The sequence below is a fragment of the Candidimonas sp. SYP-B2681 genome, from assembly GCF_003971065.1.
In the GTDB taxonomy this organism is placed as follows: Bacteria; Pseudomonadota; Gammaproteobacteria; order Burkholderiales; family Burkholderiaceae_B; genus Pollutimonas.
The window spans coordinates 169,640-282,842 of sequence record NZ_RYDV01000006.1 but is presented as its reverse complement, the minus strand read 5'-3'; the positions used below and the strand labels follow the sequence as shown (position 1 = coordinate 282,842).

The following is a 113,203-nucleotide window of genomic DNA, read 5'->3' as shown; positions in this document are numbered from 1 at the left end:
CGTCGACGGGCGAGGGCGGAGTATTGCGGGTGGGCTTCGTGGGTTCTGCCACACATGCCATTCTGCCCTCTATCTTGTCGCAGTTTCGGCAGCGCTATCAGGCAGTGCAGCTGGTACTACGGGAAGCGACTTCCATTCAGATCATGCAGAAGTTGGAAGACGAGAGTTTGGACGTTGGCGTGGTGCGCGTCCCTGTTTCCTCGATTTCGCGCATTCGTTTATTGGCCTTGCAAACCGAAGATTTCGTTCTCGCTATGCCGAAATCACACCCTTTGACTACGCGCTCGGTGCTAAAGCTCAAGGATTTGTCCGAAGAGGATTTCATTTTATATGCGGCGTCTGATGCTGCGGGCTTGCGCATGGCTGCGATTCACGCCTGCCAGTTGTCCGGATTCACACCACGCGTATCTCAAGAAGCGGTGCAGGTCCAGACCGTACTCGGTCTTGTCGAGGCGGGGTTGGGTGTGGCACTGGTGCCATCGGTCAGCCGCCGCTTTACAAGTAAGCAGCTGGTTTATAAATCGCTCTCTGATTTTCCTGCGAGCGCATCCATCGGTATTTCGTTGGCCTGGAATTCCCTGACTGAAACTGCCGCCATCCGCAATTTTTGCGACGTGGCAGCAAGCGTCTATCAACAAACGTAGGATGGTGTGGCGTGCCCGATGCAAGGCGTGCCTTGAGTGCGCGAAACACTCCGCCCCAGGTTCAGGGCCTCTGCACTTCTGACCCGGCAGCAAACGTTTCCACTAGAAAATCAACAAACAATCTGACTGAGCGCGATAATCCACGGCTTGATGCGTAGACGGCGCTCAGCTCTGCCTCGCCCGGCCGAGGGTTGACGGTGTAATCGCTGAGCACTCGCACCATGCGGCCGTCGGCAAGTAGATCGCGCACCATCCATTCATGGAAAACATTTAGCCCGAGCCCGGCCAGTCCTGCAGACCGCAGGACCAGACCATTGTCAGAACTTATACTTCCGCTCACCTGTACCTCCTCTACGACTCCCTCCCGGGTGAAACTCCATTGTCCGCGATAGGACGGCGCCGTGAATAATAGACAGCTGTGATGGCGTAAGTCGGCGGGGGCTGTGGGAACCCCGTGCTTCTCAAGGTATGCGGGCGAAGCGCACACGATACGGCGGCTGGGGCTCAGTCGCCGGGCAACGATATCGACGTCCGGGATATGGCCTAACCACATCGCGACGTTGATCTTGTTCGCGATCAGGTCGCGGCGTTCATCAGTCAGGAGGACCTCTAAGTGAAGTTCGGGATACTGCGCAAGGAACTTCGGTAGAGCCGGTACAACGATGGTCGTGCCGACGGCAACGCGTAGCGATACCCGCAAAAGTCCCTTGACGTCGTCCTGTAGCGACGTTACCTCTGCTGTTGCATTATCAAGATCACGGGCGATCATCACCACACGTTCGTAGAAGCGGCGGCCGGCATCCGTCAGCGAAAGGTTACGGGTATTGCGATTAAGCAGCCGAACGCCGAGCTGTTCTTCCAGCCCTTTCACTTGTCGCGCTACTGAACTCACGGACGACACATCACGAGCCGCGGCAGAGAAGCTGCCTGCTTCCACCACCTTGATAAAGGTCCTGATGTGCTTGAATTCATCCATCGTCTGTCTTCCCCGTGTGTACTCTTTAGCAGAGCTCTCTATCTTGGATTTCTATCCAGTTTTGCGCCTGTCGCAATAATGCTTGCCATTGTAGAGCCTGTTTCTGGGAAGACCTTACCGCTAGAATTTTCAACATTGGGTGAACGCTGTAGAAGGCGGAAGTCCCACCGTGAAACTCAAGCGAGACGAAGGGACAGATATGCAAGAATTAATGATGGACAGGCATGAGGTGCGAACCGACGTGCTAAGCGACGCCGAGTATGTGGAAAACTGGCTGACGAACTTTGAAGACGCGCTGGATGCACGCGATCGCACGATGTTGGAGGAGCTATTCGTTGACGATTCGCATTGGCGCGATCTGGTGGCATTTACCTGGGATGTGACGCCGTCTGACTCACGCGATGCGATCGTGTCTACGCTGCTGGATCATCAGCAGGGTGTGCAGGCTCGCCACTTCAAGATCGCTAAAGGCCACCAAGCGCCGCGCCGCGTGATCCGTACCGGCAAGGAGGTCATTGAAGCCATCTTTCAGTTCGAAACGGCTGCCGGCCGCTGTCTGGGAGTCTTGCGTCTGCTCTGCGAAGATCCCGAGCGGGCGTGGGTGATGAGCACCTCGCTGCGCGAATTAAAAGGGTACGAAGAAAAGGTGGCAGGCACCCGCCCCGATGGCGCCAGCACGCGCATCTTCGGCGGAGAGGCCTGGGCCAAGCAGCGCTCGAAGGAGCGACGCTACGACGATCGCGAGCCTAGCGTGTTGATCGTAGGTGGAGGACAGAATGGCCTGATGCTGGCGGCGCGCCTGCGCGTGCTAGGGGTGGACGCGTTGGTCGTCGAACGATTGCCCAAGGTCGGAGATGTATGGCGTCGGCGCTACAGCGCCTTGGCACTGCATAACGAAATCGAACTCAATCACATGCCGTACATGCCGTTCCCGACCACTTGGCCCAAGTACCTGCCTAAGGATATGTTAGGTGACTGGCTCGAAACCTATGCCACTGCCATGGAGTGCAATGTCTGGACAGGCACGGAGTTCCTGGAGGGCCGCTATGATGAAGAGCACGACCGATGGACGGCGCGGGTTCGACGCGACGATGGATCCGAACGCATTCTGCATCCACGTCATCTGGTGTTTGCCAATGGCGTCGTGGGCGAGCCCAACATGCCGGATATCCCGACGTTAAGCAACTTCAAAGGTGAGGTCATGCATGCGCAGGGCTTTGATAGCGGCGCCCCATGGCGTGGGAGGAATGTATTGGTTCTGGGTGTTGGCAATAGCGCTCACGATATCGCGCAGGATCTTCACGGCCACGGCGCGAACGTGAAGATGATTCAGCGCAGCTCAATCACCGTGTTCAGCGTCAAAGCGGCCAGCATCAATCACGCTATTTACTACAAAGACGGATTGTCGGTGGAGGACTGCGACCTGATTGCAACCAGCGGCACCTTCCAGGTTCAACTTCGCGGCTACCAGCTTGCAACACAACGCATGCTGGAAATCGACAAAGATCTGCTCGCAGCCCTTAAAGCGCGTGGCATGAAGCTAGACATTGGTCCGGAAGGGGGCGGCCACCAAATGAAAATCCGTAGGAACCACGGTGGGTACTACCTTAACGTGGGATGCTCGGATCTTATCGCCAATGGTGATATCGACATACTGCACTATGGCGAAGTAGAACGTTTTGTCGCCGAGGGAGCATTAATGAAAGACGGAAGCCTGGAACAAGCCGATCTGATAGTCGCTGCGACCGGATACCAAGCACCGGCAGAGGTAGTGCGCCAGTTATTGGGGCAACAGATAGCAGAAAAGGTCGGCCCGATTTGGGGGCTTGATTCAGGCGGTGAAATGAGCAATATGTATAAACCCACGCCACAGAAAGGCCTGTGGTTTTCTGGGGGCGGATTCGCTCAAGGACGGGTTTGGTCCCACTATGTCGCCCTGCAGATCAAAGCCAGGGAAGTCGGAATTGTTCAATAGCAGGGTAAATGCGGGGATCCTGGGGGCCACACCGGATAAGACCCGCTCGTAAATCCGTCGATGAGCACACGGTGGGTTCGCGACGCAAGGCCGAAGTCGGCGCCACAATAACTGAATTAAGTGAAAATAATTATGTCACGTCTTGAGATGCCGCCAGAGGCGGATATGACTCCCGAACAGGCTGCGGTCTGCGCCGAAGTCGTCGCGGGTCCTCGTGGAAAAGTGCCGGCCCCAATGATCGCATGGGTGCGCAATCCGGAGCTCTCACGTCGAGGGCAAAAACTGGGCGAATTATTGCGTTTCGATACGACCCTGGAAGCCCATCTTACCGAGCTTGCGATCTTGGTGTGTGCTCGCCACTGGACCTCGCACCATGAATGGAAGGCTCACAAGGCATTGGGTTTGAAGGCGGGACTTGACCCGGATATGATCGCCGCGATTGCTGCACGTCGGGTTCCGAAGTTGCCTGATAGCCGCTACCGGGCCGTGTACGATGTTTCGTCTTTACTATTGGCAACGGGCAAAGTGCCCGATGACGCTTACCAATACGGTATCGAGCATTTAGGCGAACGGGGCATGGTCGAGCTGGTCAGTGTCCTGGGTTACTACTGCTGGGTGTCCTTGACCCTCAACGCGTTCGAGCTTGGGCTGCCCGGCAGTTTGGCACCTGAACTGCTGGATCAGACATCGAATGATCAGGCTTTAGCGTCCTGAGGCAGGAATGAGCAATAGACGGGAGATGCGTTGCTTTCATTCGCCCGTCTGTACGTTCAGGTTACCAAGCGGCCAGCCATGTGATCGCCGCAGGCCGCCAAGTGCATCATCAGTCTAGGCGCGGGCCAGATCCACGATCCGCTTCCAGCGTGCAGCTTCTTGCTGGATCTCTGGCACTAGCGTCTTGTAGTCCTTGAATTCTGGCTCAATGGCTTGTTTGAGACAAAACTGCTCGAACTGCGAGGTTTGCGTAACCAGACGAATATTGTCAGATAGCAGTTTCAATACCGTTTCCGGTGTACCCGCTGGCGCCATAAAGTCCAGTTGGGAAGAGACCTCAAAGTTCGCCACACCAGACTCTGCAACGGTCGGGACATCTGGCAGCGATTTCCAGCGACTGGAATTCGTTACGGCCAAGGCTCGCAGCCTGCCGCCCTGAACCAACGGCAACATCCCGGCAGAACTCTGGCACGTGAAAGCGATGCGTCCCCCCACGACATCGGTCAGCGCCATACTTGTTTCCTTATACGGAATATGTTTGGCCTTGGTTCCGCTCATATCGTTCAGGACGACAGTACACAAGTGGGCGGTACTGCCGACACCCTGCGATGAATAGGTAATTTCGTTGGGATTGTTCTGCATTGCCTTAAGCAGATCATCCAGAGTTTGGTAGGGCGACTCGGGCGCCACGACGATCGCGGAGGGCACACGCATGACTCTTGCGACCGGGACGAAATCGGTCAGCGGGTCAAAGGGTGGCTTTGGCGCTTCGGAGAACAGCGGTAGCAGGTATAAGGGGATGCCGGTAAGAATTAGCGTGTATCCGTCGGGAGCCGATCTCGCCGCTTGCGAATAGCCTAGCAGCCCACCCGCGCCAGGACGGTTTTCAGGAACGAATGGCCGGCCAAGCTGACTGGCAAGCGGGTCGGCAAAAAATCGCGTAGCGGCGTCGATACCAGTACCAGCCCCAGCAGGAACGATAATCTTTACGGGTCGGGCAGGGTAGCCCTGTGCGAAAGCGCTACGGCCCATGACCGCGATAGGAGCGGCGAAAGCCGCTTTGAGCATCAGTCTTCTGGTATTGATCATATAGTCTCCTGTCCTGCAGTATGTGGAAATGACGTCCTTATGTTGCTAGGATAATCAGAGGTGATTCGAACCGCTAAGATCAAACGCTGGCAGGCGATAAAACCTCATGGCGGTACGCCAAAAAATGTCATTCTTTTCCGCCTGACTGGCTTGTTCTGTCAATCGTTTCAGTGCATTCAACCCAACGCCGTAGTCATAACTTCCTTTATCGACCGGGAAATTGCTTCCATACATGCAGCGGTCGGATCCGAAGGCTTCGATGCAGGTTTCGATCCAGGGCCGCCATGCGGTTGCCAACTGCTGTGATGTCGGAGCCTGGGATTGTTCCTCGAAGCCAAACCCGCCCAGTCGCATTCCCAGCCCGCTGAGCTTGATCATGACATTCGGACAGCGTGCCAGTTGCATCAGACCGTCTTTCCATTGACGAAAGACCTCGTCATCACGCCCGGCGTACCCCGCGATCCGGACAATGCCCCCGCAGTGATTCAGCACAATGGGTGTCGATGGAAAGGCGCGCGCAAGCGCCGCCAACTGTGGAAGTTGATGAAAGAAGAGCCAGCCTTCGAAGCTCAAATTCAAGGGGGCCAGATGTGCGAAGCCTGCCCGAAACTCGGGCGATTCCATCATGAATTGGGAGGTCGGGTAGGCTGAATTCGTCAAGGATGCGTCGGCATCCCAGGCCAGGGTTTGCCGAATTCCTCGGAACCGGCCGCCCTCGGCTACTGGGCCTCCGGCGATGGCGATGTGCTTCTCTAACACCGGTCGGATCGCATCGCCCAGCGTCAAATCCGCCTGGCCCACGATGCCGGCGCATACCCGCGCGTTGCCGTACAGGCCACTGGCGCTCATCGCGGCAACGCCGTTGGCGAACTCCGTCTCGCCCAGCGGTTGCAAGTGCACTGCCACGTCGGAGCGCAGCATGGCGCGCGCCTGCACGAACACGGTGGCCCGAACATGGTGGCCACCGTTTATGTCTTTCAGATACTCTTCAAGCAAATAGCGGACGCCGGGCCGATCATATAGGTGATGATGCGAATCGATAACCGGAATCGCCGCATCTAGCGGAGCTTCCTTCTGGCTGTCCAGCCATTCGGGGCGAATAGGAATGTGCAAAGGAGAACTCGTCATGGAATAGTGCAGCAGTCCAAAGCCTTCAGCGGGGCGAAGCTTCGATGGCTCCGGGGCGGGCTGCCGTTACGCCGCCGTCTACCACTAGCTGCGTCGCCGTGATGTAACCCGCTTCATCGCTTGCCAGGAACAGAACCGCATGCGCAATGTCCCAGGCGTCTCCCATGCGGCCCATCGGTACAAGTGCGCCGCGTTTTGCGGCCAGCTCGTCGCGCGTTATTCCGAGCTGTTTAGTGAGGCGTTCCGTCACCAAAGGCGTGTCCATCATGCCGACGACGACGGTATTGACTCGGATTCCCTTTTGAACGTATGCAACCGCCGTGGCACGGCTGAATGCTTCCAGGCCAGCTTTGGATGCGGCATAGGCCACATGTACGCGGCCTTGAACCTGAAAACTCATGCTCGCAATACTGGAGACGTTAACGATGGCGCCACCTTTGCCTTCGGTCTCGAATTGCTGTTCCATGACAGGTAGAACGTGTTTGCATCCCAGGAACGCGGACTTCAAATTCCGGTTCATCTGGCCATCCCAGTCTTCGACTGACATGGATACTGGACTACCCGGTGCACTGCCGCCTACGTTATTGACGAGGATATCGATACGTCCGTATCGGCGCACGCACTCTTGGACGGCTTGTTCGACCTGATCACTGTCGGTCATGTCGGCCTGCGTGCCAGCCCAGTGCGAGTGGCCTTCTTCCTCCATGATTTTGGCTGTTCCGGCCAAAGCTTCGTCACTGTAATCCGTGCCGAAGACTTTTGCCCCTTGGCGTGCCAAGAGTGTGGCCGTGGCTCTACCATTTCCCCAACCTTCGCCGACCGACCCGGCGCCCGCGACAAATGCTACCTTACCCCGTAGATCCAGCATGGTCATGAAGCCCTATGTATAAGAATTAGCTTGCCAGATCGGCAAGCATTTCCTTGAGCTTACGTGCAGTGCAGTGGTCGAGCAATAATGTCGGGCAGTAAGCACCTTGCCGGAATTTGCAAAAGTCTGTTAACCCTAAACGATCGATTCGATCACGAGCTATTCGAGCGACGATAGGCGAACATGCGCTCGTCGTAGATAAAATCGTAAACGTATCGCAGTTTGATCTGAGTTCGTGCGGGATGATCCGGATTTATCACGATATTTCGTTCCAGAGGCAGCACAGCGGAAGGAATGATAAGCCCGAGCTGCCTTCCGGACTTTAGCCATGAAGTACCAAAATCCATGCTTGCGCGATCGGGTGGCAGACTATTCCATCCTGCTGGTAACCCTTGCGGATCAGGCTCCAAATACAACGATGGGTCGTCCGGCAATTCGAAGCAAGCGATCTTCAGTTGAAACCTTGGCTTTGACGTCGCATGCACGAAGGTTTCGAGGCAACAAATTGCCGGCGACAGTCCCATGTATACGGCTGAAACGTCTACGTCGTTCCAGCGACCGCCTTCAAGTGCCGCACCCTGGCCTGACAAGTCAGAAGCGCGTTTGGTCTTTGCTACTCTCCAGGCCAACATCAGACCACGCCGCCCCATTCCAGTGCGTTGAGGACGCGCCGAACCTGCCTTGCGCCAAGTTCAGTTTCGCAGAGCATTACGGGGGCATCCCCACCCAACGCAACATTGGAGGAGGACATCCAGCGAGCGGCGGCCTCTTGGTCCTCGAATACGCCTTCGGCCATCAACGCAACACTGGCGATGCGATCCAAGCGCTCAGAAGCGACAAGGTCCAGTGGTTGTGCAGACTTGCGTCGGCGTTCTAACGTCGAGGACGACAGATTCATCAACACTAGCATGTTGGGGGACGAGACTTCAAAAGCGTTTTTTATCGCATCAGCCCAAATGGTTTGAAGACCGGCCTTGATGGAGGATACGCGTTGACTCTCAGTCATTTCGCTGCGTTCATGCGCCAAATCCCAGAACGTGGCCGACCCACGTTCACGATTGGTTTTCCCGCGGCTGCTACCCCCCACCGTATATGTACTCATTTTGAAATCCATCATATGAATGTTTATATACTATCAAATGATGGAGTCGCGAGTCAACGTTTCAGAGGCTTTTTTCAACAAGCGCAATGCAGGGCGCTATTGATTACTCAGCGCTTTTTCCAACGCCAATCCCACGTTCAAAATGTGACTGTCTTGATCCGCCACTCCGGCAATCATTAATCCCACAGGCGCTGTGCCGGCCGGATGGCAAGGAATGGAAAGGGCGCAACCATCCAGGAAGTTGATGAATGTTGAATTGCGCAGGATCAGGCCATTGGCGCCATAGTAGGCATCGTCGGAAGCCTGTAGATCGCTGATGGCGGGCGCGATGACCGGCACGGTGGGCATCAAAAGGGCATCAAAGGGTTCCAGGCGTCTTTCGATAGCGTCAATCCATTCACGGCGGCTTTGAAGCAATTCTATATAGTCCGCCGCGCTGATGCTTTTGCCACGCATGATGCGCGATGAGACGCGCGGATCATAGGCCTCGGCGTGGTCGGCGAGCCATTTTTGGTGCCAGGCCCACGCTTCCGAGCAGGTGAAGCCACCCGCCCGGTTGATGTAGGCCAGTTGTTCAAATTCCGGCACCGCGATTTCTTCAATCTGTGCACCCAGGCGCTTCAGCGTTTCCAGTGTCCGGTGAAAAACGGTGCTGACGTGTTCGTCGGCGCCGTCCAACACCAGGGTAGTCGGTACAGCAAGGCGCAAGTGACGCAATGCTGGGGCGACGGGCGGGGAATACGCCTGACCACTCAGGATGGCATCGAGGATGGCGCAACAGGTGACGGATGCCGCCAAGGGCCCAATGGAGTCCAGGCTGGTCGACAGCGGCAAGGCACCTTGGGCGGGAATCCGATGGGCGGTTGGCTTGAAGCCGGTCAGGCCGCAAAAGGCCGAAGGGATCCGGACCGAGCCGCCAGTGTCGGTGCCGATGGCGGCAACGCACATTCGGTCGGCCACCGATACCCCCGCACCCGACGATGAGCCGCCTGGGATTCGTCTTGTGCCGCGGTCCCAAGGGTTGCTGGGCGTGCCGTAATGCGGATTCAGGCCTAGACCCGAAAATGCGAATTCAGTCATGTTGGTGCGCCCGACGATGACCGCACCGGCCTCGACCAGGCGCTGCACGATGGCCGCACTGCGGGTTGCTGGCGCAGCCTGTTTCAACACGACAGACCCGGCCAGCGTGGTTTCGCCGGCGACATCAAAGAGGTCTTTAATGGAAACCGGCAAACCGTCGATGGGCGAGCGCGCGAGGCCTGCGGCCCGCAGCGTGTCGGATGCCTGAGCTGCGGCCATGGCCTGTGTGCGATAGGTTTTGGTAAAAGCTCGGCTGCCCTCGCCCTCGGGCGCAGCGATGCGTGCCAGGGCGGCTTCGGTAAGCGCCACCGATGTGGTTTCACCTTGATCCAGTTGGTGTTGTAACGCGAGTAGTGTGGGCAGCATAGGATTCAGCCAGCTTGAAAGAGGGTGTCGAGGCAGGTTGCCTGGCGCAAAGAATCTGTCCTGTAAGGGCAGCCATTGCCGGGGATTGTAAGCCGATTATTATGCGATTTCGGGCAAGATCTTAATGGCGTATTTATGCCGGATGCTGCGCTGGCGATGGGGATCAAAAAGTTCCATGTCGAATGACGTCGATGGGCGGATGCCGCCAATGGCGTTTACCGTGCCGCAGGTCATGCCTGCGTGTTCCGGCATGGTGCTTTGTGCGAAGTGGCCTTGAATCAAATCGGACGGGTGGCGCAGGGTAGCCAGCGTACCCTCCTGGTACAAGACCTTGTTGCCGTTTTCTTCAATCCAAGACCGCAGTACCAGCTCATCCCAATGGTCTGCGACGTCGGCATAGCGCCAGGCATCGACAGCGACGGGCTTGGCGCACAGCTGCTTGGACAGCGCAACGCTGTGCGTTTCCAGCTTGCGGTCGGTGTGGTCCGAGGCAAGACTGACCAGCATTTCGCCTCCGTGCGAGAAAACGAAGACTTCCGCCTCGCCGGATGAGCCGTTTCCGACCACTTCGATTTCTGATTCTTGCGATAACTGGTTCGAGGCAATACGGTAGTACAAAGGCACCGCGCTGGGGCGCGGTACGCCCAATTCGGCCAGCTCTTCGATATGGTGCTCAATGGCGGCCTGGTCGCGCCCGGCCCAGCCCGCAACAATGCAGGTCGTGATGTTGACACTGACGTCTTCGCTGCCCGAATCCGACGCGACATTAAAGGAAAGTTTCATTGCGATTATCCAAGAAGTTATGGCGTGGCGCCGTTTCTGTGTGTCGGCGCAAAACCGTTATTCGAACACGGAGGGCAGCCACAGGGCGATGCCAGGGAATGCGGCCAGCAGGGCGATCAGCACCATCATCATGATGACAAAGGGGAAGCTCCCAATCATGACGTCGTTCATGCTGCCGGCTTTTCGTAAGCTTTGTACGACAAACAGGTTCAGGCCGACGGGTGGGGTGATCAGTGCGGCTTCAACCAGGACGATGATGACAATACCCAGCCAGATAGGGTCATAGCCCAGCGCAATCATGATCGGCGCGACGATTGGGATGGTGGTGATCATCATGGACAAGGTTTCCATGAAGCAGCCCAGGACCAGGTAGAACAGAACCAGTACAAGCAGCATCCAACCCGGGGACACGCCCAGACCAGTGATGGTGTTGGTGATCGCGGTCGTCAGCCCGGTGGCAGACATGATGAAGTTCAAAAATGCCGCACCAATCACGATCAGCATGATCATGGCGGTGGCTTTCATCGTGCCTTCGAGGGCGTCGCGCAGCATGGGGAAGGTCAGCCTTTTTACAGACGCGGCCAGTATCAGGGCCCCCACCACGCCTAATGCAGCGGCCTCTGTAGGCGTTGCAAGGCCGGCGTAAATGGAACCCACCACCAGCAGAAAGATCCCCATAGGCGGTATCAAGTGAACCAGGCTGGCGATCCGCTCGCCCCAGGTGGCTCTTATTTTTTCACCGCCCCATTTGGGCTTGATCGTGCAGGCAATGCCAATGCACACCATGAACAGCGCTGCCAGGCCAAGGCCAGGAATGATGCCGGCCAGATACAGTTTGGGTACAGAGGTATTGGTCAGGACGCCATAAATCACCAGATTGATCGACGGCGGAATCAAAATGCCGAGGGTCCCACCAGCGGCCAGGCTGCCCAGGAAAAGCGATTCGTTGTAGCCCTTTTTGTGAATCTGAGGAATGGCGACGGTGCCGACCGTGGCCGCGGTGGCCACGCTCGAGCCAGATGTGGCGGCAAACAAGGCGCTGGCCCCAATGTTGGCATGCATAAGCCCGCCAGGCAGCCACGATAGCCATAGGCTCATTGCGCCGTACATTTTCTCTGCCAGCCCGGAGCGCAACAAGATTTCGCCCAACATGATGAATAGGGGAATGGCGACCAGCAGAAATTCGTTGCTTGTGCTCCAGGATACTTCGCCGATTGCCCGAGTCAGGGGCAGCATGGAATATAAAGGGTCCAGAATAAGGCCAAGCAAGCCCAGAGCGGCGCCCACGGGGATACTCAAGCCCAGGAAGACAAGTAAAAGCACCATGGTAGTAGTAATCATTGTGCTTCTCCTCGAACCATGCGTTCGCCAGTTACTGCTTCTTCTTCAGCCTCTTCACGCGTGCTGCGGATACCGCAGATCCTGTGCACGGTATCCAGGTCGCCGGTTACCAAGGCCAGGGATGACCGCAGCAGCATCAGGGCCAATACCACGCATAGCCAGACCAGGCCCGCGACCCACAGATACTGAGGAATCCACAAAGGTGTAGCCAGAATGGTATTGGCGGTTGAGTTGTTAGCCCATGATTGGCCCGCAACGTCGCCCGCATAGCGGGTCAGAAACACAATGAATACGCCCAGGCATACCAGCGCTATCCAGTCCACCATGGCGCTGATGCGCACCGGCAGCAATTGATACAAGGCGTCGATACGGATGTTCGCGCGCTGCAGGGTGGCAAAGGAAAGCGCCCATGAAATACTGATGGCGAAGGCGTAGCCGGAAAGTTCGTCCGAGCCCCCAAGACTGAAACTCAAGAACTTGCGCGCGATGACGTCCGCGGAAATATAAATGGCACTCGCTAGAGTCAGGCCGCCAGCGACCCACATCGCAAAGCGCGAAAGACTTGTGGCTACTTTTAGCAACTGGTTGACGAAAGCATAACGATCTGATGATTTCATGTTGGTCACCGCTTAATTGGCCGGCGGCCGTCTGGAGCACCAGAGAGCCGCCCGGGAAAAACTCCCTGTTAACTACTTGGAGGCTGTGATGCCGAGTTGTTTGCCTATCGTTGCATTGAAATCCTTGACGCATTCGGCTGAGCATCGCGCAGCCCATTTTGGGACAATGGTGTCGGTCAGAATCTTCTTGAGCATTTCGCGGTCGGCAGCCGTGGGTTCGACCAGCTTCATCTTCCCTTTGATGGGCAAGGTGCAGGCGGCTGCGCCTGTGTTGCAGTCATAGCCTTGCTGGGTTTCCTTTGCCGCGGCGTCCCAAATCTGGTCGGTCATGACGTCAATGTTCTTCTGCAGGAAAGCCTGTACCTTCGGGTCCAGTTTGTTCCAACCTGCCAGGTTGGCCGCATGGATTTGCTGGTTCCAGTTGATAGGCAGGGCGTACAGGTGGGTGCTGACTTCGTACCACTTGGCCGAATAGCCAGACATGGAGCCGGTAATGGCGCAATCCACAACGCCATTTTGCAAAGCAGGAACCACGTCGCCAAAGGGAATGGTTACGCTGTTGCCGCCCAGGGCCTGCACAAATTCACCCGTGGTGCGGCTGCTGGTGCGCACCTTTTTGCCTTTAATATCAGACAGGCTTGATACTGGCGCGTTGCAAAACAGCACTTGCGCCGGATAGGTGGAAAGTCCCAGCACTTTGATCCCGTTTTTCTCGTAGAACTTTTGGTAGACAGGTTCAAAGGCATCAGTGACTTGGCGGGCTATTTCCGGGGTGGGGGCCAGACCGGCCAAATCGATGGCTTCGTTAATCGGGTTGTCGCTGGCAAAGTAGGCCAGGGTGGCCGTGCCCACTGGTATCACGCCCTGGCTGATCAGTCGGAGGATTTCCGGCCCCTTCAGACCCATTTCATTAAAGCCTTTGATCGTCGCCGTGACTTGCCCATTGGAGAGTGCGGGGATTGTTTTGGTCCAGAAGGGTTGCTCAAAATTCTGGTAAGCGGTCAGATTGCTTAAACCGCCCACCACTTGAAGCTGGGTTTTGGGCAGGTCGGCCACTTTTTCCTGGGCAAAGGTGTTCACCCCGAGCAGCAAGCTGCTGGCGGCCAAGGTCGAGAGTGCTAAACGCTTCATAGAAGATTCTCCTAGGTGGTTTCCGGCGATATGTTTGATTTGCTTGGCGCGCCGGGGTCGCGTACCGCTATGGGTTCATCCGATAAAAAAGACAGGTTTGCTGGACGTTAAAAAGAGGCTAACTGCGAGTTATGCAAGTCTGTAATCAGCATATGACCAGGGGCATGGGTGATGCTGAATTCTGGTTTCACCGTCTGGATAATCGACTGCGGGGTTACGCCGCAGGCCCAGAACACCGGGATTTCACCATCGCCGATAGCGACCGCATCTCCGTAGTCGGGCTGGTCGATGTCGTGGATGCCTATGCGGGCCGGGTCGCCTAAATGGACGGGCGCGCCATGCACTGAAGGAAAGCGTGAGGTGATCTGGATAGCCCTGATCGCGTCGCGGGCCTGCATCGGACGCATCGATACCACTAGCGGGCCTTGCAGCGAGGGGGTCGGGCTGGTAGGAATGTTCGTGCGGTACATGGGCACATTGGTGCCCTGGCTGATGTGCCGCACGTCTATGCCGTCGGCCAGCAAGGCCTCTTCGAATGAAAACGAGCAGCCGATCGCGAAGGTAACCAAGTCATCGCGCCAGACATCCCGCAGGTTGCGGGGTTCAGCGCTTAGTTCGCCATGACGCCAGACCCGATACTTCGGCACGTCGCTACGTATATCGAGGTCTTGACCCAGAGCCGGTACGATATAGTCGCCTGGCTCGGTGACGGCCAACAAGGGGCAGGGCTTAGGATTACGCTGGCAAAACAACAAAAATTCGGCGGCAAGCGTTTGCGGGAGGATCATCAGATTGGCTTGTACAAACCCCGGCGCCAGCCCGGCTGTGGGGCCATTATGCGTCTCGTCCCGGATCGCCTGGCGGCAAAGGACTGCGCTGGTATTGCGTGTGCGAGTGGTGTCTTTTGTATGATACATAGAAGCGCCTTAAGTCGTTATCGACGTTAATTCCGACTCCCCACGACTGCACGCTATCTGGCCAGCCGATCCAACTGCTGCTTCAATGCGGCGTTGTAAGAACCTATACATCCAGAACGCAGACCACTGCACGGCAATTCCCGAGACAGCTTGGCGACAGTGCGCACCGTGTAATTATCGGGCGATTCCATCCAGCATGCAAAGAAGCTGATATTGGGGTAAACGACAGGCCGCTGCGCGCCATCTGGGTGCAGCGGCCTGTAGGTCGTTGGGCTGCGCTTATTCAGCGCACTGCCTTGGACCTATACGACGGAATTCGGCTTAAGCCGCTTACTTACATCAGCAAATATGGGCCCGCTTCCCTGTGCCAGCATATTGGCCGGCGCCGTTCAGCCCGATCCGCCGCGTGATCTTAACGTTCTGTCGCCGGTCGGCGGAGCGGAAACGTAGCGTTGTCGGCCAAAGGGCTGCGTGTTGATCCTCTAGTTAGCCAAGAACGCAGACGTTATTCCACTGCTGAAAGTGCGGCACCCATACGGCTTAGCCCATAGCCCTGACTCGACGCAACGTAACACCCGGACATAAGCTTCGCTCCAGCTTTGGGTCATACTTTGACACGTTAAACAAGCTTGCTTGCTTTGGGTAACTATCCAGCAACATATCACAGCTGCCGGTGTTCATTTGTAGACATCCAGAGACATATAAATTCTCAAGGAGAGGGGTAATGGTCACATTGGTTAAGCACGATCTGGAGTTCATCCTTAAGCAAATCAAAATCGCTGAAGCGCACGCCAATGGCGGCGATCTGGCGAAGCTCGTTGCCGAAGCGGGGACCGCCGCTGGCGCGCAAGGAACGGGCCCACTGCAAGCCCATTTACTGCCCTACGGGCTACGCACGGTAGACGGCAGTTACAATAATTTGATCGAGGGTCGCGAAACTTGGGGCGCTTCTAACCAGCCCTTCCTTCCGCTTACGACGCCGGTCTTTCGCAACGAAGGGGATGACACCTTCAACCCAATAACCAACAATAACGACTACGGCACGCCCGGAGACGTCGTCGACGCCGACCCGCGCCTGATATCAAACCTGATCGTTGATCAAACGAGCAATAATCCAGCTGCGGTCGCCGTCGCTCAACAATGGCGCGACGCTGGCTATGAGGTCGCTGAAACGCCAGTGTTGAACAATGGCGTTCCGGTGCTGCATGCCAATGGCGATCCGGTGGTCACTTATCAGTTCATCAACGTGGCGTCCGACCTTGGCTCCTCGGCGCCGTTTAACGGCCTGTTCACATTGTTCGGTCAGTTCTTTGACCACGGACTCGATCTGATTCCCAAAACCGGCGGCACCTTATATATGCCGCTGCGCTCGGACGACCCGTTGTACGTGCCGGGCAGCCAGACCAACTTTATGGTACTAAGCAGGGCGACCCCCGATACGACGAACTTGACCACGCCGTGGGTAGATCAAAACCAGACCTACACGTCGAATCCGTCACATCAAGTGTTTCTTCGCGAATACGTGATGCACGAGGGAAAGCCGGTGGCGACGGGCCACTTGCTCGAGGGCGTGCGCGGCTTGGCGACATGGGCTGATATCAAGACGCAGGCGCGCGAGATGCTGGGCATCGAGCTTACCGATGCCGACGTGGGGATGGTTCCGCTGGTTCGTGTCGATCCTTACGGAAATTTCATTCCCGATCCGGTCACTGGTTTCGCACAACTCGTGGTGGGGTTGGGGCAGGACAATATCCCCAACACTGCCGACGACGTCGTGATTTCCGGCACCCCCGGTAATCCCGCTAGCACCGCAATGGCCGTGCGTACCGCGAATGCCTTTCTGGACGACATAGCGCACGCAGCGGCGCCTGTGAGCCTTAATGGGGTGCTCCAGGCCGACGATGATACGGCGCCCGGCTACAGTGGTGGCTTCAACAATAGGGGCCAGCAAACATCGTACGATAACGAACTGCTGGACGCCCACTACATCACTGGCGACGGACGCGGGAATGAAAACATCGGACTGAGCACGATTCACCACGTTTTCCATGCCGAACACAACCGTCTGGTCGAGCATACGAAAGACGTCATTCTGCAATCCAACGACCTGAAATTCCTGAATGAGTGGTTGCTGGTCAAGGTCACTGCGGTGCCGACCGCACAGGCCGATGTGGACGCTTTAGTCTGGAACGGCGAGCATTTGTTCCAGGCGAGCCGGTTCACCACTGAAATGGAGTACCAGCATCTGGTGTTCGAGGAATTTGCGCGCAAGATGCAGCCGGATATCGATGCGTTTGTATTCGAGCCGTCGGCCGATATCAATCCAGCGATTTTTGCGGAATTTGCGCATGCGGTGTATCGCTTCGGCCATTCCATGCTGAACGAAAATATTGATCGCATCACCGCCGGCGGCGAGTTCAAAAACATTAAGCTGTTCGACGCTTTTCTTAATCCGCTTGAATTGGCCCAGTTTGATGAAAACAACAACCTCATCAGCCACAGCACGGCCATGGGCGCAATTGTTCGCGGCATGTCGCGGCAAGCTGGCAACGAAATCGATGAATTTGTCACCAATGCTTTGCGCAACCAGTTGCTTGGCATACCTCTGGACCTTCCTGCCATCAATATTGCACGCGGCCGCGACACGGGGCTACCCTCGCTTAACGAGGCGCGCGCCCAGTTTTATCAAATCGCGGGGCAAGACACCCAGTTGAAGCCTTATACCAGCTGGGCCGATTTCGCTTTGAATTTGAAGAACCCTGCGTCGATCGTAAATTTCATTGCGGCCTATGGCGAGCACTCCAGCATAATCAACGCGTTGACGATTAACGAAAAGCGCGAAGCGGCACTTGACCTGGTGCTCGGTGGCGACGACGCCCCCTTTGACCGTTTGGACTTTCTGTACTCCACTGGCGCCTGGAGCAATGTGGAAACCGGTCTGAATCTGGTTGATCTTTGGGTGGGCGGTCTGGCCGAGAAGCACATGGATTTCGGGGGCATGCTTGGATCCACCTTCAGTTTCGTGTTCGAAATGCAGCTGGAAAATCTGCAGGACGCGGATCGTTTCTACTATTTGTCGCGCGTCCAGGGCTTGAACCTGCTTAACGAACTCGAGAACAATTCGTTTGGCAAAATGATGATGCGCGCTACGGACCTTGGCGACATCGACGCCACAGCACTGCCGGGCGATATTTTCTCCACACCCGCTCATACACTCGAGATGGATCAGTCGCGTCAAATAGGCGACGATCCTGAGTTTGACGACCCCTTCTTGAATGCGATCAGCCCCATGGTGGTGCGTCGCGATCTGGATGGCGACGGCGATATGGACGTGCTTATTTACCACGGCAGTGATCACGTCGTCCTTGGCGGCACCGAGGAAGACGACATCCTGATAGCCGGTGCCGGCGACGATACCGTCTGGGGGCGCGGTGGCAACGACACAATCGAAGCCGGCTATGGCGTGGATCATATCTTCGGCGGTGACGGCGACGACATCATCACCAACAGTGGCACCGACATCGGCGAGTCCGATTTCTTGCGCGGCGACGCAGGCAATGATGCCATACACGGCGGCAGCGGCATGGCCCTGATATTCGGCAATGAAGGGCAAGACTTCCTTGTGGCCGGTCCCGATGGCAAAACGGTACGGGGCGGCCGCGACAATGACTTCATCCTCGGCGGCGACGGCGGCGACTTCTTGATGGGTAACGAAGGCGATGACTGGATCGAAGGTGGCGGCCGATTCGACACCCTGGCCGGCGACAATTCCGAGCTGTTCTTCAATTCGTCAATCATTGGTCACGACGTGCTGAATGGCAATGGCAATGACACCGACTACGATGGCGAGTCAGGTGATGACATCATGTTCCAAAATGAAGGCATCCAGCGCAGCAATGGCATGGCCGGGTTCGACTGGGCGATTCACAAGGGCGATAGCAAGGCCGCGAATTCAGACCTGGGCATACCGTTATTTGCGACCCAAGAAGCCTTCATCTTGCGGGATCGTTTCGACCTGGTGGAAGGCCTTTCAGGCTGGAAACACAACGACACGCTGACGGGCCGCATGTTTGCCACAAATGCTCGTGCCGAACTGGATAATACCGCCGCCATTCCAGCGGCAGACAGTATCCTGGAGTCCTATTCAAACGCGCTTCTTGAAAAGAACATTTCGCTGATTTCGGGTCTGGCCGAACTCGTCGCGCATAAGGCACGCAGCACCGTGACGGTTGCAGGCATCACCGAAACGATCGCGATGGACACGGCGGACGCTTCCGATATTTTGCTGGGTGGGGGCGGAAGCGACGTTATCAAAGGTCTGGCTGGCGACGACATTATTGACGGCGACAGTTGGCTTAACGTGCGCATCGGCATCAAAGACGCCTCTGGCCGCGAAATCGGTTCGGCCGACAGCATGAACGGAAAGGTATACGATGCGACGGGCGCCACAATTTTTGGCGGCCGCACCCTGGACGCCTTGGTGTTCGATCGCAGCATCAATCCCGGCAATCTATATATAGTGCGCGAGATTCTCGATGGGAATGTCGCAGGAGATGTCGACACTGCCGTCTATACCGATGTGGTGCAAAACTACACCTTCACTCGCAATAGCGATGGCAGCGCTACTGTCGCCCACACGGGCTTTGTCAAACCTCAGAATCCTGACGAAGGCAATGAGCCCGATGCTGTCGTTACCGGCCCCACTTTCGACGGAACCGACCGGCTGTTCAATATCGAGAAGTTGCGCTTTTCCGATGGCGCAGGCGGCACCGTGGACTACGACTTGGAAGCCCTGCTCAATACTCCGGCAACAGGGGCGCCCGTCATCAGCGACCTGACCCCATTAGAGGGGCAGACGTTAACCGCTGACACCTCGAGTATTGCGGATCCGGACGGCTTGGGCGCATTTAGTTATCAGTGGCAGCTGTCCCGCGACAACGGCACGACCTGGACCAATATCGCTGGCGCCACAGGCAGGACATTTATACCAAGGGATACCGTGGGGGGGACTGCGGGCCAGGTTGGCGGCACCCTGCGCGTATCGGTTACATTCACCGACGGCAAAGGCGATGTCGAGACGCTGATTTCGTCCCCCACGGGCATAGTCGGCGATTTGTTTAACGGAGGTTCGGGTAGCGAAACCTATAGCGGCACCGACGGCGATGACGTCCTAAATGGAAACTCCGGCAACGATACCTTGAACGGTCGCGGGGGCAACGATTTACTCGACGGCGGGCTTGGCAACGATACACTCGACGGCGGGGCCGGCAATGACACATTGATCGGGGGCAGCGGCACCGATACCGCTGTTTATAGCGGCCGCGCCCAGAACTTCACGCTAGACCGCTCAGGTACCACCATCAGGGTTACCGACAATACCGGCGCCGAAGGAAGCGACTTGCTGAGCACAATCGAAACCATTCGGTTTGCCGGAACGAATTACAGCGTCGTCGACGGCACCGATGCAAACAACACAAACCTGAACGGCGGCAGTATGGGCGCGAGTGGATCGCAAATCGTCTTTGGTATGGGTGGAAATGATACGATAAATGGGGGTACCGGCGACGACATTATTTACGGTGGCACCGGCAATGACACGATCACGCAAACCGGCAGCTCGGGCGGTCGCGATTTCGTCGACGGCGGAACCGGTGTTGACACTTACCGGCTCAATGGCTCCACCGGCACGGAGACGTTCACGATATACAGTCGCGCCGCGGCAGTGACAACATTTGCTGGCCTGCTCCTTAATGCCAACACCGAGGTCGTGGTCGCACGAAATGGCACCGTGATCGCCGAACTGGACAACATCGAAGAGATCTTTGTCAATAGTTTGCACGTCACCACTCCTGGAGGCATGGGGGGTGGAACGAGCAACGGCGACGTAATTCAGGTGGTGGGAGATTTCACCGGTACAAGCCTGAGTTTCAATACCTTCGCCATTAATGGCGGCGCGGCCGAAAACACGATCGTCGGCGCTCTGCGAGGGGAGGATGCCATCATCCTGCCCGAAGGGACGGGTCAACAGGTCAGCGCATTTGGCAGCGCCGATGAAGTGACGACAGTCAGTATTGGCAACAAAGCGGTGATGATCAATGGTGGCGCGGGCAAGGACAAACTGAATGGCAGCTCAGGCGATGACATTCTGAACGGTCGCGGTGGCGACGATGTTCTTGACGGAGGATCGGGCGATGACTTGTTGTTCGGCGGTTCGGGCGACGACGTATTGCTAGGCGGATCCGGCAATGATGTACTTGATGGAGGATCAGGCAACGACTTGCTGGATGGAGGGACGGGGGCCGACATCCTGATCGGCGGCTCGGGCGACGATATCTTCGTTTTCGGCGACAAAGACGTGATCACCGATTTTGCTTTAGGCGAAGATAAAATCGACCTGCGCGATCTTGGAGTCACTGTCGCTAATTTCAGTTCCTTGGTGCGCATGACTACAGCTGGCGACGACATGTTTTTGACCATCAACGGCAAAAACATGCTGCTCGCCAATATGGACTCCGACTCTATGGAAATCGATTCCTTCATACTGGTTGGCGAGGGAGCAACGGAAGTAGCACCTGCGGGAGCAAATCCTTCTTATATGAATGAGTATTTTCTAGCTTAAGGCATTAAACCGGGGCCGGAGCGATCCGGCCCCACTGCTGCGGATTGTCGCGCGGCAGTCCAGCACTGCAAGACGACTGTGCATCGTGGTACTTCTTCCCCTCCCCACCCCCCCCAATCTGACCTCTCAATCGAGCTGGCGATGTCATACGGACGCAACATTGGCCACCTACTATGAAATCGTTTTCATAGCAGGCTAATTGAGCGGGCGAACTACGTGAAGGACAAACAGCAATCCGGCCGGACCTCCATATTGGATATTGCGGAACGCGCAGGAGTGTCCCCGGCCACGGTGTCGCGGGTATTCAATTCGCCGCATATTGTCAGCGACGCAACCCGCAACCTGGTGATGGGCGTTGCGAAACAATCGCAATATCGACCCAACGCGAGCGCTCGAACACTACGCACCCGCCGCAGCCGGGCCATTGGCGTCGTATTGCCTACCCTCACTAACCCCGTGTTTGCCGAATGTTTGCAAGGTATTGCCTGGGCCGCCGCCATGGCGAATTACGCCATCATGCTGCAGACCACCGGCTATCAATTAGACCAGGAAGAAGGCGCCGTCGCCAACCTGCAAGCCAGTGGCGTGGACGGCATGGTGCTGGTGGTATCCGACGCGGCCAAGTCCAAGGCCATCCAGCAGATTCAGGCGGCAGGCACGCCTTACGTGCTCGTCTACAACCGACATTCTAAACATCCCTGCATATCGGTTGCGGGCGACGATGCGATGCTGGAGCTGACACACGCCTTGGTCCGCCTGGGTCACCGGCGGATCACCATGGTGTGCGGGCGCCTGGCAGCGTCGGACCGTGCCCAGCAGCGCTACGACGGTTTTGTCTCCGCCATGGAGCAGGCAAACCTGACGCCTTCAGCGCTGATCGAAGTGCCCTTTATTGAAACGGCAATCGACGAAATTTCCGCCGTCCTGCAAGCTGGGAATCGCCCCACGGCACTTGTCTGCTCTAACGACCTGATTGCGATTCGCGCGATTCGTGCCGCCAAATTGTGCGGCTTGAGGGTGCCGGACGACATTAGTATTTCAGGTTTTGACGGCATACAGCTAGGTGCCGATATGACGCCCGCACTAAGCACTGTGGCGCAGCCCAATGCAGAGATGGGACAGCGCAGTGTGGCCTTGCTGGTGCAGGGACTGGAGCAAGAAAACCCGCCCGCTGCGGCAAGCAGCATAACCCTGCCCTACACCCTTCATTGGGGCGAATCCTGTGGACCTGCCCCTATCGACGTGTGTCCATCTTCCTGAGCGCATGCTTCCTATCGGGCGCGCGTTCTTGTTTTCCCTTGTTCGTTTCTAGTTTCTCGGAGATTTCAATGTCTTTCATAAAACGATTTGCCCAAGCCGGCTTTCTGGTGCTTGGCCTGACCGCAGGTAGCGCCATGGCGCAAACGGCCATCTGCTATAACTGTCCTACCGAATGGGCAGACTGGGGCACGCAGTTACGCGCGATTAAGGACAAGACGGGAGTTGCAATACCTCCCGACAATAAGAACTCCGGCCAATCACTGGCTCAGTTGGTGGCAGAAAAGGCCAATCCTGTCGCCGATATGGTGTATATGGGGATCTCGTTTGCCGCTCAGGCCGACAAGGAGGGCGTAGTCGCCTCCTACAAGCCAGCGGGATGGGAAGATATTCCCGCCGATCTTAAAGATCCTGACGGGAAATGGTTTTCCATCCATTCCGGCACGATGGGATTCATGGTGAATGTGGACGCGCTTGACGGCAAACCCATTCCAAAATCATGGGCGGATCTGGTCAAGCCAGAATACAAAGGCCTGGTCGGTTTCCTTGATCCGTCGTCGGCATTCGTAGGCTATGTGGGTGCCGTTGCGGCCAATGAAGCGTTGGGCGGTTCGTTAGACAACTTCGATCCGGTCATCAACTACTTCAAGACCATGCAGGCCAATGAGCCTATCGTGCCCAAGCAAACTTCCTATGCACGCTTGCTGTCGGGTGAAATTGCGATTCTTCTTGATTACGACTTCAACGCCTACCGTGCAAAATACAAGGACAAGGCGAACGTTGAATTCGTCATTCCTGCCGAAGGCACCGTTGCGGTTCCCTACGTCATGAGCCTCGTGGCCAACGCACCCCATGCCGATGACGCGAAAAAGGCGCTGAATTTCGTGCTTTCCGATGAAGGTCAGGCAATCTGGGCTCGCGCCTTCCTGCGCCCCGTCCGTGCCGATGCCATGCCGAAAGATGTCGAGGCGCTATTCTTGCCCGCGACCGAATATGCACGCGTCAAGGCAATTGATTACGCCCGCATGGCCCAGGTTCAGCGCGGCTTCTCGGATCGCTACTTGAAAGAAGTGCGGTAAATGACGGTACCCCGCGCCATGAAATCCACGATGTTTACCTTGGACGGACGGCGGGGGGTAATGTTGGCGTGTATGGCACCGGCAGCCGCTTTTTTCTTTGCCTTTTGGTTACTGCCCACTGCACGCCTGATTACCGTTCCCGCAGAGAAAGGCTGGTCGGCCTATTTTGAAATACTGACGGATTCCCGTTATCTTGAAAGCATACTCAATACCGTATTGCTTTCTTTGGTGGTGACCATTGCCACCCTGGTGATCGGAGCGGCTACCGGCATTTACCTGGCGCGCCGATCCTTTCGCGGGCGCCAGACCTTGTTGGCGCTTCTGACACTGCCCCTGGCGTTTCCTGGCGTCATTGTTGGATTCTTCGTAATTTTGCTTGGGGGCCGTCAAGGGTTGGTGGCCGATTTTACACATTCGTTGGGACTGAGCCGCGTGACCTTCGCATATGGCTTAACGGGCTTGTTTCTGGCCTATTTGTATTTCTCCCTGCCACGTGCAGTCGCTTCCTACACAGCCGCTGCCGAGGCCATCGACGTGCAACTTGAAGAGGCGGCACGCATGCTGGGCGCGTCGCGCTGGCACATCACTCGCGATGTGTGGATTCCGCAGCTCGCACCGACCACGGTAGCCTGCGGGGCCATTGTATTCGCGACGGCCATGGGCGCCTTCGGAACGGCATTCACGCTTGCTAGCAAGGTGGAGGTATTACCGATCACTATTTATAACGAATTTACCAACTACGCCAACTTCGCAACCGCGGCAGCCTTGTCGATTGCCTTGGGCTTGATCACCGGGGCTGTGTTGTTTGCCGCGCGCCTACTCTGCGGCCTATCGCCGGCGCGTTAAGGGAAACCCATGAAGCTCTCTCGAACTGACCGCGCACCGATCTTATTTGCGATCACTGTCTTCGTCACCTTCTTCATGATCGGCCCGATGTTGATTTCGATCCTGGCGGGGCTGGTGCAAAACTACAGCGGGGGGATAGGCAGCGGCTTTACTTTGCGATGGCTCCAGGAAGTGTGGTCCATCTATGGCAGTACGGTGAATGCGTCCATTGGCCTGGCGTTGGCTTGTGTCTTCTGCACCGTGATCCTGGGCGTGCCGTGTGCTTATGCTTTGGCCCGTAGTCAATCCCGTGCCGCGCGCGCCTTTGAAGAACTTCTTACGCTGCCGGTGGCCGTGCCAGGACTGGCAACCGCGCTGGCCCTGATATTGACGTACGGCGGAACGACGACGTTTCGGCAAAGTTTTGCCTTCATCCTGGTGGGACACGTGGTGTTCACGTTGCCGTTCATGGTCAGGACCGTTACGTCGGCCTTTCAGCGCAATGAGCTGCTCGCGATCGAAGAAGCGGCGCGCACGCTAGGGGCAAGTTTTCCGCAACGTTTTCTCGGGGTCCTGGTGCCTGCGGTGCTGCCATCAATCGTGGCAGGCACGCTGATGGTGTTTACGCTGTCGATAGGGGAATTCAACCTGACCTGGATGTTGCACACCCCATTAACAAGAACTTTGCCGGTTGGATTGGCCGATAGCTACGCGTCGATGCGGATCGAGATTGGGTCGGCTTACACGCTGGTGTTCTTCATGGTTATTTTGCCTATTCTGTGGCTGCTGCAGGCAGTGTCGAATTTTGTGCAGAAACGATATGCGAGCTAAAGAACGTTTATGAAACTTGAAAAAATCAGGGTAGAAGTCGTTAATTGTGCCAAAACTTTTCCCGATGGCACACGAGGACTATTACCCACCAACCTGACAATAGAACCGGGCGAAGTGATTGCGCTTCTTGGGCCCTCAGGCTGTGGGAAAACGACGTTGCTGCGCCTGCTGGCAGGACTGGAATCGGCCGATGAGGGAAGTCGCATCGTTTTTGGCGACCAGGATGTCACTCGCCGTCCCGTCGAAAAACGGGGTGTGGGCATGGTGTTTCAGAACTACGCCTTGTTCCCGCAAATGAGCGTTGAGGCCAATATTGGCTACGGGCTCACGATCCGTGGGGTGCCGGCCCATGAACGGCAGAAGGCCGTGGGCGAGCTCATTGACCTGGTCCGCTTAAACGGACTGGAAAAGAAAAGGCCGGCAGAACTCTCCGGCGGACAGCGGCAGCGTGTGGCCCTTGCCCGAGCTGTGGCGGTGCGTCCGCGCATATTGCTTCTGGATGAGCCTTTGGCCGCCCTCGATGCGAAGTTGAAAGAATCACTGCGCGTCGAGCTTGCCGAGCTACTGCGCCGCTTGGGTACGACAGCGGTCCATGTTACGCACGACCAGCAAGAGGCGCTGGCGATCGCGGATCGACTTGCTGTCATGCACGCCGGCACCATCGTCCAGATAGGCGACGGCGAATCCATTTATCGCAAGCCCACCCATCCCTTCGTGGCGCAGTTCCTTGGCCGTGTCAACACCCTGAAACGAGATGCCGATGCGCTTGCAAACGGTGTTCTGCGTCTGGGTGGCAATAGCGTGCCATGCCCCGAAGCCTTGCGCGCACATCATTCGGTGATGCTGCGTCCAGAGGACGTGCAGCTGGGACCGATGCAGGAAGGGTGCGCCCTGGCGCGCGTGGAACAACGCGTGTTTCTTGGTGACCGCGTCCAATTCCGGGTTTCGACGGAAGGTCAGGAACCGTTGCTCGTCGAGATGCACGGCCATAGCCCTTACCAGGTCGGCAACACTGTTGGAATTTCGATAGATCCCGACCGACTCTTACCTACTGTGGAGATATCATCATGACGACGTCCATCGTGCAGCTTACTGATCTGCATATACGCGAACCGGGACGTTTGGCCTATGGACGCCTGGATACGGCGCCCTACCTAAGCACAGCTGTCGACTCCGTGAATGCATTGCGTCAACGCCCAAGCGCAGTGGTCATTACTGGCGATTTGACCGATTTTGGTCGCGCCGCCGAGTACCGCTATCTGCGGCAGTTGCTGGCACCACTGACCATGCCGGTGTACCTGCTTCCAGGCAACCATGACGATCGTGACCAACTGCGCAAAATCTTTCCTGAACACAGCTATCTTGGCGTAGGTAGCTACATTCAATATACGGCAGATATCGATGAGATACGGCTTGTTGTGCTCGACACGAGCACTACCGGACGCAGCGAAGGCGGGCTTTGCAGTGAACGGTTGGACTGGCTGGAAGACGTGTTGGCAGACAGTACCGATAAGCCAGTGGTTATCGCGATGCATCATCCGCCCTTTCGCACGCTGATTGGCCACATGGACGACATCGGCTTGCTTACCGGTGCAGCTGAGCTTGAAGCGATCGTAGCGCGATACCCCAATGTCGAACGCCTGATTTGCGGCCATCTGCATCGGCCGATCGAGGTGCGTTTTGGAAGGACCATCGCCTCGACGGCGCCGTCGCCCGCGCATCAGGTGTCATTGGACCTTGATGACGCCGCGGCGTCGACCTGGACTCTTGAACCCCCGGCGTTTCGTGTCCACGCTTGGGACGACGCTTCTGGACGGCTTGTGACGCACAGCATGCCTACGGGAAATTTCGAAGGACCTTATCCCTTTCACGAGGACGGTGTGCTGATTGACTGAATGCCAGCTCTTGTCTGACTGGTAGAAGCGACGTAAGACAAGAGCTGACCGTAGCCAGTTCAGTTTTCCGGTTTACTCTGGCTGCAGCTTGATTTCCTTGGCCAGGACGCGATACTTGTTTGTCTCAGCCGCCAATAGCTTTTCGGCTTCGACCAGCGTGTTAAGCGGCGCCACTTCCGAGCCGACCGCGGACAACGCTTTGCGTACGGCAGGATCTTTCATCGTGTCGCCAATCGCCTTATGAAGGCGATCCTGAATGTCGGCGGGCGTGCCTTTCTTGACCATAAGGCCCGCCCAAATCTGTTGATTGAAGTCTTGCAGGTTCTTGCCTTCGCCGAACGCGGGAATGGCAGAGTCGAGTTCCCGTCGTTCGCGGCCTACCCAGCCCAATAGTTTTATCCGCTTCTGATCGGCCAGTCCTCGATAGCTGGTGCCATAGGGCAACATCGCAAAATCGACAACGGAACCGCCCAAATCCTGGAGCAGTGGTGCAATGCCCTTGTACGGCACATGCATTACCTTGATATCCGTCTTTTGCGCCATGCTCTCGGTGATGAGGTGGTAAGCCGAACCAATGCCGACACTGCCGTAGTTTAAAGGCCGCCCAGCGCTTTTGGCATAGGCCAGCAGCTCGTCGAGTGAATTGGCTGGGAGGTCTTTGCTGGCAATAAGCACCAATGGATTCAGTGTAAGTTGAGTGAGCATGGTGAAATCTTCGGCACGAACCTTGATAGCCTTATTGGCCAAAGGCGCCAGAATGATTTCATTGGGCGACCCAAGGAACACCATATAGCCGTCGGCGGGCGCATTCAATACCTTCTGCGCGCCTATCGTGCCGCTGGCGCCGCCCAGGTTTTCAACCAGGACGGTTTGCCCCAGCGATTGGCCCAAGGGCCCACTAATCGCTCGCGCGATCGCGTCAGACACGCCTCCGGCGGGATAGGGGACCATCAAGGTGACCGGTTTGTTCGGATAAGCCGATGCCGCGGAAGCCGTAAAGCCTGTGCCGAACATAAGCGATGCAACAAGAAGCTTGCATATCGATTTCATCGTTAATCCTTCAAGGTTAAAAAACGGATTGCTGCCTCTTGTACACATTCGGTTTCCATCATAGAAACCTTAATGCGGTATGAGAAGATGGTATATTTTCCGGGGTGACAACCAAAAGGATTCACCTAGATGAAGGACCATCAGCTAAAGGCGCTTGTTCAAGTATCAGAAAGCGGCTCCATACGGGCCGCCGCCCGCCTCATGAATCTGAGCCAGAGCGCGCTGACCAAGGCGTTGCGCGAATTGGAAGAGGATGTGGGCGCCGAGTTGCTGTTGCGCAGCTACAAGGGAATTGAGTTCACTCCGGCAGGCCGTGTTCTATTGACTCAGGCGCGTTACGCCCTGTCGGCGCTGTCAAGAGCGCGAAACGAAATTCATTTATTGCAGGGTGGAGTGGGCGCTTGCGTTGCCGTGGCGATAACCCCCATGGTGGCGGTGGTGGCGCTGCCGCAGGTGCTCGAGACTTACCAGGCGAGCTACCCTGACGCCGAGCTAAGGCTAACCGAAGGATTTCTTACGCACATTATTCCGGCGCTGGTTGAAGGGCAAATAGATTTTGCCATCGCGATTGCCGACCCCAACGACTTACCGCACGAAATCAGTTTTCAGCAAATTGCGGAGGTGAATGGCGCTGTCGCCGGACGTGTGGGCCATCCTCTCATTTCGGCGCGCAGCTGGGAAGATCTGGCGCAAGCGCGGTGGGTGATGAATATTTCCGCAGGCAGCCATGCCCAGAACCTGGTTGAGTGGCTGGTGCAGGCCGGCCACGGCGCTCCCGCTCACGTGGTCAACTGCAATTCGCCGATGATGATGACCGAAATGATGCGGCGAACCGACCTGCTTGGTTTCGCGCCGGAGCCGCTCCTTCAAGACGCCAAGTTCAGCCTGGGCATGAAGCAGATAGCCGGCCTGCCCATGCCGCCACCCATGGCCTTGGGCTTACTTCATTTGCGTGGCGTGCCCTTGAGCACGGCTGCGAAACCGTTGGCCAGTTTGTTTGTCCGGCACTTGAGTCCCGCCGGTTAAATCTTCGGGAATTGGCATTTCGTTTTCTGAATGGGCCGCTGGCGGTAGCCGGTTGATATATTGACAGGCGAAATCCTGCTGTGCATCATGATACCGACCGTCTAAGCGGTTAAGCGAGCAGCCTCATTTTGTAGCCAAAATATCGGGGGGTGGGTCGGTATGTCTGCAGTGCCAGATATTCTTCAGCGCTTTGAACGGGCGGCCGACGGGGTGGCGGCCTTGAACCGATACCCTTTTGCTGACCGTCGGAAGGCCTGGGCAGAGCGTCTCGGCGTGAATCTGCCAGAGCTTGAACTTCTAGACGGCTTCATCGATGGCGGCAGTTGCCAGTATGTGGCGTCGGCCAACGCGGTCGAATCCGATGGCATCGGGCCGCCAGACGACGCCGTGGGTATGGCGTCAATTGCGAGGGCGGCACATCGTAAAGAAAGCAACATACTTGACCCGGCGCTGCAAGCCCTGCAGGCGGCAACGCAACACGCCCATCTGAACGCATTCATTCAACTGGCCAGTGATGTGCAGCTTGCCGAGCAGGCCCGGGCGGCGGGGTCTGCATCCAAGGCAGGCATGGCGCAGGCCCTGCTTGGGGTACCGATAGGCGTTAAAGACCTGATGGCGGTCAAGGGCTTTGCCCTTACCGGAGGCACCAAGGGCGGCTCGGCTCAACGCAGTTCTAAAAATGCGCTGGCGGTTTCGCGGCTGCGTGATGCCGGCGCATTGATTATCGGTACTACGAATCTGCACGAGCTTGCCTATGGCATTACCAGCGAGAATCCTCATTACGGATTTGTTGGCAACCCACGGGGGTTGGGGTTTATTGCCGGCGGCTCCAGCGGCGGGTCCGCCGCAGTGGTTGCGGCCGGCATTGTGGGCGCTGCCGTGGGCACCGATACGGCCGGATCCATTCGTATCCCAGCCGCTTGCTGCGGTGTGGTGGGTTTCAAGCCCAGCTACGACGTGATTCCCCGCCAGGGCGCCATGGACCTCGGCGCCACCTTGGATCATCTTGGCCCGATTGCGCGGTCGGTGGACGACGCGGCGCTGCTGTTTTCGGTCATGGCCGGGCTGCCAGCTCAGGTGCCTCAACGCTTATCGAGCCTGAAGGGCATGCGCATAGGCGTGCCATCGAATTATTTTTTTGAGCCGCTTGCGCCAGATGTGTTGCGCGCGATGAATGACGCGATGGATCGCATGCGCGCCGATGGCGCTGAACTCGTTCCGATCACGTTGCCAGGTATGGAAAACAGCGCGGCCTTGCAGTTCGTCACGCTATGCAGCGAGGCGACGGCCGTTCACTGGCAACGCCTGGTGCATAGGCCGGAAACGCTGGGGGCTGATGTACGGGTCCGGCTCGAGATCGGACAGTTCTTCCCTGCTATTTGGTATACCCGTGCCCAAGGTATTCGCACTGCGCTGGCCGCCATGTTTCAGTCCACCATGGCTGGAATCGACGTGCTGATTACACCGACGCTGCGAACGACGGCGCCAGCATCCGGCACTAAGTCTCTTATTGTTGGGCAGCAAGAAATGCCCTTGCACGCGGCCATGACGAGCCTGACCTTGCCATTCAATTTGACCGGAATGCCGGCCTTGAGCATGCCCTGCGGTTTGGGCGTTAACGGTTTGCCGGTAGGCCTTCAGCTTGCTGGCGCACGTAGCGACGATTGGAAGGTATTGGCGGTGGCGGCACGCGTCGAGCGCCTGGTGCGCAGCGACGAAAGTTTTATATGAAAGGCGCATTGACATTGAATGGCATACAAGTAACCTTAACCAGTCCGGCCGGCCTGATGTGCGATATAACGCATGCTGCCTGTCTGATCGAACCGAGGCCCGCAATTCCTTAGGCGTTGTGGATTTCGACATCACAGGAGGAGTTCCCATGAGACAACTTCGTTTTGCCATGATCGCGGCTGCCGCAGCGATGTTCAGCATCATCACGCCGACGCAGGCGGCTGACGGTCCCATCGTCATCGGCGTCAGTATTGCGCAGTCGCCGCCCGGGTCCGTCGTTCAAGGTACCCAGGTCAAAGAAGGTGTCGAGATCATCAAGAAAATCATCAATGACAAGGGCGGCGTGCTTGGCCGGCAGTTGAATATTGTCTATGAAGATAATCAGGGAATTCCAGAGAAAGGGCGCGCAGCCACTGAAAAGCTGATCTCGCGCGATAAAGTGGTGGCTGTCACCGGCGGGCACCAAAGTTCGGTATGCCTGGCGGAAATCGAGGTCGCCCATCGCTATAAAGTGCCTTACGTCAATACCAATTGCTGGTCAGACGACATCCGCGCCAAAGGTTATCCGGAAGTTTTCAACCCGGGCAACTACAACACGCGTGTGTCGGCGGCCATGGCCGAGACCATTGCTGCCATGAAGTTGAAAGACGTGGTGGTTTTCGCTGAAAATACCGACTACGGCTTGGGCCAAGCCAAAGTGTTGGGCGAATTTCTAAAAAAACTTGCGCCTGATACCGCCTACAAGTCCATCGCGCTGGATCGCGCAGGTAAAGATTTCACGCCAGCCGTGTTGCCTTTGCGCGCCAATCCGCCACAGATGGTGGTCAACATCATGTTGCCGCCAGCCGCTTATATTCTGATGAATCAGCTGTACGAGCAGGGCGTCGCACCGACGGCCAAAACCTGGTTCTACGATGGGGCGGGTATTGCGGACTATCCGGATTTTTGGCAGAACGTAAAGGAAGCCGGAAAATATATGCTGGCTTTCGGCCTGTACCATCCGCAAATGCCTATGCCGGAAATAGGCCAGCAAGTTGCCAAAATCTACGAACAGCAGGCCAAGCGTGAGCCTAATCGCCTGATTTTCCAGGCGGCCGATTCCGTGCTGCAAATCGCCCGGGCAATCGAAAACGCCAAGTCCACTGACAGTGCTGCCATCATCAAGGCGCTGAAAGACATGGAGTATGAAGGCGTGCGCGGAAAATTCCGTTTCTCGCAAGATCCGGGCTACAGCTATCAACAGTGGGTCGACATTCCCTACGTCACCTACCAGCTCACCGAAATCAATCAGCCGCTTAGCAAGACCACGCTGATCCAAACGTCGGGGCAGGGCCTGCAAACCGACAAACTCGTCAAGCCTGCCAAGTAACAACGGTCATCTTTATGTTGATGTTCCCGCCGGGGCGGCAACAACGCCCCGGCATTGCGGAGGTGCACCGTGCTGGCGCTTGATCTGTTTGTCAATGGACTCATCATCGGTTTGTACTACGCCCTGATGGCCGTGGGGTTGGCGATGATATTCGGCATCCTGAAGGTGGTGAATTTCGCCCATGGCGAGTTCTACATGATAGGGGCGTACACCTACACCCTGGTCGCTCTGGGTCTGGGCGTATCCCCATGGCTCGCATTGCCGATTGCGGCCCTGGCCGGCGCCGCCATAGGCTGGGCTACCGAACGCTGGCTGATGCGCCCGCTATATACCGGATATGGGTCATGGGGACTCATGAAAGATGAATATGCCGTAGTCGTAACGTTTGGCTTGTCGCTGCTGCTTATCAATCTTTTCGACAAGGTAATCGGGCCTTACCCGATGCGCGGCCCCGCTTTATCCGACGTGACCCGCATCAGCATAGGCCCTTTCATGATGAGCGGCCAAAAGCTTATTACGGCTGGCTTGGCCATCGTTCTGCTCACGGCGCTTGCCTTGTTCATCAAGCGATCGCTGTGGGGGCGGCAGATACAGGCGGTCGCGCAGAATCGCTTGGGCGCTTCCATCGCCGGCATTGATACGGCGCGCGCCAGCTGCATCGTCTTTGTAGCGTCCGGCGTCCTGGCGGCGATTGCGGGCGCTTTGCTGGCGCCTGTCATCAATCCCGCGCCGGATGTGGGAGTTTTTCCGGCGATCAAGTCTTACGTGATTGTCGTAATTGGCGGCATGGGGTCCATTCCGGGGAGCATCCTGGCGGCCTTGCTGCTTGGGGTACTGGAAAGCTTTGGCGCGGTATACCTGTCTTATGATTACCGCGATACCTACGGCTTGGTGCTGTTGATTTTGATCCTGCTGTTTCGTCCTCAGGGATTATTCGGCGAACGTGCCCGCGAGGTCTAGCCATGTCGACTGCTCAACATCCCAACTTGCACTCCAGCAAACTGCGCAACGAGCTGCTGCTTAGTTTGATCGTGCTGGGCGTGCTGGCCATTATGCCGTTGATGGTGCATTCTCCATATTGGCTAGGTGTGCTGATCGTCAGCATGTACTTCGCCATCCTTTCTTCGGGCTGGAATCTATTGGCGGGGTATGCGGGCCAGTTCTCACTGGCGCCAGCCGCTTTTGCCATGCTGGGCGGTTACAGCACAGGATTGCTTTCTTACCATCTCAAGGCCCCGATATGGATAGGCCTGCCTATGTCCATCATAATTCCGGGCATCATTGGTCTGGTGCTCGGGCGCATTGTCTTGCGCTTGTCCGGCGCCTATTTGGCGCTGACGACCTTATCGTTTGCCGAAATCATACGGCTGGTTATTTACAACTCCATCGGCTTCACCCGCGGCGATCAGGGGCTGAACGTTCCAACCCTATTCGACAGCCGGTTAGGCTACTACTATGTATTCCTGGCCGCGCTGATCGCTGTGGTGGGGGTGGTGTATTGCGTGTTGCGTATGCCGATGGGGCGATTCCTGCAGGCGATTCGCGACGATGAAATTGGCGCAGCCAGCCGCGGCGTCGATGTGGTGCGTTATAAAACCGTCGCCTTTTTTATTAGCTGCGCCATCTGCGGATTTGCCGGCGGCTTGTATGGAACGTTTGCCAGCCTGGTCAGCCCCGAACTTGGCTTGATCGCACAGACCGGGCTGGTCATTGCCATGGTCGTTATCGGCGGCATGGGTACGTTGGTGGGGCCGTTGATTGGGGCCATGCTGGTATATACCGCGTCGGAATTTCTGCGCGATGTGGGTGGCATACAAATGATCGTGTTCGCCGCTCTGGTGATCATATTTGCGCGCTTCTTCCGCGAAGGTCTGTGGGGCTTGCTTCGACGCTCGTTGTTGCGCCGTTCGGTCGCCGCAAGTAAGGGGGTCTGATGGCATTGATGCAAATTCAAAATATTGAAAAGCGCTTTGGTGGACTGCGTGCCGTCGATGGGGCCAGTATGGAGGTGCGACAAGGCGAACTGCTGGGCTTGATCGGCCCCAACGGTTCGGGTAAGACCACGCTACTTAACGTGCTATCAGGGCACCTGGCCGCAGATAGCGGGTCGGTGCTGCTGGACGGCAAGAGTATCTTGGGGCTGGGCCCCACCCAATTAACCCGCTTGGGCGTATTGCGAATGTTCCAGATGACACGCGTCTTCAATCGCATGAGCGCATTCGACAACCTTGTTGTCTGTGGCCTGGCATTAGGTCTGAACGAGCCCCAGTCGTATGCCCGGGCGACTCAACTGCTGGAGGAACTGAAGCTGACTCCCGTCATGTACCTTGATGCCGGCCAGTTGTCCGGCGGCCAGCGCAAGCTTCTGGAGTTCGGAGCCTGCTTTATGGTCCCTCCTCGTATCGCATTGCTTGACGAGCCTTTTGCAGCCGTTCATCCCATCATGAAGGAGACGATGTCCGGTTTCATACGCCGGCGCAACGAGGCGGGACAAACCTTTATTTTGGTCAGCCATGATATGCCCGTGATCGTCGACCTGTGCCCACGCTGTGTTTGCATGAACGCCGGCAAGGTGCTGGCCGAAGGTACGACGCACGACGTTCTGCGGTCGGCCGCGGTCATCGAAGCGTATCTGGGTGAAGAGGCCGCCGAGGAGCAGGACCATGTCTGATGTCTTGCTTGAACTAGATGGCGTCACTTCCGGCTATATGGGCGACATCGACGTTTTGCGTAATGTGTCGCTTACCATACGGCAGGGTTATATCAGCGGGCTGATCGGCCTGAATGGCGCAGGTAAATCAACGCTGTTCAAGACCATCTACGGGTTTCTAAAGCCCAAGTCCGGCACCATACGGTTGCAGGGCACCGATATCTCAGGTAAAGAGCCGCACGCGCTGATCGATGACGGCCTTTGGTATATCCCCCAGGAATCCAGCCTGTTCCCGTACCTGAGCGTAGAAGAGAACTTGCGCCTTCCACTGGAGGGCCGGCGCGGCAAATTTGGGGCGGTCATAGAACAGCGCTTCGACGAGACACTGGCTCGCTTCCCCATTTTGAGAGAAAAGCTCAAAGCGCAGGCTGGCGACTTGTCGGGCGGCCAGCAAAAGTCGCTGGAGTTTGCCAAGGCCTATATGGTGCAGCCGCGGGTCTGCCTGATCGATGAGCCCAGCATCGGTTTGGCGCCCAAGGTGGCGGTTGAGGTGTTCCAGTGGATAAAGGCCTTTGCGGAATCGGGCATGGGTATATTGCTGGTCGACCACAACGTGCGGCGCGTGGTCGCGATGTCCGATCATATTTACGTGATGAGTTTGGGTGAAATTACCGCATCCGGCTCGCCGGAGGACTTCCAGGGCGACCTGCATGCGCAGGTGCGGGAGTGGCTGGGCATCAATTTCTGAGCCTTTCTAAATAAGCCCCGCTGGCGAAGCCAGGCTTATCACATTGTTCGATACGTTTTCTAATGCATAAAGCCGTGAGGTAAACTCACTGCGCTGCGACCCATGGGGTTGCCGGCGGCGCGACCGGCCAAGCCGTCTGGATAAACCGCCAAGGCACGGAATCGGCAGACATCTTCATCGACACATCAGAAAGCAACAGGAGTGACACATATGCACAGATTGATTCGGGCTGGCTTGGCGGCCGCCTTGGCTTTGAGCGTTTCGGTACCCGCCTTGGCAGCCGAGAAATGGCCGTCCAAACCCTTGACGCTGGTGGTGCCTTTTGGGCCCGGCTCCAGCCCCGACATGATGTCCAGGGTGATTGCGGAACAAGCGGCAAAGGACTTGGGCCAGGCTATCGTCGTACAGAACCGTCCTGGCGCGAGCGGTAACCTGGGTACCTCGGTTATCGCCAAAGCGGCACCGGATGGCTACACTTTTGGTGTTTCCATTACCGGCCCGATGGTGAACAACACGGTGCTGTACGACAATCTTCCTTATGATCCCAAGAAAGATCTGTCGCCCTTGACGCTGGGCGTGCACCAACCGAATATTCTGGTCGTGCCGGGTAACTCGCCAATCAAATCGGTCAGCGATTTGACGAAGGCCATGCAGGCACCGAACGCGATCAATAACTTCCCATCGACTGGCGCCGGTACGGTTTCACATCTATCGGTCGAGCTCCTGCTTGAGCGGGTGGGCGGAAAGGCGGTTCATGTGCCTTACGCTTCGTCCCCGGCAGCGGTCACTTCGCTATTGTCAGGCGACACCAATTTTGCAGCCTTGCCGCCGATTGCGGTAATGTCCATGATCAAGGATGGCCGTTTGCGTCCACTGGCCGTGGTCTCCAGCCAGCGCGCAAGCTTCTTGCCTGAGGTTCCGACGCTTGCCGAGCAAGGGCTTGCCGGAATCGAAGGGTCGGGCTGGATCGGTTTTGTAGCGCCATCGGGTGTGCCAGACGACATCAAACGCCAGTTAAGCGTTGCGCTGATTACTGCCATCAAGCATCCGGAAGTCCAGGCTCGCCTGAAAACGCAGTTCATGGAACCGGTGGGCAATCAGCCTGCGGAATTCGCCCAGTATATGGACGAAGAGCTCCAGCGCTGGAAACCCTTAATTAAACGCTTGAACCTTAGCGTGAACTGATCGCTTTTTGCGCAGGGTATACGCCGTTTCATGAAAGAAGCCCGCTTAAAGCGGGCTTCTTCTATTGGTGCAACGGCCGTGTCAGCGTCCTAGCTGATGGCCCGCATGAAGGTTTCCATTTTGGTGGCGGTCTCTTTGATCTCGCTTTCAGGATCAGAGCCAGCCACGGTTCCGGCCCCCGCATACAGACGCAGCTTGCTGCCTCCGTCGTGAAGGGCGCAGCGCAAGGTCAGTGCCCATTCACCGTCGCCGTTAGCCAATTGCCAGCCCACCAGGCCCGCAAAGTAACCGCGGTCGAATGGTTCAATATCGCGGATATGGCCAAAGGCGGTTGCCGTAGGATGACCACAAATCGCGGGTGTGGGGTGCAGGGCGAGCGACAAGTCCAGCGCCGTCATGGTGGTGTCGCTCAGGCGCCCGGTAATGTAGGTGGACAGGTGCCACAGCGTGTCGGTGCCGATGACCGAAGGGCCGTCGGGCACATCGAGTTCGTCGCAGTGCATGCGCAGGATGCGAACGATGTCGCTGACAACATAGCCATGCTCGCGTAAGTCTTTCTCGGATCGGGCCAGGCCGTCCTTTAACGCTTGGTCGGTTTCGGCATCACTATTCCTGCCAATTGAACCGGCTAGAGGGTTGACGTAGATGCGGTCGCCTTCCCGGCGCACCAGAAGCTCGGGGCTAGCGCCAACCATGACGCCAGTTGGCGCGGCATCGGCACCGTCGGCCCAGACCGGGACAGCGAAGGTGTAGCCATGGGCGTTGCGGCTGAGCAAGTCCGGCAGCAGACGTGTGTAGTCGACGGGACGGTCCAGCTGCACGTCCATGGCCCGCGAAAGCACGACTTTCTTTAGCTCGCCCTGGTCAAATAAGCCTAGCGCCTTGCGCACCATGTCGCCATATTGTTCCGGAGCCGGTACCGGCTCGCGCGACACGACTTGGGGGCGAGTCTGTTGAGGAGGCAAGTCGCTGGCGGCGACAGAAGCTTTGGGCGGAATGCCGGCACTTGTATGCTTTACAGGAATCGCCAAGCTGGCAGCGTTGGCAACATCGAATGGAACCAATCCGAACATGACTGGAGCCTGCACACCTTGCTGGCTAGCCTGTTCAAACAGCGCCTTAACGACGTCGCGGCTGACTGCTTGGTAGGCGGATACCACGCCGTCTTTAGCACAGGCGCGATATTGCTTGTCGGGCGAGGCAAAGAAAAAATCGCCCACTGCGAAGTTGTCCACAAGCCATTGGTCACCAGTCGATCCGGGCTGGACCGATACGTTTTGCGTCGCAGCAATAGCTGGCGTTTCTATCGTCATTTCGTTACACCTAATATTTTTAAAACCCGCCAGAAGGTATCAGAAAAGCGGGAGCAGTTCAATTCGCGCCGCTGGGCGGACGAGTCGGGCAATCCGATTCGTAAACTTACGAGTCAGCGAGTCTCTCGCGTGTGCCACACTCGTAGTATGTAGATCGTTTGGGCCTGGATTTCGTAGCGTATCTCATACTGTCCAACGAGAATCCGGCGCACTTCGCGGGGTTCAAATTGAAAGAGCTGCTCACCAATACGTGGATTGGTCAGCAAAATGGTTGGGGCTTTCGTTAGCGCTTGCATGGCACGCGTCGCCGCGCCTTTATTCACCAGTGCCAGAAATTCGTAGAGTCGCACCAAATCGGAGAGTGCCTTATTGGTCCACTTTAGCTCCATCAGCGTGGCGCCGGAAGCACTTCTTCGGTGCCAAGGCTATCGGCCCACGCCTGGACGGCCTGGTGGTCGATGATCTGGCCCGCATCAACGTCCGACAGCGCTTCATGTGTCAGGCGGTCGCGTTCTTCCTCCTGAGCGATCCATGAAGTCAATGCTTGTTTCATGATCCAGCCTCGTGATCGCTCGAGGCGTGCGGCCAAATGGTCCAGTTTTTCTGCCAGCGGTATAGGAATATGTGCCGTCAATACACGGGTGTCAGGTTTAGGCATTTTGAAATCCTCCGTGGCTGCAGTAACGACTGATTTAGCGCGCAAGAAGGAAGGGTGAGCAATGGGCGCCCGTCTTTTGTCATGCGTCGATTCATATTAGATCATAATGATTAAACATGAATCGACTACATGTGACGATACACCTAATGCGCCCCAAGGCTACATTTTCACGCCGGCATCTTTAATTGTTTTTTCCCACAGGCCAAGCTCTTTTTCCATATGCTGGCCAAATTCTTCCGGGGTGGACGCGACCACGTCATAGCCGAAACCGTTGAGTTGCTGGGTGGTCGCGGGTACGCGTGCAGCGTTGGCGAAGGCCTTGTTCAGCTTATCGATCACGGGTCTGGGTGTACCGGCCGGGGCCAGGATGCCGTACCAGCCATTGACGACAAAGTCAGGGAAGCCCGACTCTTTCACGGTCGGAACGTCGGGTAGTAAGGGCGAGCGATTGGCGCCGGTAACGGCCAATGGTTTTAGTTTGTTGGCTTTTACTTGGGGCAGCGAGGTGGAGATGCTGTCGAACATCAGCGATACGTCGCCTGCAAGCAGTGCCACGACAGCCGGGCCGCTTCCTTTATAGGGAATGTGCAGCATTTTGATGCCCGCTGTCGCCTTGAACATCTCAGCGGCCAGGTGGCTGGTGTTGCCGTTGCCCGCCGACGCGAAAGTCAGCTTGTCGGGGTTCTTTTTTGCATAGGCGACCAGCTCCTGAATAGTGTTGGCTGGTGTGGCAAATGGCGCCGCGACCAGCAGGGGCAAGGTAGCAACCAGCGACACGGGGGCGAAATCCTTGCGCGTGTCGTAGGGCAGATCGGGATACAGATTGGGATTGATGGCATGCGCCGCCAACACCATCAGTATGGTGTGCCCGTCGGGCTTGGACCGGGCCAGTTGTGACGTTGCGATCGTGCCGCCTGCGCCGGCCTTGTATTCCAGCACAACCGGCTGGCCCAGCTCTTTCTGTAATTGCGCCGTCAGGGGGCGGGCCAGCATGTCGGCGCTGCCACCAGGAGGATAAGGGATCAGCAGCTTGATGGGTTGACTGGGGAAGTCTTGCGCGTGCAGTGCGCCACCCACCAGCAAGGCCGTAACGGCCGCAAATCGACGAATGAATCTGGTTGTGTTCATGGTCTTGTCTCTCCTGGGATGCAAAGCGGGTCTGGTGCCCGCCTGTACGGTTGACGATTTACACGAGTTCGGGTTCCCCGTTGCTGTTCAGCGAAATGGTCTTCATTTCGGGCGATGCATACAGCGGCGCGCCGGTTTTCTTTTGGAGTTCGTCCAGGCTCAGACCTTGGGCGATGGCACGAACAATGAACTTGCCGTCTTTTACATCGACAATGGCAATATCGGTATATACAGAGTTGACCACCCCTACGCCAGTCAATGGGTAAGAGCAACTGGCCAATAATTTGGGTTCGCCGAGCTTGGTGGTGTAATCCATCATGATCAGTACGCGTTTGGCGCCCACGGCAAGATCCATGGCCCCGCCGATGGCGGGGATGGCGTCTTCGGCGTCGGTGATCCAGTTGGCCAGGTCGCCGTTGGGGGCTACCTGGAAGCCACCCAAGATGGAGAAATCCAGATGGCCGCCGCGCATCATGGCAAACGATATGGTGTGCTCGGTGATCGATGCGCCTGGCAGCAATGTGACCGGAATGCGGCTGGCATTGATCAGGTCCAGATCTATTTCCTCGTCGATGGCGGCCTTGCCCATGCCGAGAATGCCATTTTCACTATGCAGCAGAATCTCGCGATCGGCGGGCAAGTAGTCGGCCACCAGGGTGGGCATGCCGATGCCCAGATTGACAATCGAACCATCCGGAATGTCTTGTGCCACGAGTTGCGCAATTTGCTTGCGGTTTAGCGATACGGATTCATTCATGATTGCTTGCCTGCCAATACGACGGAGTGAACAAAGATGGCCTGCGTCATGACTTGTTCGGGCGGTATGTCGCCCGCCTGAACGATGGAATCGACTTGAGCGATAGTGTGACGCGCTGCCATGCACATGACGGGGTTGAAGTTGCGGGCTGCCAGCCGATAGGTCAGGTTCCCCAGACGATCACCCTGATACGCCCGGATCAGGGCGAAATCAGCCGATAGCGGCTGTTCAAGCACGTAGCCTTTGCCGTCGACAATACGGGTTTCCTTGCCTTCGGCTACGCGTGTTCCATATCCGGTAGGGGTAAAGAAGGGCCCCAGCCCGGCGCCGGCAGCGCGCATGCGCTCTGCCAACGTGCCTTGCGGTACGCATTCGAGTTCGACCTGGCCCGCCCGGTAAGCCTTGGCGAAGATTTCGGCATTGGGCGGGCGGGGGTGTGAACAGATGACCTTGCGGACTCGGCCTGCGGCCACCAATGCCGCAATGCCGCGTTCGCCTGCACCCGCGTTGTTGCTGACAACCGTCAGTTCGCGCGTGCCCTGATCAAGCACGGCATCGATGAGCTCGAAGGGGATGCCTGTGTCGCCAAAGCCTCCGATCAGGACCGTCGCCCCATCAGGAATGAGCTGCACGGCCTCGGCCAGCGAAGATTTGATCTTGTTAATCATTTAGTTTCCAGCAGATAGGTTGGCCGCTTTAACGGTTTGTTCCCAGCGTGCACGTTCACCGTCGATAAATGTAGCGAATTCTGCGGGACTATTGCCACCAGCCTTGCCGCCCATACCCTGAAAACGGGTCTGGATTTCAGGAGAGGCAAGCACCGTTTTGGCGCTGGCATAAATCTTGTCGATCACGTCTTGTGGAGTTCCCTTCGGAGCCAGCAAACCGAACCAGGCCGTCACCACCATGTCGGGCACGCCAGCCTCGGCCATGGTTGGGACGTCAGGCAATTCGGCGACGCGCTCATTGCTGGTTACCGCCAGCGCACGGAACTTGCCCGCCTTGATAAATGACAGGGAGCTTGGCAGGTTGTCGATCATGAAGGTGTACTGGTTACCCAATAATGCCGTGACAGCCGGGCCAGCACCCTTGTATGCGACGTGGGTGGCGTCGATGCCGGCACGCTGCTTGAACATTTCGGCCGACAGATGTGGCGACTGGCCCGTACCGGAACTGCCGAACGTGCCGGTGTCGGGTTTGTCCTTGATCATTGTGATGAGATCTTTGACGTTCTTGGCCGGCGAATCGGCATTGACGACCAGCACGTTGGGTACCGAAATGACCAGCGTAATAGGAACGAAATCCTCCGGCGTATAGGGCAGCTTCTTGTACATGCTGTAGTTGATGGCGTTGGGCCCGATATTGCCCATGATCAACGTATAGCCATCTGGCGCCGAACGCACAAGTTGTTGCGTACCGACAATGCCTGCCGCGCCAGCCTTGTTCTCGATGACGACGGTGGTGCCCAGACTTTGGCCGAGTTTGTCGCCGATCAGGCGGGCCGCCATATCGGTCGTACCGCCCGGAGCGGCCGGAACAATAATGGTGATGGGTTTCTCGGGCCAGGCGGCATGTGCGCATAGCGGAAGGGCAAGGGCGGTCGCGGCCAGAAGCTGTGTAAGACGGAAGGATTTCATGGTTGGCTCCTTGGTGTTTTATTGCAGCTTAAAGTGCTGCTTGTGTGCCCAGTATGGCGGTGGACTGGCTGGACAATGTCCCGCCGTTTCCATGTACCAAGGCGATCTCGGCGCCTTCGATCTGGCGGTCGCCGCAAGCGGCACGTAACTGCCTGACCGCTTCGATCATGATAAAAATGCCGTACATCCCCGGGTGTATGCACGATAGGCCGCCACCGTTGGTATTGACTGGTAGTCGGCCCCCGGGGGCAATGCCGCCATTGCTGACGAAGTCGCCGCCTTCGCCTTTTTTGCAAAAGCCCAAATCTTCCAGGAACAAAATCGTATTGATGGTGAAGGCATCGTAGACTTCGACCACGTCAATGTCTTTAGGGGTAAGCCCAGCCATTTCGAAAGCGAGCCGCCCGGACTGTTGCGCAGCCGTGATGGTCAGGTCGGCCATCGATGAAATCTGCCTGTTCCATACTGCAGTGGAATTGCCCAATACATATACCGGTTTTTGCTTCATGTCTTTGGCGCGATCGGCTCGCACCAGTACATAGGCGCCTGCACCGTCGGTGACCAAGCAGCAGTCTCGAACCGAGAGGGGATCCGACACCATGCGCGACGACAATACTTCTTCGATTGTCAGTGGGTCGCGCTGGGTCGCTTCCGGATTTAACTGCGCCCATTGGCGCGCCGCAACGGCGACTTCGGCCAGGTGTTCGCGACGCGTACCGTATTGATGCATGTGACGCGCAGCGACCAGTGCATATGAACTTAAGGGGTTCAGCGGATGGTACGGAGCCTCGTAGGGTTGCGGGTCGAGCTTGCGCCTGGCATTGCCGATTTCGGCGCGGCCGACCGTCGAAGTGCGTTGTGTGCTGCCGTAGCAAACCAGTACCGCGTTGCACTGGCCTGATTCCAGCGCTTGAATGGCGGGCATGAGGTGGGCCACAAAACTGGAGCCGCCCAGCATGGTGCTGTCGATGAACGTAGGCTTGATTCCCAGGTGTTCAATGACCGGCATGGCCCACATGGTGGCTGACACGCTCGCCGTAGCGATGCCGTCGATATCCTGCATGGTAAGGCCGGCGTCGGCGACGGCACGATGTGCGGCCTGAACCAGGATTTCCATTTCGGTATAGCCATGGGCCTGTCCCAGGCCAGCTTGTCCTACACCGGCGATGGCGACGGCTCCGCGGAGTTTCTTGTCTATCATTATTTGGTCTCCGCTTTGACAAATACCACGATTTTTCCTGAGTCTGCGTCTTTCACTTGGGCTGTTACGGGCATGCCGATGGTGACGGATTCGGGCGCCAGGTCGTCAACGCGCGACATCATGCGCGGGCCTTCGGCCAGGTCGATGAGTGCAACGTTATAGTCGCCGCCTTGTTCCGCTTTACGCCTTACAACGGTTGTCGAATACACCGTGCCTTTTCCCGATGGAGCAAACCATTCAAGGCTGTCCGAACCGCAGTGGGGGCAGATCATGCGAGGGTAGAAGATTCCGCTGGCACACGACTGGCAGCGTTGGATCACGAAATTGCCTAGCTCGAGCTGGTCGCGATAATACTTATCGGCGCCTACAGCCGGCGATGATGTTGCATCCGACATGCTTGTTTGTCCTCCAATAGTTAGCGAACCATTGTCCGCCTGCTATTGGCGTAAGGGCAATCTCGTTTTTGTTAGGTCTGTGTTTTGCCCATATTAAGTGGGGTCTGGATTCTCATTCACTTAATGCCGCGTTAAGTGGCTCTTTTCAAAAATGAAGTTGAAGCCAATAGTGATTTCCTCTACTGTGATTAGCCATGCGCCATACTGGGCGCCGTACCGGATTCATGTGCCACGGCAGGGCCAGGTGCTCGTCGAGCGGCAAGACACATCACAGGAGATACAGGAAATGAGCCAGATCGTAGCGGGCAAGGTAGCCGTAGTAACTGGAGCAGGCGGCGGCATCGGTAAAGGAATTGCCCTGGCGCTGGCCGCCTCGGGCGCGCAGGTCGTGGTCAACGACATCAGCGCAGCGGCTGCTCAAGGCGTGGTCGATGAGATCAAGGCGGCGGGCGGACAGGCGCTGGCCAATTCCGACAGTGTCGCCGGCCGGGAAAGCGCTGAACATATTGTCCAGGCCGCTATCGATGTTTATGGGAAAATAGACATCATCGTCAATAACGCCGGTAACTTGCGCGATCGCTTGTTTCACAAGATGAGCGAGGACGAATGGTCGCAGGTGCTGGACGTGCATTTGAACGGTTCGTTCTACGTCAGCCGTGCCGCTGCCCCTTATTTCCGTGAACAGGAATCGGGTTCCTACATACATATGACTTCAACGTCGGGTCTGATCGGCAATTTTGGCCAGGCGAATTATTCGGCCGCCAAGATGGGCATCGTGGGTTTGTCCAAGTCGATTGCCCTTGATATGTCGCGTTTCCATGTTCGTTCCAATTGCATTGCACCCTTTGCATGGACCAGCATGACCAGTTCCATTCCGGCCGAAACGCCAGATGAAAAAGCACGCGTGCTGAAGCTGCAGAAGATGGAAGCGGGCAAGATCGCTCCTCTGGTGGTGTATCTGGGCAGCGATGCGGCCAGCGAAGTCACGGCTCAGATTTTCGCCGTTCGCGCCAACGAGATCATGCTGTTCAGCCAGCCGCGCCCGGTGCGCTCCGTGCATATGTCTACCGGCTGGACACCCGAAGCGATCGCGGAGATCGCGGTGCCCGCCATGAAGAACGATTTCTACAAGCTGGAACGTTCGCCCGAAGTGATAGGCTGGGATCCTATCTAAGGGGGCGGCCATGGCACTGGATTATGATCTGATCAAGGCGTGGAAATTCGCCGATGTGCGCCAAACGTACACACAAAAAGATGCCATTCTGTACGCGCTAAGCATAGGCCTGGGGCAGGATCCCCTGGACGAAGCACAGCTGGCGTTTGTTTACGAGGCTCGTCTTAAGGTATTCCCCACGATGGCAGCCGTACTGGGATATCCGGGATTTTGGATGCAAGACCCCAAGGCGAAGATCACGTGGGTAAAGTTGGTGCACGGCGAACAGCGCATGAGCTTTCACCGGCCGTTTCCCGTTGAGGGCGAGGTGATAGGCCGCAGCCGGGTGTCGCACGTTATCGATAAGGGAAGCGATAAAGGCGCACTGGTCGTTGTAGAGCGCAAACTGTACAACGCTGCCGACGAAACCTTGCTCGCAACGGTGGAACAGACCACCTTCTGCAGGGCCGATGGCGGTTTCGGCAAGGGCGACCAAGCCCCTGAAGCATTGCCCAAAGTTCCTGAAAGGCGTCCGGACCACGTGTGCGAGCTGCCAACGTTGCCGCAGGCTGCATTGTTGTACCGCCTTAATGCCGATCCTAATCCCTTGCATGTGGATCCCGGCGTCGCCCGCGAGGCCGGTTACCCTAAGCCTATATTGCATGGCTTGTGCACCTATGGTGTTGCGGCGCATGCGCTGGTCAAAACCTTATGCGCATACGATGCTGCTCGTCTTACTTATTTGAATACGCGCTTTTCTGCGCCCGTTTATCCAGGCGAGACATTGATAGTTGAAATCTGGGATGGCGGCGCTGGTACAGTGCAGTTTCAAGCCAAGGTCGCCGAGCGCGACATCGTGGTGTTAAGTAACGGAGTTGCAGGAGTGAAAAATGAGTGAACGTTTGGCGCCACTGGACGGCATAAAAGTGCTGGACCTGTCTCGAGTATTGGCCGGCCCATGGTGCAGCCAGAACCTTGCCGATTTAGGGGCGGACGTCTATAAGGTCGAGCGTCCGGGTTCGGGTGATGACACCCGCGGCTGGGGGCCGCCGTATCTGAAAGATGCTAACGGCGCCGACACGGGCGAGGCAGCCTATTATCTGAGCACCAACCGGAACAAGCGGTCAATCGCCATTGATATCGCCAGTCCCGAAGGCGCTGAGCTGGTCAGGGAAATGGCGGCCAAATGCGATATCCTGGTCGAAAACTTCAAGGTCGGGGGTCTGAAGAAATATGGACTTGATTACGACACGCTGAAAGCTATCAATCCGCGCTTGATCTATTGCTCGATTACCGGTTTTGGCCAGACTGGCCCCATGGCGTCATTGCCCGGATACGACTTCATGATCCAGGGCATGGGCGGCCTGATGAGCATCACGGGCGAGCGCGATGACTTGCCAGGCGGCGGGCCGCAAAAGGCCGGCGTCGCGGTCACCGACCTCATCACCGGTATGTATGCGACGGTGGCCATCATGGGTGCCTTGCAGGAAAGGAATCGCAGCGGCCTGGGGCAGTTTATTGATGTTGCTCTGCTGGATTGCCATGTGGCGATGCTGGCGAACCAGAATTTGAACTACATGACTTCCGGGGTGGCCCCCAAGCGCGCCGGTAATGCGCATCAGAATGTGGTTCCGTATCAAGTGTTTGCTTCGAGCGATGGGCACCTTATTGTCGCAACGGGTAATGACTCCCAGTACCGCGCCTATTGTCAGGTCATCGGCAGGCCTGATCTGGCCACGAATCCTGATTACGTGACGAATAGCCAGCGGCTGATCAATCGAGTGGTTCTGATCAAAGAGCTGGAATCCATCATGCGAACGCGAACCCGCGACGAGTGGATTTCGGCTCTGCAGGGTGCCGGGGTTCCATGTGGCCCCATCAATAACATCGAGCAGGTCTTCGCCAGCCCGCAAGTCAAGGCGCGCGAAATCTGGAAGACGTTGCCACACCCGACAGCGGGGACGGCACCCACCACGGCCAACCCGATTCGTTATTCAGAGACGCCTATTCAATACCGGATGGCGCCCCCATTGCTTGGCCAGCATACCGAGGAAATCCTCAGCGAGCTGGGCCTGGCAAGCAAAGGCCGCGCGTCCTGATCTGCATCTAGCGCGGTTGAGCCGCTTAATCAACACTGGAAGTTGGAGGAGACCTTTATGAAAACCATCACTAGGCGCCAGGCGCTTGCAGGAATAGCGCTGGGAGCACTTGCTGCAGCCGCGCCCATGTCGACTGTTTGGGCGGCAGACGCTGCCTGGCCGCAGCGCGCCGTCAACTTTATTGTTCCGTTTCCGCCGGGTGGCCCGGTGGATACCGCCGCCCGTTTTGTCACCAAGCCGCTGGGGGAAATGTGGGGTAAACCGGCTGTGGTCGATAATCGGGCCGGCGCTGGCGGTATCGTTGCTGCGCGGCATGCGGCCAAAGAAAAGCCCGACGGCTATTCTTTTTTCTTTCCCGCTATCCATCATTCCGTATTGCCCAGTCTGCGCCAAGACCTGGGTTACGACATACAAAAGGATTTCGAGCCCGTGGGCTCGGTAGCCCGATTCCCGATCATTCTGGTGGTGCATCCGTCCTTGCCGGTAAGCAACGTCAAGGAATTGATCAGCTACGCTAAAGAGCACCCGAACAAAGTGTCGTTCAGCTCTTCCGGGACAGGGGGCGGCACGCACTTGGCCGGAGAGCTGTTCAACAGTCTGGCTGGCGTCAAGTTGCAGCACATTCCCTATCGTGGAAGCGCCCCTGCGATGCAGGATCTCGTAGGCGGCCAGGTCCAGGTCATGTTTGCCGATGCGCCGTCAGCCTTGCCGTTCATCAAGTCGGGCCATATTAAGGCGCTGGGGGTTGGCAACCCAGAGCGCTCGCCGCTCGCCCCCGGCGTTCCAACCATTGCCGAGGCTGGTGTACCCAACTACGAAGCGTATTCGTGGTCGGGGTTGATGGCGCCAAAAGGTACTCCTCAGGCTATCATCAAGAAGCTCAATCAGGATCTGGTCACGGTCTTGAAGGATCCCGCTGTGGGCCCGGCAATGGCCGCAGCCGGGGCTGAGCCCATGCCAGGAACGCCAGAGGACTTCGCCAAATTTCTGGACAACGAAATCAACAAGTGGGCGAAAGTGATCAAGGACGCCAACATCAAGGTGGATTAATGCGCCGCATTGGTAAATCCAGCCAGGGCAAGCCATAAAAAAAGCTTCCGATTCGCCATTCACATCTGGCATCGGAAGCTTTTTTACACCCGGGCTAAACCGCGGGCGGACTGCTTTAGTTAGCCTGGATATTGGCTTTCTTGATGACGTCGTCCCACATGGCGTACTCGCGCTTCACTTTGGCCTTGAGATCGGCACCGTTGGTAAGATTGATGGTGTAACCACCGGCCTCCATCGACTTGATGAATTCAGGATTCTTTGCAATATTCTTTAAGGCGGTCTCGAGTCGTTCGTGAATGTTGGCCGGCAAATTCTTCGGGCCGATCAGCGCATACCATCCTGTGACTTCGTAGTCTTTGACGCCGGCTTCTATCATGGTGGGCACGTCGGGCAGGCCGGCATTGCGTTCACGCGACGTCACGGCCAGCGCGCGTACTTTGCCGCTTTCGATGTATTGAATAGCGGTGCTGGTAATGTCGAACATAAAGGTGATTTTTCCGCCAATGACATCGATCATTGCCGGCGAATTGCCACGGTATGGCACATGCAGCATCTCGGTGCCCGTTTTTTGCTTAAGCAATTCGGCCGAAAGGTGGTTCGATCCACCCACGCCGGCTGATCCAAACGATACCGCATTCGGATTTTTCTTGGCATAAGCAACCAGTTCGGAAACGCTTTTTACCGGTATATCTTTGTTGATGACCAGGACATTGGTGTAATTCAGGATATTGCCTATATAGGTAAAGTCCTCGTTCAGGTCAATCTTGGTGTTCTTTTGAATTAGCGGTGTAATGGTCAGGGTGGGGCTGGCGACAAAGTTGATCGTGTAGCCGTCGGGTTGCGCGCGAAAGGTCGATTCGGCGGCAATCATGCCGCTTGCACCAGTGCGGTTTTCAACGATTACGCTTTGCTTGAGTTCATCACCCAGGTACTTGGCAAATGTGCGGGCGGTGGTGTCAACTGGGCCGCCAGGTGAATAGCCGACCACTAGCTTGATGGGCTGCGCTGGCCACGTCGACTGCGCCTGCACATTGGCTACAGTAATAATGCTGCTGGCCAGAAAGAGCATGGCGTTCAATTTCATGTAAGTGTCTCCGGTTCTTTTAAAAGTAGTAGTCAAACATGATGCCGCTTCAGTCTCCCTGCAATTCTATTCCTTGGCAATTTCGTTTTGGTGAACAGGGGCTTTTGCGCTTTTGTTCTTCAGGATGCTGTTTGTAATACATGAAGACGGGCTTTCGAAATGCGGTATTGTTCAAGTGCATCGTAACTGGTTAGATTCGATGCTAAAGGAGAATTGCTATGGATTTGACCTGGAACGAGCACGAACTTGCATTCCGAGAAGAAGTCCGGGATTTTGTCCAGACAGAATTGCCGGCCGACATTCGTGCAAAGGTGTTCAAGCATCAGCGTCTGGATAAAGACGATTACCTTCGGTGGCATCGCATCCTTGCCCGCAAGGGTTGGGGCGCTCCGACCTGGCCGGTCGAGTTTGGCGGCACCGGTTGGGGTCCCTTGCAGCGGCTGATCTTCGAAATCGAATGTTCCAAGGGCGGGGCGCCACGATTGCTGCCTTTCGGTTTAGGCATGATCGGGCCGGTCCTGATTAAATACGGTAGCAAGGAACTACAAGAACGCTTTCTGCCGCGGATGCTGACGGTTGAAGATTGGTGGTGCCAGGGTTATTCCGAGCCCGGCTCGGGTTCCGATCTGGCCTCGCTCAAAACACGCGCGACCCGAACCGCCGAAGGCTACGTGGTCAACGGGCAAAAAACCTGGACCACACTGGGGCAGTACGCAGATTGGATGTTCTGCCTGGCGCGCACGGATCCCGAGGCCAAGCCCCAGCGCGGCATCTCTTTGCTGTTGATTGACCTGCGTCAGCCTGGCGTTACGGTGCGGCCCATTCGTACGCTGGACGGCGGTGTCGATGTCAACGAAGTGTGGCTCGACGATGTCAAGGTCTCGTTCGAGAACCTGGTCGGCCAAGAGAACGAAGGTTGGACTTATGCCAAGTATTTGCTGGGTCACGAACGTACGGGTATTGCCGGTATAGGCCATTGTCACCGCGAATTGCAAATACTGAAAAATATAGCGGCAGAAACGCTGGTTGATGGCAGGCCAGCAAACCAGAACACGCGGCTTAAGGAAAAAATAGTTCGTATCGAGATCGATATCCTGGCGCTGGAAATGTTGCTGTTGCGTGTGGCAACCAACAGCGACCAGGGCCCTGGGCCGCAGGCGTCAATACTGAAAATTCGCGGCTCAGAGATCCAGCAGGATCTTGCCATGCTGCAACTGGAAGTCATGGGGATCGACGCCTGGCCGTACGACCCCAGCTGGATGGAATCCGACGCAGACATCTTCGGACCGGGCCCTGAGTTCGCCGCAGCGGCATCGGCCGGCTATTTCGATATGCGTAAAACCACGATTTATGGGGGAACCACCGAAGTGCAAAAGACCATCATTGCCAAGATGATTCTTGGACTGTGATCGCGGGTCTCGGCCAATAACGGGGTAGCTCTTATTCCACAGGAAGCGAAAAATGGATTTTACGTATAACGAAGAACAGCGCATGCTCACCGATAGCCTGCGTCGGCTCGTGTCCGATAACTGGGCCTTAGCCAAGCGTCGAGAACGCGCGCAACAGCAGGGACTTGATCAGGCCGCGTGGCAGTCGCTGGCCGACCTGGGCGTGTGCGGTTTACTAATACCCGAACAATACGAAGGATACGGGGAGTCGCCCGCGACCCTGGTAGCGGTCCAGTTCGAGCTGGGACGCGGCCTGGTGTCCGAGCCGGTGATTCCCAGCGCCGTCATCTGTACCACTCTGCTCCTGAACAGTTCCAACGAGCCACTCAAGACAGAAATTCTGCCCTTGATGGCATCGGGTTCGCTGGTGTGTGCAGTGGCGTATCTCGAGCTCGATCAGCGTAACGAGGTAGGTGCGGCGACGTCCAGTGCGGTGGCAAACCCTGGCGGATTTACCTTGGATGGCGCCAAGAAACTGGTGTGGCTCGGTGCAAGCGCCGACCAACTCATCGTCAGTACCGTGCTCGATAACGAAACGGCACTCTTTCTTGTGCCCGCCGATGCGACGGGCGTGGTCATCCAGGACTTTCCGACAATGGACCGCTACCGCTGCGCCAGCATCAGCCTGAACTCGGTTTCCGTTCCGCAGCAAGCATTGATCGCCCGCGGCCAGCTTGCCGACGACGCTCTGGCTACCGCTCTAGATTACGGGGTTGCAGCGCTTTGTGCCCATGCCGCCGGTGCCATGGAACGCCTGGTCGAGATCACTGCCGAATACCTGAAAACGCGCCGGCAGTTCGGACGACCTTTGGCCGAATTCCAGGTGTTGCAACATCGCCTGGCGGATATGCTGCTGCACAAAGAACTTGCTGTGTCCATGGCTTATGTGGCGGCCACTGCCTTAAGCGCGAGCAATGCCGATGAACGGCGCGGGTTGCTATCGTCGGCCAAGGTATCGGTCGCCCAGGCCGGTCGCTTCGTTGGTCAGAATGCGGTGCAACTTCATGGCGGTATGGGCATGACCGACGAACTCGAGGTGGGTGACTATTTCAAACGCTTGACGTTTACCGACTATTTGCTTGGCGATACCGATTTTCATCTGCAGCGCCTTGAACAATTGTTTGACCGAGCAAATTAACGCTGCGCATCGGGCCGCCGCCAGTCGGGTTCATTCAGTTGGATCTGTTCCGTTATGAAGTTCATGAGGGTACGGGTGGCCATCGTTGGAAAGCGATTCGCGGCGGTTAGTAAGTACACGCTGTTGCCCACGCCTTCTGGCTCGTACTCGGGTAGTATTTCGCGCAGAAGCCCCGCCTTGAGCTGCTTCCAGACGGCGTAGCGGGGCAGCAGCGCCACCCCGAGGTGCGACAGCGTCGCTTCCAGCAAGTAAGGATAGTCGCCGGACTGCAATCGCGGTGCGACTCGTAGCAGCATGCGCATGCCTTTAGATACGAGTTTCAGGTCAAATCGACGACCCAGCGACGCTGGCGCGATAAGGGTGCATTTTGCAAGGTCTTCCAACGTAGACAGCGGGCCGGCGCGCGCAATGAATTCCGGGCTGGCGCACAGACACCAGGCGATATCGCAAATTTTTCGTGCGACATGGTCTTCCGATGGTGCCGACGTAATTTTCAGTGCCAGATCGACCTCGGCCGAGATCAAGTCACCAATGAAATCATTGATCAACACCCTCAATGTGACGTCGGGATACGTGCGCGCGAATTCGATCAAGACCGGGGCGAGATACAAATGGCCCATGCCGGTAGGTAGCCGGATGCGAACATCGCCGCGCACCGTTTTACCCAGACTGTCAATCGAGGCGCGTGCGGTTTCTGCCTCCTCCAACATGCGCAAACCATGCTCGTAGAGTAACTGGCCGGCTTCCGTGATTTCCATGTGCCGGGTGGTTCGCCGCATCAGTTGCGCGCCCATCTCCATCTCTAGTGCCTTGAGCTGCCGCGAGGCGTTGGATCGCGTCATTCCGGTACGCCTGGCGGCTTCGCTGAGTGTTTGCGATTGAACAATCGTCACGAATAACTGAATCAGGTTCAGGTCCAGCTTATTGTCCATTTTTAGTCAACATTGGTGGTCTATTTAGCGGCATTGTTTATCAATAAGCCCGATGCTAGCATGGGAACGACTCTTTTAGAAAAGATCGCTATGAGCCTTAACTTGCCATTCTCCGGTTTACGGGTCCTTGACATCAGCCAGGGTATTGCCGGCCCCTATTGCACCCAAATACTTTGGCAGCAGGGAGCCCATGTCATTAAGGTCGAGCCTCCCGAAGGCGACTGGGGGCGCAACGTTGGCGTCGTGCGCGGCCAGCATAGTGCGCTGTCGATCAGTTATAACGCGGGTAAGCAAGGTCTGTGTCTCGATGCCCGGTCGGTTGTGGGCAAAGATTTGCTTCGCCGGCTCGCGTTACAGGCAGACGTCGTCGTACAGAATTTTCGTCCCGGTGTGGCGCAGCGACTGGGCGTGGGTTACGACGACCTTGCAGAAGTAAAGCCGCAACTGATCTATGTGTCGATAAGCGGTTACGGGGCCGACGGACCCTATGCCCAGGCGCCGGCATCGGACTCGGTGATGCAGGCCGATACGGGGCTGATGTTTGCTAACCAGGACACGGATGGAAACCCACGGCGCATCGGGCTGCTGTTGGCAGATATATCCACTGCCCTGTATGCCGCGCAACAGCTGGCAGCGGCGCTATATCAGCGCCTCTCGACGGGTAGCGGAACCCATCTCGAGATCAGTTTGTTCGAGGCCTGCGCCGCTCTGCAAATCAACGATATGGCGGCATTCACCCTGGCCAGTGGGCGGCCGGTGGGTGCGGTAAGTGCGCCCAATGGTGTATTCCCCACCGCCAATGGACAACTTTCCGTGCTGGCGTTGAATGACGATCAGTTTGCCCGCCTTTGCCGGGCTCTGGACCGCCCTGATTGGCCAAGCGACCCCCGTTTCCAAACCAATGAAAAGCGCATGGCCGCACGTGATTACCTGCACAAGGAAATTGCCTTGCAGCTGGCGCAGGCGCCCAGCGAAGTGTGGGTGGCGCGGCTTCAGCAGTACGACGTGCTGCACGCTCCCGTGCGCGACTATGCCTCGGTGGCGGCCCATCCGCAAACGGCGCATCTGGATATGTTGCAAACCATTGAACAACCTGGCGTGGGCACGCTGCGGCTGCCTGGATTGCCCGGCATAAAGGGAAGGCAGGCGATGCAGCCCGCGCCCGCAATCGGCCAGCATACGATCGCCATCTTGAGCGAGGCGGGGCTTGATTCAAATGAAATATCAGAACTGCTGAATTCTGCCGTGGTCAAGCAGGCTGATACCGCAGAAGTCACGGAGCCGGCATGATGCAGGCCTTGCAATGTGACCGCTACGGCACCACTGACGATGTGCGGCTTGTTCATTGCGAGGAGCCGTCTGCGCCCGGCCCTCACGAAGTGATCATTGACGTCGCCTATGCCAGTGTCAGCCACGCCACGGGGCTGATGATCGCGGGCCGCTATCAGACCAAACCGGCACTACCCTTTATACCGGGTACCGAAGCGGTGGGCCATATCGTTTCGGTTGGCGAGTCGGTCACCCGCTTAAAGCCAGGAGATCCGGTGGTGGCGATCGCCGACTGGGGGTGTTACGCGGAGCGCATCAAGGTGCCGGAATACACCGTCTATCCCGTGCCCCGTGGCTTGCCTCTTCTCGAGGCCTTGCCGGTGCCTATATCGTATGGCACGGCTTACTGCGGACTGCTTTGGCGCTGTGCGATGCAGCCAGGCGAAACCGTGCTCGTCCTTGGCGCAGGCGCGGGGGTCGGCTTGGCTGCCGTCGAGCTGGCAGCCCAAATGGGCGCCGATGTCATCGCTTGCGCCAGCACGCAGCAGAAACGCAGTGAAGCCTTGCTGCGCGGTGCGCGCGGTGTGGTGGCGCCGGATGCCAGCCTGGCCGCTGAAGTGAAAGCCATGACAGAGGGGCGCGGCGCCGACATTGTTGTGGATCCGGTCGGTGGCGAGCTGTTTTCCTGGGCGCTACGTGCCGCCGCGCCCAATGCCAGGCTGCTGAGCATAGGTTTCGCCAGCGGTGTTCTACCGCAGGTGCCGGCCAATATCATGCTGGTCAAGAACCTGACATTGCACAGTTTTTTTTATGGACGATATATCGGCTGGACTCCCGCCGATGAGCGAATTGTGCATGCCCCAGCCTTGCAGCGGGCCATGCAAACCATACTGGGTTGGGCACGCGACAAGCGGATTCGGCCCACCGTTACACAGGTTTACCCTATTACCGAGCTAGGCAGTGCGCTCGGTGCACTCCATAGCCGCCAAGTCATCGGCAAAGTGGCTCTAACGATAAGACAGGAGACAAAACCATGAAAACGCAATCAGGATACCGTCTTGCTTACTGGGTGGCTCAGTGCGCCTTCCTTCTGCTGGCAGTCGTCGGGCTCGGTGCGCAAGCCGCGGACGTTTTCCCCAGCAAAGCCATCAAAATGGTGGTGCCGTATCCGCCGGGCGGCCCCACTGATCTGGTGGCGCGCGGCGTCGCTGCCGCAATGGCTGAATCCATAGGTCAGCCAATTGTGGTCGATAACAAGGCCGGCGCCAGTGGAATGATAGGCGCGGATCAGGTTGCCCGCGCCGCACCCGACGGTTACACCTTTTTGGCCAATGCGTCGCTGCATGTAATTAATCCGCATATTTACAAAAAGATGGCCTACGATTCGTTCAACGATTTCGTGCCGATTACCCAGTTGGCTGCGGTGCCCCTAGTATTAGTGGTTCCCAAAGACTCGCCGATCAAGACTGTGGCTGACGTCATCGCCGAAGCCAAACGTAGCCCAAACGGCCTGAATTTCGGCTCGGCAGGCACGTCGTCGGCGCAGCATCTGTCGGGGGAATCGTTCAAGATACATGCCGGCATCCCGATGCAGCACGTACCCTACAAAGGCAGTGCGCCCGCATTGACCGATCTGGTCGGCCGGCAGTTGGACCTGATGTTCGATTCCATGCCTTCCGCCATGCCCTTTATTAAGTCCGGGCAATTGCGCGCCATTGCCGTGACGACGCAGAAACGGGTGCCGGCTTTGCCTGACGTGCCGACCGTCGCCGAATCCGGTTTCCCCGATTTCGATATCAGCACCTGGTACGGATTATGGGCGCCCAAAGGCACCCCGCCTGCCATTGTCAGTAAATTGGCCGAACACGCACAACTGGCGCTGCGCGATCCCAAGGTAGCGGCGCAGTACGCCACCATGGGGGCAGAACCGGTAGGATCCAGCCCCTTGGAGTTCGCGAAGTATGTGCAAGCCGAAGGGAAAAAATGGGCTGAACTCGTGAAGCAGGCTAATGTGCCATTGCAATAAGCGCGGCATCGACGATCGCTGCGGCATCCACCTTAAAGAAACGGCGTAGCTCGGCACGGGTATCGCTACGCCCAAAGCCATCGGTGCCCAGGCAGATATACTCACGCCCGACCGGAATATAGGCACGTATCGATTCCGGCACCAGGCGCACATAATCGGTGGCGGCGATAACCGGGCCACTGCATGATGCAAGCTGTTCGCTGATAAAGGGCCTGCCCGGTAACGGTTCGCCCTGCAGCCGGGACGATTGATGCAACTGGCCGTCACGGGCCAGTTCGCTCCAGCTGGTAATGCTGAATACATCGCTCGCTATTCCTTTGTTCACCAATTCCTGGGCGGCCTTGATGACCTCGGTCAGAATCGCGCCCGATCCCAACAAGGTCACTCTGGGGTGAAGGGTGCCGCGATCTTGGGCTTCGTATTGGGCATAGCGATAGCCACCGCGCAGAATTGCTTCGCTCGCGCCATCAGTCAGAGAGGGTTGGGCATAGTTTTCGTTCATCGCGGTGATGTAATAGAAAACGTCTTGCTGTTCGACCATCATCTCGTGCATGCCGCGGTCGACGATTACCGCCAGCTCGCCCGCGAACGCGGGGTCGTAGGCCTTGCAGTTTGGAATCGTGCTTGCCCACAGATGACTGGTGCCGTCCTGATGCTGCAGGCCTTCCCCGGCCAGGGTCGTACGGCCTGACGTCGCCCCGATCAGGAAGCCGCGAGGACGCTGGTCGGCGGCTGCCCAGATCAAGTCGCCAATGCGCTGGAACCCGAACATGGAATAGTAAATATAGAAAGGCAGCATGGCGGTGCCATGCACGCTATAGCTGGTGGCTGCTGCGACCCAGCTGGATATGGCGCCGGCTTCGCTGATCCCTTCTTCCAGTATCTGGCCATCTACCGCTTCGCGATAATTCAAAATTGACCCGATGTCTTCGGGCTCGTAGCGCTGGCCCACGCTAGAGTAGATGCCAACCTGCTTGAACAGATTGGCCATACCGAAGGTGCGCGCCTCGTCGGCAACAATGGGTACGATGCGCGGCCCCAGTGTCTTGTCCTTCAGCAATGCGCCCAGCATGCGTACAAAGGCCATGGTGGTCGACATTTCGCGGCCGTCGCTTTCGGTGGCAAAACGGGCATAGCTTGCTAGTTCCGGTACGGGCACGGTGTCAGCGTGGGTCTGGCGCGCGGGAAGATAACCGCCCAGCTTATTGCGTTGCCCGTGCAAATACTGCATTTCCGGAGTTTCGGCGGGCGGCTTGTAAAACTCCAGACCTAGAACTTGGGCATCGGTCAGGGGCAGCCTGAAGCGGTCGCGAAATGCCATCAGGTCAGTTTCATCAAATTTCTTCTGGGAATGGGTAGTCATGCGGCCCTGGCCGGCATCGCCCATGCCATAGCCCTTTTTAGTATGGGCCAGTATTACCGTGGGCTGACCCTTATGCTGGGACGCCGCCGCGTAGGCGGCATAGATTTTCACCAGATCGTGGCCACCGCGTCGGAGCTTGTCGATTTGTTCGTCGCTTAGCCCTTCGGCCAGCTGTTTCAGATGTTCGTTTTGGCCGAAAAAGTGATCGCGATTAAAGCGGCCGTCTTTGGCGGCGAAGGTTTGCATTTGGCCGTCGACCGTATTGGAGAGGGCGTCGGTTAATGCCCCACTATGATCGCGTGCGAACAAACCGTCCCAGTCGCTGCCCCACAGGGTCTTGATGACATTCCAGCCTGCGCCCAAAAACAGCTTTTCGAGCTCGTCGATAATCCGGCTATTGCCGCGAACGGGTCCGTCCAGCCGTTGCAGATTGCAGTTCACGACCCATACCAGATTGTCCAGGCCTTCTCGCGCAGCAAGGGTAAGGGCGCTCATGGATTCGGGTTCATCCATCTCGCCGTCGCCAAATACACCCCACACTTTACGGTCGGTACAGTCCACGATGCCGCGATCTGTCAGGTAATGCATAAAGCGCGCTTGATAGATGGAACTGATTGGGCCTATGCCCATGGAGCCCGTCGGGAATTGCCAGAAATCGGGCATGAGATAAGGATGCGGATAGCTAGATAACCCCCGTGCGCCATGGCGCGGGCCGCGAAGCTCTTGACGATAATGTTCCAGATCGGCTTGGCTTAGTCGCCCTTCCAAGAAGGCGCGTGCATAGACGCCAGGTGCACTATGGGGCTGAAAAAAAACCAGATCGCCGGCGTGCCCGCTGCCCGTGTTGTCGCGGGCATGAAAGAAATGATTGAAGCCGACCTCGAACAGGTCTGCCGCGCTGGCGTAGCTGGCGATATGGCCGCCCAGTTCACCATAGGCGGCGTTGGCGCGTACCACCATCGCCAAGGCGTTCCAGCGCATGATTGCGCCCAGATTTTCCTCTAGCGCAAGATCACCGGGAAAGGGCGGCTGCTGCTTAAGAGGAATAGTGTTCACATAAGGCGTCCCAATGGGAGGTCTCCAGGTGACATTGGCCCGGGAAGCAAGACGGTGCAGTTCATTTAGCATGAAGCTTGCCCGCGCCGGCCCGTTCGCTTCCAGCAATGACATGAAGGCATCATGCCATTCACTTGTCTCCTGAGGATCGATGTCGGCGTCGCCAAGGGCGGTCGACCAATGCTGGAAGGGCGTTGCTGCGTTCATGGCTTATCTTTCCGTGTGTACTGGCCTAGGGATGTCTTGATATTCTGCTCGTTTTGCGAAAAAATAGGCTGTTAAAGATGCATTGAAACGGGCCCTTATCCGGCATAAAATGCCGGATAACCACATTGGGCAACATAATGAAGCTAGATACGACCGATTTGCGGATTCTCGACGAGCTGCAGCGCGACGGCTCGCTAAGCAATGTCGAGCTTGCCCGTCGCGTGCATTTATCGCCGTCGCCGTGTCTGACCAGGGTAAAGGCCCTTGAAGCCGCGGGCATTATTGTTCGTTATGTGGCGTTGGCCGACGCGGCGGCCCTCGGGCTGGGGCTGAATGTGTTTATTTCCATCAGCCTGAAGTCGCAAGACAAGCAAGCGCTGGCCAATTTCGAACAGCGCATTACCGTGCACGAAGAAGTCATGGAGTGCTATCTGATGACCGGCGATTCCGACTATTTAATCCGGGTCGCTGTGAAAGATATAGGGGCGCTGGAGCGCTTTATACTGAATCAGCTTACGCCAATACCTGGCATCGACAAGATTCGTTCCAGCTTTGCACTGAAGCAGGTTTCTTATAAAACGGCCTTGCCGCTGGGGATCTCGCGCTAGCGGGTTGCCTTCAGGTTCGCTATACCCCAATGTCTTCGTTCCATACTTCCGGGCGTGCGGCAATGAATGCGCGCATTAGCTCAATGCACTCGGCATTCTGCAAAACGTCTACCTGAACGCCGCGCGACCGCAGTAACGCTTCCTCTCCTACGAAGCTGCGGTTCTCGCCCACGATGATTCTGGGAATCCCATACAGAAGGATGGCGCCGCTGCACATGGCGCAGGGCGACAAGGTGGTGTATAGCACCGACTCGGCGTATACCTTGGCCGGTTGCCGACCAGCGTTTTCGAAGGCATCCATTTCGCCGTGCAGGATGGCGCTGCCTTTTTGCACACGCCGGTTGTGGCCGCGCCCGATGATGCGCTCGTTGTGCACGATGACGCATCCGATCGGTATGCCACCTTGGGCCAGGCCTAGCCTGGCTTCTTCGATTGCGGCTTGCATGAAAACATCCATGGGGCTCTCCTTGTGATGTTTGGCGTTTGGCAATATGGCGAATTTGGGTTGAATCTTGGAGATGCGCTAGCTTCGCAGTAGATAACAGCTGGGATCCACGTCAGGCGCCGCCAGCTTTTTATCGTGTTCATATGCGCATGCAGCGATAGCAATTATGCTGGCGTGGTGCTCAGAAATTGCGTGTCCAGCGCCAGTGGCCTTTCTCGCACGGATTACTCACCGAAGTAGAACCTAGGCATAATCGCTGAACAAAGTTCAGTGTATTCGACCATTGACCGCTTGCGATAAGGGGTTCTTCGCAAAGTTCTAAACCCCACTCCATACCGCGCTCTACTCGAAATGCGACGGCGTAGGAGAAAGGTACATCGTATATCCACGGCATATAAGCAGGAGGAGGGCGTTCTTCCGCCAATACAACCAGCGCTGATCGTGCTCCGCGGCGCAATAAAAAAGCCGCTTCCAAGAATGCCTGTTCCAGTCCATCGGAATTAACAGACAAAGCTATGGATTGAATTTTGTCTCCGCTAACTTTTGACCACAGCCCAGCGACGGCGTCATGTACAGACAAGCCGAAGGAAGTCGGCGATAGCCCTTCATGACGGCCCATCGCTTGCAATAAAGCGAAGCTGCGGGTGGTTTCACCATGTTGGGAAGCAAATACCAAGGGCATTGGCTGGCGGCCGGTGGCGAGCGGCCAGGCGCAGTCAAACACCATGCGCGCCATGGGACTAAGACGGCGTCGTTGCACGGCGGTTAAAAAATCTAGTTGGGGTGATTCGTGGTCGGCTAACGGGCAATAGGGTTGCTGGGCCCACTGCATCCAGCTTTCCCCATCCCGCATTTCCGGCGCCCACGCCCGCCACTGCCCGATCGAGAATGTCACCATAGGGGCAAATTATACTTGCCTCCTGTTGCCGGGCTATTCGCGACCGCACGCTGCAGCCTTGGCCCACGGCACGCAAACTAATTCGCCGAAACCTTGCCGATTTGTTTGATCAGTTTTGACCACTTACTGACGTCTTCGCGTAGATAGGTGTCGTACTCGGTGGGCGTATTCACGACCACGCTGGCCCCTTGCTGAATAATCTTTTGCTGGAACTCCGGCGCTGCCGAGGCATTCTTAATGGCGTCGTGCAGCATCTGAATGACCGGCTGCGGGGTGCCTTTGGGGGCGAGCAAGCCGAACATTGTGCCTATCTCGAAATCGTCCAGCCCCTCTTCGGCGAAGGTCGGTACGTTCGGTAGAACGGGCAGGCGATTTTTGCTTGCGACGGCAAGCGCCTTGAGCCGATTAGCGGTAAGCATGGCCTGGGCCGATACATAGGTGGTGAACGTCATCTGCACTTGCCCCGCCACGATGTCGGTGATGGCCGGAGCGGCCCCACCGTATGGAACGTGGGTCATGTCGATGTTCTTGCGTATTTTCAACATTTCGCCTGCCAGATGCGGCGCGCCACCGGCTCCGCTGCTCGAGAAATTCAGCTCGCCGGGATGATCGACGCCATAGTTGATCAGCGACGACAAGTTACCGCCAGCGAAGTCGGGACGGGTGATCAGCAGTAGCGGAGCAAACGCCAGCATGGTTACGCCCGCGAAATCCTTGACCGGATCGTAGGGGACCTTGCTGATGACTGCCGGGTTAAGAGTCAGGTTGGTGCTGGTGAATAGCAAGGTGTAGCCATCTGGGGCGGCTCGCGCCACGAATTCCATGCCGATATTTCCACTGGCCCCGGCCTTGTTTTCGACGACCACCGGTTTTTTAAGCGAGGACGACAGTGTCTCGGCTGCCATGCGGGCCAGGATGTCGGTGCTGCCGCCGGCGGCAAACGGAACAATAATTTTTATCGGTTTATTGGGATACGGCCCTGTCTGGGCCTGCGCCGATGCACCCACGGTGAACGATAGAGCGGCAATGGAAATGAACGTGTTAAGCCAGCGTTTGGTCATGAAAGTCTCCGTTTCATATATGTTTTTTTGGGTCCTGATAGACGTTTTTCTACTATTAGCATCATTGACCCCTACTGCATTTGTAGCGGTTGAATCGTTACGGTGAAAGCGGTCCGCAACGAATGCCTATTTCGAAAAAAATGAAACTTGCGAGGACCAACAGACAGCATGTTATTTGCTGCGCACCTTTCAAGATAAATGAATAGCTTCTTCGGATTTCTGCAGTAGTCGTGGAACGCTTCAGCGTGCAAAATTCAGCAAAGCAAATCGTGCAGGAGGCATGATGAAATTCATTCAATCGGTACTGGCAGTTGCCTTGCTAACCCTGACCGGCACCGCTATCGGGCAGTCATCCACTTATCCCAACAAGCCTATCCGCCTGGTTGTTGGGTTTCCCGCCGGTGGCGCATCAGATGTCGCGGCGCGCGCTGTGGCCGAAAAAATGTCTGCACAGTTGGGGCAACCCATTATTGTCGAGAACAAGCCCGGCGCGGCGAGCAATATTGCCTCCGATGCGGTGGCCAAGGCGGCACCTGACGGGTACACCATTTTGTTCGGCACGATCTCACTTGCCATTAATGGCAGCCTGTATAAGAAGCTAAGCTACGATCCCTCGCGCGACCTGATCCCCGTTTCGCACTTGTCATCGGCGCCGTTTATGCTGGTGGTCAATCCTTCTTCGCCCATCAAGTCAGTCGGCGACCTTATCGCCGCAGGGAAAAAGGCCGATAGCGCTCATCCCATCTACTACGCCAGCGCCGGCAACGGTTCTGGCGCCCATCTATTTACCGAGTTGTTGGCGAATCGCGCCGGCATTGCGCTGACCCACGTGCCCTATCGCGGCGCCGCGCCCGCTATGGCCGATGTGCTGGGTGGCCAGGTGCCGCTGACGTTCGACAACATTATTACCACCTTGCCGTTGATACAGGCCGGCAAATTGCGCGCGCTCGCGGTCAGCAGCAAACAGCGATCCAGCGCAGCGCCGGACATACCGACACTGGACGAGCAAGGGGTGGCGGGCTACGACTCGACGTCGTGGTTTGGCCTTTTCCTGCCCGCTGGCACGCCGGCGCCGATTGTGACGAAACTCAATCAAGCCGCTGCAGAAGCCGTCAAGACGCCGCAGGTCAGTGCGACCCTTCGTGGCGTTGGGGCGGAACCCGTGGGCTCGTCCGTCGAAGCGTTTCAAGCCTTCTTCAAGGCAGAAGTTGAAAAGTGGGCGGATGTGGTTCGCCGCGCAAAAGTAGAAGTCAACTAAGAGGGCGAATGCGCCTGGCATTATTAATTCAAATTCGGTGTATTTATGAAAATTTGGCATCAAAGCTTTACGGTATTGGACGATCTGGGTGCTTACCACGAGGCGCTTAAAGCCCACTTCGCACGCATTGCACGTCCGGGTACGCAGATCGACTTGCATGGAATGCATCCGGGCACGTATCGAACTAACTACCCTGGTTCCGATATACGCCATGCATCGCTGCAATATATCCATGGCCTGCAGTTCATGATGGCAGCCGTCGAAGCGCAGCGGCAGGAGTACGACGTGTATGCGATCAGCACCCTGCCAGAACCGGCTCTGCGCGAAATTCGCGGACTGGTCGATATTCCCGTCGTTGCGTATGGCGAATCGGCGATGCTGACCGCCTGCATGTTGGGCCGCAAGTTTGGCGTACTGGTGTTCATCGACGACCTGAATGATCTGATCGAACAGAACGCCCACGGTCATGGACTGGCGTCGCGTTTTGCCGGCGCGATGCCGGTTGGGTTCACCTTCAACGACGTGCTCAAGGCGTTCGACGATCCGGCCGAATTGATCGAGCGTTTCCGCGACGCGGCCAGGCGCTTGATAGCCAAGGGCGCCGAGGTGATCATTCCCGGTGAAGCCCCGATGAATATATTGCTGGCGCGCAATGGCGTGTCAGAAGTCGACGGCGTGCCGGTGCTCGATTCGCTGGCTAGCTGGATCAAGCAGGCCGAGGCCATGGCAGACCTGCGCAAGTTTTGCGGCACCAAGCCCTGCCGCACGGGGTATTACCATAAGCTGCCCGAAATGGATCGGGTCAATGAGATTTTTTCGTTTTACGGGCTGGACCCACTTCGACCCGTGTCTTGATGCTGGGCCTGCGCTGGGCATCGAAAACCTCTAGCAGGTAATCGATGAACGCGCGCACTTTGGGCGACGTAAATCGCGACTTCACAGTGACCGCATGAAAGGTGCGAACTTTGGTGTCCCAGCCGGGAAACAACTCGACCAGCTTTCCCTGGCTGATCAGGTCAGCTACAAAAATATCCAGTACATGAATCACACCCATTTCCTGGCTTGCCGCCTGAATCAGCGCCTGGGTATTATTAAAATTTAGTATCCCCCGCGGTTCGATCACGACTTCGTCTTCATTTTGCCTTAGCACCCATGGTATAGCGGTGCTCTGGCCCTCTTCGAAAAGCCCCAGGCACAGTCTGGTATCGACCTCTTGCGGATGAGAGGTATTCATCCGCTGAACCAGCGCTGGCGCGCCGCACACGATGTGTTTGGCCTCGTAAATGGGGCGACCCACCAGATCGGCGTCTTCGATTCGATCCATGCGGATGGCAATATCGGTGCCGCGCTCGATCAGCTTTTGTGGATGATTCGTGAGCGTCACCGACACCGACAGATCGGGATGACGCTTGGCGAATTCGATCAAGGCAGGGCAAATAAGGCTTTGACCAATGGCGAACGGTGCTTCGATACGTAGCGGGCCAGCAATGTCGTTGGCGTTGACTTTCACATCGGATTCGGCCTGCGCGACTGCTTTCAGTATTTCCTGGCATCGCGGTAAAAATAGGCGGCCTTCTTCTGTCAGGTGCAGATGGCGCGTATTGCGCTGTATCAGCGTGACGCCCAGATGTTTTTCGAGGTTGCGCAGGCTGGACGTTACCGTGGCGTTGGCCAAGTCCAGTGATTCGGCCGCACGCGAAAAACTACCGCACTCCATTACGCGCAGAAAAACTTCCATTCCCCATAGTCTGTCCACCGCATCTCCTTTCACTTTTTTCTAATAGATCATTAGGCGCAAACGCCTAAATGATTTAGCCGCGAGGCCCTAAACTCTCCAAGTGTACCGTGCGATACGGCGGCAAAAATTCTACAGGGTGGAGCAATGGAAAGGTCTTTTGATGTAGTGGTGGCGGGCTGCGGCGTTGCGGGCTTGTCGGCGGCCGTGTCGGCAGCGGAACGCGGACTTCAAGTGGCCGTGCTTGAACGCGCTTCGCGAGAAGAGCGGGGTGGCCAAAGCCGCTTTACCGAAGCCTATCTCAGAATGAAGGCAATCGATGAAGTGTCGGACGACTTCGAGACTCACCTTGCCGAGAATGTCGGCCCCTATGTCGATCCCGATATGACCGCCGAAATGGGGCAAGACAGCGAATCGTGGTCCCATATCACCCGCTCCCTTGCGATTCCTGATTCCGGTCTTATTGGTAATTTTGCCGATCAGGTACCTGGCACGATAGGTTGGCTGCAGGGTTTGGGCGTCAAGTTCGACTTCCTGCCAACGGCATTTTTGACGAGCACGCAGCCCAGGCTCTTGCCCGTCGGGGGCGGCGAAGCATTGGTCGAAGCTCTGGCCGCACGTGCCGAAGCACTGGGCGTAACGTTTTTTTATAACACCACCGCGCGTCGGCTGATCCTGGATGATTTCGGTAAGGTCGAAGGGCTTCTGGGACAACAACAAGGGAAGGGTGGTGTGCGCTACATGGGTCAGGTGGTATTGGCATCGGGCGGCTTCGAGGGCAACCCTGAGCTGCTGGCCAAGTACCTAGGGCCGCGTTCGGTGTATTTGCGCCCGGTATGCAAAGGCGGCTATTACAACCGGGGCGAGGGCATAGAAATGGCCTTGGAGGCCGGCGCAGCGCCTTGCGGCGAGTTTGGCAGCTACCACGCTGAACCCGTCGATCCGCGTTCTGGCATTTCCGAACCCGCCGTGTTCATCTTTCCGTATGGAATCCTCGTCAACAAAAGCGGCAAGCGGTTTACGGACGAGGCTCCCGGAACCGTGGATGCCTACTACGAGCGGGTCACGCGCCGTATCTACGAACAGGATGAAGGTATTGCCTACGTGATCCTGGACGAGGGTGTAAAGCAAGTGCCGAACTATCGATTGGCCATCCGCACGGATCAGCCGGCGATTGAAGGCGCCACGCTTGAGGCCCTGGGCAAAAAGCTCGGATTGCCGGCCGGGTCCCTGGCTGATACGGTGGAAAATTACAACGCCAGCTGCCCGTCCGACGGCAAGTACGATCCACTTAATGTCGATGGTTTGTCTACGGCTGGTTTGGTGCCGCCCAAATCTAACTGGGCGCGGCCATTGACGCAAGGCCCTTTCATTGCCTACCCGATTATCTCCGCCAATGTCTTCACTTTTGGCGGCCTGAAAATCAATGCAAACGGCCAGGTTCTGGACGCCGACGGGCTGCCTATGGCGAACCTGTATGCCGCGGGCGAAACCGTGGGCATGTATTACACCAACTATACGGGCGCGACATCGGTGCTTAAAGGCCTGGTATTCGGACGTTTGGCGGCCAACCATATTGCGGACTCGACGTCATGAGTACGATGGGCTACGAAGCAAACCCTGACTTGTCGCTCAGTGCAGCCATCGTGCAAAGCCTGGTTACGGCACGCGAACAGGGCTTGCCGTCCGAAGTGCGCGCCGCGACGCGCCTGCATATTGCCGATGCGTTGGGTATAGGCACCGCAGCGCGTTCTACCGATCTGGCGCGGCAAGTCGCTGCGGCTCAAACCCTGCTGTCGGGGCCAGGCCAATGCCGGCTGATTGGTGGAGGAACGGCTGCCCCCGCGGCGGCAGCCTACATCAATGCCTCGCTAATCCATATTCTGGACTACGACGACATTCATGATGTCGGTCGGCTGCACCCGGCGGCAGTGGTGTTGCCGGCGGCACTCGCGGCGGCCGAATTGGTTGGCGCCTCGGACGAGGCCTTGCTTGATGCCGTAGCCTTGGCGACCGAGCTGATTTGCAGGCTGGGGGTCATTTGTTCTCCCAAAGGCGAAGGGCCGGGTTCGGAATGGTTTTTGACCCAGCTATTGGGCTATGTGGCCGCCAGTGTGGCGGCCGGATTAGCACTGGGGCTTTCCAACAGCGAGCTGGTTTCCAGTATTGGATTGGCGTATATGCAGGCCGCAGGCGGCAAGCAGGCAGGATTCGGTACCGGCGCCACGGCGCGCGCCGTGTATCCGGCCTTTGCGGCGCAAGGCGGATTACAGGCAGCGCTACTTGCCCAGGCCGGAGTCACCGGCCCCGAGGGTGCGCTCGATGGGGCGGCAGGCTTGTTCCGTATTTATATGGGCGCTCAATTACAGCCAGAACAACGCGCAGCCTTGCTGGACTTCTCAACATGGCACTGTTGCGATGTTGACATCAAGCCCTGGCCTTGCTGCCGCTTGTCGCATCCCTATGTGGCCGTTGCACTGGCTGCCGCTAAATCCTGCGATATCGACAACATCTCACGCGTACACGTGTCGGTGAATGCCTCGGCGGCTCGTCTGTGCAGTCCCCTACCTCAGCGCCGGCGCCCCGTCACCCTGCAAGATGCAAAGTACAGTATCCCCTTCATGACGGCATTCGCCCTGGTGCGCGGAGCCCCAACGCTGAATGGACTGAGTGGCGACGTCATGAGCAACAAGCAGGTGCTTGCGATGGCCAGTCGCGTCGAGGTTGAAGAAGGCCTGCCGGATAATCCCGGGCACCCCCTTGCGGTGTTGACGCTGCTGGATAAAAACGACCAGATTGGCCGCTACGAATTTTCGATTGGCGACCTGCATATGGACACGGAGTCAGTAAGATTGAAGTTTCTTGAGTGTTTCCGGTATGCGGGCCTGACGACGGCAGCGGCCCCGGCCTGGGACTTTGCCATCAACGGGCAAATTGCAAAAGCTGTTCTTTACACCGGCGGCGTGCCGGACTAGGGGCTGATATGTATGCGACTGAACTTCTTGCCGGCCGCGTGGCCCTTGTAACGGGCGGCGCAGGAGGGATAGGCAAGGCGGTAGCCGATGCCTTGGCAAAGTATGGCGCCCACGTGGTGGCGGCCGACGTATCGCACACCGCTTCCTCGCCCACGGGCAGCCCGGCGATTGAACGGGTAACATTGGACGTAACCCAGCGCAGCGATGTGCTGCGCTGTTTCGACGATGTGATACAGCGCCTGGGACGCCTTGATATTCTGGTCAATGTGGCAGGCGTGGTGTCCATGGGAAGCGCCGAGCAACTGGCAGAGGAGGAATGGGACCGGGTCATGGATATCAACCTTAAAGGAACGTTCCTTTGCTGCCAGGCGGCCATGCCCCATATGCGGCGCCAGGGCTTTGGGCGCATTGTCAATCTAGGCTCCGTTATCGGTAAGAACGGCGGCAATCCGCGGCCATGGCTGGACCCGCGCGAGCAGGACCGCGCAAGCAATGTGGCCTATGGTGTTTCCAAAGCGGGCGTACATATCATGACGGCTTTCCTGGCCAAAGAGCTTGCCGGCGCCGGCGTAACGGTCAATGCCGTGGCGCCGGGTCCGGTAGCGTCGGCCATGACCACCAATTTCCCGCAAACCTTACGCGATTTGATTCCGGTCGGGCGCATGGGGGCGGCCGACGAGATCGCCTCGGCCGTCGTTTTCCTGGCGGCGCCGCAGTCCTCATTCATTACTGGCGAAACGCTGGATGTCAACGGTGGCATCTGGTGTGACTAATTCCGATGGAATAAGTTTTTTTTATAAACATTTATTTGTGAGTATCAATACTATGCGACAGCCACGTTCTATCTACCTCGTTCTGGATATGGAAAACGATTTGGTTCACGTTGATGGCCCCAGCGGTAAGGGGCCCTTGGGTGAGCAGGTCCGCCAGCGCGGTATCCTTGCCAAGACCGCGACTGCCATCAAAAAAGCCCGCGACGCCGGTGTGCTGGTCGGATTTGTGCGAGTCGGCTTTTCTTCCGACTACAAAGAGTGTCCTGCAGGTTCACAGGTTTTTTCCGCAGCACCGCAACATGGCTTGTTCAAGCTGGATTCATGGGGCACAGAAGTTCACCCGGAACTCGAAAAATTGTCGTCTGACCTCGATATCATCAAGCATCGGGTCAGCCCATTTTATTCCACGACACTCGAGGCGCAGCTGCGCGCCCTGGGCGTCGAGCGCATTTATTGTTCCGGCGTTTCCACCCAGGCAGTGGTGCAAGCTACCGTGCGCGACGCCCATGACCGCGACTACGAAGTGATTGTGCTGGAAGATGCTTGCGCTGCTCATAGTGCCGAAGAGCATGCGAATTCGATGCAGAGCATCGCACGCTTCTGCAAGACCGAGACGACCGATACCGTGACTTTCACGAATCCGTAAGCGGTTCTGCTTTCGTAAAACACCCGGCGCTGTCCACGACAGCGCCGGGTGTTTTCATTTATGCAGCGGGGCGGCGCCGCGATCGATCCGCATAAATTTAGCTAAATCAAAAGCTCCATTCGGATTTTGTGCCTTTTAGTGGTGAAGCGCTTGAAATATATTGATCGAGAGCAAGTCTGCTCGACAAATTCATAAATGAGCGTGCTCAATAGCCGCCATCCTGAGGGAGACAAAACGTGGATCGTCGATCCTTTTTACACGCGGCGGGCGCCGGTGGCGTCATGCTGCTGGGTGCGCGCGCGACTGCCGCTGAAGCCTATCCGGCCAAGCCGGTTACGGTAGTTGTTGCCTTTGCACCCGGCGGCGGTACCGATACGCTCGCCCGCGCATTATCGACTTCGCTGGCGCGCGCCTTGGGCCAGTCTGTCGTCGTGGAAAACAAGCCGGGCGCCTCGACCGTCATCGGCGCCGACTATGTCGCCAAGTCCAAGCCCGATGGCTACACCTTGCTCGTGACCAGTGCGCCACACGTGAGCAACCCGTCGCTGATGAAGAAAATGCCTTTCGATACCGTAAAGGACTTCTCACCGGTGTGTCTGGCTGCCAAGTCGCCTTTTGTGCTCGTGGTCAAGCCGGATTCGCCCATCAAGTCACTGGATGACCTGGCGAAGGAAGCTAAGAAAAGGCAATTGACATTCGGTTCGTCGGGTAACGGCACCAACGATCACCTTTCGACCGAACTGCTAAGCGCCACCTACGGCGTCTCGATGACCCACGTTCCCTATAAAGGAACAGGTCCGGCATTGATCGACCTGATGGGCGGGCATATCGACCTGATGTTTGCGAATATTGTGGGCGCGGCGCCGTTGGTGCGGGCGGGAAAACTGCGGGCGATTGCCGTGACCACGGCGCAACGTTCGACCTTGATGCCCGAACTGCCCACTGTCCAACACGTGACTGGCAAACCATTTGACGTCAGTGCCTGGACGGGCATTCTGGCGCCGGCCGGCACCAATCCAGCCATTATTGAACGGCTTAATAACGATATCCGCGCCTCGCTTCAGGTGCAAGCAGTGAAAGATGTCATGACCACCAATGGGGCCGATATCGTTGGCAGTACCGCCGCCGAATTTCAGGATTTCATTGTCAGTGAAATCGAAAAATGGGGTGTGATCATTAAAGCAGCAGGTATACAGGTTTAGGAGAAGAAACGCATGCAAACGATTAGTGTGATGGCAACAGGATTGCAATTTCCTGAGGGCCCGGTGGCCATGGAAGACGGTTCGGTTCTGGTCTCAGAGATTCGCGCGGGCCGGGTGACCCGTGTGAGTCCGGACGGTACGCTTACCACCGTGGCCGACTGCAAGGGCGGACCTAACGGTTTGGCGATTGGCCCGGACGGCGCGGCTTATGTATGCAATAACGGCGGCAACACGTATCCGCCAGATCATTTTGCCGCGATCGGGCCAGCCAGTGACTACGCGGGCGGCTCAATTCAGCGCATAGACTTACAAACCGGCAACGTCGAAACGTTATATACACATTGCGGCGAACATCGCCTATCGGCACCTAACGATCTCGTCTTCGATAAGCATGGTGGGTTCTACTTTAGCGACTTTGGCAAGAAGCATGCACGGCTTCGCGACCATGGCGCTATTTATTACGCGCTTCCCGACGGATCCAGCATTACCGAAGTGGCTTATCAGGTGGCTGCGGCAAATGGGGTCGGGCTATCGCCGGATGGAAGCGTGCTTTATGTGGCAGAAACCGAAACATCCCGGCTCTGGGCCTTCGATATTGAGGCACCGGGACAGATCCGACGGCATGGCTATCCCTCGCCTCATGGGGGGCGCCTGGTATGTGGCCTGCCCGGCTATCAGCGCCTGGACAGCATGGCCATCGATGCAGAAGGCAACGTTTGCATCGGTACGCTCATTACGGGCTTGGTGACGGTTATATCGCCTGACGGAAAAGGGGTAAACACGGTGCAGATGCCGGATACGCATGTCACCAACATTTGTTTCGGCGGCGTTGATATGAAAACCGCGTTCATCACTTTGTCGTCGTCCGGGCAACTGGTTTCGATGCCGTGGGAAAAGCCCGGATTGAGACTCAACTACAACGCCTGAGCCAATTTTCGCGAGGCGGTCTTGCCGGCCGCCCGGCCCCTTTGCCGGGCGGATCTCCCGCCGGCCGGGAGGCTCGCGTACACCGTCATTTTTCTTGGAAAAGACCTATGCGACCCTTACCCAGTTTATTGTTCTTGGCGTTTGTCTCCCTGTCGTCTGCAGGCACTGCATGGGCACAGGACTATCCAGCCCGCGCTATTCGCTTGATTATTCCGTTTCCGCCCGGCGGTACCACCGATATGATAGGTCGGACGTTTGCCGATGAGATGGGTAAAGTGCTGGGTCAGGCGGTCGTGGTCGAAAACAAGGGTGGAGCAAGCGGCGCCATTGGCGCTGAAGCGATCGCCAAGGCGGCTCCCGACGGCTATACCATCGGATTGTCCTCGGCATCGGGCTTTGCCATCCACCCAGCCTGCAATCCCAAGGTTTCTTACCACCCTATACAGGACTTTGCTCCTATTACCCGTCTGGCAAGTTCTCCGCACGTTATTCTGGTCAACCCCGGTTTCCCGGCCAAAAACTACCAGGAATTTCTGGCCATGATCCAGGCCCATCCCGAAAAGTACGAATACGCAACGTCCGGTACCTGCGGCAGCGGTCACATGTTGGGCGAGCAATTCAAGCTGTCTACCGGGGTGTCAATGATGCACGTCCCATACCGCGGTGCAGGCCCCGCGGCCAATGATGTACTGGCGGGGCACGTGCCCATCCTTATCGATGCACTGCCTTCGGCAACGGCGCATATAAAGGACGGCAAGTTGCGCCCCATTGTGCTGGCGTCAGCCAATCGCGTAGCCAGTGTGCCCGATGTTCCGACCTTTGGGGAGGTCGGCGTGAACGAAGCCAATGAAGCCGGATGGTATGGCTTGGTCGCGCCTGCGGGAACTCCGGATCAAATGGTCCAGACGATTTATCGTGCAGTGCTCAAGGCCATCGAAAGCCCGGCTCTACAAGAGCGCTTGCGCGCCGCGGGTGCAATGCCCGGCGGAACCACTCCGTCCGAGCATGCCGCGGAAATCAGTAAGTCGTTTGAACGCATGAAGGTTTTGGTGAAGGCCAAGAACATCACGCAAAACTAGGATCACGCCCCGTTCGACTGAGCGGGGCGTAATGCCTCCCATGCGCTTACCAAGGCGGGCAGGAATTCCTGCCAGTCGGCCACCACGCCGATGTGGGCTGCTTGGAATATGCCTGCCTCGGGATCTTTGTTGATCGCAATAACCTTGGTATGAGGATCGATGCCCGCCATATGTTGAGGAGTGCCCGATATGCCGATCGCCACGTATATTTCTGGTGATACATATTTGCCTGACTGACCGACTTGCCGCGCCACGGGAGCCCAGCCCGCGTCTATCGTCGGAAGGCTGCCGCCAACCGCGCCACCGAGTTTGGCCGCCAAGTCGTAAAGTGCTGTGAATCCCGCTTCGCTGCCCATGCCCCGGCCGCCTGCGACCACGAGCCGCGCTCCTTCAAGCGCGGCATGCTGCTCACTGCGTTCCATGGGGGTCACGGGATAGGCGGGTCGTAGCGGTTCGCTGTGCAAAACGTGATGGACCGCCGTTGAGCCCGCATCGATGGGCTTAGCGGCCATGGCGTTGTCGGGCTTTCTAACTGCGGCAAAGAAAGGACCGGCCTGACAGTTCAGGGTAGTGTTTAGCCGCCCGCCGAATGCCGTCCGGGTCGCCGACATATGGCCTGAAGCGTCAAATTCGAATTGCTTGATCTTCCCCAAGGGCACCCCGTTTAGCCTGGCGGCCAGGCGCCCGGCGATTTCTTCGCCTACTGCGCCAGCGGCCAAAAGAAAAACAGTGTCTGGTGTGCAAGGAAGGCTATTTCCAGAGGCAAGGGCGGCGGCAAACACATCGGTCAGCTGCTGTGTTTGCAGCGGCTGCGGCCAGGCGGGATTCGAGATCACCCAGACATTCTCCATGCCCAGCGCCCGCGCACGTTCAACTGCAGTATCCGGGTCAGCGCCGACAAGAACAGCGTTCGCTATTCCTTGACAGCGCTTTGCCAGCTCACTGGCGGCTTCCAGAGGGGCTAAGTCAGCTTGCGCCATGGCCGGGCCCGTATGAATAAGGGCATAAATACTGCGAATCGTATTAGCTTGCATGAGATTCAGATGGGTTCTGCCAGGTTTTCAGGTAAGACGCCAAGGCATTCGCCTGTTCGATAACTGTGCCATCGAACATGCGGCAGGGCGCGTGCCCAGACGAGGCCGATTCCGGCGGTTCGACACGTAGCACCGTGATGCCGGTATCGGCATTTGCTGTGTCAGGCTTTATGACGGGAAATTGCTGCTGCTTGGCCAGCATCACGTTCTTCATCAAGGGGTGGCGCAGGCGGTTGTTTTTATCGTTGCTGATGCTGGCGCAGGCCGGCATAGGCACCCTGACGGATTCGTCCTGGCTGGTGGCAATGCGCTCGAATACCAACGTTCCGTCGTCGCTTAGCTTGGCATGTAGAGCAAGGCTCACGAATGGCCAATCGCAGTGTTCAGCCAGGTAGGCGGCGGTCATGCCGTCGTCCATGTCGCCGTGTTCGCGCCCTATTAATATCAGATCGGTTGGCGCGTCTGGCAGTTGAATCGCCTGCATGACGTGGCGCGCCAACCATGCGGGATTACCGCGTTGGCCGGCTGGCGGGCACAGTCCGAATACGCGTTCGATCCGGTACGCGGCCACCGAGCGCATCAATGCAAGGTCGGTCGACCCATCCGTAACCAACGCCGTGATAATGGTGCTTGGGTCGCGATTCCGGAATTTGAGCGCCGTTTCAAGCGCGGCCTCGTCAAAAGGGCTGAGCTTGAACGGCGTAGTGGGCGAGTCGACGATATCGGTCCACTGCCCGGATACCGGGCGCTCAAGCGGGCGCTTAGGATCGGCCACGCCGGCAATCAATACGGCAATATGCATTGGTGCTCCTAAGCTGCCGCGGTTGCCGTTCTGGCAGCGACGCGCCCGAAAATTGCCGCCTTACCAAGTGCCGTTCCGGTCATGTAAGCAGCGCCATGCAAACCGCCGACGACCTCCCCGGCGGCATAAAGTCCTTCCAGCACCTGGCCATAGACGTCTAGCACCCGCATGTGCTTATCAATGCACAAGCCACAATAGGTGCCAAACACTGCCGCGGTCGACGGATAGGCATAGAAGGGCCCTTGCTCGATACGTACCAGGTCACCATATTGGTGAACCAGATGTTGACGACGGAAGTCGGGATCTTCCCCGGCGCTTACGTAGTCGTTGTAGTGGTTGACGGTGTGTATCAAGGTTTCGGCCGGCACTTCGATAAGCGCCGCCAGCTGCTCGAGAGTGTCGGCTTCTATCATCAAGCCTTCTTCCAGACGACGCTCCAGGTCGAGGATACGCGTCAGGTTGTCGCCGCTTTCGAGTATCTTGCGATCAAGAATTTGATAGGTCGCGCCGTAGGGCTGCCGAATGCAGGCATCGCCAAGCAGCTTGTAGGAAATCGACTCATCGACAAACCGTTTGCCGTCCTGGTTTACCGCAATGGCACCTTTGTATACCGCCAGGCAGCTATGGTGATTGGTTTCATCGGTGGGATGCTTGCCATAGGTGCCTTTTATATAGATCATGTCGCGGTTATCGGCGCCGATTTTCCAGGCCATCTTCAGGCCGTCGCCGACATTGCCCTCGCCACCGATGAATACTGCCGCATCGTATTGGGGGGCATACCTGTGGACCAGTTCGGCGTTGCGGCAGAAGCCGCCGCTGGCAAGAAGCACCCCTAGCTTGCCCTCCACACTGAATGTCTTGCCATTGCGAAGGACGCTCACCCCTTCGACGCGGCCAGTGTCCGCATCGCGTATCAGGCGTTGCGCTGCCGTCGAGGTAAGCACCTGTACCTTGCCCGTTTCCTTGGCCTGCGCAGCGATGATGCGCACCATATCGGCGGGGTCAACGTTATGGACTCTGGGCACCGACTGGCCGGACGACGCTTCGATATGGCGACCAAACTGCACACCAGCTTGTTTCAACCATTCGTAGGTGTCGAGCTGGTTATCCGTATACACCCGCACCAGCTCTTCGTCATTTTCAAATTGCCCGACCTCGCGCAGGTCGTTGAATAATAGTTCGCTGGAATCTTCTATGTGGTTCTCGCGTTGCAGGTCGGTGCCGGCAAAGGCCAGGCATCCACCGCTCATTGCCGATGAGCCGCCGGTGTCGGCTTGCTTCTCGATAAGAATGACATCATGCCCCGAGCTCGCGGCTTCCAGGGCCGCGGAGAATCCCGCCAAACCGCCACCGATGATTACGAGTTCTGTCTGTAAATCCATGGTGCACTTCCTTGTTGCGAATTCGAAATTAGACTGTGCCGGCGGCCAAGGCGGCCGCATGTTTACCGGAAATTCGGCCCAACACGGAACCTGCGGTAAGCCCTACGCCGCCCGCATACTTCACGTAGTACAGACCACCGACCATTTCGCCAGCGGCGTAAAGGCCCGGAAGCGCTTGATCGCTGTCGTCCAAGACTTGCCCCTGGGTATTGACCTTGACGCCCGCAAAGGTGCAGGTAATTCCGCAGGTAACGGCATACGCGACAAAGGGGCCGGTATCGATGGCGTTGGCCCAGTTGGATTTTGGGATGGAAAGGCCAGCGGTGCCGCGCCCGTCTTTGACGGCCGGGTTGAAGGGAACGCTGGCGTCGATGGAGCGGTTGTATTCCTGTATGGTTTGCAGGAATGCTTTCTGGTTGATGCCGTCAAGCTTCGCGGCCAGCTCTTCTATCGAGGCGGCAGTGATACGAGTCGCATGCTTCACGCGGTATTCGTCGGGCAATAAATCGACGCTCTTGGCGTCGAAAATCTGCCAGGCCACCGCACCGGGCTGGGCCAGTACGCGGGCACCCATGGCCGAATACGTGTAGTTGCGAAAGTCAAGGCCTTCGTCCACAAAGCGCTTGCCGTCGGCATTTACCACGACGCCAAGGGTGAAGTAGTTTTTTTGCTGATTCAGAAGATTGATGTCGCCGAACGGGGGCGCATTCAGGTCATAGAAGACCGCATGGCAGCCCGTCCAGTTGCCGTGAGGGGTTGCGCCGGCATCCAGCGCCAGGCTGATGCCGTCGCCCGTGTTGTAGCGCGAGCCGCGCACCTTGGCCAGATCCCAGTTGGGTCCTAAATATTTGGACCGCCACAAGACATTGGCGTGGTAGCCTCCTGTGGCGAGAATGACGGATTTTGCGCGGATGGATTGCTTTACTTTTTCGGCTTCGGATTCGATTGTCCAGTAGTCGGCTTCGCGATCAAGACCGGTTGCCCGGGCTTCGTACCGCACGTCGATGCCAAGTTGTTCCGAGCGCGCATAAAGCCTTTCCATCAAGCCGAGGCCCCCGCCGGAGACTTCGACCGTCAAGCCTCCCCAAAACTTTTGCTTACCATCGACCTTGAAAGATTGGCGGCCGTAAATAGGAACGAACCTTACGCCATGTTCGCGCATCCACTGCATGGTGGGCAGGCTTTGGGATACGACGGTCTCGAGGACATCGGCGTCGGCCCGGTATCCGCTCATCGCGACGACTTCTTCGAAGAACTGATCTTCGGTGTAGGTGCCAAAATCGCTATTTTCTATTTCATCGGGATGCAGGTCTGGAACGAGTGTCAGCAGATCGTCTATGCCGCGATAGGCGATTCGGAAGGCCCCCCCGGTGAAAGCGGAGTTGCCGCCTCTGTGTTCCTTGGGTGCCCGTTCCAGCACGATGACGCTGGCTCCATCTTCGTGGGCGGCAATAGCGGCACACATGGCGGCGTTCCCGCCCCCGATTACTGCGACATCATAGAGTTCCATACTATTTTCCATAAATATCATCGTTATGCGGACCATCTGCCTTCGATGTCCGCATTCCATTGTGCTGGTTTATTGCCGATTTTCAGCCCGGCCCAGTACGGGTAGGGGCCTATTCCGACATGCTGACGCCGGCTGCTTTCAGAACACCGCCCCAGCGCGTGAACTCTGTGCCGAAGAAATTCTGGAAAGCGTTGGGGTCGGACATGACCGACGGCACGACCGCGACATTTTCCAATTGCTTTTGAATGTCAGGGCGCGCGATGGCTTTCTTGATGGCCGCGTCTATCTTGGCGACGACCTCGGGCGAAGTTTTGGCAGGTGCGAATATGCCCACCCAGTTGACGACATTGAAATCAGGAAGTTCTTCCTGAGCAGTTGGGACATCGGCCAGGAAGCTGACACGTTTGTCACTGGTGACGGCAAGGGCGTTCAAGCGCTTGTCTTTGATCAGCGTATACAAAGGGGGAAGGTCCATCACGATGCCGTCCACATGGCCGGCAAGGGTGTCGGTAACGGCCGGGCCAGCTCCTTTGTAGGGCACATGGACGATGTTTCCCTTGGACGCCTGTTTAAGTAGTTCAATCGTCAAGTGGGGCAGGCCGCCAGCACCAGAAGACGCCAACGTTACCTGCTTGCTGCGCGTTAACTCCAGAAGTTCCTTGAGGTTCTTTACCTTAAGGTGGGGTCCAACGGCGACAGCCTCGGGCGTCAAGCCCACCGTATTGATAGGCGTAAAGTCGGTCATGGAATCAAACGGCGGCTTTTTCATGGTCTGTGGTGAAAGCACGACCGGGCTTACGCTTGAGAGAAGCAGGGTATGGCCGTCGGGCTTGGCCTTGGCCACGTTGCCTGCGCCAATCATGCCGCTGGCCCCGGCTTTGTTCTCGACGACAATGGTGGTTCCGAGCGCCTCGCCAATGGCGGGCGCCACGATACGAGCCACGATATCGTTGGATCCCCCCGGCGGATACCCCACAATCATCGTGATGGGATGCGCTGGAAAATTCTGCGCCAGGCTTGGCGTAGCAATAATGAACGTGGGCAGCGACAGCACCGCCAGCGCAAGCGTGCGCAAGGTTGCGCGACGCGATTTCGAGGTCTTAAGCATGTGTTTGTCTCTTTGAATGATTGTTATTCGGTGGCCAACCGCGGGTCGGACGATACGGCTTGAGTTCGAAAATTCTATAGTGCGGCGCCTGAGCGGCAATCGCCTAGAGTGAAAGCGTTATTCGGATTTTTCGAATATATGGCCAGCCCGCTGCCATTATGATGATGCTCGGGCAACAAAGGCATAGGCTTATCGAACCCTGCCGGCCGTACAGGAGACAACATTGAAAATCTGGCATCAGAGCTTTACTGATCTTAATGAATTCCCCCTTTATCGCGAGACGCTGCAGTCCCATGCAAATGCGGTAGCGGGTTCTGATGTTTCGGTCGTCGTGCATGGGCTACGTCCGGGAACGTACCCGCCGGCGACTGCGCCCATGGACGTGAATAGTCGCGCCGGATTGCGGATTTTTAACGCTCAGCAGGTTTGCGAAGCGGCGGTAGCGGCGCAGGCTGCCGGTTACGATGCCTTTGCCTTGGGTTGTTTCTTCGACCCCGCATTGCACGAGGCGCGATCTTTGGTTGATATACCAGTGGTCAGTTTGACCGAAACCTGCATGCTCACGGCGTGTTCGCTGGGCCGCAAATTTGCGGTCATTTCCTTGACCGACTTTCAGAAAATGCTGACTGAAGATCTGGCCAACCAGTATGGTTTGACGTCGCGGCTGGCCGGAGTCGTAGCGATGTCACCTGCTGTCAAGCTCTACGATCTGGAAGGTAGTGGTGCGGTGATCGATTCGATCAAACAGCGGTTCATCGCCTCGTGCCAGGAAGCGTTATGGCTTGGAGCCGAAGTCATCATTCCGGGCGACGGCGTGCTCAATGAGTTTCTGGTACGCCACAAAATGCTGTCGGTGGATGGCGCGGTAATCATGGATGCGCTAGGGGTCCTGTTCCACCATGCCGCTTTTTTCGCCCGGGCACGCGCATCCGGATGTCTGGATGTCAGCCGTCGTCTGCTATATGCCAAACCCACCGGGCCGATGCTGGGCCATGCGAGGCAATTTACGGGGGCGTTCCAGCGTGGCGAACAGGAATTTTCCGGCGGCGCTGCACTAAGGGACTGAGCGCAAAGCCGTCTAGCAGGAGGCTGGGGAATCAATTATTCCCCGACCACACAGTTGCGATGTTGTCTAGTTCCGCAACCGTCATGGCTTCACCGTGGCTTGCGCCCATCAGCACAGCAACAAATTCCTCACCGCCGTAGCGCGCGACAAATCTATCTTGCGCACTTGCTGACGCAGGACAGAGGCAAACTGACGCAGCACCTGGTCGCCTACAGAGTGCCCGTGGCTGTCGTTTATTTTCTTGAAGTTATCCAGGTCCTGCATTAATAAGGATTTTGCTCCGTCTGGGTTGGCCAGTTCCATTTGGTTCAAGTTGTGCAGTAATGCCCCTCGATTCAACAGACCCGCCAGTGAATCGTGCGTCGCTTCTCGATAAAGGCGCAACAGCAATCCCAGATGAAAGTAATTCGCCGCCAAAGCTGCTACCAGCAACGCCGCCAGTAACCAGGTCTGTTCCCATCCGAGGGGAGTCATCCATGTGCCTGCCACACATTGCGAAAAAATGTGCAGGCCAAGCAACCAGGCCCCCGCCAATGCCGATTCAAAAAGTGTGAACGGGAAAACGGATAGTGTGGCAACCAGCAAGAAGGGGATGAATCCATATCCGACCAGGCCGCCGGTAGGGCAATTAAGAGCCCCGCGGAAATACGTATTGGTGTAATTCTGGCGCGGCCAAAGCGGGCCAGAAGAATGGTGGCGATCAATCCCGCCAACAGGAAAAAACGGCCTGGAGTGGTGTAGGCGAGAGTGGATGCGGGCAGCACCATCGCATCGATTGCGATCCACAGCGGTGTCATGACGGCGAAGATGATGCCCACTACCAGGACGCGGCTGCGCAGGTAGTCACCGCGTGCGTAGGCGAAATCCTTGGAATGCCGGCGACCGCTAAGCGTGTCTCGTATGGATCTGATGCCTATGGATCTGATGCCCGCAAGCGAACTGGGTGTAGGGTTGCCCGCTCGCCTGCGAACCGGTTCATATTGCCCGGACAAGGCCCCATTAGCACTGGAAGACGTTTTTGAAATCATGGCGCCCCACAAAAGCGATGTAAAAGGCTTCATAGCAGCCTTAAACCATGTTCTCATGTGGGTCATTAAACGCGCTTGATCTGTATCAAGGCTTGGTCGGCGACGGTCGGGATGTTGTTTTGAATCACTGCTCTTGGACGATTGCCCTGCAATGCGCCGAGGGGTACTGTTCAGGTGTTGCTGATAATAACCTTCAGCGCGCGTTCTTTTGCTGCATTGCCAAATACGTCGTAGGCTTCGAGGAACTGATCGAACTCGAATCGGTGCGTAATCAGTGCCGCGGGTGTGAGCTTGCCGGACTTAACCGTTTTGAGCAGCATGGGGGTGGTATTGGTGTTGACCAGGCCCGTGGTTATCGTGATGTTCTGGATCCATAGTTTCTGAAGTTCCAGGTGAACGCTGATGCCGTGGACGCCAACGTTGGCCAGATGGCCGCCCGGTCGGAGAATACGTTGGCAGACATCAAAGGTCTGAGGTATGCCAACGGCTTCGATCGCTACATCGACCCCGTCTTTGGTTTGCTCAAATATGGATTTGACAGCATCTTCGTTCGCACTGTTGATGACTTCTGTTGCGCCGAACTTTTTCGCCATTTCCAGGCGCGAATCATCTACGTCGATCATAATGAGCTTCGCGGGCGAGAAAAACTGCGCCGTCAGCAACGCCGCCATACCGATGGGGCCTGCGCCCACAATCGCAACAATGTCGCCTGGCTTTACTGCTCCATATAAGACGCCGATCTCGAAGCCGGTGGGCAGAATGTCGCTGAGCATAACCAGTGCTTCTTCATCGCTGCCTTCGGGAATGGGATACAGGCTGTTGTCCGCGTGGGGGACGCGGACGTATTCCGCCTGCGTTCCATCGATTAAATGTCCCAGGATCCAACCGCCGTCTTCGCAATGGGAATACATCTGTTTTTTGCAGTATTCACATTTGCCGCAAGACGTGATGCACGAGATAAGCACCCGGTCGCCTTTCTTGAAATTGCTGACCGCGTTGCCGACTTCTTCGACGATACCGACTCCTTCATGTCCCAGGACGCGCCCCTTAGTGACAGCAGGCACATCGCCTTTGAGGATATGCAGGTCCGTGCCGCAAATAGTCGTCTTGACGATTTTGATGATGGCGTCGGTAGGTTGGGAAATCGCCGGAGTGGGTACAGAACCCCAGGTTTTTTGTCCAGGACCAATATAAGTAAGGGCTTGCATCGTAGCTGGCAGCGTCATATGGATCTCCTAAATTGGCACAACGTTCCAAATTACGTCGTAGACCAGACCTATCCTCGCATGCCGCTCCAAGCCAAGACTTGATCCTAATCAAGCGGTCTGCCTTTGGCCCATGACTTAAGCAGGCCCATTCGAAACGGCAGAAACCAAACGCCGCTTTACTGGTCCATTTCTTGCTGAAAAAAGCATAGCGCGCCGGGATGTCCGCGATGGCGTCGGGGCCTTTGTACCAGGCGCTGCTCCCTTTGTCATGCACCTTGGGCCGCCCTGAAAGCGACCCCCTAACGAACGATAGGAGGCCATATGATTTACAGAGCGCAGTTTCCGCGCAGTCTGTTTGCGGACCTGGACAGATTGCAGCGCGAGATGCAACAGGCTTTTTCAAGTTCATCGCCCAGTATCCGTGGTTTGGGGCGAGGCGGATATCCAGCGATGAACATAGGCCATACTCCATCTTCCGTAGAGATATATGTATTCTTGCCCGGCATTGACCCACAGGCAATCGAAGTGCAGGTTGAGAAAGGAGTGCTGGTAGTGGCTGGCGATAAAAAAGAAGATGTGCCGCAAGAGACCGAGAAAGAAATCAGCCATATTAACGAGCGATTTTCGGGCCGATTCCGGCGCGTTGTGACGCTGCCCGAAGACATCGACCCCGATCAGATTGAAGCGCGGTATAGGGATGGCGTCCTGCATATTTGCATACAGCGGCGCGCCACCAGCCAGCCACGTCAAATCACGGTGCAATAAATCAAGGAGTACGACATGGACGAAACAAATGCCGTCGCCCCACAGTCTGAAGATAAGCAGCAAACTGAGACTCGCGACCAAGCGCCGCTGACCCCATTGGTAGACGTGTTCGAGGACAGTTCCGGGATTACCTTGTGTGCAGATTTGCCCGGCGTCCCCAAGGACAAGTTGACGTTGCAGGTTAAGGACGACACGCTGACCATACAAGGCGTCATTTCGATTGAAACGCCGCAAGGCATGGAGGCCATTTATGCCGAGGTGAATTCGCCTCGATATGAACGCGCATTCACCTTGTCAAAGGAATTGGATGCTGAAAAGGTAACGGCCGAATTTGAAGCTGGTGTGCTGAAGCTTCGTATCCCTAAAGCCGAGCATGCGCAGCCTCGTCGTATCGAGATCAAGGTGGCTTAGTTCAATTTCTATATCAGACGTGCACGTTGTCGACGTCGCTTCCCGTTCACGTTTGATGTAGAACTGGAATAGCAAGGAAGGCAGAGGTGGGCGGTCGCGCGCGCAACTATCTGTTGGCCGGCTGCTTCATCTGTTGATGTGACCAGTCGCGCGCCAAATCGCGCTTGAGTCGGGTATTCAGAAGCAGGGTGATCAGTATGGCGATCGATGCGCCTAGCGTTGCCAGGGCCATGTCTTTATGGGCATCCCAGATATCGCCCTGGGTGCCCAGATAGTCCATACCGAGGTCACCCCCGAATACCTCGGCCACGCCCCACTCCACTAGCTCGTATAACGCCGACGTACTCAGCGTGAAGTCCAGCGGTAGAAAATACGCCCAGAAGCCGCGTACTTCGACAATGCGCAGAAAGAATTCGCGAAGGGGATACGCCAGCAAAAGCCCGTAAGAAAAGTGGACCAGTCGGTCAAAGTGGTTGCGGTCCCAGCCCAATATGCTGTTCAAGGTGTGGCCGGTAAGGGCGCGCCACCATTCGTCATAGGGCACACGTGCGTAGGTATAGTGCGACCCGACCGTGTGAAGGGCAAGAAAAAGCAGGATGAGCAGTAAGGAGGCGTTGGAAAATCGAAACCACCGGCGTATTCCGAAAAGCCCGCCTATGAAGACAAGCACCAGCACGTTCTCCAGGACCCAATCGGCGCGGCTAAAAGGATGGATGGCCAGTGCCGCCCACAACATCATATAGGCGCCGCCTGCCAGTTTCACTGCGTTTTCGCTTGTTAAGGAATGTATTGTCATGGCTGCATTATGTAGGGCGCCGCTTTCCTACTCCGCTGTCCGCTGTTGTTAGAAAGCCATCCGCAAACCGGAGGCCGGCTATGCAAACAGCGCTGTATTGATACTTGATGCTACGTCGGCCGTAACGAAACCTTGGCGTAACCATAGTCTGCAAGGGTAATCATTGGAACTCTTGTTGTGGTCCGTGTCATTTTGACACCTGCTCTTACAGGGGCAGGCATTTGGCGGTGCTATAAAAATTTCCAAGAGCAGGCGGTCGCCTGGAACCTTAAAGGAATTTCCATGAAGCGTAATCTAATAGCACTAAGCGGTGTATTTCTGTGTGCCGGCCTGGCCGCTTGCGGTACGCCTAAAGACGCTCAGGAACTGACGCAGAAAACTATCCAGTATCGCTGTGGGGCCAGTGGCCAGCAGCGACTTGCCGTGCAGTACACGTTCCAGGGAGCTGAAGCTTTGAATGCCAAAGTGGTGTACAACAAACAATCGTTGGACCTGGCCCGTGACAACAGTAGCACTGCCGATATGGTGGGCAATACCTTTCGCGGCAGTGGCTTTACCTGGACCACCGATAAGTTAACCCCCGAGAATGCCAGCACCGTTCATGGCAATACGCTTACCCAAGAGGCCCCGAAAGTGATTAACGGCCAAAAAGTTGTCGTTAACAATATTCTGGCCAAGGACTGCAAAGTCGTATCGTAAACACAGCTTTTAACGCGCAAGGCCGGAACTGCCATGAATACGGTGGCCATTCCGGCCTTTGTTTTTGAAAGGTGAAAATTAACGAAGCTCGGCTTCCACCAGAGCGCGTGTGACTTCCCACCCCTTGCTGTGATGGGCACGCAAAAGTTCGCGCAGCAATAAGCCGTCGCGACGGAACAGCGCTTCCAGTATTTGTCCATGTTCGGCAAGCGCGTTGCGCCACCGTGTATCTTCTATGTTGCCAACGTAGCGGTAGCGCTTGATATGTAGCGATTCCGCCCGGTAAATGCGCGATAGTGCGGGGTTATGGGCACCGTCCACAATCAGCTGATGAATCTGCTGATTAATCTGAAAATACAGCAACAAGTTCCCATCTTCGGCCGACTCGATCATGGCAGCATGCAGGCTCGCTATTTCCGCTAGTTCCGTCTCGGTGATTCTGGCGCAGCTGGCCGTAGCGGCAATATTTTCCAGGCCGATCAGGACTTCCATCGCCGAGTCAATGTGCGACATCGATAGTTTGGTGACAAAAGCGCCCCGGTTAGGGGTGATCTCTACCAGGCCCTCGGACCCTAAAATCTTCAATGCCTCCCGCAGGGGAGTGCGGGACAGCTCTTTTTCTTCTTCAAGAAGGGATCGTTCCGAGATCCGTTGGCCCGGTTTGAGCTTTCCCGTAACGATTAACTCGCGTAATCGGTTCACGGCGGAAAGCGTTCGTGTTCCGTGGGATTTTGCACCGGTTTCCATGGAAGCTGAACCTGGGAGCGCCTTATCAAATTGCATGCAATACCGCTTATATTAGGGTTAATATGTACGTAATGTTTGGGCTGCTCTAATTATTGCATGCAATAATTCGCCAAGTACAGTATAAGTATCGACTTTGCGTAGGTGTTCCTCGCAGCGTCTACACGTGCATACTCGCCACTTTCCGCATCAACGAACAACAACAAGTATATGAATTTCCATAAGTATTTTTCAAATGTCAGCCGCCCGGTTGAATCATGTGTCGTGGGCAGCGGCGGATTTGGCCGTAGTTTTCTTGCGCAAAGTTTGCGGACCCCCTTATTGAGTTGCAAGGTCGCAGTGGATATTGATGCGCTGGTCGTCGTCGAGGCGATGCATTCTGTCGGTATCGCCAGGGACTCGATCCGGGTATGTGAGGATGCGGAAGCGGCATTGTCTGCATGGAATGCTGGCTTCTATATTGCCACCTCCGATTTGGCGCATGTCGCAGGGCTTCCTTTGGATATCGTCCTGGAGGCGACCGGAAATCCGGAAGCGGGCGCGCGCCACTCGAAGATTGCACTGGAGAATGATTTGCATTTGGTGCTGGTGTCCAAGGAGGTCGACAGCGTGGTCGGCCCCGGACTCGCACATAAGGCGAAAGGCAAAGGTCTTGTTGTGACGCCCGTTGATGGCGACCAGCCTAGTCTGCTGATTGGCTTGATCACCTGGGCGCAGGTGCTAGGCCTCGAGATTGTCGCAGCCGGAAAGGCCAGCGAATATGATTTTGTGTTCGATCCCGCCACAGGCCGGATGAGCAGCAATGGCGTCGTGATCGACGTACCCGAATTTGAATCGTTATGGGAGCTGGACAAGAAGAACGCGCTTGAGGTCGTGGCCGCCCGGTCAGAGCTTTGCCATCGTCTGCCACAGCGCGCGGTACCTGACTTTTGCGAAATGCTGGTCGTCGCAAACGCTACTGGACTGGCCCCTGACACCCCTGAATTTCATGTTCCTATCCTTAGAATTCCGGAAGTGCCTGGCATATTGCGGCTATCTGCTGAAGGTGGCGTTCTGGCCGATAGCGGCAAGCTTGAGCTTTTCCATTGCCTGCGCAAACCGAATGAATTGAGCTTTGCCGGCGGCGTTTTCATTGTGGTTCGTTGCCACGATGCGCCAACGTGGGATTTGCTGGCCGGAAAGGGTCATGTGGTCAGTGCCGATCAGAAAACGGCTTTGTTATACATTCCCCGCCACTTGCTGGGGTTGGAAGCGGCGAGCTCAGTCATCGAAGCGGCTGCTTTGGGCGTGTCCAGCGGCGGTAGTGAGCCTCGTCCCAACCAAGATCTTGTAGGCAGGGCGACCCAAGCTCTATCAGCGGGCGCCATCTTGACGATGGGCGGACACCACCATTCCATCGACCACGTTGCCCCAGTATTGATGCCGGCACTGCCTTTGGCCGATGAGTCGCCAGCGCCGTTTTATTTGATTGCCAATAGAAGGTTGCGTCGAGACGTCGCAGAAGGACAGTTTATCTGCCTTGCGGACGTCGAAATCGAGGCATCTTCTGTCTTGCTCGAACTCAGGAAGTATCAAGACAATGTTTTCTTTAGTGATTCGCAATAGCGTCCCCCGCGAGCGACGCCTTATCAAGCAAAAATAGGAGCAAGTGTATGACCATACAATTCAAGAAAATGGCGCTGGGTATTGCCCTGCTGTCGAGCTTTTCCGCAACGGTGGCGCAGGCGGCATGGGCGCCCACCAAGCCGATCGAATTTATTGCTTCGGCAGGCCCTGGTGGCGGTACCGACCAGTTCGCGCGCATCGTTCAATCTATCGTCCAAAAATACAATTTGACCCCGACATCCATTGTGGTCTCTAACAAGGGCGGTGGTGCCGGTACCGAAGCCTTTGTTTATGGCGAGGGAATCAAGGGCGATGCTCACAAACTGATATTCTCGACGAATCTGGCATGGTTGATGCCTATGATTACAAAGGTCGGCTACAAAATTGAAGACATGACGCCGGTTGCTACGATGGCGGCAGACGAATTCGTTTTGTGGACATCTGCGTCGGCCCCTTATAAGACTACGCAAGAGCTGTTGGCCGCAGCGAAGGAAAAGAAGGGCGCCTTCAAGATGGGCGGTGCGCAATCTAAAGATACCGATCACATTCTGACCCGCAAGATCGAAGAGGTCGCAGGCCTGAATGTCACCTATATCCCGTTCAAATCAGGTGGTGAAGCCGCCGTGCAACTGGCTGGCGGCCATTTGGACAGCAATACCAATAATCCAGGCGAGAACGCATCGTATTGGAAAGCTGGCAAGGTTCGCCCCCTGTGCGTTTTCTCCTCCTCGCCACTCAGCGGTACGGACAAGGTCAGCAAAGACATGTCTTGGTCCGACATCCCCCTGTGCAAGGACAACGGTATAGCGATTGATGCCTTCAACATGCCCCGCACGGTATGGATGGCGGGCGGTGTGACGGCCGAAGAAACGGCCTACTACGTCGACATGTTGAAGAAAGTGGCCGAAAAACCAGAGTGGAAGGCCTGGCTCGCACGTGGTGTGCAGTCCGAGTTCTTTCAAGACGGCGCTCAATTGAACGCGTACATCAAGAAAGACGTGTCCGAGCACCGGGACTTGTTCGAAAAGAATGGCTGGCTGGTCAACAACTGATCAGGCATTCACCAGGAAATAAGCAAGCGAGCAGGAAACCATGTCACTGATTGACCGACGTACGATGGAACTGGCCACCGCGGCAGCGATAGGCCTCTTTGGAGGCCTGGTTATCGCGGGAAGCCTTCAATTGAATACTGGCTGGGTGGCTGAAACTGGCCCTCAGCCGGGTTATATGCCTTTTCGGCTTGGTATAGCCCTATGTGTCGTCAGTGTCCTGGTATTTCTTGATACCTTGCGCAATTCCGCCGGCGGGGTGTTTGCGACCAGAGAGCAGTTCAAATTAATGCTTTCGGTTTTCATCCCGACGGCGGTCTTGGTCGCGCTGATGCCATTTTTAGGATGTTACGCGCCAGCCTGGCTGTATTTGTTTTATATGTTGAAAGTACCGGGTAGTGCATCCTGGCGCAAATCGCTGTTGGTCTCCAGTTTGACCATTATTGCTTTTTACCTGATTTTCGAAATGTGGTTCAAAGTGGATCTGGCTAAAGGGCCGCTAGAGTCCTTTCTGGGTTTATAAGGAATTTTCATGACGGATTTCAGCTTATTGTGGTCAGGCTTCGAGACGGCCCTTACTTATCATCATATGGCCTTGATGGTGGGCGGCGTTCTCTTGGGTATTCTGGTAGGAGTGCTGCCAGGCTTGGGGGCACCAAACGGCGTAACGCTATTGCTGCCTCTAACCTTCACCATGGAGCCGGTCAGCGCCATTATCCTTCTGTCATCAATGTATTGGGGCGCCTTGTTCGGCGGTTCCACGACGTCCATACTGTTCAATATTCCGGGCGAGCCATCGTCGGTCGCAACCACCTTCGATGGCCACCCCATGGCAAAGAACGGGCGGACCGAAGAAGCTCTATCGACGGCATTTATTTCTGCCGGATTCGGCGCCTTTGTCGGGGTGCTGGTTGTTACGCTAATCGCGAATGTCATCGCCGACTTTGCGCTGCAGTTTAGTCCTGCAGAGTTCTTTGCAGTCTTCCTGCTCACTTTTTGCAGCTACGTCGGAATGAGTGGCGGGCGACCGCTAAAGACTATCGTCTCGGTGCTGCTGGGGTTGATTCTTACCGCGATCGGTATGGATACCGTGTCGGGCGAATTGCGCCTTACTTACGGTGCAGCGCCATTGATAAATGGCGTTTCCTACCTTGCCGCTGTGATCGGCCTGTTTGGTATCGGCGAGTTGCTGGTCACGGTTGAAGAAGGGCTGGAATTCAACGGCTTGAGAGCCAAAATGAATTTCAAGGTGGTATGGCGCACATTGCTGGGCATGCCGCGGCATGCCATCGTGTTGCTGCGTTCTACCCTGATAGGCTGTTGGATGGGTATAACCCCCGGCGGCCCCACCGCTGCGTCCTTCATGTCCTACGGTATTGCCCGAAGATTCTCCCGCAACCCCGAAAACTTTGGGAAAGGCGAGCCGGCCGGCGTTGTGGCGCCCGAGGCCGCCGACCATTCGGCCGGGGTTTCTGCCTTGCTGCCTATGTTGTCGTTGGGCATTCCGGGTTCCGCCACGGCCGCCGTCATGATGGGCGGCTTGATGATTTGGGGTTTGCAACCCGGCCCTATGCTTTTTATTGAACAACCGGATTTCGTCTGGGGTTTGATTGCGTCGATGTATATCGCCAATATCGTGGCCGTCGTCCTGGTCTTGTCGACGATTCCCTTTTTCGCCGCCATTCTGAAGGCGCCATTTTCCATCATTGGCCCCATTATTATCGTTGTGTGCCTGATCGGCGCCTACACGATAAGCAACCGGATGTTCGACGTCTATCTCGCCCTGATTTTTGGAGTGGTGGGATATGTCTTCAAGAAGCTGGATTATCCGATTGCGCCGCTTATTCTCGCTATGGTTCTGGGCGACAAAACGGAAGATGCATTCAGGCAATCCATGTTGTTGTCTCAGGGCTCTTTTTCAATCTTCTTCAGCAATGGACTGGTCACGACGTTGATGGTTCTTGCTGCGGTGCTTGGGTGTTGGGGGCTTCTTCCAAAATTAGTCTTCCGCCGCAAAAAACCGGCACTCCTCACACCATAAAACGGATGTAATGATGGGCATTAAATTAGGCTGTATTGCCGACGACTTCACAGGTGCTACCGACCTCGCGAATAATTTGGTTCAGTCGGGCATGCGGGTTTTGCAGGCCATAGGGGTGCCACCGGGACCGGTGTCGGCGGACGTTGATGCGGTCGTCATTGCACTAAAATCGCGGACTGCACCTAAACTTGAAGCCATCAGCGATTCTTTAGCGGCGCTGCGCTGGCTGCAGGCTCAAGGCGCGCAGCAGATTTACTTCAAATACTGCTCAACGTTCGACAGTACGTCCGATGGCAATATAGGGCCGGTTACCGAAGCGCTAATGGACGCTTTAACGACCGATTTTACGGTGGCGACTCCTGCATTTCCGGACAATAAGCGCACGGTTTTCAAAGCTTATCTTTTCGTGGGAGATGTACTCCTACATGAAAGCGGAATGCAGAACCACCCGCTGACCCCCATGACGGACCCGAATTTGATGCGTGTGTTGCAGTCGCAATGCTCGCGAAAAGTGGGACTGATTGATTATTCAGTTGTGCAGGCCGGTCCGCAGGCCATTCAAGAGCGGATCGAAACGCTGCGCGCCGACGGAGTCGGCATTGCAATCGTCGATGCCCTGACGAATCAAGATTTGATCAATATGGGGCCGGCCTTCAAACACCTTCCCTTGCTTACTGCAGGGTCAGGGCTGGCGATTGGTTTGGCGCAGAATTTTGGCCTGTCCTCAAGTAAACAGTCCGCGGCATTGCCTGCTGTCAAAGGCACGCGGGCTATCGTGTCGGGCAGTTGTTCGGTTGCGACCAATGCCCAAGTCGCTCGCTTTATAAAATCAGGCCATGCGGCCATTGCTCTCGATCCGATGCAACTGGTGTCAGACGGCGACGTAGTCGACCGTGTTTTATCACAAGTTCTACCTTTGTTGGAATCAGGGCCCGTTCTGATTTATTCCACTGCCGATGCGGACGCCATAAAGGCTGTACAAGCGAAGCTGGGAGTTGCCAAGGCAGGGGCAATGATAGAGGCTGCAATAGCCGCGATCGCATGTGGCCTGGTGAAAGGCGGCGTAGGGCAGTTGATCGTGGCAGGAGGTGAGACCTCTGGCGCATGCGTGGGGGCGTTGGGTATTACGCAAATGCAGATAGGCGGGCAAATAGATCCTGGCGTTCCCTGGTGTTACGCGCCCACTGAAATGGCTCCGCATCATGGTATTCATATCGCGCTCAAGTCGGGAAATTTTGGCAGCGACGACTTTTTTGAAAAAGCTTTTGCCGAGTTCAGCCTATAGTGCAGTATTTTTGTCCTTGCATTAAAGGCATGGATTTTCAAGGGAAGCGTAATGGGTGAAAGCAAGACGCGTGAAGAAATTTGCCGGGTCGGTAAAAGTCTGTTCGATCGTGGCTATGTACATGCCTCGGCCGGAAACATTAGTGTCCGGCTGGACGACGGCTTCCTGATCACGCCGACCGATGCCTGCCTGGGTTTTCTCGACCCTGCCGCTTTAGCCAAGCTGGATCTCGATGGCAAGCATATTAGTGGCGACCGTCCCAGCAAGACCATCGTCTTGCATCAGCGTATATACCGTGCTGCCCGAAGGTTCGATAGCCAGAGCAGCTGTGTCATTCACACTCATAGCACCGCATGTGTCGCGCTATCGCTGCGTGGGGAAATGTCGGCTGGTGCACAGGAACTGCTGCCCGCCCTGACTCCTTACTTTGTCATGAAGGTGGGGCGTGTCCCCATCATCCCCTATCGCCGCCCGGGTGCTTCCGAAGCTGCAGTCCTCGTCGAGAGTGCTATAAACCACTACGGCGACCAGGGCACTCCGATTCGCGCGGTTATGCTCGAGAGGCTGGGGCCCAATGTCTGGCACGATTCGCCTGCGGCGGCCATGGCGACACTTGAAGAACTGGAAGAAACAGCGAAGCTGTGGCTACAGTGTCAGCAGATGGTGAGCCCGCCGCAGCCTCTGGCCGCCCCGCAGCTTGGCGAACTTCGCGAAATTTTCGGGGCTCGATGGTGAAAATACGATGCGCATACTGTTGGTCGAGGACGAAAGTGAGCTCGCTCACTGGTTAGCACGCAGCCTTGCGCGCCACGGCGGCTTTGTGGTGGACTGGGCCGACGATGGCGAGTTGGCGGAACGGCGACTGGCGGTCGAAGAATTTGACGCCATCGTGCTGGATCTCGGCTTGCCCAAAATGGACGGCCACACGTTTTTAACGCGGCTGCGTGCACGCGACGACCGAACGCCTGTACTCGTCCTTACCGCAAGAGACTCCCTGGCCGAACGTATCAACACCTTGCATGAAGGCGCCGATGACTTTGTCCGCAAACCCTTTGTCATCGAAGAGCTCGAGGCGCGCCTTATTGCCCTGATCCGGCGCAGCCGTGGCCGCGAACATCCGCGCTTGACGTTAGGGGCACTAAGTCTGGATACCGCTGCCCAGCGTTTTACCGTCAATGGTCAGAGCCTGGCCTTGTCGCCTCGCGAATTCGCCGTGCTGAAAGTGCTTATCCAAAAAAGCGGCGAGCCTATTTCCAAACAGCTGATTCTGGATCGCATCAGTTCCGACGATAAGGAAATCAACCTTGAAGCGGTTGAAGTCCTGATCCACCGCCTGCGCAAGAAACTGGGCAATACCGGAACGCAGATCGAGACCTTACGCGGTATGGGGTATTGCCTGGAACGCGCCGGTGCTGACTAACAAGCTCAAGGCCGGATCAGGCAGCCTCAGATCCATCTTGATCTGGTCGCTGGTGCCCGCTTTGGTCGTGTTCTTGATGGTTGCGCTATGGTTTTCCAATCATATGTTGCGCGCCCAAATCAACATAGCCTACGACCGCTCGCTTTCCGGCGCGCTGCGGGCCATTGATCATCAAATATCCACCGCAAGCGGGGGGCTCTCCATCGAGTTGCCCTACGTCATGCTGGAATTTTTTGAACTGACGGCAAACGAGAATGTTTATTACCGCGTCCTGACTGAAGACGGGCTCGCCGACATCGGCGACCAGCAACTTCCTTTGCCCGATCAAGAGCTGGTGTCCGGCGTTCCGCAGTTCTACACCGCTCAATATCTGGATGAAACCATACGCATTGCTGCGCTGGCGCGGGCCATGGATCCTCCTCTGTACAACAATCAGGGCGGTCGCGTTGTGGTGCTTGTGGGCGAAGATATCGATACCCGCGAGTCGTTCATCAAGTCGATGATGTTGCGTTCGCTGGGACGCGATCTGGTGTCTGTGGTGCTGGTCGTATTAATTGTGGTGTTCGGCGTGTTGTTTGCCGTACGCCCGCTGACGCGTTTACGCCAGGAGGTGCAGCGGCGTCATCACGATGATTTGCGGCCTATCGAGGCGACCGACATTCCGGCTGAAGTCCAGCCGCTGGTCGCCGCCATTAACGTCCATATGGAGCGCTACGAGCAACAGGCGCGCTTGCAGCGCCAATTCCTGGACGACGCCTCGCACCAGTTGCGTACGCCTCTGACCATAATGCGCGCTCAACTGGGGTATGCGTTGCGCGAAACCGATCCCCTGGAGATTCAGTCGGCCTTGCAAGCCATGCGTGAAGGTCTTGACCGCGGTGTGCGCACCACGAATCAGATGCTCTCTTTGGCTAGGGCAAAAGAGCATTCGCCATTTGAAAAAGGCGAGGGGCCGGAACTCATTGACCTGACCGAGCTGGGAAGGGAAGTGTTGAAGGATATCCATGCCATTGCACGCGCAAGACACCTGGACTACGGGCTGGAGTGCCCGGAAGCGCCGGTATATGTGTGCGGCCAGGAGTGGTTGCTACGTGAAGCGATCGTCAATCTTGTCGATAATGCGGTGCGGTATACGCCCGCCGGTGGGACGATGACGCTGAGAATCGAAAGCGATAAGCGCGAGGCTCGCTTGATCGTCGAGGATAACGGACCAGGGATGTCGGCCGACGACATCGAGAAAGCGGGCGTCAGATTCCGCCGCGGGCAAGCGGGAAAGAATACCCCCGGAGCCGGCCTGGGACTGGCTATTGTGCAGGCCATCATGCTGCAGCATCGCGGCCAGTTTCTGCTGGAATCATTACACCCTGGCTGTCGGGCCACACTGGTGTTTACCCTGAATTTCCCGGATCAGGGCCGCATCAAGGCAAAAGAAGCCTGAATTGAAAGCCTTTAGAAAGCAATAGTCCTATACGGTATGAGCCTGGCCCGCATATACGATAAAAATCGCGGGCGGTCACTGAAGTCTATTCTTACTTGGAGGCAAGAATGAAAAAATCCTTTATGTCCACGCTGGTGGCAGGCCTGTTGCTAGGTGGCGTGTCGATGGTGTCGATGTCGGCCGCTGTGGCTGAAGAGCCGCGCCGTCCGCAGTGTATTGCCCCTGCTCAACCTGGCGGCGGCTTTGATCTTACCTGTCGTCTGGCGCAGGAAGGACTGAAAGCGGCCGGCCAGCTTAAGGAAGCCATGCGCATCGTTTACATGCCAGGCGGTATTGGCGCCGTGGCCTACAACCACGTGGTAGCGCAAAAACCCGACGATGGCAGCACGGTTATCGCTTTTTCGGGCGGTTCATTGCTCAACCTCGCCCAAGGCAAATTCGGCAAGTACAACGTCGACGATGTCCGCTGGGTGTCCGCTATCGGATCTGATTTCGGTGTGGCAGTAGTCCGAGATGACTCGCCCTACAAAACCCTGAAAGAACTGATGGCGGCATTCAAGGCCGATCCCAGCAAAATCGTATTGGGGGCCGGCGGCACAGTGGGAAGCCAGGATTGGATGAAAGCGGCATTAACCGCGAAAGCCGCCGATGTCGACTACAAGAAAATGCGCTTCGTGGCCTTTGAAGGAGGTGGCGAGGCCATTACCGCCTTGCGTGGCGGCCATATCCAGGCCTATATGGGCGACGCGGCCGAGGCCTTCACCATGCTCGAAGGCGGAGCCCCTATCCGCGTGTTGGCCGTATTCAACGAAGAACGCCTGCCGGGCAAACTGTCCAGCGTTCCCACTGCGAAGGAACAGGGTTTTGACATCAACTGGCCGATCATCCGCGGCTTCTATGTGGGCCCCAAAGTTTCCGACGCGCAATACCAATGGTGGTCTGATGCTTTCAAGAAAACCCAGGAAAGCCCTGAGTTCGCAGACCTGCAGAAAAAACAAGGTCTGTTCCCGTTTAATAAAACCGGAGCCGATCTTGATTCGTACGTCAAAGAACGAGTCAAAGCATACGCCGAGCTCGCCAATTCGTTTGGCCTGATCAAAAAGTAAAACATGAACGATCGCATACTAGGTATTGCCGCGCTGGTGTTCGCAGCGCTTATGGCCTGGTCGGGGTGGGGCATACAGGCGCCATTTTCTTATGAGCCTGTAGGCCCCCGCGCCTTTCCCATGTTGTTGGCCATCATCATCGCGCTTTGCGGGGCTTGGCTGGTGTTCAAGGGCAGCGACCGGACTGCGGCTAATCCTCCCGGAGCCAGTGCGCGCATTGCCATTATGGTGGCCTACTGCATTGCTTATGCATTCTTTTTTCAGCTTCTGGGCTTCATCGTGGCCACCACGGCCATGACCATGCTGGTCGGGCGCTTGTTCGGGGGAAGCTGGTTCAAGGTAGCAATCGGCGGCCTGGTCATGAGCGGGTTGTTCTTCGTGCTGTTTGACCGCGTGTTGGACGTCGTCCTGCCGCTTGGTATTCTTGGAGGCCTGCTATGAACGATATCGTGGCTCATCTGGGCATAGGTTTTGCCGTAGCCTCTTCCTGGACCAATCTGCTGGTCGCGGCAATAGGCTCGTTCATCGGTACCTTGGTTGGCGTGTTGCCAGGTTTGGGGCCGATCAATGGCGTGGCCATGCTCATCCCGATTGCCTTCGCCATGAACCTGCCGCCCGAAACGGCGCTTATCCTGCTAGCCGCCGTGTACGTCGGGGCAGAGTATGGCGGTCGCATTACCGCCATACTGATCAATGTGCCCGGTGAAGCCAGCGCCATCATGACCACACTGGATGGATACCCATTGGCGCGGCAAGGATTGGCCAACGTGGCGTTGTCGCTCTCGGCATGGTCCGCCTTTTTCGGCTCGCTGGTGTCGGTGTGCGGCATTATTCTGCTGGCGCCGCTCTTGGCCAAGTGGGCACTCGCCTTCGGGCCGGCTGAATACTTCGTCCTGATGATCTTTGCTTTTTGCTGCCTGACCAGTCTTTTAAGCAGCCAGCCGGTTAAAGGCGTTTTGGCTGCCATGCTGGGGCTGGCGATTGCCACCGTCGGCGTCGATGCCAATTCAGGTGTTTATCGCTACACCTTTGACTCGGTCCATCTTTTCGACGGCATTCAATTCGTCGTGGTGGTGATTGCCTTATTCGCCGTGTCCGAGCTACTGGAGATGCTTGAAAAAGTCATGGGCGGGCACACCGTCGAAGTCGTATCCAGCGGGCGGAAAATTTTCAACCTGAAAGAACTCGCTTACACCTGGTGGAGCGTGGTGCGCAGTTCCTTGCTCGGTTTCGGGGTGGGTGTTTTGCCTGGCGCTGGCGCAAGCGTCGCCGCGGCCGTTGCCTATTCCAATGAAAAGCGCCTCTGCGAAGAAAAAGACCCTGATGCAAAATTTGGCCGCGGCGATTTGCGTGGGCTGGTAGCCCCCGAGGCCGCCGCCACGTCGTCAGCAATAGGCTCTTTCGTGCCGATGCTTACGCTGGGTGTGCCCGGATCCGGCACGACCGCCGTAATGATGGGGGCTCTGACGTTGTACAACATTACTCCGGGACCCGTGCTGTTCGAAACCAAACCTGAGCTGGTGTGGGGTCTTATCGCGTCGTTGTTTATCGCCAATGTGATGTTGTTCATCATGAACGTGCCTATGGTGCGATTGTTCTCCAAGGTGCTGTCCGTACCCGGATGGTTGATGGTTCCCGGCATTCTGGCTATCAGCTATATCGGCGTCTACGCCATTAACGCTGGTACGTTCGACCTGATGATGGTCGCCATAATTGGCGGCATTGGCTATTTGCTGCGCAAAGGTGGCGTGCCGATGGCGCCCTTGGTTCTGGGTGTGGTGTTGGGCGACATGATGGAACAAAACTTGCGGCGGGCGCTGTCCATGACAGATGGCGCTTTGCATGTTTTGTATGCCAGCAATATCTCGAAAGGCTTATGGACCGTATCGATTCTTATCGTGGCCATGCCGGTGATCTTGCGTTATATGAAGAAGAGAAAGCTGGCGGCAACCCGCATGGCCTAAGTATGTTTTTTTTGCGCTTTAGGTGGGCCACCGCGCCGGGCTACTGCCCAGCGCGGTGGCGGGGGTGTTCCAATGCATGGGAATACCTTCTACATGGCAGGGTGGCTTAAGGCGCCGGGCAGGTCCCCAATAGGTATGTTCTGTTTCAGCTGACCATTCTTCGCTGGACTCGGGCGCGAGTTCCGCCCCGTTTGTCGCTGTGGCCTGTGACATCAGCAATTCACCGCTGCGTGCCAGCGAAAGGCGGCTGACTGAACCCGTTCCCGTATCCAAGCTATGCGTCAGGCCATCCAGGACGGCCGCCGCCATAAGGTAACCTGTAGCCTGATCCAGCGCCTGCACAGGTAGCGGCGTGGGTTTGTCGCGGCCGTAGGCGACCATGCCAAGGTGGGCAATACCATTGCTCATTTGCACCAGACTGTCAAAGCCGCGCCGGGTACTCCAGGGGCCGCTCCAACCGTAAGCATTCAGGCAAACGTCGACCAGGCCCGGCCGTATCGATTGCCGGTCCTGCGTTCCAAGCCCCAGGCGTTCCAGTGCATCGGCGCGGTAGCCATGCACGACGACGTCGGCCTGGGCCATCAGGCGTTTTATTTGGTCCAGCTGTTCAGCGCTGCGAAAATCCAGCAAAGCGCAGCGCTTGCCTACGGTAACCTCGGGGATCATGCCTGGCTCCGTCCAGAATGGCGGGTCGATGCGCAACACTTCGGCGCCATAAGCGGCCAGGAAACGTGTCGAGACGGGCCCTGCCAGCACGCGGGTCAAGTCCAGCACCTTGATGCCTGCCAGCGGACGCTCCAGCGTGGCATCCGGAACCTTGATCGTGCCCTTGCTCCCGTCTGCAACTTGAAACAGCGGTTCGGTCCCGACGGCTCTGCCCTGGGGGTGATGCGCCCATTCATCCCGCGAGCGCATTGCCGCTGCACAGCCGCCTGCCTGCACGATGGCCGCTTCAAGCTCGGCGGCAGTCCACCGGGACACGGCGTGTTCAACATCGCCACGTGCAGCGCCGGTGCCAAGCACCGATAACGCTGCTGCCAGGTGATGCGGGGCGTTGGTGTGCAGCCGGATCCAACCTTCGCCGGCCTGGTAATCGCCGGTGATCGGGTCCCTGACCTTAGGCATCTGCCAGCCCTGCGGCCGTAGTGTTGTGCCAAACCATAATGACGCCAGACGACGGTCTACGGTAACGGCGGGGCACACGCCGAATCGGCGATGTACATAGGTGGCCAACGCACGGGCCGCGGTGGAAATAGAGGCCACTGCAAAAGCCGTAACCGGAAGTGCCGAAGGCAGGTCTCCCGCGCCGAGCACCGTGGGGGCGTCGCTTAACGCCCCAGCGCTGATCGCGCGGCTAGGTGGCTGCATGGCTTCGAAGTACGCGGAAATGGCAGACGAACCGTTCATTTGGAGCTTCCTGTAGGAATTACTTTACGGCTAAGGAATACTACGGTTTCATAGATGTTTGCGCTAGTGGACCCATGGCCGGAGTGGCGGCCGCACTGTCGCGCGATGGACTCGCTACCCATCAAGGGGTACAATTTGCGCCTTGGTGCGCTGTGACGGTTTAGCGCAGCCACGCAGAAACTATCGGAAATGGATGAATTCTGCGCGCTTAACCGGTCCTTCGCGGACTCAATTCTCAGCGCGCGAAAACTCCTTTCTCTTCAATAGGTCACTTCGCAGTGACCCGGCTTTCAGCCGAAGCAAAAACACCCGGCGCGTTTGGCCGCGGAACAATTAGGTTGGCCGCTATTTGGTCAACATTGCACCTTGTCGATATTGGTAACGCCTGTCAGGTTCTCTGGTAGTCCACGTTCCGTTATCGCTTGTGCTGCAAAGAGGCACCTGAATTGTGTTTCTTTCAACCAGCCTGATCCAAGTTAACCATTGTTTGGGTCAAGCGGGGATGACTGCGCGCGTCGATTTCGCACGAAATCGCTCGCTGTGTGCTCTATGGGGTTTATGCCGGCCATTGTCGTTCGACGTAAACGGCCAATTGATTGATCAACGTTGGTGCTGATCCCGGTGACGTTCGGGGTGTTACGCGACTATCTGGTTCTTCTAAGTTCGCTGACCGCCTATGGCGTAAGCGCCGCAATATGTGTCGCCATGAGCTGGCGCAGCAAAGAGCGTTTCGACTTTGATCTGCTGGCCGAGCGCGTTACGTCGTTTCATGTCGAGGCTGCCGTTCCGGTCAAGGCAGCCAATCGTCCGGCAGGCGATTCGATTCCTGCCCACGCTTAAGGAGTAAATAATGAAAGAGCTATTACTATCGAGCTATATCCTTGTATGGCCCGTCATCTCGACCGCCGTCCTTGTGGTACTGATTGTCGCCTTGGTCAACGACATGCGTGCCGCCCGTAGAGATGGCGACAGCATGATTTAGGCAACGCTTTAACCAGAAAGCCCGCGATAACGTTCGCGGGTTTTTTTACCCTGAGTTTCTAAGTCCGGCGGCAACCCCGTTGATCGTCATGTGGATGGCACGTTGAGTGCGGCTTTCGCCGTCGTCGCTGCGACTTGCCTTGCGGCGTTCAGCACGGTGTCGGCGCAGCAGCTCTACCTGCAGGTGGTTCAGTGGGTCGATATACGCAAAGCGCTCGCCCAGGGCCGCTTTCAGGAATTCGTCTTCAGCCAGCAGGTCGTGCTGCGCGACGTCTTTGAACATGTTCAGCGTTAAAGCGAATTCTTGTTCGATACGGGAAAAGACGGCGTCGCGCAGCTTTCGATCGGGAACGAGGCTGGCGTAGCGGCGTGCAATTTCCAGATCGGTTTTGGCCAGGACCTGTTCCAGGTTGGATAACAGGGTGCGGAAAAAAGGCCAGATTTCAGCCATTTTCTGAAGTTGAGCCATGCGTTCGCCCGGGGTGGCGGGACTGTCCGGACACCCTTCGTCGACATACGTCCGCATGGCTGTGCCCACACCATACCAACCTGGCAGCATTACCCGGCATTGGGCCCACGAAAACCCCCAGGGAATGGCCCGCAGATCTTCGATTTTCTGGCTCGCCTTGCGCGCTGCCGGGCGCGATCCGATGTTCAGGCCTGCGATCTCGAGTATGGGTGTCGAAGCAAAAAAGTAGTCATTAAAGCCTGGCGTTTCGTAAACCAGGGTACGGTAACTTTGTTGCGCCACGCCGGCCATGAAGTCCAGGGCATTGCCGAAAAGTGCCATGTTGTCGTCTTCGGTTCGTGACGCTGACGGGTTGGGCGTGAGACTGGCTTCCAGCGTGGCAGCGACAAAGGTCTCCAGGTGCCAGCGCCCCACCTCGGCGTCTTTGTACTTGCCTTGTATGACCTCGCCTTGCTCGGTCAAGCGTATTTGCCCATTAACGGTGCCGGGGGGCTGGGCCAGGATCGCGTCAAAGCTGGAACCACCGCCGCGTCCCACCGAACCACCGCGTCCGTGAAACAGGCGCAGGCGCGTCTTGCGCTTCTTGAACACCTCTACCATCTGGCGTTCAGCTCGATATAGGGCCCAGTTCGACGTAAGGTAACCACCGTCTTTATTGCTGTCTGAATAGCCCAGCATGACTTCTTGGATGCCGTCTTGGGCGTGGCGCACTCTGGCCGCAACTTCAGGCAGGTCTAGCCACCTGCCCATGATTTCCGGACCGCGCATCAGGTCGGGTATGGTCTCAAATAGTGGCACCACCATCAGCCCGGCATGCAGCTTGTTGAACGCATTTTGCGGCGTAGGTGAGATCAGTCCGGTTTCCTGCTGCAGCACCAGCACTTCAAGCAGGTCGCTAAGCGTTTCGGTATGCGATACCACGACCTGCATAATGGCTTTCTCACCGTACCTGCGACGGCAGGCGGCGGCGCTGCGGAAAATTGACAGCTCTTTTTCGGTTTCGGCCGAATAGGCGATCCAGGGCGAGACCAACGGGCGCACTTCCGTAAACTCCTGGCGCAAAAGGCTGATGCGGTCTTCTTCAGACAAGGCGCTGTAGTCAACGGGCTTGTCATTGAATCGCACCTGGGCAGACCGGAATAGTTCGTTCAGTACGCGTTCGTGCACATCTGAACTTTGTCGCAGATCGACGGTGGCCAGATGGAAGCCGAAGATGCTGACAGCCTGGAGCAGACCCGACAAGCGTAATTGGGCGATAAGCGAGCCATGGTGCTTGGTCAACGAATCGCTGACGATTTGCAAATCATGCAGGAATTCTTCAGGACTGGCATAAGGCGGCGCGTCGTAAGTGGGTCGCAACGCCAATTGTCGGCCGGTGAGCGCGACCGAGGTGGCGGCCATGCGCGCATACAAGTGAATGAACACGCGTCGATAAGGTTCATCACGCCGGTGGGGCGAAGCGTCTTGACTTGCTCGCGAAAGCGCCATCAGTTCCGGGCTGACCTTGCCAAGCGACTGCGATATTGAAATTTCGGTACCCAGGTCTTTGATTTCCTGCAGATAGTGTTGCAGGGCGCGCGTCGACTGCCTTAGCAGGGCTTGTTCGAGCGTCGAGGCATCAACATTGGGATTGCCGTCGCGATCGCCGCCTATCCAGCTGCCCATTTGAAGGAACGGCGGAAGGGTATTGGCCTTTACGTCGAACGCCGTGCGCCCTGGCCGCTGCAGCCGCGTTGACAAATCCTGGTATAGCCGCGGGATAACGGTTAGAAAAGTGCTGGTGTAGTAGCTCAGGGCATTATCGATCTCATCCAGGACAGTCAGCTTTTCCTGACGCAACATGCGCGTCTGCCACAACGCGGCGATCAAGCCCGCCAGACGTTGCTGGGTGAACAGCTCTTCGGACGGCGTGAGCGTGGCGTCGGTATGGGCAAGTTGGAGGGCAATTTCACTGTGCAAATCCAGCGTGCTTTTGCGCTGGACTTCGGTGGGGTGTGCAGTTAGCACCGGTACGATTCGAGCATCTTCCAAATAACGAAGTATCTTGCGGTTACCCACCCCTTTTTCTTTCAGTAGATCAAGGGCATGTTGCAGACTACCGCGGACGGGGGCGCCGGACTGCAATTCGTGTTGCCGTTGGCGGCGATTTTGGTCGCGGTCTTCAGCAATGTTGGATAAGTGCAGGAAGTAACTGAAGGCCCTGGCAACCGAATTCGCTTCTTCATCGCCCAGACGGCTGATTTGTTGCTCGAGAATCTTGCTGTCGGCGATATTGCCTTCGCGCCGAAACTTCACTGCGGCACGTCTCAACTTTTCGATCACATCGTAAATCGCCTTACCTTCGCATTCTTTAACGACGTCGCCCAAGGTTTTTCCCAGCAGGCGTATGTCGCTGCGTAAAGAGGATGGCTCGAAGCTGGATGTTGCTGGCTGATTCACTTTGTCTCCATGATGGGCATTATTGTGGATGGGTCGCCTGATCGCGGCCGTTAGCATCTTCGCTACAGCTTACTGGATTTTTGGCTGATGCTCTAAGCGGAATATTGAGTCGGGGAGCGGCGTAATGGCGCGTCGCGAGCATGGGGATTCGGGAAAAAGGCGGCGGGAAAATTATCATTAGCGTTTTTGTAGCCGGTTGCACACTTAGGCCAGTCGCACACTTATTAACCCGGCGCCTGGGGGTGGAGCCGGCCGTGCTCAATGCTTCGCGGTCCCGTGGCCGGGACTCCCCGGGCACAGGCCCCAGTCCGGGCGCCCGCGAACTCGCGAAACGGGCAGCCACTGGCTGCCCGTAAGCGTCTCGCTCAAACAGCGCGGTCTTGTACCCCGGTCTGGAACCTGCGCCCGGCGCACGCATACTTCGCCCGACCAGCCCCACCCCCAGGCGCCTGGCATTACTGTCATGGTGACGGGTGTGAACGACTGCGCTGGAAAGTCGGACGTCGCATCGGTGTGGCCAAGATCCATGCGTAGGGTCGAGATAAAGACTGACGTCGACACTGCCACCGTGGCCCAAACGGCGGGCGAAAAATCGCCATGGCAGTCACGCTCGTACGTAGCAACGATACCCATCACTTCCAAGCGTTGGAACTCGTGGCAACACACTGACTTATGAGGCACAGGGGGCCGGGGCGGGGCTGGCGAAAGGTTGAGCGCGCTGGGCTGTACAGCGCAATCGGGGGAAAAAGGGCGTGCATGCCTGAGCCAACAAAAGCACAGGCCGCAGGACTGGCGTTGGCGAGTTCACGCCCGCCCCGATTGCGTTGTACGGCACAGACAGTTCCGGCATCCTGCCGGAACCGCAGCGATCTTGAGCCAGCCCCGCCCTGGCCCCCTGCGCCTCCTTAAGAACACTGGAGAAATTCCATAGCCCCTACTTGAAAACACTAGAGAAAACCAGGTAGCGCCTACTCAAGAAACTAGAGGGAATTCCGCAGCCGCGGCCTCGAGAACGCTGTCTCTACTCCAGCGGCGCCGTCTTCCCCTTGGGCCACCACAAGACAACTTGATGGTCTCCGTGCTGCTCTTCGGATACCTCCAGCGCCAGGAGCTTGCTTGGCCGGCCGGGGCCTCCCGTGCACTCCCCGGTGTCGGGTTTGAAGCTCGCGCCGTGGCGGGCGCACATCAAAAACTCGCCGTCCCGCGTAAAGACCCGGTTATTCCAGTCCAGCTCTGAACCCATGTGCGGGCAACGGTTCAGGTAGCCGTGCACCTCGCCTTTATACCGGACGAAGAACGCTGTAGCCGGCTCATTCGCGTGAGTAACCGCCAGTTTGTGGGCCAGGCCCCCCTCGACCAAATCGGTCGAAGGGCAAACCACGATAGGAAGCGTGGCAGTAGTAGGGATGTTCATTGCTGAGGCGAAGCCGTTATCGATTCAATCAAGTAGTGTAATTCTGATTGGCGATGTTGGCATGCCATCATGTCGCCGCAACGGCCTGCCACCTTTCGTTGATCAGTATGCGACAATTGCCGCGCCGCAATTATGCAGAACCGGTCCACCGATGTAAGCCTATCTAATTAAAAAAAAGCCTTTTGCTGCCTTACGTTTTGCAGCTCATTCACAATTGCCGTTGCCCCAGCGCTCGTACCCGCTGCAGCGCAAGCCGCACATTATTAGATAGGTTTTGTATGTCCGACTTTAATACATCGTCGCTGAAGACTAACGTCTTGAGCGGCCTTACCGTTTCCCTTGCACTGGTTCCGGAGGCAATCGCCTTCGCGCTAGTCGCCCATGTCAGTCCCCTGACCGGGCTATACGCCGCCTTTATCGTCTGCCTGATCACCGCAGCGCTCGGCGGTCGGCCGGGCATGATTTCCGGCGCAGCAGGCGCTTTGGCCGTCGTCATGGTCGCATTGGTTACACAACACGGTGCGGAATACCTCTTTGCGGCCGTTGTCTTGATGGGTTTGCTGCAACTGTTTTTCGCAGCCTGTAAATTAGGCAAGCTGATACGCATGGTGCCTCACTCAGTCATGCTGGGCTTTGTGAACGGCTTGGCCATCGTCATTTTCATGGCACAGTTCGGGCATTTCAAAAGCCTCGGTGCAGATGGCGATATGCACTGGGTGGGAAGCGAATCCCTGGCAATTATGCTGGGGCTGATTGCGGTGACAATGGCGATCATCTACCTGCTGCCTAAGCTGACAACCGCCATTCCGTCTGCGCTCGCCGCAATTCTGGTGGTGGCCGGGTTAGTTGCCGCTTTCGGAATAGATACCAAGACGGTGGGCGACATGGGTTCCATCGCTGGCGGCTTGCCTCAGTTTCATGTGCCCAACGTTCCACTGAACCTCGAAACGCTATATATCATTTTCCCGTACGCCTTGATTCTGGCTGCGATCGGCTTGATAGAAACGCTGCTGACTTTGAACCTGATCGATGAAATGACGGATACGCGCGGCAAGCCAAACCGCGAGTCGATGGCACAGGGACTGGCCAATGTCGTGGGTGGGTTCTTTGCCACGATGGGTGGCTGCGCCATGATTGGTCAAAGCATGATCAACATCAATAACGGCGCCCGGCACCGGATTTCAGGAATCGCGGCCGCAGTTTTCCTGCTGGGCTTCATTCTGTTTCTGTCGAGCTGGATCGAACTGATTCCTTTGGCTGCACTCATCGGGCTTATGTTCGTCGTGGCCCAGAAGACCTTTGCATGGGGAAGTTTGCGCGCCCTGCGGAAGATTCCACGCCAGGATGCCATTATCGTTATCGGTGTGACCGTGATTACGGTTCTTACTGATTTAGCCGTCGCCGTGCTGGCAGGTATTGTTTTTGCGGCACTGGTATTCGCGTGGCAGCAGGCCAAGCAAATTCAGGCCAACACGTTCATCGATAACAACGGGATGAAGGTATACCAGCTGCGTGGCGTGCTGTTCTTTGCCTCCGCTGCCAATTTTTCCCGCCTGTTCACGCCGAACGAAGACCCGTCGCACGTTGTACTGGAATTTGCCGAGGCCCGTGTGGTCGACCATTCAGCCGTCGAGGCCATTGATTCGCTGGCGAACCGCTATCAACAGGCAGGTAAGACCTTGCATCTGCGGCACCTAAGCGCCGACTGTCTGGAGCTTCTTAGCAAAGCCAAAGACATGGTGGAAATCGACGTCTATGCGGATCCGCACTATCACATCGCCGACAGCAAGCTGGGTTAGCCGGGGAATAGTCGGGAAAGACGAATGGCGTCGATTGAGTTATTCTGTTCTATCATTTAGAAGGAGTAATACTCATGGCCCAAGCCACCGCCCGCCACATCCTCGTTTCCACTGAAGAAAAGTGCAACGAACTTAAGACTGCTATCGAAGAAGGCGCTGACTTCGCGCAAGTTGCGAAAGACAATTCCAGCTGCCCATCCAGCCGCGATGGCGGCAATTTGGGTTCATTCGGTCCTGGCCAGATGGTCAAAGAATTCGACACCGTCGTATTCAGCGCGCCAATTAATGTCGTGCAAGGCCCGGTGAAAACGCAATTCGGTTACCACCTGCTTGAAGTGACCAGCCGTCAAGACTAAGTCTGATCAGCGGAAGTTCATCAACGCCGGCAACTGGCATTTGCGCCGTGCCGGCGTTTAAGAGAGGCGCAGTTCAATGTGCCGAACTCGTAGAAAAAACATTAAGTACGATCACGCCCGAAACGATCAATCCCATGCCGATGACAGCGGCAATATCAAGCTTTTGCCCATAAAGCGCCCACCCCGCTAGGGCGATCAACACCGTGCCTACACCGGACCATATTGCATAGGCGATGCCGACTGGAATAACCCGCAGCGTGAGGGACAATAAATAAAAGGCGATGAGGTATCCGACAGCTGTGATGATGGACGGTGCGAGCTTCGAGAAGCCTTCGCTTGCCTTCAGTGCGGATGTTGCGATGACTTCCGCGACAATTGCGCCGCCAAGAATGAGCCATTGATTCATTAGTATCCTTTATTTAAGAGCCGCGAATTTAACAGAAGAGGCCGACGAAAATGCCTATCGGCGGGCATCCGCGCGCGGCCTTTCTCTTGCATCGTAATCGCTACCTTTTCAAATTGCTGGCCCAAAGGTTGAATGAAACCCGGTCGGCTGAGGTTAGCAAGATTGTGCATCACTTCCCAGATTTACTTAGGACGACACTGTTACTACACTAGGTAAGGGTCGCGGGTATCAACGCTCGTATCAATCAAGCGATCCTCTCTATTAGTTGCACTGAACGTTGTCGGAAATAGTAGTGAAAGGCTGCACATATTATGTGCGGCTTCCACTGGTTTCGTTGGTCCACCAGACAGGAGCTTCAATCATGGAAACTGTTATCAGGACATACTCCGGAAAGGGTGCAAAAGAGTTGTTTGATTTGTTAGAGAAGCGAAAGACTGACGTCGAACAATTGCTGCGTTCGGTCCAAGGCTTTGTTGGCTATACCCTCGCACGCAGCGCCGAAGGCGGGTTTTCGGTGACGGTTTGCCAGGACAAGGCGGGCATAGACGAAAGCGTTCAAAAGGCGAGGGACTGGATTGCGAATAACGCCGCCAATACGGGCGCGGCAGCGCCCCAAGTATCCCAAGGCTCAGTCATTATTCACATCACGTAAAAGAACCGCGGCACGTCGCTCGCCGGTTTAGCGCAAGGCATTTGTATTGTTGCTGGCTCGCGAGGCGCGTCGCGGCGACCATAATGCGGTGATGCCACTATGCAGATACTGATAAATATCGACGTTCCAGAGCTTGATCCCGCGATCGAGTTTTACAGCGTCGCTTTATCCTTGAAACTTAGTCGCATTATCGATGACGATGTCGCAGAATTGACCGGTGCATCGTCGGTTGTCTATCTTCTACGTCAGTCAGCCGGTTCACGTCCGGCGAAAGGTCTCGTCGATGTGCGCCAATACAGTAGGCACTGGACACCGGTGCACGTTGATTTTGTTGTAGACAATATAGACCAAGCGGCGAAGCGCGCCATTGATGCCGGGGCGTCGCGGGAAAGCGAATGCGTTCATTGGAAAGGGTCAAAATGCATAAGCTTCTCGGACCCCTTCGGTCATGGCTTTTGCCTAATCGAATTCACTGGCGAAACGTACAGCGACGACGTTGCTTGATTTCAACTTTTCAACTGAAGGGTTAACACACCATGACAACTGGAACGGTTCACTTTCATCGCGTCTTGCGCGCAAGCCCCGAGCTTGTCTATCGCGCTTTCCTGGAGCCCGATGCGATAGCAAAGTGGCTTCCCCCTTACGGATACACTTGCCAAGTGCACCACATGGACGCCCAAGTCGGTGGCTCTTACAAGATGTCGTTTTGCAACTTCAGCACTGGCAACAGTCACTCGTTTGGCGGTGAGTACCTTGAACTGGTGCCGTCCGAGAAGATCCGCTACTCGGACCAGTTCGACGATCCAAATCTGCCCGGTCAGATGGACACGACCATTTCATTGCGGCCGGTCTCTTGTGGCGCCGAGCTTACCGTCGTTCAGAAGGGCTTGCCCGAGGCCCTTCCTGTGGAGATGTGCTATCTGGGCTGGCAGGAGTCGCTTAGTCAGCTGGCCAAGCTGGTAGAGGCGGAAAACCTGGGGTGACCGCGCCTGCAAAGGCATGGCTCATGATTTTGTGCTGGCCTGTTGATTCCGGAACGCTGCTTCTCCCGCATCCGATATTTCGACCCATTTTTTGTCGGGAGCCGCACCTGCGACGTAGCTATCGTGCCAGTTCCACCACTTGTAGGGCGGGGTCTGAGGATAGCCATCTGGTGAATCCTCCCAAAGCTCCTGACGGCCCAGCGGCGTGATGTCCAGGTAATTCCACGTGCTCCCCATCTGCTCGTCGCCGCGGTTGTTAAGGAAGTAGGTGCGGAACACGCGGCCGTTGTCGCGGAAAAACACGTTTGTGCCGTGCCACTCATCTACGCCGAAGTCGGCGTCGAACGTATCCGTCAGCGTGAACCAGGGAATCTCCCAGCCCATCCGCGCCTTTAGCTGCGCGATGTCCGCCTGGGGCGCACGCGAGACGAAGACGAGGGTGGTGTCACGGGCGTTAAGGTGGGCGACATGGGCGACCTGGTCGGCCACCATGGAGCAGCCTCGGCAGGCGTGGTCAGGCCAGCCGAACACGCCCGGTTCGAAGAAGGCGCGGTACACGATCAGCTGACGCCTACCGTCGAAAAGGTCAAGCAAACTGACTTTGCCGACAGGCCCATCGAATGCATACGCCGCGTCCACGGCCATCCATGGCATTCGCCGTCGCTCGGCGGCCAGTGCGTCGCGGGCCCGGGTGTGGGCTTTTTCCTTCACGAGCAGTTGCTGGCGCGCCTCCTCCCACGTCTGTGCCGACACGACAGGTGGTGTATGCATGGTCGGCTGTCCGTTTTTCAGTCCATTTTCATCTGATGTAGTCATGGCGTTGAAAACCTCCTGATATGAGCAAAATCCGCGGGCATCGGGCCGAAGCCCGAACCGACTCGTTGTCCATCGTTGGTTGTTGACCGATAGATAGTTTGGCACCGGAAGCCGGATGTTGGAAGTAAAAAAGTGTGCCGGTTTCCGGTCGTAGCCGTCGATTACAGCGACCGGTTGGGCTTGATGACATGGGTCGGCTTCTGGTTACCGGGCACCTAATTTGGCGGGCTGCACGCTTTCCATCTGCTTGATGGTGTGCCGAACTTCTGAGATTAACCATTTTCGGAATATCGCCACTTCAGGACGAGCGTCGGCTTGGGTCTCGATCAACCAATAGGCGTAGTCACTTTCGCCGGCTTTATCGATTGGCATGGCGACTAATCGGCCATCGGCCAACATGGGAAGGACCAGTGCAATACGTCCCAAGGCGACGCCGTGGCCATCTATCGCCAATTGAACCAGCTGGTTATATTGATTGCAGTGCAGATACGCTTTTGGCTTGGCATCGGCCATCCCGGAAGCGGCCAGCCACTCGGTCCAGCGTAGCCAAGGGCGCGCATGTGGCTCGTCATATTCGAGCAAGACTTCTTTCAACAAAGCATCCGGGTGCTTGAATGCCCGTGCGGCGACCGCTTTGCTTGCGATCGGAGCGACTCGTTCCCCGAATAGCTTGATCGCCCCTGAAGGAACGTCGGCTTCGCGCGCATACCGGATCGCAAGGTCGATGCCTTCTTGTTTCAGGTCAAAAATGCGGTTATTGGCTGCGACCCTGACGTCGATGTTCGGATTGGCATCCTGAAAGGCCGCAAGTTTGGGCAGCAGCCACAACGCCGTGACGCCAAATGAAGCCGTAATGGTAATGGGGCGGGCGTGGCCATTGTTTCGAACAGATTCCGTAAATTCGGACAATCTGTCCATCCATGGGGATGCAAGTACCATCAAGCGTTCACCCACTTCGGTCAACGCAATTGCTCTGTGCTTGCGGACAAGAACCGGCGTCCCTAGGTATTTTTCCAATGCCAATATTTGTCGGCTAACGGCCGACTGGGTCAGGCAAAGGTCGTTGGCCGCCTGCGTAATGCTCATACGCCTTGCAACGGCGATAAACCCGCGCAATGCGTCCAGCGGTGGAAGCTTCAACAAGGGATTGCTCATGCGCGGTTCTCATGTAAGGGGCTGCGTGATCAGATCGGATGGGCGTGGATGCCGCCATCGAATGGGCGCGGTATGTATGAATTTTATCCTATGGATCGGCCTGGGCCGTTCGCATTCATAGGATGAATGTCAATCATGCATAAATACCGCTTGAGTTGACTTGTTCAAATCTGTTTAATGACGAACAGGCGAGCGATTTCGCCGTAAGCCCTTTTCGTACAATTCATGAGGTGCAAATGATCATCGCCTTTACTACCTTCACGCTGCCCAAGCCAATCACACGTGAGCAAGCTCGCAGCATTTTTCTAAGCACCGCGCCAACGTATCAGGGCGTAAAAGGCTTATTGCGCAAGCACTACGTTATCTCTGAAGACGGGGGAACGGTAGGTGGCGTCTATCTTTGGAACTCTCGATCAGAGGCCGAAGCGATGTATACAGAATCTTGGCGCTCGTTCGTCCGAGACAAGTACGACACCGACCCGACGGTCACTTACTTTGAAAGTCCCGTGGTGGTCGACAATGTGGCCCAGCAGATCTTTACCGACGAGTAGGAAAGCGCCGTTCCCACAGTTATCATGTACTCCTCAGGACAGCATCCGTAGAGGACCACGTGATGGACAAGATTCGGATCGACAAATGGCTTTGGGCTGCGCGTTTCTACAAAACACGCAGCCTGGCTGCGCTTGAAATCGGCAAAGGCAGGGTGTCTGTGAACGGGCAGCAGATCAAGCCCGCGCGCGAGATTGCGCAGGGGGATCTCGTCAGTATTCGCAAGGAAGACCCCGCGATTCATGTGCGGGTAGTCGCGGTAAGCAGCGTACGTGGCCCGGCTCCCGTGGCGCGCACCTTGTATGAAGAAACGCCGGAAAGTATTGCGGCACGTGAACACGCTGCCGAAATAAGGCGCCTTGCCCCCGAACCGGCGCATGATTTTGCAGCGGGGCGTCCAACCAAGCGCGATCGGCGGCAAATCGACCTGGTACGGGGGAAATAATAGGGTGGCCGTTTGGTGTAATGCACTGCACCCTTGAACAATTCCCGGCCTACGCCGCCGGCTCGCTGGCTCGCTGGCTCGCTCATAAAGCGTACATCATGAGACATATCGAGGCACACAGGACGCAACGGGTTGGCTGGCTGCGCGCCGCCGTACTCGGCGCGAACGACGGTATTGTCTCCACGGCCAGCCTTGTGCTGGGGGTCGCTGCCGCCGGGACAAGCTCCCAGACTATTTTGGTCGCCGGTGTCGCCGGGCTTGTTGCCGGCGCGATGTCAATGGCAGCCGGCGAGTATGTCTCGGTTTGCTCGCAGGCCGATACCGAGCGCTCCGACTTGGATAGGGAAAGGCAAGAACTGGCTGCCTATCCAGAGCATGAGCATGCCGAATTGAAAGAAATTTATGTTCAGCGCGGATTAGACCGCCGGCTCGCGGCAGAAGTGGCGACCCAATTGATGCAACACGACGCGTTGGGCGCGCACGGACGTGACGAACTGGGCATATCGGCGGCCCTGGCGGCCCGACCTCTGCAAGCGGCATTGGCCTCGGCCGCCACCTTTTCCGTTGGGGCAGTTTTGCCATTACTGATTGTTCTGTTGTTTCCGTCTTCTGACTTGATATGGGCGGTTTCTGGCGCTTCTTTGGTGTTTTTAGCGGCATTGGGCGCGTTGTCAGGATGGGCGGGCGGCGCATCCCTGACAAGGGCGGCCGCGCGGGTTACGTTCTGGGGGGCTTCGGCCATGGCGTTGACAGCCGGGGTAGGGGTGCTTTTTGGCGTAAGCGTTTAATCTCGCCATTCAGAAGCACGGTCTACAAGCCACCTGCACACTGCACGACGGTACCGGTCATGTAAGACGCCGCTGGCGACAATAGCCACACTATCGTTTCGGCAACCTCTTCCGGCCTTGCCAAGCGACCCATGGGAATCTTGGGGGCGACGCGCGCAGGACGATTGGGTTCGCCTGCCGTGGCGTGGATCTCGGTCAGTGTCGATCCCGGCGCCACGCCGCAAACCCGTATTCCCGCTGCAGCAACTTCGCGGGCCAGACCCAGGGTGAAGGCATCTATGGCCGCTTTGCTGGCCGCGTAATGGATGTATTCATTAGGACTGCCAGTGCGCGCCGCAACCGATGATACGTTGATGATGACGCCGGCCGCACCGTTGCTTGCAAAGCTTGCCAGCGCGGCGCGCGAGCATTGTATGGTGCCGAATACATTGACTTGGAATACGCGTTCAATAGTGTCGTCGGTGGTATTGGAAAAGGGCCCGATCGGTCCAGTGATGCCAGTGTTGTTGACCAAGGCGCTGAGGGGCCCCAGTTTTTCTTCGGTCATTTCGAACATACGAGGGATATCGTCCGCCTTGCCCACGTCGCCTTGTATGGCGATGGCTTTCCGGCCATGCTGCAATATGGTCTCGACGACGGCTTGTGCAGCCGCTTCGTCCTTCAAATAGTTAACCGCAACATCAAAGCCATTACGCGCAGCGGCGATGGCGGTTGCGGCACCAATGCCGCGACTGGCTCCGGTGATCAAAACGGTATTATTAAGCGGCGGCATATCGTCTCCCTTCTTTTGGTTTGTTCCGGCATATTATGCGGGATAGCGCCTGTTTCGGCATCAATGCCGCTTGTTCATTATCATGATGGCGACGAGCGCCCACTTCAGGGGGTAAACTCTTTTTTCGATCCATGACTAGCCATTAGCTGTGCATGGTTCTTTATTCAGCAAAGGAAAGAAATGAGCACATCTAAACGCTTGCGGTCTGCCAATATTACTCAGGGTGCCGCCCGTGCACCGAACCGCTCCATGTACTACGCTCTGGGCTACAAAGAAGAAGATTTCCAGAAGCCAATGGTAGGGATCGCCAACGGCTACAGCACGATCACTCCGTGCAATAGTGGTTTGCAAAAGCTTGCCGACGCGGCAATTGAAGCTATCGAATCGTCGGGTGGCAACGCGCAAGTGTTCGGTACGCCCACAATTTCTGACGGTATGGCCATGGGCACCGAGGGGATGAAATATTCACTGGTGTCTCGCGAAGTTATCGCTGACTGCGTTGAAACCTGTGTGCAGGGGCAATGGATGGACGGCGTCGTCGTAATTGGTGGCTGCGACAAGAATATGCCGGGCGGCATGATGGGAATGCTGCGCGCCAATGTGCCGGCTATCTATGTGTATGGCGGCACCATTCTTCCGGGCCGTCTGAACAATAAAGACCTGAACATTGTCAGCGTATTCGAAGCCGTAGGCGAGAACGCTGCGGGTCGCATGAGCGACGAAGAACTCAAGCAAATCGAGCTGCACGCCATTCCCGGACCAGGTTCCTGTGGCGGCATGTATACCGCTAACAC

General features: G+C 56.8%; 110 protein-coding genes (2 of these 110 cut by a window edge). 63 read left to right on the top strand and 47 right to left on the bottom strand.

Annotation, left to right across the window (positions count from 1 at the left end; genetic code table 11):
- A protein-coding gene (locus tag EKL30_RS14235) for a LysR family transcriptional regulator (protein ID WP_126707886.1) crosses the window boundary here: on the top strand, positions 1 to 644 show its 3' portion. The gene continues 253 nt to the left of window position 1, outside the view; only the last 644 of its 897 coding nucleotides appear in the window; the start codon falls outside the window, past its left edge; the stop codon is at positions 642 to 644.
- 61 nt (positions 645 to 705) lie between these two features.
- Here EKL30_RS14235 and EKL30_RS14230 read toward each other — a convergent pair whose 3' ends face one another.
- Entirely contained in the window at positions 706 to 1,620 is a 915-nt protein-coding gene (locus EKL30_RS14230; RefSeq protein WP_126707885.1) for a LysR family transcriptional regulator, read from the bottom strand.
- Between the two features lie 169 nt (positions 1,621 to 1,789).
- Between EKL30_RS14230 and EKL30_RS14225 the strand changes: the two genes are divergently transcribed.
- On the top strand, positions 1,790 to 3,595 hold the full coding sequence (locus tag EKL30_RS14225) for an NAD(P)/FAD-dependent oxidoreductase (RefSeq protein ID WP_233583142.1): 1,806 nt from the start codon (positions 1,790 to 1,792) through the stop codon (positions 3,593 to 3,595).
- Positions 3,596 to 3,727: 132 nt separating this feature from the next.
- A complete protein-coding gene (locus EKL30_RS14220) occupies positions 3,728 to 4,309 on the top strand; it encodes a carboxymuconolactone decarboxylase family protein (protein ID WP_199748576.1) in 582 nt (193 codons plus the stop codon).
- A 114-nt stretch (positions 4,310 to 4,423) separates the two neighbouring features.
- Here the strand turns inward: EKL30_RS14220 and EKL30_RS14215 are convergent, their stop codons facing one another.
- The 11 genes from EKL30_RS14215 to EKL30_RS14165 all read right to left on the bottom strand — a co-directional run bounded on the left by EKL30_RS14215 (position 4,424) and on the right by EKL30_RS14165 (position 14,731).
- Positions 4,424 to 5,398 carry a tripartite tricarboxylate transporter substrate binding protein gene (locus EKL30_RS14215; RefSeq protein WP_126707884.1) on the bottom strand — a complete coding sequence of 325 codons (975 nt, stop codon included), beginning with the start codon at positions 5,396 to 5,398 and terminating at the stop codon, positions 4,424 to 4,426.
- Between the two features lie 54 nt (positions 5,399 to 5,452).
- The gene (locus tag EKL30_RS14210; RefSeq protein ID WP_126707883.1) at positions 5,453 to 6,526 is read right to left on the bottom strand and encodes an amidohydrolase; all 1,074 of its coding nucleotides are present in this window, start codon (positions 6,524 to 6,526) and stop codon (positions 5,453 to 5,455) included.
- 25 nt (positions 6,527 to 6,551) lie between these two features.
- Positions 6,552 to 7,394: an SDR family NAD(P)-dependent oxidoreductase gene (locus EKL30_RS14205; RefSeq protein ID WP_126707882.1), complete on the bottom strand. Its 843-nt coding sequence runs from the start codon at positions 7,392 to 7,394 to the stop codon at positions 6,552 to 6,554.
- A gap of 152 nt (positions 7,395 to 7,546) precedes the next feature.
- Positions 7,547 to 8,026, bottom strand: a complete 480-nt coding sequence (locus tag EKL30_RS14200; protein WP_126707881.1) for an RES family NAD+ phosphorylase — start codon at positions 8,024 to 8,026, stop codon at positions 7,547 to 7,549.
- Complete coding sequence (locus EKL30_RS14195) at positions 8,026 to 8,496, bottom strand: antitoxin Xre/MbcA/ParS toxin-binding domain-containing protein (protein WP_233583140.1); 471 nt, start codon at positions 8,494 to 8,496, stop codon at positions 8,026 to 8,028. Before EKL30_RS14195 ends, EKL30_RS14200 begins: the two co-directional genes overlap by 1 nt.
- A 96-nt stretch (positions 8,497 to 8,592) precedes the next feature.
- Positions 8,593 to 9,942: an amidase gene (locus EKL30_RS14190; RefSeq protein ID WP_126707880.1), complete on the bottom strand. Its 1,350-nt coding sequence runs from the start codon at positions 9,940 to 9,942 to the stop codon at positions 8,593 to 8,595.
- A gap of 99 nt (positions 9,943 to 10,041) precedes the next feature.
- On the bottom strand, positions 10,042 to 10,725 hold the full coding sequence (locus EKL30_RS14185) for a DUF2848 domain-containing protein (protein ID WP_126707879.1): 684 nt from the start codon (positions 10,723 to 10,725) through the stop codon (positions 10,042 to 10,044).
- A 57-nt stretch (positions 10,726 to 10,782) separates the two neighbouring features.
- Positions 10,783 to 12,066: a TRAP transporter large permease gene (locus EKL30_RS14180; protein ID WP_126707878.1), complete on the bottom strand. Its 1,284-nt coding sequence runs from the start codon at positions 12,064 to 12,066 to the stop codon at positions 10,783 to 10,785.
- Positions 12,063 to 12,683 carry a TRAP transporter small permease subunit gene (locus EKL30_RS14175; RefSeq protein WP_126707877.1) on the bottom strand — a complete coding sequence of 207 codons (621 nt, stop codon included), beginning with the start codon at positions 12,681 to 12,683 and terminating at the stop codon, positions 12,063 to 12,065. Before EKL30_RS14175 ends, EKL30_RS14180 begins: the two co-directional genes overlap by 4 nt.
- 72 nt (positions 12,684 to 12,755) lie before the next feature.
- On the bottom strand, positions 12,756 to 13,814 hold the full coding sequence (locus EKL30_RS14170) for a TRAP transporter substrate-binding protein (RefSeq protein WP_126707876.1): 1,059 nt from the start codon (positions 13,812 to 13,814) through the stop codon (positions 12,756 to 12,758).
- 107 nt (positions 13,815 to 13,921) lie between these two features.
- A complete protein-coding gene (locus tag EKL30_RS14165) occupies positions 13,922 to 14,731 on the bottom strand; it encodes a putative hydro-lyase (RefSeq protein WP_126707875.1) in 810 nt (269 codons plus the stop codon).
- Positions 14,732 to 15,455: 724 nt separating this feature from the next.
- Here EKL30_RS14165 and EKL30_RS19245 point away from each other — a divergent pair.
- The 7 genes from EKL30_RS19245 (at position 15,456) to EKL30_RS14130 (ending at position 27,237) form a co-directional block, all read left to right on the top strand.
- Positions 15,456 to 21,350, top strand: a complete 5,895-nt coding sequence (locus EKL30_RS19245; RefSeq protein ID WP_126707874.1) for a peroxidase family protein — start codon at positions 15,456 to 15,458, stop codon at positions 21,348 to 21,350.
- Between the two features lie 216 nt (positions 21,351 to 21,566).
- Entirely contained in the window at positions 21,567 to 22,610 is a 1,044-nt protein-coding gene (locus EKL30_RS14155) for a LacI family DNA-binding transcriptional regulator (protein WP_126707873.1), read from the top strand.
- 68 nt (positions 22,611 to 22,678) lie between these two features.
- Positions 22,679 to 23,686 (top strand): ABC transporter substrate-binding protein, encoded by a 1,008-nt coding sequence (locus EKL30_RS14150; RefSeq protein WP_126707872.1) that lies wholly within the window; start codon positions 22,679 to 22,681, stop codon positions 23,684 to 23,686.
- Positions 23,687 to 24,532: an ABC transporter permease gene (locus EKL30_RS14145; protein WP_233583138.1), complete on the top strand. Its 846-nt coding sequence runs from the start codon at positions 23,687 to 23,689 to the stop codon at positions 24,530 to 24,532.
- Between the two features lie 9 nt (positions 24,533 to 24,541).
- Positions 24,542 to 25,342, top strand: a complete 801-nt coding sequence (locus EKL30_RS14140; protein WP_126707871.1) for an ABC transporter permease — start codon at positions 24,542 to 24,544, stop codon at positions 25,340 to 25,342.
- A 9-nt stretch (positions 25,343 to 25,351) separates the two neighbouring features.
- Complete coding sequence (locus EKL30_RS14135; RefSeq protein WP_126707870.1) at positions 25,352 to 26,413, top strand: ABC transporter ATP-binding protein; 1,062 nt, start codon at positions 25,352 to 25,354, stop codon at positions 26,411 to 26,413.
- Positions 26,410 to 27,237 (top strand): phosphodiesterase, encoded by an 828-nt coding sequence (locus EKL30_RS14130; protein WP_126707869.1) that lies wholly within the window; start codon positions 26,410 to 26,412, stop codon positions 27,235 to 27,237. The genes EKL30_RS14135 and EKL30_RS14130 overlap by 4 nt, the downstream gene beginning before the upstream one ends.
- A gap of 72 nt (positions 27,238 to 27,309) precedes the next feature.
- Here EKL30_RS14130 and EKL30_RS14125 read toward each other — a convergent pair whose 3' ends face one another.
- Positions 27,310 to 28,287, bottom strand: coding sequence for a tripartite tricarboxylate transporter substrate binding protein (locus tag EKL30_RS14125; protein WP_126707868.1), 978 nt, complete (start codon positions 28,285 to 28,287; stop codon positions 27,310 to 27,312).
- 129 nt (positions 28,288 to 28,416) lie between these two features.
- Between EKL30_RS14125 and EKL30_RS14120 the strand changes: the two genes are divergently transcribed.
- From EKL30_RS14120 to EKL30_RS14085, 8 genes are all read left to right on the top strand, one after another.
- On the top strand, positions 28,417 to 29,313 hold the full coding sequence (locus EKL30_RS14120) for a LysR substrate-binding domain-containing protein (protein WP_126707867.1): 897 nt from the start codon (positions 28,417 to 28,419) through the stop codon (positions 29,311 to 29,313).
- 159 nt (positions 29,314 to 29,472) lie between these two features.
- On the top strand, positions 29,473 to 31,044 hold the full coding sequence (locus tag EKL30_RS14115) for an amidase (RefSeq protein WP_126707866.1): 1,572 nt from the start codon (positions 29,473 to 29,475) through the stop codon (positions 31,042 to 31,044).
- A 148-nt stretch (positions 31,045 to 31,192) separates the two neighbouring features.
- Entirely contained in the window at positions 31,193 to 32,413 is a 1,221-nt protein-coding gene (locus EKL30_RS14110) for an ABC transporter substrate-binding protein (protein ID WP_126707865.1), read from the top strand.
- Positions 32,414 to 32,482: 69 nt separating this feature from the next.
- Positions 32,483 to 33,373 carry a branched-chain amino acid ABC transporter permease gene (locus EKL30_RS14105; protein ID WP_126707864.1) on the top strand — a complete coding sequence of 297 codons (891 nt, stop codon included), beginning with the start codon at positions 32,483 to 32,485 and terminating at the stop codon, positions 33,371 to 33,373.
- Positions 33,374 to 33,375: 2 nt separating this feature from the next.
- Entirely contained in the window at positions 33,376 to 34,347 is a 972-nt protein-coding gene (locus EKL30_RS14100; protein WP_126707863.1) for a branched-chain amino acid ABC transporter permease, read from the top strand.
- Positions 34,347 to 35,084, top strand: a complete 738-nt coding sequence (locus EKL30_RS14095; protein WP_126707862.1) for an ABC transporter ATP-binding protein — start codon at positions 34,347 to 34,349, stop codon at positions 35,082 to 35,084. The genes EKL30_RS14100 and EKL30_RS14095 overlap by 1 nt, the downstream gene beginning before the upstream one ends.
- Positions 35,077 to 35,811, top strand: coding sequence for an ABC transporter ATP-binding protein (locus EKL30_RS14090; RefSeq protein ID WP_126707861.1), 735 nt, complete (start codon positions 35,077 to 35,079; stop codon positions 35,809 to 35,811). The genes EKL30_RS14095 and EKL30_RS14090 overlap by 8 nt, the downstream gene beginning before the upstream one ends.
- Positions 35,812 to 36,021: 210 nt before the next feature.
- The gene (locus EKL30_RS14085; protein WP_126707860.1) at positions 36,022 to 36,996 is read left to right on the top strand and encodes a tripartite tricarboxylate transporter substrate binding protein; all 975 of its coding nucleotides are present in this window, start codon (positions 36,022 to 36,024) and stop codon (positions 36,994 to 36,996) included.
- Between the two features lie 89 nt (positions 36,997 to 37,085).
- Here the strand turns inward: EKL30_RS14085 and EKL30_RS14080 are convergent, their stop codons facing one another.
- The 9 genes from EKL30_RS14080 to EKL30_RS14040 form a co-directional block, all read right to left on the bottom strand.
- Positions 37,086 to 38,309, bottom strand: a complete 1,224-nt coding sequence (locus EKL30_RS14080) for an isochorismate synthase MenF (protein ID WP_233583136.1) — start codon at positions 38,307 to 38,309, stop codon at positions 37,086 to 37,088.
- Between the two features lie 113 nt (positions 38,310 to 38,422).
- A complete protein-coding gene (locus tag EKL30_RS14075; protein WP_126707859.1) occupies positions 38,423 to 38,698 on the bottom strand; it encodes a type II toxin-antitoxin system RelE/ParE family toxin in 276 nt (91 codons plus the stop codon).
- Entirely contained in the window at positions 38,698 to 38,967 is a 270-nt protein-coding gene (locus EKL30_RS14070; protein WP_126707858.1) for a CopG family ribbon-helix-helix protein, read from the bottom strand. Before EKL30_RS14070 ends, EKL30_RS14075 begins: the two co-directional genes overlap by 1 nt.
- 159 nt (positions 38,968 to 39,126) lie before the next feature.
- Entirely contained in the window at positions 39,127 to 40,095 is a 969-nt protein-coding gene (locus EKL30_RS14065; RefSeq protein ID WP_126707857.1) for a tripartite tricarboxylate transporter substrate binding protein, read from the bottom strand.
- A 58-nt stretch (positions 40,096 to 40,153) separates the two neighbouring features.
- Entirely contained in the window at positions 40,154 to 40,852 is a 699-nt protein-coding gene (locus EKL30_RS14060) for a 3-oxoacid CoA-transferase subunit B (protein ID WP_126707856.1), read from the bottom strand.
- Positions 40,849 to 41,520, bottom strand: a complete 672-nt coding sequence (locus EKL30_RS14055) for a 3-oxoacid CoA-transferase subunit A (RefSeq protein ID WP_126707855.1) — start codon at positions 41,518 to 41,520, stop codon at positions 40,849 to 40,851. Before EKL30_RS14055 ends, EKL30_RS14060 begins: the two co-directional genes overlap by 4 nt.
- Positions 41,521 to 42,489 carry a tripartite tricarboxylate transporter substrate binding protein gene (locus EKL30_RS14050; protein WP_126707854.1) on the bottom strand — a complete coding sequence of 323 codons (969 nt, stop codon included), beginning with the start codon at positions 42,487 to 42,489 and terminating at the stop codon, positions 41,521 to 41,523.
- A gap of 28 nt (positions 42,490 to 42,517) precedes the next feature.
- Positions 42,518 to 43,690 carry a thiolase gene (locus tag EKL30_RS14045; protein WP_126707853.1) on the bottom strand — a complete coding sequence of 391 codons (1,173 nt, stop codon included), beginning with the start codon at positions 43,688 to 43,690 and terminating at the stop codon, positions 42,518 to 42,520.
- A complete protein-coding gene (locus EKL30_RS14040; protein WP_126707852.1) occupies positions 43,690 to 44,085 on the bottom strand; it encodes a Zn-ribbon domain-containing OB-fold protein in 396 nt (131 codons plus the stop codon). The genes EKL30_RS14045 and EKL30_RS14040 overlap by 1 nt, the downstream gene beginning before the upstream one ends.
- A gap of 286 nt (positions 44,086 to 44,371) precedes the next feature.
- Between EKL30_RS14040 and EKL30_RS14035 the strand changes: the two genes are divergently transcribed.
- From EKL30_RS14035 to EKL30_RS14020, 4 genes are read left to right on the top strand one after another with little or no spacing between them, the layout of a single operon-like run.
- Positions 44,372 to 45,259, top strand: a complete 888-nt coding sequence (locus EKL30_RS14035; RefSeq protein WP_126707851.1) for an SDR family NAD(P)-dependent oxidoreductase — start codon at positions 44,372 to 44,374, stop codon at positions 45,257 to 45,259.
- A 10-nt stretch (positions 45,260 to 45,269) separates the two neighbouring features.
- Entirely contained in the window at positions 45,270 to 46,136 is an 867-nt protein-coding gene (locus tag EKL30_RS14030) for a MaoC/PaaZ C-terminal domain-containing protein (RefSeq protein WP_126707850.1), read from the top strand.
- Complete coding sequence (locus EKL30_RS14025) at positions 46,129 to 47,337, top strand: CaiB/BaiF CoA-transferase family protein (RefSeq protein WP_126707849.1); 1,209 nt, start codon at positions 46,129 to 46,131, stop codon at positions 47,335 to 47,337. Before EKL30_RS14030 ends, EKL30_RS14025 begins: the two co-directional genes overlap by 8 nt.
- A gap of 57 nt (positions 47,338 to 47,394) precedes the next feature.
- On the top strand, positions 47,395 to 48,387 hold the full coding sequence (locus EKL30_RS14020) for a tripartite tricarboxylate transporter substrate binding protein (protein WP_126707848.1): 993 nt from the start codon (positions 47,395 to 47,397) through the stop codon (positions 48,385 to 48,387).
- 115 nt (positions 48,388 to 48,502) lie between these two features.
- Here EKL30_RS14020 and EKL30_RS14015 read toward each other — a convergent pair whose 3' ends face one another.
- Positions 48,503 to 49,471, bottom strand: a complete 969-nt coding sequence (locus EKL30_RS14015; protein ID WP_126707847.1) for a tripartite tricarboxylate transporter substrate binding protein — start codon at positions 49,469 to 49,471, stop codon at positions 48,503 to 48,505.
- A gap of 218 nt (positions 49,472 to 49,689) precedes the next feature.
- On the opposite strand from EKL30_RS14015, the gene EKL30_RS14010 reads away from it, so the two are divergent.
- The gene (locus EKL30_RS14010; RefSeq protein WP_126707846.1) at positions 49,690 to 50,880 is read left to right on the top strand and encodes an acyl-CoA dehydrogenase family protein; all 1,191 of its coding nucleotides are present in this window, start codon (positions 49,690 to 49,692) and stop codon (positions 50,878 to 50,880) included.
- Between the two features lie 52 nt (positions 50,881 to 50,932).
- Positions 50,933 to 52,057, top strand: coding sequence for an acyl-CoA dehydrogenase family protein (locus EKL30_RS14005; protein WP_126707845.1), 1,125 nt, complete (start codon positions 50,933 to 50,935; stop codon positions 52,055 to 52,057).
- Here the strand turns inward: EKL30_RS14005 and EKL30_RS14000 are convergent.
- On the bottom strand, positions 52,054 to 52,989 hold the full coding sequence (locus EKL30_RS14000) for a LysR family transcriptional regulator (protein WP_126707844.1): 936 nt from the start codon (positions 52,987 to 52,989) through the stop codon (positions 52,054 to 52,056). The two genes, EKL30_RS14005 and EKL30_RS14000, sit on opposite strands and share 4 nt — an antisense overlap.
- A gap of 90 nt (positions 52,990 to 53,079) precedes the next feature.
- Between EKL30_RS14000 and EKL30_RS13995 the strand changes: the two genes are divergently transcribed.
- Genes EKL30_RS13995 through EKL30_RS13985 form a run of 3 tightly spaced genes read left to right on the top strand, consistent with a single transcriptional unit; the run spans position 53,080 to position 56,284 of the window.
- Complete coding sequence (locus EKL30_RS13995) at positions 53,080 to 54,279, top strand: CaiB/BaiF CoA-transferase family protein (RefSeq protein WP_126707843.1); 1,200 nt, start codon at positions 53,080 to 53,082, stop codon at positions 54,277 to 54,279.
- Entirely contained in the window at positions 54,279 to 55,295 is a 1,017-nt protein-coding gene (locus tag EKL30_RS13990) for an NADPH:quinone oxidoreductase family protein (RefSeq protein ID WP_126707963.1), read from the top strand. Before EKL30_RS13995 ends, EKL30_RS13990 begins: the two co-directional genes overlap by 1 nt.
- Positions 55,292 to 56,284 (top strand): tripartite tricarboxylate transporter substrate binding protein, encoded by a 993-nt coding sequence (locus tag EKL30_RS13985; RefSeq protein ID WP_126707842.1) that lies wholly within the window; start codon positions 55,292 to 55,294, stop codon positions 56,282 to 56,284. Before EKL30_RS13990 ends, EKL30_RS13985 begins: the two co-directional genes overlap by 4 nt.
- On the opposite strand, the gene mdeB is transcribed toward EKL30_RS13985, so the two are convergent.
- Positions 56,265 to 58,910, bottom strand: coding sequence for an alpha-ketoglutarate dehydrogenase (mdeB, locus tag EKL30_RS13980; protein WP_126707841.1), 2,646 nt, complete (start codon positions 58,908 to 58,910; stop codon positions 56,265 to 56,267). The genes EKL30_RS13985 and mdeB overlap by 20 nt on opposite strands.
- 137 nt (positions 58,911 to 59,047) lie before the next feature.
- On the opposite strand from mdeB, the gene EKL30_RS13975 reads away from it, so the two are divergent.
- A complete protein-coding gene (locus EKL30_RS13975) occupies positions 59,048 to 59,518 on the top strand; it encodes an Lrp/AsnC family transcriptional regulator (RefSeq protein ID WP_126707840.1) in 471 nt (156 codons plus the stop codon).
- A 19-nt stretch (positions 59,519 to 59,537) separates the two neighbouring features.
- Here EKL30_RS13975 and EKL30_RS13970 read toward each other — a convergent pair whose 3' ends face one another.
- The 3 genes from EKL30_RS13970 to EKL30_RS13960 all read right to left on the bottom strand — a co-directional run bounded on the left by EKL30_RS13970 (position 59,538) and on the right by EKL30_RS13960 (position 61,922).
- Entirely contained in the window at positions 59,538 to 59,975 is a 438-nt protein-coding gene (locus EKL30_RS13970) for a nucleoside deaminase (protein ID WP_126707839.1), read from the bottom strand.
- A 169-nt stretch (positions 59,976 to 60,144) separates the two neighbouring features.
- Positions 60,145 to 60,861, bottom strand: a complete 717-nt coding sequence (locus tag EKL30_RS13965) for a beta-ketoacyl synthase chain length factor (protein WP_126707838.1) — start codon at positions 60,859 to 60,861, stop codon at positions 60,145 to 60,147.
- A gap of 77 nt (positions 60,862 to 60,938) precedes the next feature.
- Positions 60,939 to 61,922, bottom strand: a complete 984-nt coding sequence (locus EKL30_RS13960) for a tripartite tricarboxylate transporter substrate binding protein (RefSeq protein WP_126707837.1) — start codon at positions 61,920 to 61,922, stop codon at positions 60,939 to 60,941.
- Between the two features lie 280 nt (positions 61,923 to 62,202).
- Here EKL30_RS13960 and EKL30_RS13955 point away from each other — a divergent pair, with 280 nt between their 5' ends.
- Positions 62,203 to 63,180 (top strand): tripartite tricarboxylate transporter substrate binding protein, encoded by a 978-nt coding sequence (locus EKL30_RS13955; RefSeq protein WP_126707836.1) that lies wholly within the window; start codon positions 62,203 to 62,205, stop codon positions 63,178 to 63,180.
- Positions 63,181 to 63,225: 45 nt separating this feature from the next.
- Positions 63,226 to 64,035: an aspartate/glutamate racemase family protein gene (locus EKL30_RS13950; protein WP_126707835.1), complete on the top strand. Its 810-nt coding sequence runs from the start codon at positions 63,226 to 63,228 to the stop codon at positions 64,033 to 64,035.
- On the opposite strand, the gene EKL30_RS13945 is transcribed toward EKL30_RS13950, so the two are convergent.
- The gene (locus EKL30_RS13945; RefSeq protein ID WP_126707834.1) at positions 63,983 to 64,936 is read right to left on the bottom strand and encodes a LysR family transcriptional regulator; all 954 of its coding nucleotides are present in this window, start codon (positions 64,934 to 64,936) and stop codon (positions 63,983 to 63,985) included. The genes EKL30_RS13950 and EKL30_RS13945 overlap by 53 nt on opposite strands.
- Before the next feature lie 126 nt (positions 64,937 to 65,062).
- On the opposite strand from EKL30_RS13945, the gene EKL30_RS13940 reads away from it, so the two are divergent.
- The 7 genes from EKL30_RS13940 to EKL30_RS13910 all read left to right on the top strand — a co-directional run bounded on the left by EKL30_RS13940 (position 65,063) and on the right by EKL30_RS13910 (position 72,517).
- Entirely contained in the window at positions 65,063 to 66,511 is a 1,449-nt protein-coding gene (locus tag EKL30_RS13940) for an FAD-dependent oxidoreductase (RefSeq protein WP_126707833.1), read from the top strand.
- Positions 66,508 to 67,890, top strand: a complete 1,383-nt coding sequence (locus EKL30_RS13935; protein ID WP_126707832.1) for an MmgE/PrpD family protein — start codon at positions 66,508 to 66,510, stop codon at positions 67,888 to 67,890. The genes EKL30_RS13940 and EKL30_RS13935 overlap by 4 nt, the downstream gene beginning before the upstream one ends.
- Before the next feature lie 8 nt (positions 67,891 to 67,898).
- Positions 67,899 to 68,663 (top strand): SDR family NAD(P)-dependent oxidoreductase, encoded by a 765-nt coding sequence (locus EKL30_RS13930; protein ID WP_126707831.1) that lies wholly within the window; start codon positions 67,899 to 67,901, stop codon positions 68,661 to 68,663.
- Positions 68,664 to 68,700: 37 nt separating this feature from the next.
- Positions 68,701 to 69,309 (top strand): cysteine hydrolase family protein, encoded by a 609-nt coding sequence (locus EKL30_RS13925; RefSeq protein ID WP_233583132.1) that lies wholly within the window; start codon positions 68,701 to 68,703, stop codon positions 69,307 to 69,309.
- Between the two features lie 236 nt (positions 69,310 to 69,545).
- The gene (locus EKL30_RS13920; RefSeq protein WP_126707830.1) at positions 69,546 to 70,511 is read left to right on the top strand and encodes a tripartite tricarboxylate transporter substrate binding protein; all 966 of its coding nucleotides are present in this window, start codon (positions 69,546 to 69,548) and stop codon (positions 70,509 to 70,511) included.
- A gap of 12 nt (positions 70,512 to 70,523) precedes the next feature.
- Entirely contained in the window at positions 70,524 to 71,438 is a 915-nt protein-coding gene (locus tag EKL30_RS13915; protein WP_126707829.1) for an SMP-30/gluconolactonase/LRE family protein, read from the top strand.
- 107 nt (positions 71,439 to 71,545) lie between these two features.
- On the top strand, positions 71,546 to 72,517 hold the full coding sequence (locus tag EKL30_RS13910; RefSeq protein ID WP_126707828.1) for a tripartite tricarboxylate transporter substrate binding protein: 972 nt from the start codon (positions 71,546 to 71,548) through the stop codon (positions 72,515 to 72,517).
- Between the two features lie 2 nt (positions 72,518 to 72,519).
- Here EKL30_RS13910 and EKL30_RS13905 read toward each other — a convergent pair whose 3' ends face one another.
- The 5 genes from EKL30_RS13905 to EKL30_RS13885 form a co-directional block, all read right to left on the bottom strand.
- The gene (locus EKL30_RS13905; RefSeq protein ID WP_126707827.1) at positions 72,520 to 73,551 is read right to left on the bottom strand and encodes an electron transfer flavoprotein subunit alpha/FixB family protein; all 1,032 of its coding nucleotides are present in this window, start codon (positions 73,549 to 73,551) and stop codon (positions 72,520 to 72,522) included.
- Positions 73,541 to 74,353, bottom strand: a complete 813-nt coding sequence (locus tag EKL30_RS13900) for a hypothetical protein (RefSeq protein WP_126707826.1) — start codon at positions 74,351 to 74,353, stop codon at positions 73,541 to 73,543. The genes EKL30_RS13905 and EKL30_RS13900 overlap by 11 nt, the downstream gene beginning before the upstream one ends.
- An 8-nt stretch (positions 74,354 to 74,361) precedes the next feature.
- Positions 74,362 to 75,735, bottom strand: coding sequence for a flavocytochrome c (locus tag EKL30_RS13895; RefSeq protein WP_126707825.1), 1,374 nt, complete (start codon positions 75,733 to 75,735; stop codon positions 74,362 to 74,364).
- A 28-nt stretch (positions 75,736 to 75,763) separates the two neighbouring features.
- On the bottom strand, positions 75,764 to 77,245 hold the full coding sequence (tcuA, locus tag EKL30_RS13890) for an FAD-dependent tricarballylate dehydrogenase TcuA (protein ID WP_126707824.1): 1,482 nt from the start codon (positions 77,243 to 77,245) through the stop codon (positions 75,764 to 75,766).
- 109 nt (positions 77,246 to 77,354) lie between these two features.
- Positions 77,355 to 78,353 carry a tripartite tricarboxylate transporter substrate binding protein gene (locus EKL30_RS13885; protein WP_126707823.1) on the bottom strand — a complete coding sequence of 333 codons (999 nt, stop codon included), beginning with the start codon at positions 78,351 to 78,353 and terminating at the stop codon, positions 77,355 to 77,357.
- A gap of 223 nt (positions 78,354 to 78,576) precedes the next feature.
- On the opposite strand from EKL30_RS13885, the gene EKL30_RS13880 reads away from it, so the two are divergent.
- Positions 78,577 to 79,419: an aspartate/glutamate racemase family protein gene (locus tag EKL30_RS13880; protein WP_126707822.1), complete on the top strand. Its 843-nt coding sequence runs from the start codon at positions 78,577 to 78,579 to the stop codon at positions 79,417 to 79,419.
- A 108-nt stretch (positions 79,420 to 79,527) separates the two neighbouring features.
- Here the strand turns inward: EKL30_RS13880 and EKL30_RS13875 are convergent, their stop codons facing one another.
- The 3 genes from EKL30_RS13875 to EKL30_RS13865 form a co-directional block, all read right to left on the bottom strand.
- The gene (locus tag EKL30_RS13875) at positions 79,528 to 79,893 is read right to left on the bottom strand and encodes a GGDEF domain-containing protein (protein WP_126707821.1); all 366 of its coding nucleotides are present in this window, start codon (positions 79,891 to 79,893) and stop codon (positions 79,528 to 79,530) included.
- Entirely contained in the window at positions 79,890 to 80,447 is a 558-nt protein-coding gene (locus EKL30_RS13870; protein ID WP_126707820.1) for a hypothetical protein, read from the bottom strand. Before EKL30_RS13870 ends, EKL30_RS13875 begins: the two co-directional genes overlap by 4 nt.
- A 170-nt stretch (positions 80,448 to 80,617) precedes the next feature.
- On the bottom strand, positions 80,618 to 81,655 hold the full coding sequence (locus EKL30_RS13865) for a zinc-dependent alcohol dehydrogenase family protein (RefSeq protein WP_126707961.1): 1,038 nt from the start codon (positions 81,653 to 81,655) through the stop codon (positions 80,618 to 80,620).
- A gap of 321 nt (positions 81,656 to 81,976) precedes the next feature.
- Between EKL30_RS13865 and EKL30_RS13860 the strand changes: the two genes are divergently transcribed.
- Both EKL30_RS13860 and EKL30_RS13855 read left to right on the top strand, forming a co-directional pair.
- Complete coding sequence (locus EKL30_RS13860) at positions 81,977 to 82,420, top strand: Hsp20/alpha crystallin family protein (RefSeq protein WP_233583126.1); 444 nt, start codon at positions 81,977 to 81,979, stop codon at positions 82,418 to 82,420.
- 15 nt (positions 82,421 to 82,435) lie between these two features.
- Positions 82,436 to 82,831, top strand: a complete 396-nt coding sequence (locus tag EKL30_RS13855) for an Hsp20/alpha crystallin family protein (RefSeq protein WP_126707819.1) — start codon at positions 82,436 to 82,438, stop codon at positions 82,829 to 82,831.
- Between the two features lie 106 nt (positions 82,832 to 82,937).
- On the opposite strand, the gene EKL30_RS13850 is transcribed toward EKL30_RS13855, so the two are convergent.
- Entirely contained in the window at positions 82,938 to 83,627 is a 690-nt protein-coding gene (locus EKL30_RS13850) for a DUF2238 domain-containing protein (RefSeq protein WP_126707818.1), read from the bottom strand.
- A 282-nt stretch (positions 83,628 to 83,909) separates the two neighbouring features.
- On the opposite strand from EKL30_RS13850, the gene EKL30_RS13845 reads away from it, so the two are divergent.
- Entirely contained in the window at positions 83,910 to 84,326 is a 417-nt protein-coding gene (locus EKL30_RS13845; protein ID WP_126707817.1) for a hypothetical protein, read from the top strand.
- A gap of 78 nt (positions 84,327 to 84,404) precedes the next feature.
- Here the strand turns inward: EKL30_RS13845 and EKL30_RS13840 are convergent, their stop codons facing one another.
- Positions 84,405 to 85,109, bottom strand: coding sequence for a GntR family transcriptional regulator (locus EKL30_RS13840; RefSeq protein ID WP_199748575.1), 705 nt, complete (start codon positions 85,107 to 85,109; stop codon positions 84,405 to 84,407).
- Between the two features lie 171 nt (positions 85,110 to 85,280).
- Between EKL30_RS13840 and EKL30_RS13835 the strand changes: the two genes are divergently transcribed.
- From EKL30_RS13835 to EKL30_RS13785, 11 genes are all read left to right on the top strand, one after another.
- Entirely contained in the window at positions 85,281 to 86,675 is a 1,395-nt protein-coding gene (locus tag EKL30_RS13835; RefSeq protein WP_126707816.1) for an NAD(P)H-dependent oxidoreductase, read from the top strand.
- Positions 86,676 to 86,722: 47 nt separating this feature from the next.
- On the top strand, positions 86,723 to 87,727 hold the full coding sequence (locus EKL30_RS13830) for a tripartite tricarboxylate transporter substrate binding protein (RefSeq protein ID WP_126707815.1): 1,005 nt from the start codon (positions 86,723 to 86,725) through the stop codon (positions 87,725 to 87,727).
- A gap of 40 nt (positions 87,728 to 87,767) precedes the next feature.
- A complete protein-coding gene (locus tag EKL30_RS13825) occupies positions 87,768 to 88,247 on the top strand; it encodes a tripartite tricarboxylate transporter TctB family protein (RefSeq protein ID WP_126707814.1) in 480 nt (159 codons plus the stop codon).
- A 9-nt stretch (positions 88,248 to 88,256) separates the two neighbouring features.
- Positions 88,257 to 89,765 (top strand): tripartite tricarboxylate transporter permease, encoded by a 1,509-nt coding sequence (locus EKL30_RS13820; RefSeq protein ID WP_126707813.1) that lies wholly within the window; start codon positions 88,257 to 88,259, stop codon positions 89,763 to 89,765.
- 10 nt (positions 89,766 to 89,775) lie between these two features.
- A complete protein-coding gene (gene otnK / locus EKL30_RS13815) occupies positions 89,776 to 91,050 on the top strand; it encodes a 3-oxo-tetronate kinase (RefSeq protein WP_126707812.1) in 1,275 nt (424 codons plus the stop codon).
- Positions 91,051 to 91,101: 51 nt separating this feature from the next.
- Complete coding sequence (locus EKL30_RS13810) at positions 91,102 to 91,785, top strand: aldolase (RefSeq protein WP_126707811.1); 684 nt, start codon at positions 91,102 to 91,104, stop codon at positions 91,783 to 91,785.
- A gap of 7 nt (positions 91,786 to 91,792) precedes the next feature.
- Positions 91,793 to 92,470, top strand: coding sequence for a response regulator (locus tag EKL30_RS13805; protein ID WP_126707810.1), 678 nt, complete (start codon positions 91,793 to 91,795; stop codon positions 92,468 to 92,470).
- 34 nt (positions 92,471 to 92,504) lie between these two features.
- Positions 92,505 to 93,908, top strand: a complete 1,404-nt coding sequence (locus EKL30_RS13800) for a sensor histidine kinase (RefSeq protein ID WP_255414699.1) — start codon at positions 92,505 to 92,507, stop codon at positions 93,906 to 93,908.
- Positions 93,909 to 94,072: 164 nt separating this feature from the next.
- Positions 94,073 to 95,014, top strand: coding sequence for a tripartite tricarboxylate transporter substrate binding protein (locus EKL30_RS13795; RefSeq protein WP_233583154.1), 942 nt, complete (start codon positions 94,073 to 94,075; stop codon positions 95,012 to 95,014).
- A gap of 3 nt (positions 95,015 to 95,017) precedes the next feature.
- Positions 95,018 to 95,455 (top strand): tripartite tricarboxylate transporter TctB family protein, encoded by a 438-nt coding sequence (locus EKL30_RS13790; RefSeq protein ID WP_126707808.1) that lies wholly within the window; start codon positions 95,018 to 95,020, stop codon positions 95,453 to 95,455.
- Complete coding sequence (locus EKL30_RS13785; RefSeq protein WP_126707807.1) at positions 95,452 to 96,978, top strand: tripartite tricarboxylate transporter permease; 1,527 nt, start codon at positions 95,452 to 95,454, stop codon at positions 96,976 to 96,978. Before EKL30_RS13790 ends, EKL30_RS13785 begins: the two co-directional genes overlap by 4 nt.
- Positions 96,979 to 96,996: 18 nt before the next feature.
- Here the strand turns inward: EKL30_RS13785 and EKL30_RS13780 are convergent, their stop codons facing one another.
- The gene (locus EKL30_RS13780) at positions 96,997 to 98,385 is read right to left on the bottom strand and encodes a CoA transferase (RefSeq protein ID WP_233583124.1); all 1,389 of its coding nucleotides are present in this window, start codon (positions 98,383 to 98,385) and stop codon (positions 96,997 to 96,999) included.
- 633 nt (positions 98,386 to 99,018) lie between these two features.
- Here EKL30_RS13780 and EKL30_RS13775 point away from each other — a divergent pair.
- Together EKL30_RS13775 and EKL30_RS19240 are read left to right on the top strand one after the other, a co-directional pair.
- On the top strand, positions 99,019 to 99,225 hold the full coding sequence (locus EKL30_RS13775) for a hypothetical protein (protein ID WP_199748582.1): 207 nt from the start codon (positions 99,019 to 99,021) through the stop codon (positions 99,223 to 99,225).
- 10 nt (positions 99,226 to 99,235) lie between these two features.
- Complete coding sequence (locus EKL30_RS19240) at positions 99,236 to 99,367, top strand: putative transporter small subunit (RefSeq protein ID WP_233583122.1); 132 nt, start codon at positions 99,236 to 99,238, stop codon at positions 99,365 to 99,367.
- Positions 99,368 to 99,412: 45 nt separating this feature from the next.
- Here EKL30_RS19240 and ppc read toward each other — a convergent pair whose 3' ends face one another.
- The 3 genes from ppc to EKL30_RS13760 form a co-directional block, all read right to left on the bottom strand.
- Complete coding sequence (gene ppc / locus EKL30_RS13770) at positions 99,413 to 102,274, bottom strand: phosphoenolpyruvate carboxylase (protein ID WP_370246268.1); 2,862 nt, start codon at positions 102,272 to 102,274, stop codon at positions 99,413 to 99,415.
- Positions 102,275 to 102,532: 258 nt separating this feature from the next.
- Complete coding sequence (locus tag EKL30_RS13765; RefSeq protein WP_126707804.1) at positions 102,533 to 102,955, bottom strand: hypothetical protein; 423 nt, start codon at positions 102,953 to 102,955, stop codon at positions 102,533 to 102,535.
- A gap of 340 nt (positions 102,956 to 103,295) precedes the next feature.
- Entirely contained in the window at positions 103,296 to 103,688 is a 393-nt protein-coding gene (locus EKL30_RS13760; RefSeq protein WP_126707803.1) for a Rieske 2Fe-2S domain-containing protein, read from the bottom strand.
- Between the two features lie 278 nt (positions 103,689 to 103,966).
- Here EKL30_RS13760 and EKL30_RS13755 point away from each other — a divergent pair, with 278 nt between their 5' ends.
- Positions 103,967 to 105,487, top strand: coding sequence for a SulP family inorganic anion transporter (locus tag EKL30_RS13755; protein WP_126707802.1), 1,521 nt, complete (start codon positions 103,967 to 103,969; stop codon positions 105,485 to 105,487).
- Between the two features lie 74 nt (positions 105,488 to 105,561).
- Complete coding sequence (locus EKL30_RS13750; RefSeq protein ID WP_126707801.1) at positions 105,562 to 105,843, top strand: peptidylprolyl isomerase; 282 nt, start codon at positions 105,562 to 105,564, stop codon at positions 105,841 to 105,843.
- Positions 105,844 to 105,916: 73 nt separating this feature from the next.
- On the opposite strand, the gene EKL30_RS13745 is transcribed toward EKL30_RS13750, so the two are convergent.
- Positions 105,917 to 106,249: an SMR family transporter gene (locus EKL30_RS13745; RefSeq protein ID WP_126707800.1), complete on the bottom strand. Its 333-nt coding sequence runs from the start codon at positions 106,247 to 106,249 to the stop codon at positions 105,917 to 105,919.
- 361 nt (positions 106,250 to 106,610) lie between these two features.
- On the opposite strand from EKL30_RS13745, the gene EKL30_RS13740 reads away from it, so the two are divergent.
- From EKL30_RS13740 to EKL30_RS13730, 3 genes are all read left to right on the top strand, one after another.
- Entirely contained in the window at positions 106,611 to 106,901 is a 291-nt protein-coding gene (locus tag EKL30_RS13740) for a hypothetical protein (protein WP_126707799.1), read from the top strand.
- A gap of 99 nt (positions 106,902 to 107,000) precedes the next feature.
- Entirely contained in the window at positions 107,001 to 107,405 is a 405-nt protein-coding gene (locus EKL30_RS13735) for a VOC family protein (RefSeq protein ID WP_126707798.1), read from the top strand.
- 32 nt (positions 107,406 to 107,437) lie between these two features.
- Positions 107,438 to 107,884 (top strand): SRPBCC family protein, encoded by a 447-nt coding sequence (locus EKL30_RS13730; RefSeq protein WP_126707797.1) that lies wholly within the window; start codon positions 107,438 to 107,440, stop codon positions 107,882 to 107,884.
- A gap of 21 nt (positions 107,885 to 107,905) precedes the next feature.
- Here the strand turns inward: EKL30_RS13730 and EKL30_RS13725 are convergent, their stop codons facing one another.
- Together EKL30_RS13725 and EKL30_RS13720 are read right to left on the bottom strand one after the other, a co-directional pair.
- Positions 107,906 to 108,700: a DUF899 domain-containing protein gene (locus EKL30_RS13725; protein ID WP_199748574.1), complete on the bottom strand. Its 795-nt coding sequence runs from the start codon at positions 108,698 to 108,700 to the stop codon at positions 107,906 to 107,908.
- 204 nt (positions 108,701 to 108,904) lie between these two features.
- A complete protein-coding gene (locus tag EKL30_RS13720; protein ID WP_126707796.1) occupies positions 108,905 to 109,855 on the bottom strand; it encodes a LysR substrate-binding domain-containing protein in 951 nt (316 codons plus the stop codon).
- Between the two features lie 236 nt (positions 109,856 to 110,091).
- On the opposite strand from EKL30_RS13720, the gene EKL30_RS19235 reads away from it, so the two are divergent.
- From EKL30_RS19235 to EKL30_RS13705, 3 genes are all read left to right on the top strand, one after another.
- Positions 110,092 to 110,406: a monooxygenase gene (locus EKL30_RS19235; protein ID WP_126707795.1), complete on the top strand. Its 315-nt coding sequence runs from the start codon at positions 110,092 to 110,094 to the stop codon at positions 110,404 to 110,406.
- A 62-nt stretch (positions 110,407 to 110,468) separates the two neighbouring features.
- The gene (locus EKL30_RS13710; protein WP_126707794.1) at positions 110,469 to 110,849 is read left to right on the top strand and encodes an RNA-binding S4 domain-containing protein; all 381 of its coding nucleotides are present in this window, start codon (positions 110,469 to 110,471) and stop codon (positions 110,847 to 110,849) included.
- Between the two features lie 98 nt (positions 110,850 to 110,947).
- On the top strand, positions 110,948 to 111,637 hold the full coding sequence (locus tag EKL30_RS13705; RefSeq protein ID WP_126707955.1) for a VIT family protein: 690 nt from the start codon (positions 110,948 to 110,950) through the stop codon (positions 111,635 to 111,637).
- 22 nt (positions 111,638 to 111,659) lie between these two features.
- Here the strand turns inward: EKL30_RS13705 and EKL30_RS13700 are convergent, their stop codons facing one another.
- The gene (locus tag EKL30_RS13700) at positions 111,660 to 112,409 is read right to left on the bottom strand and encodes an SDR family oxidoreductase (protein ID WP_126707793.1); all 750 of its coding nucleotides are present in this window, start codon (positions 112,407 to 112,409) and stop codon (positions 111,660 to 111,662) included.
- A gap of 180 nt (positions 112,410 to 112,589) precedes the next feature.
- On the opposite strand from EKL30_RS13700, the gene ilvD reads away from it, so the two are divergent.
- On the top strand, positions 112,590 to 113,203 hold the beginning of the coding sequence (gene ilvD, locus EKL30_RS13695) for a dihydroxy-acid dehydratase (protein ID WP_126707792.1). 1,072 nt of this gene lie beyond the right edge of the window; the window shows 614 of its 1,686 coding nt (coding positions 1-614); it begins with the start codon at positions 112,590 to 112,592; its stop codon lies off the right edge, out of view.

Excerpts from the sequence above, each read along its gene's own strand:
- EKL30_RS14230 (WP_126707885.1), bottom strand. The coding sequence starts at position 1,620 with ATGGATGAATTCAAGCACATCAGGACCTTTATCAAGGTGGTGGAAGCA.
- EKL30_RS14220 (WP_199748576.1), top strand. The coding sequence starts at position 3,728 with ATGTCACGTCTTGAGATGCCGCCAGAGGCGGATATGACTCCCGAACAG.
- EKL30_RS14215 (WP_126707884.1), bottom strand. The coding sequence starts at position 5,398 with ATGATCAATACCAGAAGACTGATGCTCAAAGCGGCTTTCGCCGCTCCT.
- EKL30_RS14210 (WP_126707883.1), bottom strand. The coding sequence starts at position 6,526 with ATGACGAGTTCTCCTTTGCACATTCCTATTCGCCCCGAATGGCTGGAC.
- EKL30_RS14205 (WP_126707882.1), bottom strand. The coding sequence starts at position 7,394 with ATGCTGGATCTACGGGGTAAGGTAGCATTTGTCGCGGGCGCCGGGTCG.
- EKL30_RS14200 (WP_126707881.1), bottom strand. The coding sequence starts at position 8,026 with ATGTTGGCCTGGAGAGTAGCAAAGACCAAACGCGCTTCTGACTTGTCA.
- EKL30_RS14195 (WP_233583140.1), bottom strand. The coding sequence starts at position 8,496 with ATGAGTACATATACGGTGGGGGGTAGCAGCCGCGGGAAAACCAATCGT.
- EKL30_RS14190 (WP_126707880.1), bottom strand. The coding sequence starts at position 9,942 with ATGCTGCCCACACTACTCGCGTTACAACACCAACTGGATCAAGGTGAA.
- EKL30_RS14185 (WP_126707879.1), bottom strand. The coding sequence starts at position 10,725 with ATGAAACTTTCCTTTAATGTCGCGTCGGATTCGGGCAGCGAAGACGTC.
- EKL30_RS14180 (WP_126707878.1), bottom strand. The coding sequence starts at position 12,066 with ATGATTACTACTACCATGGTGCTTTTACTTGTCTTCCTGGGCTTGAGT.
- EKL30_RS14175 (WP_126707877.1), bottom strand. The coding sequence starts at position 12,683 with ATGAAATCATCAGATCGTTATGCTTTCGTCAACCAGTTGCTAAAAGTA.
- EKL30_RS14170 (WP_126707876.1), bottom strand. The coding sequence starts at position 13,814 with ATGAAGCGTTTAGCACTCTCGACCTTGGCCGCCAGCAGCTTGCTGCTC.
- EKL30_RS14165 (WP_126707875.1), bottom strand. The coding sequence starts at position 14,731 with ATGTATCATACAAAAGACACCACTCGCACACGCAATACCAGCGCAGTC.
- EKL30_RS19245 (WP_126707874.1), top strand. The coding sequence starts at position 15,456 with ATGGTCACATTGGTTAAGCACGATCTGGAGTTCATCCTTAAGCAAATC.
- EKL30_RS14150 (WP_126707872.1), top strand. The coding sequence starts at position 22,679 with ATGTCTTTCATAAAACGATTTGCCCAAGCCGGCTTTCTGGTGCTTGGC.
- EKL30_RS14145 (WP_233583138.1), top strand. The coding sequence starts at position 23,687 with ATGACGGTACCCCGCGCCATGAAATCCACGATGTTTACCTTGGACGGA.
- EKL30_RS14140 (WP_126707871.1), top strand. The coding sequence starts at position 24,542 with ATGAAGCTCTCTCGAACTGACCGCGCACCGATCTTATTTGCGATCACT.
- EKL30_RS14135 (WP_126707870.1), top strand. The coding sequence starts at position 25,352 with ATGAAACTTGAAAAAATCAGGGTAGAAGTCGTTAATTGTGCCAAAACT.
- EKL30_RS14130 (WP_126707869.1), top strand. The coding sequence starts at position 26,410 with ATGACGACGTCCATCGTGCAGCTTACTGATCTGCATATACGCGAACCG.
- EKL30_RS14125 (WP_126707868.1), bottom strand. The coding sequence starts at position 28,287 with ATGAAATCGATATGCAAGCTTCTTGTTGCATCGCTTATGTTCGGCACA.
- EKL30_RS14120 (WP_126707867.1), top strand. The coding sequence starts at position 28,417 with ATGAAGGACCATCAGCTAAAGGCGCTTGTTCAAGTATCAGAAAGCGGC.
- EKL30_RS14115 (WP_126707866.1), top strand. The coding sequence starts at position 29,473 with ATGTCTGCAGTGCCAGATATTCTTCAGCGCTTTGAACGGGCGGCCGAC.
- EKL30_RS14110 (WP_126707865.1), top strand. The coding sequence starts at position 31,193 with ATGAGACAACTTCGTTTTGCCATGATCGCGGCTGCCGCAGCGATGTTC.
- EKL30_RS14100 (WP_126707863.1), top strand. The coding sequence starts at position 33,376 with ATGTCGACTGCTCAACATCCCAACTTGCACTCCAGCAAACTGCGCAAC.
- EKL30_RS14095 (WP_126707862.1), top strand. The coding sequence starts at position 34,347 with ATGGCATTGATGCAAATTCAAAATATTGAAAAGCGCTTTGGTGGACTG.
- EKL30_RS14090 (WP_126707861.1), top strand. The coding sequence starts at position 35,077 with ATGTCTGATGTCTTGCTTGAACTAGATGGCGTCACTTCCGGCTATATG.
- EKL30_RS14085 (WP_126707860.1), top strand. The coding sequence starts at position 36,022 with ATGCACAGATTGATTCGGGCTGGCTTGGCGGCCGCCTTGGCTTTGAGC.
- EKL30_RS14080 (WP_233583136.1), bottom strand. The coding sequence starts at position 38,309 with ATGACGATAGAAACGCCAGCTATTGCTGCGACGCAAAACGTATCGGTC.
- EKL30_RS14075 (WP_126707859.1), bottom strand. The coding sequence starts at position 38,698 with ATGGAGCTAAAGTGGACCAATAAGGCACTCTCCGATTTGGTGCGACTC.
- EKL30_RS14070 (WP_126707858.1), bottom strand. The coding sequence starts at position 38,967 with ATGCCTAAACCTGACACCCGTGTATTGACGGCACATATTCCTATACCG.
- EKL30_RS14065 (WP_126707857.1), bottom strand. The coding sequence starts at position 40,095 with ATGAACACAACCAGATTCATTCGTCGATTTGCGGCCGTTACGGCCTTG.
- EKL30_RS14060 (WP_126707856.1), bottom strand. The coding sequence starts at position 40,852 with ATGAATGAATCCGTATCGCTAAACCGCAAGCAAATTGCGCAACTCGTG.
- EKL30_RS14055 (WP_126707855.1), bottom strand. The coding sequence starts at position 41,520 with ATGATTAACAAGATCAAATCTTCGCTGGCCGAGGCCGTGCAGCTCATT.
- EKL30_RS14050 (WP_126707854.1), bottom strand. The coding sequence starts at position 42,489 with ATGAAATCCTTCCGTCTTACACAGCTTCTGGCCGCGACCGCCCTTGCC.
- EKL30_RS14045 (WP_126707853.1), bottom strand. The coding sequence starts at position 43,690 with ATGATAGACAAGAAACTCCGCGGAGCCGTCGCCATCGCCGGTGTAGGA.
- EKL30_RS14040 (WP_126707852.1), bottom strand. The coding sequence starts at position 44,085 with ATGTCGGATGCAACATCATCGCCGGCTGTAGGCGCCGATAAGTATTAT.
- EKL30_RS14035 (WP_126707851.1), top strand. The coding sequence starts at position 44,372 with ATGAGCCAGATCGTAGCGGGCAAGGTAGCCGTAGTAACTGGAGCAGGC.
- EKL30_RS14030 (WP_126707850.1), top strand. The coding sequence starts at position 45,270 with ATGGCACTGGATTATGATCTGATCAAGGCGTGGAAATTCGCCGATGTG.
- EKL30_RS14025 (WP_126707849.1), top strand. The coding sequence starts at position 46,129 with ATGAGTGAACGTTTGGCGCCACTGGACGGCATAAAAGTGCTGGACCTG.
- EKL30_RS14020 (WP_126707848.1), top strand. The coding sequence starts at position 47,395 with ATGAAAACCATCACTAGGCGCCAGGCGCTTGCAGGAATAGCGCTGGGA.
- EKL30_RS14015 (WP_126707847.1), bottom strand. The coding sequence starts at position 49,471 with ATGAAATTGAACGCCATGCTCTTTCTGGCCAGCAGCATTATTACTGTA.
- EKL30_RS14010 (WP_126707846.1), top strand. The coding sequence starts at position 49,690 with ATGGATTTGACCTGGAACGAGCACGAACTTGCATTCCGAGAAGAAGTC.
- EKL30_RS14005 (WP_126707845.1), top strand. The coding sequence starts at position 50,933 with ATGGATTTTACGTATAACGAAGAACAGCGCATGCTCACCGATAGCCTG.
- EKL30_RS14000 (WP_126707844.1), bottom strand. The coding sequence starts at position 52,989 with ATGGACAATAAGCTGGACCTGAACCTGATTCAGTTATTCGTGACGATT.
- EKL30_RS13995 (WP_126707843.1), top strand. The coding sequence starts at position 53,080 with ATGAGCCTTAACTTGCCATTCTCCGGTTTACGGGTCCTTGACATCAGC.
- EKL30_RS13990 (WP_126707963.1), top strand. The coding sequence starts at position 54,279 with ATGCAGGCCTTGCAATGTGACCGCTACGGCACCACTGACGATGTGCGG.
- EKL30_RS13985 (WP_126707842.1), top strand. The coding sequence starts at position 55,292 with ATGAAAACGCAATCAGGATACCGTCTTGCTTACTGGGTGGCTCAGTGC.
- mdeB (WP_126707841.1), bottom strand. The coding sequence starts at position 58,910 with ATGAACGCAGCAACGCCCTTCCAGCATTGGTCGACCGCCCTTGGCGAC.
- EKL30_RS13975 (WP_126707840.1), top strand. The coding sequence starts at position 59,048 with ATGAAGCTAGATACGACCGATTTGCGGATTCTCGACGAGCTGCAGCGC.
- EKL30_RS13970 (WP_126707839.1), bottom strand. The coding sequence starts at position 59,975 with ATGGATGTTTTCATGCAAGCCGCAATCGAAGAAGCCAGGCTAGGCCTG.
- EKL30_RS13965 (WP_126707838.1), bottom strand. The coding sequence starts at position 60,861 with ATGGTGACATTCTCGATCGGGCAGTGGCGGGCGTGGGCGCCGGAAATG.
- EKL30_RS13960 (WP_126707837.1), bottom strand. The coding sequence starts at position 61,922 with ATGACCAAACGCTGGCTTAACACGTTCATTTCCATTGCCGCTCTATCG.
- EKL30_RS13955 (WP_126707836.1), top strand. The coding sequence starts at position 62,203 with ATGATGAAATTCATTCAATCGGTACTGGCAGTTGCCTTGCTAACCCTG.
- EKL30_RS13950 (WP_126707835.1), top strand. The coding sequence starts at position 63,226 with ATGAAAATTTGGCATCAAAGCTTTACGGTATTGGACGATCTGGGTGCT.
- EKL30_RS13940 (WP_126707833.1), top strand. The coding sequence starts at position 65,063 with ATGGAAAGGTCTTTTGATGTAGTGGTGGCGGGCTGCGGCGTTGCGGGC.
- EKL30_RS13935 (WP_126707832.1), top strand. The coding sequence starts at position 66,508 with ATGAGTACGATGGGCTACGAAGCAAACCCTGACTTGTCGCTCAGTGCA.
- EKL30_RS13930 (WP_126707831.1), top strand. The coding sequence starts at position 67,899 with ATGTATGCGACTGAACTTCTTGCCGGCCGCGTGGCCCTTGTAACGGGC.
- EKL30_RS13915 (WP_126707829.1), top strand. The coding sequence starts at position 70,524 with ATGCAAACGATTAGTGTGATGGCAACAGGATTGCAATTTCCTGAGGGC.
- EKL30_RS13910 (WP_126707828.1), top strand. The coding sequence starts at position 71,546 with ATGCGACCCTTACCCAGTTTATTGTTCTTGGCGTTTGTCTCCCTGTCG.
- EKL30_RS13905 (WP_126707827.1), bottom strand. The coding sequence starts at position 73,551 with ATGCAAGCTAATACGATTCGCAGTATTTATGCCCTTATTCATACGGGC.
- EKL30_RS13900 (WP_126707826.1), bottom strand. The coding sequence starts at position 74,353 with ATGCATATTGCCGTATTGATTGCCGGCGTGGCCGATCCTAAGCGCCCG.
- EKL30_RS13895 (WP_126707825.1), bottom strand. The coding sequence starts at position 75,735 with ATGGATTTACAGACAGAACTCGTAATCATCGGTGGCGGTTTGGCGGGA.
- tcuA (WP_126707824.1), bottom strand. The coding sequence starts at position 77,245 with ATGGAACTCTATGATGTCGCAGTAATCGGGGGCGGGAACGCCGCCATG.
- EKL30_RS13885 (WP_126707823.1), bottom strand. The coding sequence starts at position 78,353 with ATGCTTAAGACCTCGAAATCGCGTCGCGCAACCTTGCGCACGCTTGCG.
- EKL30_RS13875 (WP_126707821.1), bottom strand. The coding sequence starts at position 79,893 with ATGACTCCCCTCGGATGGGAACAGACCTGGTTACTGGCGGCGTTGCTG.
- EKL30_RS13870 (WP_126707820.1), bottom strand. The coding sequence starts at position 80,447 with ATGATTTCAAAAACGTCTTCCAGTGCTAATGGGGCCTTGTCCGGGCAA.
- EKL30_RS13865 (WP_126707961.1), bottom strand. The coding sequence starts at position 81,655 with ATGCAAGCCCTTACTTATATTGGTCCTGGACAAAAAACCTGGGGTTCT.
- EKL30_RS13860 (WP_233583126.1), top strand. The coding sequence starts at position 81,977 with ATGATTTACAGAGCGCAGTTTCCGCGCAGTCTGTTTGCGGACCTGGAC.
- EKL30_RS13855 (WP_126707819.1), top strand. The coding sequence starts at position 82,436 with ATGGACGAAACAAATGCCGTCGCCCCACAGTCTGAAGATAAGCAGCAA.
- EKL30_RS13850 (WP_126707818.1), bottom strand. The coding sequence starts at position 83,627 with ATGACAATACATTCCTTAACAAGCGAAAACGCAGTGAAACTGGCAGGC.
- EKL30_RS13845 (WP_126707817.1), top strand. The coding sequence starts at position 83,910 with ATGAAGCGTAATCTAATAGCACTAAGCGGTGTATTTCTGTGTGCCGGC.
- EKL30_RS13840 (WP_199748575.1), bottom strand. The coding sequence starts at position 85,109 with ATGCAATTTGATAAGGCGCTCCCAGGTTCAGCTTCCATGGAAACCGGT.
- EKL30_RS13835 (WP_126707816.1), top strand. The coding sequence starts at position 85,281 with ATGAATTTCCATAAGTATTTTTCAAATGTCAGCCGCCCGGTTGAATCA.
- EKL30_RS13830 (WP_126707815.1), top strand. The coding sequence starts at position 86,723 with ATGACCATACAATTCAAGAAAATGGCGCTGGGTATTGCCCTGCTGTCG.
- EKL30_RS13825 (WP_126707814.1), top strand. The coding sequence starts at position 87,768 with ATGTCACTGATTGACCGACGTACGATGGAACTGGCCACCGCGGCAGCG.
- EKL30_RS13820 (WP_126707813.1), top strand. The coding sequence starts at position 88,257 with ATGACGGATTTCAGCTTATTGTGGTCAGGCTTCGAGACGGCCCTTACT.
- otnK (WP_126707812.1), top strand. The coding sequence starts at position 89,776 with ATGATGGGCATTAAATTAGGCTGTATTGCCGACGACTTCACAGGTGCT.
- EKL30_RS13810 (WP_126707811.1), top strand. The coding sequence starts at position 91,102 with ATGGGTGAAAGCAAGACGCGTGAAGAAATTTGCCGGGTCGGTAAAAGT.
- EKL30_RS13805 (WP_126707810.1), top strand. The coding sequence starts at position 91,793 with ATGCGCATACTGTTGGTCGAGGACGAAAGTGAGCTCGCTCACTGGTTA.
- EKL30_RS13795 (WP_233583154.1), top strand. The coding sequence starts at position 94,073 with ATGGTGTCGATGTCGGCCGCTGTGGCTGAAGAGCCGCGCCGTCCGCAG.
- EKL30_RS13790 (WP_126707808.1), top strand. The coding sequence starts at position 95,018 with ATGAACGATCGCATACTAGGTATTGCCGCGCTGGTGTTCGCAGCGCTT.
- EKL30_RS13785 (WP_126707807.1), top strand. The coding sequence starts at position 95,452 with ATGAACGATATCGTGGCTCATCTGGGCATAGGTTTTGCCGTAGCCTCT.
- EKL30_RS13780 (WP_233583124.1), bottom strand. The coding sequence starts at position 98,385 with ATGAACGGTTCGTCTGCCATTTCCGCGTACTTCGAAGCCATGCAGCCA.
- EKL30_RS19240 (WP_233583122.1), top strand. The coding sequence starts at position 99,236 with ATGAAAGAGCTATTACTATCGAGCTATATCCTTGTATGGCCCGTCATC.
- EKL30_RS13760 (WP_126707803.1), bottom strand. The coding sequence starts at position 103,688 with ATGAACATCCCTACTACTGCCACGCTTCCTATCGTGGTTTGCCCTTCG.
- EKL30_RS13755 (WP_126707802.1), top strand. The coding sequence starts at position 103,967 with ATGTCCGACTTTAATACATCGTCGCTGAAGACTAACGTCTTGAGCGGC.
- EKL30_RS13750 (WP_126707801.1), top strand. The coding sequence starts at position 105,562 with ATGGCCCAAGCCACCGCCCGCCACATCCTCGTTTCCACTGAAGAAAAG.
- EKL30_RS13745 (WP_126707800.1), bottom strand. The coding sequence starts at position 106,249 with ATGAATCAATGGCTCATTCTTGGCGGCGCAATTGTCGCGGAAGTCATC.
- EKL30_RS13740 (WP_126707799.1), top strand. The coding sequence starts at position 106,611 with ATGGAAACTGTTATCAGGACATACTCCGGAAAGGGTGCAAAAGAGTTG.
- EKL30_RS13735 (WP_126707798.1), top strand. The coding sequence starts at position 107,001 with ATGCAGATACTGATAAATATCGACGTTCCAGAGCTTGATCCCGCGATC.
- EKL30_RS13730 (WP_126707797.1), top strand. The coding sequence starts at position 107,438 with ATGACAACTGGAACGGTTCACTTTCATCGCGTCTTGCGCGCAAGCCCC.
- EKL30_RS13725 (WP_199748574.1), bottom strand. The coding sequence starts at position 108,700 with ATGACTACATCAGATGAAAATGGACTGAAAAACGGACAGCCGACCATG.
- EKL30_RS13720 (WP_126707796.1), bottom strand. The coding sequence starts at position 109,855 with ATGAGCAATCCCTTGTTGAAGCTTCCACCGCTGGACGCATTGCGCGGG.
- EKL30_RS19235 (WP_126707795.1), top strand. The coding sequence starts at position 110,092 with ATGATCATCGCCTTTACTACCTTCACGCTGCCCAAGCCAATCACACGT.
- EKL30_RS13710 (WP_126707794.1), top strand. The coding sequence starts at position 110,469 with ATGGACAAGATTCGGATCGACAAATGGCTTTGGGCTGCGCGTTTCTAC.
- EKL30_RS13705 (WP_126707955.1), top strand. The coding sequence starts at position 110,948 with ATGAGACATATCGAGGCACACAGGACGCAACGGGTTGGCTGGCTGCGC.
- EKL30_RS13700 (WP_126707793.1), bottom strand. The coding sequence starts at position 112,409 with ATGCCGCCGCTTAATAATACCGTTTTGATCACCGGAGCCAGTCGCGGC.